Genomic DNA, 115,343 nt, shown 5'->3' on the forward strand with positions numbered 1-115,343 from the left:
AGCCATTGGACCCGTGCAGCAGTGGGCGGCTGCTGTTTGGTGATGTCGATTCTGGCGGCGCGACCTTCGGCATAAAGGGCAGTGGCTTCGTTGTCGAGTTGCTGGCGCAGGCTGCTGGCTGTGGACGTTTTGCCGTCGGTGTGATTGCCGGCGGTCAAGGCCTGATCGATTTTCTCCATGGCCTCGCGCAGGCGCGTGGCATGTATGTAGTAGATTTCCTCGATCTCCGTCGGATTGCGTTGCGCCCGGGCAATGTGCGCCTGAGTGCGTTTTCTGAAGTCTGCCAGACCGTTGAGCAACACCTGTGCAGCCTGCGTGCTTTTCGGCAGGTCGGGGCCCGGGCGTGGTGATACCGAAGGTTTGGCCGGCACCCGTTCCACCCAGTTGCCCGGGGATTTCTCGTGGAAGGTGGCAATCACTTTTCCAGTCAACGGGGCGATCACATCCACCAGGTCACCGTCCTGTCCGCCGGTATTGCGACGGGGTTGCCCGACCAGTGTGCCCTTGTAACGGGTCTTGATGATTTTGCGCGCCGGTGTGACCGGTGACTTGGACGGCCCGGCGACCGGTTCCACCAGGCGCTGCTCGCGCAGCAGGGTCGATAAATGTTGCACCGCGTCCTGATGGAATTCGGCAACGTGGCGCTTCACGCTTTCAAGACGCTCGGCATTCAGGTGCTGCGGATACTCGGCGACGAGGTCGACGAATCGCTGGTCGATGACGTCGAATTGTTCCACCAGATTATTCATCGCCTCGACGCGCTCGCCGAGTTGCTCCAGACTCTGTTCGGCGCTCAGATCCAGAGTGCTCTGAATGTTCAGCGATGCGTCTTCAATCAGGGTTTCCAGCGCGACGCGGGCGCCTTCGCGAAACTCATCCGTTTGTTCATTGAGGCACAGTTCCTGGCCCAGGGTGATTTGCAGCAGCTTCAGGTCCTCCAGCGAGAACGTTGGCAGTCGGGCCTTGTACTGGCGCGTGACCTCGACGGCTTCTTTACCCAGCAGGCTCAGTTCGGCAAAACGGGTGTGGGCGAATTCGACCTTGTCGATGATCCCTCGGGTCAGGTCGGACATTTTCTCGAAGGGTTCCGAACGCGCGGTATCCGTTTCATTGCCCGGCGCATCCAGCAGCACCAGGGTCACTTCCAGGCTTTGGCGAAATGCCGTGTAGGTTTCATCGATCCAGGCCTGCATGAGGAACAGTTGCAGGGAGATCCGGTCGAGCATCGCGGTGCGGTAGTTGGGCACCGCTTCGAGGATGTTCAGGGCCTTCAGGCTATCGATGTGGGCGGTATATTCCTTGACCTGTGAGTCGAGCGTATCGAGAAACTGCTGCCGGGCGCTTGCTGCAGTTTCCGGCGTGGCTTCCAGCATGGCGCGGCGTACCGCGACCAACTGGCTGCGTTTGTCTGCCAACCCGGCGTCGAATGCTGCGATTTCCTGCTTTTTCTGGCGTAACGATTCGGCGTTCTGTTGCTGCAACGCTTTGCGCCGACTTTTCAGCCCTCCACCGCGCAGGCGCAAGCGCAGATCGACAAACCACTGTCCCCGTGCATTGGCGATCAGCAGCGGCCCGCGGCGTGGCGGTTGCTGACGGGTATCGATGATCTGCACGTCGTCATTATCGTTGAGCGCGACTTCGAACCAGCGCGCGCCGACCTCGGCGTACCACTTTCCCCCCGCCGTGCGCAGGTGACGGTACGCGCCGTCGGCAGCGGCCGTACTCAGGCCTTCGGGTTGGCTGATCTTGAGGCTGTCGAGCAACAGGCCCAGGCTGGAAGGAGAGGCGGCCGACAATGCGCCCTGGGTGTGCAGCGCCGGCGTGTGATGGTCCGGCAGTTCATGCCCGACGATATCAGGTAACCGCGCGACGCGAAGGGCGTCTGGCTTGGGCGGCTTGCTGACTTCTCGGGTTGGCTGGGTAATCGTGGAGGCACTGCGTTGCGGTTTTTTGCGCGTGGCCGCGCGGTGGGCGAGCGCCATGCCCAGCGACAGCAGGAGGTCGGTCAGTGCAGTCCAGTCCAGAGCCTGCTGTTGTTCTTGAACGTCGCTGACTTCTTGCAGGTCATCCATGATCTGCCAGATCCACGCTGCAGTGCCGACGCCGCGTCCGAGAAACGGCAGGGCGGCATTGAACAATGCCCAGCCGCCACGTTTGAGCGTGGCCCAACGCGCTTGAGCATTGGACACCGAGCTGCGATCAGCCTGCGCGATCAGCGCGTCGGCATTGGCCTTGTACAGGGTCGCCAGTACGTCCTGCTCGATGACCCGGCTGCCCAGCGTCAGGGTGGCAGTCGGTGCCGACGTCGGGTCGACCAGCAGCTGCGGTATCGTCCATACCGAAGGCAGTGCACCGGGAAATACATATTGCGAGTAATTGAAACGCACGCGGTCCGGCAGCCAGGCGAGGACCGACTGGCGCAGGGTGCGTGAATGGCGGATGGCATACAGCAGGTTCGCGGTTGACGGGAATTGCAGCAGTGGTGCGTCGAGCAGTGGCCGGTAGAGCAGGCAGGGGCCCTTGCTCATGTCGCGCGGGCCGATCACGAACATGTTGAGCACTTCGTCGGTCTGCCCGCCGGTGACGAACCCCAGCGGGCGAATCACGATCTCCTGGCCGTCGACGCGCCTGTCCACCGGCGCGCTGGCCAAGGCTGCCAGGACATACCGATAGCCGAGCTCATCAAGCCCGGCCTGACCGCGGATTTTGTACTGCAACGCCAGCAGCGGCAGCTCGAGGGGCAATTGGCGGCTGTAGAGTTGTCGCATGCGCAAAGACCGGGACGGGTCATCAAGCAGCCTGTTTTTGAGCTCATCCGGATAGGTTTTGCCGATATCGACCGTGGTCACCAGGTTTTCCAGATAGGTCGGGGTCATCCAGGCCGGTACTGCGCTCGCACCCTCGCGGTAGCGCACCGCAATGTTGCCCAGCGGCAGGCCGGCCAGATTCTGCAAGGCCAGTTCGACCAGTGACAGGGTCAGGGTCTGCTCCTGTTCGGGCGGAACGAAGGTACCCCAGACCACCACGCTGGTGACGGTGATTTCCACGTCCTGCAACCTGAAGTTCTGCGCCGGGGTCTGGCGGATGGCGCTGTTCAGTTTGCCCAGAGTGAAAGCCTGGATGCCGGGGAGCTCTTGTTGAAAGGTGCTTCCCTCGTTCTGCTGTTGCATGGCGACCAGGTCCAGCAAGTGACGGCTGTAACGGGTCTGGTCGGCGGGTGCGGCGTTATCGAGCCATGGCGGCAACGAATGCTGGGTAACCGTAAACCGCGCAGGAGCTTGCTGCGCGCCAACGTCTGAATCGTCGGGCGCGCCATGGCGCGGAAGAAACACGGCGTCGGCAGGTCGCCGGAAAAAATCGATATCGCCAATTGCCTGGGCTTCCAGCGCAATCATCGCGCAGGCTTGCTGATCGAAAAAGTTGCCCGGCGGCTCGAACAATCGCCACCTGATGTCGATTCCGTCGACACCTGTCTCGACCGGCCATTGCAGTGATTTTTGCAGTTCCTCGAAGCTGTTGAAACGCTGAAAACCCTGAGTGATCGAGTAGCTGAGGATCAGCGTGCGTTGACCGACGGTGCCGACCAGCACGGCGGTGTCGAGGACGCTCAGGTGGCTGCGCTGGCTGCTCTCATCCAGATCCAGATCAATCAGACAGGCGCGGGTCTGGTAGGTGTCGGCAGGCAAGCGCAGGGTTTTCTCCGGCTGGTTGAACACGGCGCGGGCCATTGCTCGTTGATCCGCATCCCAGCCGTTGTCAGCGCTGACATTCCATACCTGCTGCAAGGTGCGCGACAGCTGGTGCCAGCGGGGTACGGCGGGGCTGACGGTTTCGTTCCAGTAATCGATCTGTTGCTCCTGCAGAGACTTGAACAGCAAGGGGGCGAGTTCGTTGAGCAGCGCACCCACGGTTTCCATTTTCACCGGCAGCTGGATTGCAGTCTCGACGCCGGGTTGTTCGGTGAGGAAGTGTTCGCCATCGATGAGCGTGACCGTCGTGCCGGACAGGGCCAGCCTGACCAGGATATCGGTCAGCGATTCGAACTGGCAGGGGCCGACCTCGATCCGTTGTTTTTTGATCACCCAGGTCGGCGTACCGACCACGACCCGTTCCGGGTCGATCGCTTGCTGCGGGTACAGCCGCGTAAGGGCGGGCTTCAAGGCATTGGAAGCGACTTCGGTGAGGGAGGGGCCACTCACCAGTTGGGTGAGTATGTCGACAGCGCTGGGCGCGGTACTTTCGGGCATGACCATATCCTTGTCTGACGTTGGCGGCCTGCGGGCGCAGGGCCGGATGCAGCCAAGGTAGGACTGGGTTGCTGGCCTCGGGTGGTAGATAGATATCGCAGGCAAAAAAAGACCCGCACGGCGGCGGGTCCTGTCGTCAGCGTCGGCTCAAGTCCCTGACTTGATTTTGGTCCAGGCCCGGGTGCGTGCCCGCTCGGCATCCCGCGGCAGCGGTTGCAGGGTGTAAAGCGTGCCCATTGCCGCATCGGTCGGGTACAGGTTGGGGTTGTTGCGGATCGCCGGATCGACCCGTTGCGTGGCGTCCTTGTTCGGGTTCGGATACCCGACGAAGTCACTGACCGGCGCGATCACTGCCGGTTGCAGCAGGTAGTTGATGAAGGTGTAGGCGTCCTCCGGGTTCTTCGCGCCCTTGGGAATGGCGAGCATGTCGAACCAGATCGGTGCGCCTTCCCTGGGCAGGCGCATGTCGACCACCACACCGTTCTTCGCTTCCTTGGCGCGGTTGGCCGCTTGCGAGAAGCTGCCGGAATAACCGACCGCGACGCAGATGTCACCGTTGGCGATATCGGCCATGTACTTGGAGGAGTGGAAGTAAGTGATGTACGGCCGGATCTTCATCAGCAGCGCTTCGGCTTTGGCATAGTCCGCCGGATTTTTGCTGTTGGGATCCAGACCCAGGTGTTGCAGGGCCAGCGGCAGGATCTCCGACGGTGAGTCGAGGAGGGCGACGCCGCACTGCTTGAGCTTGCTGATGTTCTCCTCCTTGAAGATCAGGTCCCAGCTGTCCACCGGCGCATTCTCGCCCAGCGCGGCCTTGACCTTGGCCGGGTTGAAGCCGATCAGGATGGTGCCGTACATGTACGGCACGGCGAACTTGTTGCCCGGATCGTTGGCCTCGATCAGCTTCATCAGTTTCGGATCGAGGTGGTTCCAGTTCGGCAGCTTGCTGCGATCCAGCGGCTGGAACACCCCGGCCTCGATCTGCTTGGCGAGGAACACGTTGGACGGCACCACCACGTCATAGCCGGAGTTGCCGGTCAGCAGCTTGGCTTCCAGTGCTTCGTTGGTGTCGAAGATGTCGTAGACCAGTCTGGTCTGGGTGTTCTGTGCCTTGAAGTCTTCCAGCGCCTTGGGCGTGATGTAGTCGAACCAGTTGTAGACGCGCAGGGTGCGTTCTTCGGCGTGGGCGCCGACGCTGAGCAACGCCGCGCACAGGGCTGGCGCAATGCAGTGCTTGAGTTGGTTCATTGTTCAAAACCTTCCAGCACGTTTACCGCGTTGATGCCGATTTCCTCCACCGCGTAACCACCCTCCATGACGAACAGCGTCGGTTTGCCGAGGGCGGCGATGCGTTTGCCCATGGCCAGGTAATCCGGGCTGTCGAGCTTGAACTGCGAGATCGGATCGTCCTTGAAGGTGTCGACGCCCAGCGACACGACGATGATGTCGGCGCCGTAACTGTCGATCTCGTTGCAGGCCTGTTCCAGTGCCGCGCTCCACACATCCCAGCCGGAGCCGGCCGCTAGCGGATAGTTGAAGTTGAAGCCTTCACCGGCGCCTTCACCGCGTTCATCTTCGTAGCCGAGGAAGAACGGAAACTCGGCTTCCGGGTGGCCGTGGATCGAGGTGAACAGCACGTCGCTGCGCGCGTAGAAAATCGACTGGGTGCCGTTGCCGTGGTGGTAATCGACGTCGAGGATCGCGACCTTCTTGTGGCCGGCATCGAGGAATGCCTGAGCGGCAATGGCGGCGTTGTTGAGGTAGCAATAACCGCCCATCAAGTCGCTGGCGGCGTGGTGTCCCGGTGGTCGGCACAGGGCGAACGCACTGTGTGCGCCACGCTGGATTTCCGCCTGGGCAGTCAGCGCCACTTGCGCTGCACTGTAGGCTGCTTGCCAGGTGCCGGCGGTGATCGGTGCGCCGCCGTCGAAGCTGTAGTAACCGAGCTGGCCGTGCAGGCTGGTCGGTTTGATCTGCCGCAGCGTGCGGGCGGGCCAGGTGTAGGGCAGCAGGTCGCCGTCGGTGTTGAATTCGGTCCAGCGCGCCCAAGCACCTTTGAAGAAGTCGAGGTAGTCACGGCTGTGGATCCGTGCGATCGGCTCCAGGCCGAAATCCTTCGGTGCTTCTACCGGGCCGAGGTTCTGGTGCTGTACTCGTTGCAGCACATGGTCGGCACGTGACGGCATTTCGAAGCACGGCTTGAGCTGGCCGTCGATGAGTTCGCAGCGGCCGTGGTGCAGGTGGTGATCGTCAGAGTAGATCGTCAGCATTTGTTGTTCTCCGCAGGGGGCTGATTCGGTTGCCCCCAGTGTTGCGGCGCGCGGCGAATCGGAGAACGGCAGGAAAGGCCAAAAGGGGATCGATATGGCCAAAAGCTCTGACCGCAATTCGCCCCTTGTTGGCGCAGGTTTGCACCTGTCATGGGCAGGCAATACATGATCCTTGTAGGAGTGAGCCTGCTCGCGATGGCGGTCTCTCAGCCAACATAAATGTTGAATGCTGGATGGCAATCGCGAGCAGGCTCACTCCTACAGGGGGGTTCTCAGTGCGGTCGAAACTGACTCGGCGCCACGCCGCTCCAGCGCACGAACGCATGGCGGAAACTCGCGGTCTCGCTGAAACCCAGGGTCTCGGCGATGCGGTAGATCGGCAGTTGATCCTCACACAGCATCTGCTTGGCGCGCTCGAAGCGCAGTTCGTCGAGCAGCTCCTGATAACTGCTGCCCATGTCCTTCAGGTGCCGGCGCAAGGTGCGCGGCGAACATTTCATCTGCTGGGCCAGCCCCTCCAGGCCCGGCGCGGCGTTGAGCTGCGCACTGAGCAGCTGACGAATCCGCCCCAGCCATGCCTGCCGCCCGGTGAACTCGATGTTCTGTTTGCGGCAGCGGTCGGCCATGGCCTGATGGGTGATGCTGTCGGCCAATGGCAATGGTTGATCGAGCCAGCGCCGGTCGAAGGCGAAGGCGTTGTCCTTGGCGGCGAAGTGCAGCGGGCTGTCGAAGTGTTCGGCGTAGCTGTCGCGATAATCCGGCGCGGTATGTTCAAAGCGTGTCGCCAGCAACGGCAGCGGATGCCCGAGCAGGTCGTCACAGATGACTTTCAACGACACCAGGCAGAATTCCGCGTTGAACACCGCCATTGACGGACTCTCGCGGTAATCGGCGGCGACGAACCAGACCTGCTCGCCATCGTCTTCCAGGCGCAGTTCGAAAAGTGTTCCCAGCAGCGCCGGATAGCGAATCGCCAAGCGCAAAGCGTCACCTAAGGTGGCACTGGTGAGCAGGGCGTAACCGAGGATGCCGTAGCAGGAAACGTGCATCCGCCGGCCCAGCTCCAGGCCAATGTCATGCTTGAGCGCGACCGCGTTGGCGCAGACCTGCATTTCCTGATTGGTGGTGATGCGCGTATCGGCACGGGCCAGATCCGCGGCACTGATGCCGCTGCCGGCCAGCAGCGCGTCGCTCGACAAGCCTTCGGCCTTGAAGGTGTTGAGCACCAGTGAGACGGCGTTGAGCGTCGTCAGATGGGAGTGGAGCATGGGCGGCATCCGCTGGCTTTTGGCAAAAGTGCCAGCAAGTAGCGTGCCGCGCATGACGTCCCATACGCTGGCGAGACGTCATGCACGGTCATCGTCGGGTGCCTCAGCCTGCGCTGAAAAACAGCTGCCGGGCCTGCTCCACGCCGATCATGCTGCGGTAATAGGCCAGTCGTTGGGCGCGGCTCAGCCCGCGAGTGCTGTCGGCCTCGGATCCCAGCTGCTGCTCTTGCGGGGTTTTCAGCCGGGCAGAAAGAAAGGCTTTGTCCGGCACCCACGAGGTCGAATACAGAAAGTGCGCGTACCACAGCACTTTGCGGGTGGTCTGATCAGTGATGGTGTATTCGTCCAGGTAGAGCGCCTTGCCGCCCCTGAGGCGGCGCCGCCTGACGGTTTGCGCAATACGGATGCTGTCATTGGCCTGAAGCCAGGCGACAGCCGATGGCGTGGGTGATTGTGCCCTGGTCATCAGCGACATCGCGGTTTTGGCTTGCTGATACAGGCTGTCGACGGCATCGCTCAGCGCCTTGTTCAGCACCGCAGCCGAGCGCTGGCTGCTGTCGGTGGCGTTACTGTCGGTCAGGTCCTGTTCAACGGCCGCGCTGACGTGTTCCAGTTGCAGGGCGTGCTGGTGAAACAGGTACTCGATCCCGACCGCTGAGCGCCCGTCCCGGGTCATGAGTTCGTTCATGCGCAGGGTGAACGCCGGCAGGCCGTCGAGCAGGTTCTGCCCCTTGTTCAAACTGATTTCGAGCGCTGGCGTCGGCGTCGGCAAGGCAGCGCTGACACGTTCGACCCACACCCCGGGGGTTTTTTGATGAAAGGTCGAGATGACCTTGTCCGTGAGCGGTGACTTGATATCGACCAGGTCGGTTTCCAGGCCCTGTGCCGTCAGGCGCGGCTCGCCGATCAGCACGCCGTTGTAGCGGGTGCGGATGAACTTCTTTTTCGGCCTTGGCGGTTGCACGGGAGGCGCCGGGCGGCTGCGCAGGGTGTCGCGCTCTTCGAGCAACAGCACCAGGTTATGGCGGGCGCTGCGGTTGAATTGCTCAAGCTGTTGGCGCAGATTTGCCAGCGGCGCCTCTTGCACACTTTCAGCGTACGCGGACTTGAAGTCCGCCAGGCGCTCGTCGAGTACGTTGAATTGTTCGATCAGATCGTTGAGGCAGTCGATGCGTTCATCGAGCCGGGAAACGCTGCGCTCTTCCAGAGTGTCACGCAGTGCCTGAACGGCGATGTCGGCGGTATCGACAATCTGGTCGAGACTGAGCCAGGCATCCGCGGCGGTCGCTACCGAGTGTTCGGGCAGGCAGACATTGCGCGCGAGTGTCACTTGCAGTGCCTTGAGATCGTCGATCGAGTACGCCGGGAGTGCCTTGCGGGTCAGTTGAATCAGGCGCAAGCCGTCTCTCTCGAACTCTTTGAGTTGCTCCAGTTGTGCCTGGATCTGCTCCAGACGCGTGATCATGTCCAGGTTGAGTTCAAGCATCTGCTGCGTCTCGGCAATATGCCGGTTCTGGGGCTGTTCAGCCTGGCCTTCGAGATGATTGAGCACGCTGCGCAATGTCGGCGTGAACAGGGTCAGCGCTTCGCGAATCCCCGCATGGATCAGTTCGAGCTGCGCCTTGAGGTAGCCCAGGGATCTCTGTTGGTAGTCAGCCGTTGGCGAGAATACATGCAACGCCTTGAGATCGCTCAACGCCTGGGCATAAGCGACGCGTTGCCTGTCCAGAGACTGGAGAAAGAGCTGGCGATGGGCCGCAGCGGTCTGAGCGGTGGCGGCGTTCATTGCCTGGCGGACCTGTTCCAGCTCGCCTTGCGCTGCCGCTTTACGGCTTTCAAAGGCGGTCAGGCGGGTGCGCAGGTTTTCCGCTTCGATGCGGCGTTGTGCGTCAGCCAGCTGGGTCAGGCCGGTCGAGCCGCCACCGCGCAGACGCAGGCGGGTATCGACGAACCATTCGCCGCGCAGATTGCCGATCAGGGCTGGGCCGGTATGGGTTGGATCCTGCGGATCGATGATCATGACGGTGCCGTTTTCGTCCACCGCGACCTCGAACCAGTCACGGCCCACCGGGGCGTACCATTTGCTGTTGTAGCTGTAGAGATTGCGATAGGGCCCTGGCGTGGTGTTGGCGCTGGCCAGATGTTGCGGGCGAAGGATTTTGAAGCGCGCCAGCACGGTGCCCAGACTTGCCGGCGTGCGATTCGCCGCGCCGCTGATATTCAGGGTCTGCTGCAGGTCCGCGGTTTCATGGGGAGCGCTTTTTTGCAGTTGCTGCACGGTGATTTCCGTGGTCATGGGTTCAGGGCTTTTCGGTGTTTCGCTTGCCGCTGCCTCATGGGCCAGTCGTGGTCGGGAGCGACCTGCGATGTGCAACGTGATTGCCATCCCCAGATTGAGCAGCACCTCGGTGAACGCTGACCATTGCGCGGAAGAGTCATCCTGCTCGCGGGCTTCCTTCAGGGCTTGCAGTTGCTCCATCACCTGCCAGATCCACGTCGCGACCCCCACCGTGCGTCCGAGGAACGGCAGGACGGCATTGAACAGGGTCCATCCGGCCCGTTTGAAACTGGCCCAGCGACTTTCCGCATTTGACACCGACTGGCGGTCGGCCAGCTCGACCAGCGCCGACGCATTGGCTTTGAACAGCGCGCCTGGCAGGTCGCCCTCCACGGTCTTTCTACCGAGGCTGATCGGCCCGCTCATGACCCTCATTTTTTCCGCATCCACCAGAAATTCGGTGACGGCCCAGGGGGAAGGCAACGTGCCTGGAAACACATAGTTGGCGTAGTCGCTGCGCACGCGGTCCGGGAGCCAGGCGAGCACCGAGTCACGCAGGCTGGCGGATTGCTGGATGGCATACAGCAAGTTGCTGGGGGAAGGGTATTGGGTCAACGGCTGGTCGAGCATCGGTCGATACAGCAGACACGGCCCGGCGCTCGGGTCTTCAGGACCGATCACGAACATGTTGGCGACTTCGTCATGGCTGCCGTCTGTTCTGCGTTGAGGAACGAAAGCCAGAGGCCGCATGACGATGGTCTGGTCCTCAACCATGCGATGGTTGCGGTCGGGGTCCAGCACCGCGACGACATAGCGGTAACCGCGTGCGTCGATACCGGCCTTGCCGCGAATTTTCGATTGCAGAGCCAGCAGCGGCAACTGGATGCGCAAGTGCTGTGTGAACAGTGCCTGTCGCCCGGCGGATGCTGGCGTGGTGTCGACCAACTGGCTCTTGATCAGCGCCGGGTAGGTCGTACCGATATCCGCGCGGGTTACCAGGTCTTCCAGATAGCTTACGGTCAGCCATGTCGGCAATGGCTTGCCACGGGTGGAGTGCAGGGTCTTGTTGCCTATCGGCACTGCAATCAGATTCTGCAAGGCCAGATCGGTGACGCTGAAATTGTAAGTCTCGATTTTTCCCGGAACAGTAAAGGTGCCCCAGATCACCGGACTTTTGACCCGCAACTGGATCGACTCCAGGGCTGTTTCCAGGTCGGCACGCTGCGCATCGGCGTGCTCACGAAGGGTCTCGGCATGCAGGATGTTCATTTCGCTCAGCGCGTATTCGCTGATTGGCAGGATGCCATCCAGATAGGACTTGCCGGTGTTCTGGCTATGCAGCGCAGCCAGATCCTTCAAGTGCCGGGAATAGTTGTTCAGATCCGGCAGTGATGCAGCACTGAGCCAGTCAGGCAGGGCATCCTGGAACCAGCTCAATGGCGGGCCGGGCTTTTTCGCCGTGGCGTCGACTTGCGGGGTGGCCGTGGACAATGGCTTGTCGAGCGGCGCAGGTGTGGCAGGAGAAAAATCCAGCGCGCCGATCACATCGATCTGAATCGAGACCAGTGCACACGCCTGATAATCGAAGATGCTGCCGGAGGGTTCCAGTAATCGCCATTTCAGTTGCTGGTATGGCTGAAGGTTGCTGACATGCTCAGGCAAGGATTTGCCCAGTTCATCAAGAGCGTCGAACTTCTGATAGCCCTTGAGCAGCGAGTGGGCGAGGATCACCGTTTTCCCCTGCTGTGTGCCGATCAGCACCGCCATCGATACTTCGTTCAAATGCTTCACGGTTCCGTCATCGACCAGGTCAATGGCGATCAGGCAGGCGCTGCTCTGGTAGGGATCATCGATTTTCCTGCTGGCCAGATCCGCATTGCGATACAGCGCGCGGGCCATTGCGCAGTCACTCTCGCTCCAGCCTTGCACCTGTTCGACGTTCCAGACCTCGCGCAGGGTGTCCGACAGCGCATGCCAGCGCGGGCCGGTGCTGTCGTCGGCGCTGTTCCAGTACGCCAGTTGTTGCTCCTGAAACGCCGTGAGCATGACCGGTGCCAGCAGGTTGAGCAGGCTGGCGATTTCGTCGATCCGTACCGGCAGGTGGACGGCCGGCTCGCTGATCGGTTGTTGCGTCAGAAAGTGTTCACCTTCGATATACAGCGTCGGTGTGCCCTGCACGACCTGGTTGGCGAGGATTTCGGTCAAGGCCTGGTAGGTCGGATTTCCGGCAACGATCTGTTCGTCGATGATGGACCATTGCGGCTTGCCGATCATGGTAATGCTCGGCTCCAGATCAAGCGTGGGGTACAGCTTGCGCAAATGCTCGCGCAACAGCACGCCGGCCACGTCGCGCAAGTCGGGGCCGACACTCAATTGAGTGATCAGGGCTTCGGTGGGATTGGTGCCGGCGGCCGTCTGCCGGGTGGAGCTTGTGGTTGCTGAACTCATCGTGCGTCCCTGCGTTCTGGTGATGGAGGCGATCCCGAGGTCAAGCTTTCGGGGTCGCTCCATGCTAGGGAGGCACGATGCAGCATGGGTGGTAGATATGTAGGGCGCCGGATTATCGCCGGCGCCGGACACGGCTCAGCGCAACTCACCACACAGGTCGAGTTCGATCAGGCGTCGCACTTCGGTGTTGTCCAGGCCGGCACCGAGTAACCCGTGCAGCTTGCCGAACGCCGCCTCGCGGGTCATGCCGCCACCGGACAGCACACCGACGCCACGCAGACGGCTGCCAGCTTCATACACATCCAGTTCGACCCCGCCTTCATGGCACTGCGTGACCGCGACCACCACCACACCGTTGTCCCGCGCGCGACCGAGGCTGGCGAGGAACTCGGGATTGTCGCTCGGCCCGGTGCCGCTGCCGTAGCACTCCAGCACCAGACCTTTGATACCGCTGGCCAGCAGGCCATCAACCACCTCGGCGCCGATGCCGGGGAACAGTGGCAGCACAGCAACCTTGGCCAGTTGTTTCGGCTGGTTGTAGTTCAGTGCGGCCGGAATCGACGATGCTTTCACTCCGCCGCCCTGACGCTCCAGGCGCTTGAACGGATGCCGACCGAAGCTGCGCACTTTCGCGCAACGGGTCGGCGCCAGCAGCTCGCCATGGAAGTACAGGTGCACGCCCGGCGCCAGACCCTGACCGAGAGCAACCAGCGCGCCAGCGAGGTTTTCCCAGGCATCGCTGTCGGTGACGCCGGCCGGCAGCATCGAGCCGGTGAAACACACACGGGCATGCAGGCCGAGCAACTGGAAGCTCATCGCCGCAGCGCTGTAGGCCAGGGTGTCGGTGCCGTGCAGGATCAGCACGCTGTCGCAGCCTTGCACGTCCACCGCATCGACCACCGCTTCGCGCAGTTGCTGCCAGTAGGTCGGGGTCATGTTGGCGCTGTCGATCAGCGGCGACATTTCCCGAAAACGCCATTGCGGCACGACCAGTTCGGGCTGGCCGTGCAGATAGTCGCGCATGCGGGCTTCGAAACCGGACGCCGGGGCCAGGCCATTGGCGCTGGCCTGCATGCCGATGGTGCCACCGGTGTAGAGCACCATGACGTGTTGGGCGGCGGGGAAGGTCGACGAATTCATGGGGATTCTCCGAAAACGATGAGTTCCTGTGGGAGCGAGCTTGCTCGCGAAAGGGCCGTCAGATGCAACATGAATGTCGACTGATCCACCGCTTTCGCGAGCAAGCTCGCTCCCACAGTTTTACGAACTGTAACCGACGGGCGCAGGGGATGCGCCCGTCATTCACCTGTCAGCGTTGCGCTGCAGGCACGCCTTGCGGCTCGGCTGCGGTCTTGCCCGCGGCTGGCGCGTCGACTGGCCAGGCCTTCAGGTCCAGATCCAGATCGGCAAATTTGCTGGCGTCGAACACTGGCTGCTTGATGCCGGCGCGGCGTTGCTCGTCGTAGTCACGCAGCACACGCATGCCGACCTTGAACAGCATCGCCAGGGCGATCAGGTTGACGAAGGCCAGGCAGGTCATGGTGATGTCGGCGAAGGCGAACACGGTCGACAGGTCCTGCATCGAGCCCCAGACCACCAGCGCCAGGACCAGACCGCGGAAAATCATCAGCACAGCGCGGTTGCGGCTGAGGAACTGCAGGCTGTTCTCGCCCAGGTAGTAGTTGTAGAGGATGCAGGTGAAGACGAACAGCGATAGCGCGACGCTGACGAAGATGCGGCCCCAGTCACCGACTACGGCGGCCAGCGAGTTCTGGGTCAGGACGATGCCGTCACCTTCGAAGCCCGGGGTGTAGAAGCCCGACAACAGGATCAGCAGCGCGGTGCAGGTGCAGATCACGAAGGTGTCGAGGAACACGCTGAAGGCCTGAACCACGCCCTGAGCGCCCGGGTGTTTCACCGAGGCCACGGCGGCGACGTTTGGCGCACTGCCCAGGCCCGCTTCGTTGGCGAACACGCCACGCTTCACGCCCATGACGATGGCGCTGCCGAGCAGGCCGCCGAAGGCCGGGTCGAGACCGAAGGCGCTTTTGAAGATGGTTTCCAGCATGGCGGGTACGTGTTCGATCTGGGTGCCGATCACGTACAGGGTCACGCCGATGTAGGCCAGGGTCTTGACCGGTACCAGCAGGTCGGACACCGCGGCGATGCGCTTGATGCCGCCGATGAAGGTGATGGCCAGCAGCACCGCCAGGACGATCCCGGTGTGGCTTGGGTCGAAGGCGAAGGCGTTTTGCAGCGAGTGGGTCACGGTGTAGGACTGCAGACCGATGAAGGCGAAGCCGTAGGTCACCAGCAGCAGGATCGAGAACACCACCGCCATGCCTTTGAGTTTCAGGCCGTGCTGGATGTAGTAGGCCGGGCCACCACGGTACAGACCGTCACCTTCGGCGCGCTTGTAGACCTGCGCCAGGGTGCATTCGAAGAAGCTGCTGGACATGCCGACCAGTGCGGTCACCCACATCCAGAACACCGCACCCGGCCCGCCGAGGGTCACGGCGATGCCGACACCGGCGATGTTGCCTGCACCGACACGGCCGGCAAGGCTGAGCATCAGGGCCTGGAACGAGCTGAGTTGCCCGCCGCTGCTTTTCAGGCTGTCGCGGAACACCGCGAACATGTGGAAGAAGTGGCGCAATTGAACGAAACGCGAGCGAATCGTGAAGTAGCTACCGAGCCCGACAATGAGCACGATCAGTACTTTCCCTGAGAGGAAGTCGTTGATGACTTCGAGCATGGATTTTTCCTCGCTGTTTTTTGTGTAAGCAAATGCCGGATGTTCAGAAACATCGCGTTACACCGGTTTGCGCGCGGCACAACAGGTGAGGCGAAGGTTTCGTCCCGGTCCATTTCGCGGGTTTGTTATTAGTTCGGGTTTCGCATGGGTTATGGCCTCGTTACCGACGACCGCTCACGCGAAGAGGGGCGGCACTATACCGATCAGTGACGCGCCCGTCTGCACGGTAGTGGTGCAAGCGACGAAACGAAGCTTTGAAACACCCGGCGTTACCGGCGCCGGGCTTGTGCGGGAACTGCGTTTCTGTAGATGCAAACCCTGTGGCGAGGGGATTCATCCCCGATCGGCTGCGAAGCAGTCGCAAATCATTGCACGCGGTGTACTTGTTACATCGCGATTGCAGGTTTTGGGGCCGCTTCGCGACCCATCGGGGATGAATCCCCTCACCACAAGGGCTTATCTCTACATTGTTCAGTCCCCAGACATACGGGTCTCAGGATCAGAAAGTTAAAAAAAAGGGCTTGGGGACTGATCCCCAAGCCCTCAAAAGGTGAGAGGTGTCTAGTCCCTCGACCTGGTGAGCGGTGCTGCAAGTAACGCGTCGGCTCAGGCTTTGAGCGGAACCAGACGCGGAGCGATCATGTTTTCCGGGCGCAGGATGTCGGCGAGCATGGCTTCGTCGAGCAGACCTTCTTCGCGCACCAGTTCCAGCACGCCGCGGCCGCTTTCAAGGGCGATACGGGCAATGCGGGTGGCGTTTTTGTAGCCGATGTACGGGTTCAGCGCGGTGACCAGACCGATCGAGTGCTCGACCAGTTCGCGGCAGCGGGCTTCGTTGGCGGTGATGCCGACGATGCAGTGCTCGCGCAGCATGTCCATGGCGCGTTGCAGCAGGCGGATCGAGTCGAGGATCTTGAACGCGATCAGCGGCTCCATCACGTTCAGCTGCAGTTGGCCGCCTTCGGCTGCCATGGTCAGCGCCAGGTCGTTACCGATGACCTGGAAAGCCACCTGGTTGACGGCTTCCGGGATTACCGGGTTGACCTTGCCGGGCATGATCGAGCTGCCTGGCTGACGCGCCGGCAGGTTGATCTCGTTGATACCGGTGCGTGGGCCGCTGGACAGCAGGCGCAGGTCGTTGCAGATCTTCGACAGCTTGACCGCGGTGCGCTTGAGCATGCCGGAGAACAGCACGAAGGCGCCCATGTCGGAGGTGGCTTCGATCAGGTCGGCGGCGGGTACCAGCGGTTGACCGCTGATCAGCGCCAGACGCTGGACGGCCAGCGCCTGATAGCGCGGGTCGGCGTTGATGCCGGTGCCGATCGCGGTGCCGCCCAGGTTCACTTCGGTCAGCAGTTCCGGGGCCAGCGTCTTCAGACGGGCAAGGTCTTCGCCCATGGTGGTGGCGAATGCACGGAACTCTTGACCCAGGGTCATCGGCACGGCGTCCTGCAGCTGGGTACGACCCATCTTCAGCACGTGGTTGAATTCTTCACCCTTGGCGGCGAATGCCTGAATCAGGCTGTCGAGGCTGGCCAGCAGCGCGTCGTGACCCAGCAGCAGACCCAGACGGATCGCGGTCGGGTAAGCGTCGTTGGTCGACTGCGCCATGTTGACGTCGTCGTTCGGGTGCAGGTACTGGTACTCACCTTTCTGGTGACCCATTGCTTCGAGCGCAATGTTGGCGATCACTTCGTTGGCGTTCATGTTGGTGGAAGTACCGGCGCCACCTTGAATCATGTCGACCACGAACTCTTCGTGGAAATCACCGCGGATCAATCGGGCACAGGCTTCGCTGATGGCAGCGTGCTTGGCTTCGCTCAGATGACCCAACTCACGGTTGGCGTCAGCGGCGGCCTGTTTGACCATCGCCAGACCGACAACCAGTTTCGGGTAATGCGAAATCGGAACGCCGGAGAGACGGAAGTTGTTCACCGCTCGCAGGGTCTGGATGCCGTAATACGCTTGAGCCGGTACTTCGAGGGCGCCAAGCAGGTCGTTTTCTGTGCGGAATGATGCAGCGGAGGACATGATAGAAATCATCTCGATATGGACCCGGTCTGTGCCGGAACGCTGCGAATGCTAGGCTTCTGGGATTTTTTGGGCCAATGCTGTTAAACACTGCCCTATGCACATTCGGCATAATGCCCGTGTGACGCCGCGTGCGCGGCAGACGTGTGACCTGTTTTGGTGCGTGTCCGGGAGGACGTGATGAATCTGGAAAGCAAATGGCTCGAGGACTTCAGTGCCCTGGCCGCCACCCGCAGCTTCTCGCAGGCGGCCGAACGGCGCTTCGTGACCCAGCCGGCGTTCAGTCGGCGGATCCGCAGCCTGGAAGCAGCGCTTGGGCTGACGCTGGTCAACCGCTCGCGCACGCCGATCGAACTGACGGCAGCCGGGCAGCTGTTTCTGGTGACCGCGCGCACCGTGGTCGAACAGCTCGGCGAAGTGCTGCGGCATCTGCATCACCTGGAAGGCGGGCAGGGCGAGGTGATGCAGGTCGCCGCCGCACACTCGCTGGCGCTGGGCTTCTTCCCGCGCTGGATCGCGCAACTGCGCAATGAAGGGCTGAACATCGCCACGCGGCTGGTGGCGACCAACGTCGGCGACGCGGTGCACGCGCTGCGCGAAGGTGGCTGCGACCTGATGCTGGCGTTCTACGACCCGGACGCAGCGATGCAGATGGACCCGGAAATCTTCCCGTCGCTGCACCTGGGCCAGACCGAAATGCTCCCGGTGTGCGCGGCGGATGCCGACGGTAAACCGCTGTTCGATCTGGAAGGCGAGGCCAGCGTGCCGCTGCTGGCGTACAGCGCCGGGGCGTTTCTCGGGCGCTCGGTGAATGGTTTGCTGCGTCAGCGTCAGCTGCGCTTCACCACCATCTATGAAACCGCCATGGCCGACAGCCTCAAGAGCATGGCCCTGGAGGGCCTCGGTATCGCCTGGGTGCCACAGCTGAGCGTGCGCGCCGAACTGGCCCGTGGCGAACTCGTCGTCTGCGGCGGCCCGCAATGGCACGTGCCGCTGGAGATTCGCCTGTACCGCTGCGCACTGGTGCGCAAGGCCAACGTGCGGTTGCTCTGGCGCAAGCTTGAAGGCGGCGCTGCACAGGCTTCCTGAACCCACCCAACAACCCTGTGGGAGCTGGCTCGCCAGCGATAGCGGTGGGTCAGTCACCGCCTGTGGTTACTGATCCGACGCCATCGCTGGCAAGCCAGCTCCCACAGGTATCGAGTGATGCTGGAGCGCTGACCTTCAAGTCAATAAAACCGGGCCTTTCGCTGATTTGACAGATGGTCGTTTCGGGGGCTGTTTATTGCTTTCTTTGCGGTATACTGCGCGGCCTTCGGCCGGTACGTCCGGCCATTTTTCGTACAATCAAGCCACGCAATCCTGCGTGGCTTGTTGTTTTTGACGCGCCTGCGGGCGCCCAGAGAGAAGAGGCGCGACGATGAGTGCACTGGTTGGCGTGATCATGGGCTCCAAGTCCGATTGGTCCACCCTTAGCCACACCGCCGATATGCTGGAAAAGCTCGGCATCCCGTACGAGGTCAAGGTGGTTTCTGCCCACCGCACCCCGGATCTGCTGTTCCAGTACGCCGAAGAGGCTGAGGGCCGCGGCATCGAGGTGATCATCGCCGGTGCCGGTGGCGCCGCTCACCTGCCTGGCATGTGTGCGGCCAAGACCCACCTGCCGGTGCTGGGCGTTCCGGTGCAGTCGTCGATGCTCTCGGGCGTCGATTCGCTGCTGTCGATCGTGCAGATGCCGGCGGGCATCCCGGTTGCCACCCTGGCCATCGGCAAAGCGGGCGCGATCAACGCCGCGCTGCTCTCGGCGAGCATCCTTGGCGCCAAGCATCCACAGTTCCACGCGGTACTGAAAACCTTCCGTGCCGAGCAGACAGACAGCGTCCTGGACAATCCAGACCCACGTATTGCCTGAGGTTGTTGAGATGAAGATCGGTGTAATCGGTGGCGGCCAGTTGGGTCGCATGTTGGCGCTGGCGGGTACTCCGCTGGGCATGAACTTCGCTTTCCTCGACCCTGCGCCGGACGCTTGCGCGGCGGCACTGGGCGAACACCTGCGGGCCGATTACGGCGATCAGGATCACCTGCGCCAACTGGCTGACGAAGTCGACCTGGTGACCTTCGAGTTCGAAAGCGTCCCGGCGGAAACCGTGGCGTTCCTCTCGCAATTCGTCCCGGTCTATCCGAGCGCCGAAGCCCTGCGCATCGCTCGCGACCGCTGGTTCGAGAAGAGCATGTTCAAGGACCTGGGCATCCCGACCCCGGCCTTCGCCGACATTCAATCGCAAGCCGATCTGGACGCCGCCGTGGCTGCCATCGGTCTGCCGGCCGTGCTGAAAACCCGCACCCTGGGTTACGACGGCAAGGGCCAGAAAGTCCTGCGCAAGCCGGAAGACGTGGTCGGTACATTCGCCGAGCTGGGCAGCGTGGCCTGCCTGCTGGAAGGCTTCGTGCCGTTCACCGGCGAAGTTTCGCTGATTGCCGTGCGTGCCCGTGATGGTGAAACCAAGTTCTATCCGTTGGTGCACAACACCCACGACAGCGGCATTCTCAAGTTGTCGGTCGCCAGCACCGATCACCCGCTGCAGGCGTTGGCCGAAGACTATTCCAGCCGCGTGCTCAAGCAGCTCGACTATGTGGGCGTGATGGCGTTCGAGTTCTTTGAAGTCGACGGCGGCCTCAAGGCCAACGAAATCGCTCCGCGTGTGCACAACTCCGGGCACTGGACCACCGAAGGCGCCGAGTGCAGCCAGTTTGAAAACCACTTGCGCGCCGTTGCCGGTCTGCCGTTGGGTTCGACCGCCAAAGTGGGCGAGAGCGCCATGCTCAACTTCATTGGTGTGGTGCCGCCGGTAGAGAAAGTCATCGCCATCGAGGATTGCCATCTGCATCACTACGGCAAAGCCTTCAAGGCCGGGCGCAAGGTCGGTCACGCCAACCTGCGCTGCACCGACATGGCCACGCTGCAGGCACAGATCGTCAAGGTCGAAGCGCTGATCGCCGAGTAAACAGTTTCATGTGGTAGCGGCGGAACCTTCGGGAGCCGCCGTTCTCTCATGGCAGGATGCCAAAGTCTGACTAGGCTTTGGCATATCTATCATTCAGAGTCAGAGGGAAATGCCATGGGAATTATCGGAACCATCTTTATCGGCTTGATCGTCGGCCTGCTGGCACGCTTCCTCAAACCGGGCGATGACAGCATGGGCTGGATCATGACCATCCTGCTCGGTATCGGCGGTTCGCTGGCGGCCACTTACGGCGGCCAGGCCCTGGGTATCTATCAGGCCGGTCAGGGCGCAGGCTTCATCGGTGCGCTGGTCGGCGCGATCGTGCTGCTGGTGATCTACGGCCTGATCAAAAAGAACTGATCCAAGCGACCAAGTCCTCTCTGCCAACGCGGCAGGGAGGGCTAGAATGCTCGGCGATTCAACGTCCTTCCTTTATCCGAGCATCTTTTACCGAGCACCTCCATGCGCCGTCTTCTGTTGACTCTTCTTTTGCTGGGCAGCGGCCTGGCCCACGCCGGCGAACTGCCGGAAACCGACTGGCTGGAACTGATGCCCAAGTCGGACCAGAAAGCCCTCGAGGCCATGCCCGAAATCGACCACAACTCCCCGGAAGCCACCGGCACTTTCACCGAGAAGGGCGGGATGAAACAGGCCAAGGGCCTGCCGGCAGTGATGTATTCGACCAAGACCGTGGCGTCGATGAACGACAAACACATCCGCATCGGTGGCTACCCGGTGCCGCTGGAATCCGACGCCAAAGGGCGCAGCACGCTGTTCTTCCTGGTGCCATACCCGGGCGCGTGCATCCACGTGCCGCCACCACCGCCGAATCAACTGGTGCTGGTGCGTTATCCGAAGGGCTTGAAGCTGGATGACATCTACACGCCGTTGTGGGTGACCGGCACGCTGAAGATCGAGAAGGTCAGCAATGATCTGGCCGACGCAGCGTATGCGCTGGACGCGGACAAGGTGCGGGTGGTGCAGGAGTCCGACCTCTGACATCTGAACAATTGTAGTGAGGGGATTTATCCCCGATGGGTTGCGAAGCGCCCCCCGCTTTTGCATCAAGGGCAGGGGCCTGCTCCGCAGGCCATCGGGGATAAATCCCCTCACCACAAAGGCTTTCACCCACATTGATATTGCGGTGGTGGTTACAGCGGTTTGCTGCCGACGCTGACACCCATCGTATGGCTCGCCCCCGAGGCCAGCGTGACCACATCACCCATCACATTCGCCGTCTCGATGCACAGCATGCGCTGCCAACCGTCATTGTCCATGTCGCTGAACGCGGCGGCGCGGTCGATCCACGGGTTCCAGATCACCGCGGTGCGTGAGCCGCTGGCGCTCAACACGATGCGTCGTTCCCAGGCCGGATCGACGATGCTCAGTTGCGGCGGAGCGTCGAGGTAGATGCGGTCGGTTTCCCCGGCAAAGCGCAGTCCGCCTTGCTGGCGGCGGGTGTTCCAGTTGTCCAGGGTCTCGATGTAATCCAGCCCTTCAACACCTTCGACGTGCACGTTGCGCACATCGCTGACGGCGTAATAGGTATGCAGCGCCTGACTGAGGCTGACGGTTTCGGCACCACGGTTATGGCTGGTCAGGCTGATGTTCAGCTGATCATTCAGGTGCAGGGTCAAGGTCAGGTCGACCTGATGCGGCCAGCCCGGGAATCCGCCTTCGGGATACGGCAGCCTGAATTCCACCTTGACCCCATGGTCTTCGGCTTCGATCCCGCCCAGCTCCCAATCCATCGCCCGGACAAAGCCGTGGGCCTGTGCCGGTTCATCGCTGACGCGCATCGCTTTGACGCTTTGCGGGTTGCGCTCGAAGATGCCAAACCAGGGCCAGCACACCGGCACGCCGGCGCGGATGCTCTTGCCGGTCTTGAACACGGCCTTGTCGTTGAGCCAGATGATCGGCGGCTGGCCGTCGACCTGATAACTGAGGATGTGCGCGCCTTGCTGGGCCACCAGCACTTCGGCCTGACCGTGGCGAATGCGCCAGCAGTTCAGTTCATCCAGTTTCACCGCTTCAACGTTGGGCGTGTTCATGGGGCAACTCTCGATCAGACACTTGGGACGACTATCGACCGCAAAACCGCGGCGATGTTTAACGCGCGCGTGGCGGCACCGAGCGAGTGCGACCGCTGCCGTCGATGGCGACGAAGACGAACACCGCCTCGGTCACTTTACGCCACTCGCTGGACAGCGGATCGTCGCTCCACACTTCGACCATCATCTGGATCGAGCTGCGACCGATTTCCAGGGTCTGGGTATAAAAGGACAATTGCGCGCCGACCGCGACCGGCACCAGAAAGGCCATGCGGTCGATGGCGACCGTGGCTACGCGACCACCGGCCACGCGGCTGGCCATCGCGGTGCCTGCCAGATCCATCTGCGCCACCAGCCAGCCGCCGAAAATATCGCCAAAGCCGTTGGTTTCGCGCGGGAGTGCGGTGATTTGCAAGGCCAGGTCGCCTTGCGGGATCGGATCTTCTTGTTCGAGCTCTATCATGCCGGGGGTGCCTCTGACCCGTGACTCTTCGTTGGTATTGCTGGTGGTAGCCGTCTTCAGGAAAAACGATTCAGCACCGAACATACTGCGTTCGTCACGTTTTCCATAGGCGTCTAAAGGGGAAACTCTGCGAAACCGGCTGACCCGTTCAAAGGCCGGGCCAACGACGTTTTCGCACAGCAACCCCCTACAAACCGGAGCAAGGTTGCGAGTATATCGGTCGGTAGACTCCGCGACGACCATCGGGTTCTGATTTTGACCGGCAAATACGCGCCTCTATGTGCTTTTTCGAACAATTTGCTATGGTGCCGAACCTGCCCAAGCCACAGCCAGCGTTGTTGTGGCGGTAGATCCGCCTATAAGAGAAGCCCTTGCCATGACCACAGCGCCTTCGAGCCTCGCGCAGCCCGAGCAACCTGCACGCCCCCTGACCCGCAATGACTACAAGACTTTGTCGCTATCGGCCCTGGGCGGTGCGCTGGAGTTTTACGACTTCATCATCTTCGTGTTCTTCGCCACCGTGGTCGGCAAGCTGTTCTTCCCGGCCGACATGCCCGAGTGGCTGCGCCTGATGCAGACCTTCGGCATCTTCGCCGCCGGTTACCTCGCGCGGCCGCTGGGCGGCATCGTCATGGCGCACTTCGGCGACCTGCTGGGGCGCAAGAAGATGTTCACCCTGAGCATTTTCATGATGGCCGTGCCGACCCTGATCATGGGCCTGTTGCCGACCTACGCGCAGATTGGCATGTGGGCGCCGATCCTGCTGTTGCTGATGCGGGTGATCCAGGGCGCGGCGATTGGTGGTGAGGTGCCGGGGGCGTGGGTCTTCGTTTCCGAACACGTGCCGCAAAAGCACATCGGCTATGCCTGCGGCACCCTGACCAGCGGCCTGACGGCGGGCATCCTCCTCGGCTCGCTGGTCGCCACCGCGATCAACAGCATTTATACGCCGGTGGAAGTCGCGGATTACGCCTGGCGGATCCCGTTCCTGCTCGGTGGCGTCTTCGGCCTGTTCTCGGTCTATCTGCGCCGCTGGCTGCACGAAACTCCGGTGTTCGCCGAACTGCAACTGCGCAAGGCGCTGGCCGAAGAAGTGCCGCTGCGCGCAGTACTGCGTGACCATCGCGGGGCGATTGCGGTCTCGATGCTGCTGACCTGGCTGCTGTCCGCCGGGATTGTCGTGGTGATCCTGATGACCCCGACCGTGCTGCAGACGGTCTATCACTTCACGCCGACCGAGTCGCTGCAATCGAACAGCCTGGCGATCGTGTTTCTGAGCATCGGCTGCATTATCTCCGGTGCGCTGGCCGATCGCTTGGGCGCGGGCCGGGTGTTTGTCTTCGGTTCGCTGGGCTTGTTGATCAGCTCCTGGACCTTTTATCACAGCCTCGCCGACCACCCGAACTGGCTGTTCCCGCTGTATGCCCTGACCGGTCTGCTGGTCGGCACCATCGGTGCGGTGCCGTACGTGATGGTCAAGGCGTTCCCGCCAGTGGTGCGCTTCAGCGGATTGTCGTTCTCGTACAACGTGGCGTACGCGATCTTCGGTGGCCTGACGCCGATGGTGGTCAGCCTGCTGCTTAAAGAGAGTGCGATGGGCCCGGCCTACTATGTGGCGGTGCTGTGCACGATGGGGATTCTGGTCGGGGCGTGGCTGTGGAAGAAGGGGCGCTAATTCAGGTTCCGCATCCGCTGTTCTGACGCCATCGCGAGCAGGCTCACTCCTACCGTTGGAATGTATTTTCAATTGTAGGAGTGAGCCTGCTCGCGATTGGGGCGACTCGAATCATTCAGTAAAATCTCGATGCTGGCCTTTCATCCAATTGTCATATTTCAGCCATAGAGTGTTCACACGGCCTGCTGATACTTGGCCCCGAATTAACACACCCTATCTGCTAGGAGTAAGGCATGAAACTGAAGCGTTTGATGGCGGCAATGACTTTTGTCGCTGCTGGCGTTGCGACTGCCCACGCGGTAGCCGCTGGCGTTGACCCGGCAATTCCGGCTTACACCAAGGTCACCGGTGTATCGGGCAACTTGTCCAGCGTTGGTTCCGACACTCTGGCCAACCTCATGACCCTGTGGGCTGAGAACTACAAGAAAGAATACCCGAACGTAAACATCCAGATTCAGGCCGCTGGCTCCGCCACCGCGCCACCTGCGCTGACTGAAGGCACCTCCAACCTGGGCCCGATGAGCCGCAAGATGAAGGACACCGAACTGGCGGCCTTCGAACAGAAATACGGCTACAAGCCAACCGCTATCCCGGTGGCCGTGGACGCCCTGGCGGTGTTCGTGCACAAGGACAACCCGATCCAGCACCTGACCATGGAACAGGTTGACGCGATCTTCTCGTCCACTCGTCTGTGCGGCGCCAAAGCCGACGTGAAAACCTGGGGCGACCTGGGTGTGACCGGCGACCTGGGCAACAAGCCAGTGCAACTGTTCGGTCGTAACTCGGTATCCGGCACTTACGGCTACTTCAAGGAAGAAGCCCTGTGCAAAGGCGACTACAAGCCTAATGTCAACGAGCAACCAGGTTCGGCGTCGGTCGTGCAGTCGATCAGCTCCTCGCTGAACGGCATCGGTTACTCGGGCATCGGCTACAAGACTGCCAGCGTGAAGACCGTTGCTCTGTCGAAGAAAGGCAGCACTGACTTCATCGAAGACACCGAAGAAAACGCCCTGAACGGCAAGTACCCGCTGTCGCGCTTCCTCTACGTTTACGTGAACAAGGCCCCGAACAAGCCTCTGGCCCCGCTGGAAGCCGAGTTCGTGAAACTGGTTCTGTCCAAACAGGGTCAGGAAGTGGTGGTGAAAGACGGCTACATCCCACTGCCGGCCAAGGTTGCTGCAAAAGCACTGGCTGACCTGGGTCTGCAGGAAGGCGGCGCTGAAGTCGCAAAAAAGTAACAAACTGAGTCCGGGGTGAACCCCACCGGAGTCAGGTAAAAGGCCGGATCTGCCAGCAGACCGGCCTTTTACACACCTCAAATTTTCAATCCTCTGCCAGTCCCGCTGGCGGTGGATTTGGTGCGTCACTGCATTGTCATCTTTCTGTCATACAGGATCGCTAGGGTGAGCGCATGAATGATCTGGCCAATTCCCCAATGACTACGACTTCCCCTCCCAAGCGCATTGATTTCAATACGCCTGAGCTGCAACGCAAGCGCCGCATTCGCGCGCTCAAGGATCGCTTCACCCGTTGGTACGTCCTCGTTGGCGGGCTGGCGGTGCTGGCAGCCATCACCCTGATCTTCTTCTTTCTCGCCTACGTCGTTGCACCGTTGTTCCACGGTGCCAGCCTGACCGCGAAAGATGCCATTACCCCAGCCTGGATGCAGGACGCCGGCAAGCCGCTGATGATTTCGCTCGAAGAGCAGAATCAGGTGGCGATGCGCGTTTCCGACAAGGGCCAGGCGCTGTTCTTCGATATCGACAGTGGCGCTGAACTGAAGCGCGTCGATCTGCCGGTGCCTGCTGGCGCAACGGTCACTTCCATCGGTGAAGACCAGCCAGGTCATCCGCTGGTCGCCGTGGGTCTGTCCAACGGCCAGGCGCTGGTGTTCCGTCACACCTATAAAGTCAGCTACCCCGATGGCAAGAAAACCATCACCCCGGCCATTGAATACCCGTATGGCGAAGCGCCGATCGCGGTGAACGAGAGCGGTGGGGCACTGGAGCACGTGAGCCTCAACGCTACCGATTCGACGCTGATGCTGGTGGGCTCAACCGGTTCGCAACTCAATGTGCTGGCGCTGACCAGCGAAGAAAACATGATGACCGGCGAAGTCACCAACGAGCAGAAGCGTATCGAGCTGCCGCAGATGACCGAGCCGGTGAAAAACATCTTCGTCGACCCGCGCCAGCAATGGCTGTACGTGGTCAACGGGCGTGCCCAGGCCGACGTGTTCAGCCTGCGCGACAAGAGCCTCAACGGTCGCTACAAACTGCTGGAAAACGCTGACGCCGAAGTCACCGCGAGCACGCAACTGGTGGGCGGCATCTCGCTGATCATCGGTGACTCCAAGGGTGGCCTGGCCCAGTGGTTCATGGCTCGCGATACCGATGGCGAGCTGCGCCTGAAGCAGATCCGTACCTTCCAGATGGGCTCCGCGCCAATCGTTGAAATCACTGCCGAAGAGCGTCGCAAGGGCTTCGTGGCCCTCGATGCCAGCGGCAAGCTCGGCGTGTTCCACAGCACCGCGCACCGCACCCTGCTGGTCGAGCCGGTCGCCGAAGGCCAGGGCCTGTTCGGTCTGTCGCCGCGCGCCAACCGGGTGATCGTCGAGGCCGGCGGCAAGTTGCAACCGCTGCTGCTCGACAACCCGCACCCGGAAGTGTCGTGGAGCGCGTTGTGGAGCAAGGTCTGGTACGAGAACTACGACGAGCCTAAATACGTCTGGCAATCGACCGCTGCCAACACCGATTTCGAACCGAAACTGAGCTTGTCGCCACTGACCTTCGGCACCCTGAAAGCCGCGTTCTACGCCATGCTGCTGGCGGCACCGCTGGCGGTTGCCGCCGCGATCTACACCGCGTACTTCATGGCCCCGGGCATGCGCCGCAAGGTCAAGCCGGTGATCGAACTGATGGAAGCGATGCCGACGGTGATCCTCGGGTTCTTCGCCGGTCTGTTCCTCGCGCCGTATGTAGAAGGGCATCTGCCGGGCATCTTCAGCCTGCTGATGCTGTTGCCGATCGGCATTCTGGTCGCCGGCTTCACCTTCAGTCGTCTGCCTGAGTCGATCCGCCTGAAAGTCCCGGACGGCTGGGAAAGTGCGCTGCTGATTCCGGTGATCCTGTTTGTCGGTTGGCTGTCGCTGTACATGAGTCCGTACATGGAGAACTGGTTCTTCGGCGGTGACATGCGCATGTGGATCTCCCACGACCTGGGCATCACCTACGACCAGCGCAACGCTCTGGTAGTCGGTCTGGCGATGGGTTTTGCGGTGATCCCGAACATCTACTCGATTGCCGAAGATGCCGTGTTCAGTGTGCCGCGTGGCCTGACCCTCGGTTCCCTGGCGCTCGGTGCCACGCCGTGGCAGACCATGACCCGCGTGGTGATCCTCACCGCCAGCCCGGGCATCTTCTCCGCACTGATGATCGGCATGGGCCGTGCGGTCGGCGAAACCATGATCGTGCTGATGGCCACGGGTAACACCCCGGTCATGGAAATGAACCTGTTCGAAGGCCTGCGCACCCTGGCCGCCAACGTCGCGGTGGAAATGCCCGAGTCGGAAGTCGGCGGCAGCCACTACCGCGTGCTGTTCCTCTCGGCGCTGGTGCTGCTGTTGTTCACCTTCGTCATGAACACCCTGGCAGAACTGATTCGTCAGCGTCTGCGCAAGAAATACTCGTCGCTTTAAGAAAGGTAGAAGTCTGTGAAACAGAACTCCCTGAATGGATGGTTCAAGAGCGGCGCCCCGGGCGTCTGGATCAGCGGTGGCGCGGTGTCCATCGCGGTCATCATGACCATTGGCCTGCTGGCGGTGATTGCCGTGCGCGGTCTGGGTCACTTCTGGCCGGCGGACCTGATCCACGCCAGCTACGACGTACCGGGCCAGGCCAATCATCTGGTCATCGGCGAAGTGGTACAGAAAGAAGAGGTGCCGCGTGCACGGCTGAAAAGCGCCGGCCTGCCGGTGCCTGATCAGGGCCCGGAATTCATGACCCGCGAGCTGATCAAGGTCGGCAACCGTGACCTGAACGGCAACGACTTCACCTGGGTGGTCGGCGAGTGGCTGACCAAGCAGACCACGCCGCCGGAACTGATGGCGATCGAGCGTCGCGAGTGGGGCAACTTCTACGGCTACCTGGTCAACGTCAAACAGGACGGCAAGGTGATCGCCGAAGGCGAAGCGGCCTGGCCTGAGCTGCAAGCGCGGATCAACCGTGTGAACGGCCTTGCTGCACAACTCAAGTCGCTGGAAAAGACCGACATCGGTGCGATCAACGCAGGGCTCGAGCGCATCCGTCTGCACGGGCGCAAACTGGAACTCGACGGCAAGCTCGACGCCACCGCGCAAGCGGACATGGACGCCGAGCGTGCCGAGCTGAACGCGCGTTATCAGGACATCGAAGCGCGTCTGAGCGATCTGCATGCGCAGTTCAACCGCGACGCGTTGACTGCTCGCGATGCCAACGGCAAAGAGATCGAAATCAGCCTGGGCAAAGTGGTTCACGCCTATCAGCCGAATGCCATGGGCACGATGACGAAAATCGGTTTCTACTTCAGCAAGGTCTGGGAATTCCTGTCCGACGATCCGCGTGAAGCGAACACCGAAGGCGGGATCTTCCCGGCGATTTTCGGCACGGTGATGATGACTTTGATCATGGCGATGATCGTCACCCCGTTCGGCGTGCTGGCGGCGGTCTACCTGCGTGAATACGCCAAGCAGAACGCCCTGACCCGGATCATCCGCATCGCCGTGAACAACCTCGCCGGCGTGCCGGCGATCGTTTACGGCGTGTTCGGTCTGGGCTTCTTCGTCTACGTGCTGGGTGGTTCGGTCGACCGTCTGTTCTTCCCCGAAGCACTGCCGGCGCCGACCTTCGGTACTCCAGGTCTGCTCTGGGCCTCGTTGACCCTGGCGCTGCTGGCGGTGCCGGTGGTGATCGTGGCGACCGAGGAAGGTCTGGCGCGTATCCCGCGCACCGTCCGTGAAGGTTCGCTGGCACTGGGCGCGACCAAGGCCGAAACGCTGTGGAAGATCGTTCTGCCAATGGCCAGCCCGGCGATGATGACCGGGATGATCCTCGCCGTGGCCCGCGCCGCCGGTGAAGTGGCGCCGCTGATGCTGGTGGGTGTGGTGAAGCTGGCGCCGTCGCTGCCGGTGGACGGCAACTACCCGTACCTGCACCTGGACCAGAAGATCATGCACCTGGGCTTCCACATCTATGACGTCGGCTTCCAGAGCCCGAACGTCGAAGCGGCACGACCGCTGGTGTACGCCACGGCGCTGCTGCTGGTGCTGGTGATCGCCACGTTGAACCTGTCGGCGGTGTGGATTCGTAACCACCTGCGCGAAAAATACAAAGCGCTGGATAGCTAAGGACGACGCGAACCCTGTGGGAGCGAGCTTGCTCGCGAAGCTTTTGGCGGTCTTAAGGACCCCTTCGCGAGCAAGCTCGCTCCCACATTGATCCGCGGCCACCGCAATATTGATGGAAGCTGCAACAAGCAGTGTTCCGAACCGAATTTGTTAGCACAGGGAGCCTCCCATGCAGCACGAAACACATACCCACGGCATCAACATGTCGGCCTTGGGTCGCGACAAGCAGAGCCTGAGCCTCGAGCAGGAAACCGTGGCCATCGAAGTCCCGGGCCTGAGCCTGTTCTACGGCGAGAAGCAGGCGCTGTTCGACGTCAGCATGAACATCCCGAAACAGCGCGTGACCGCGTTCATCGGCCCGTCCGGCTGCGGCAAGTCCACGCTGCTGCGTACCTTCAACCGCATGAACGATCTGGTTGACGGCTGCCGTGTCGAAGGCGCGATCAACCTGTACGGCAACAACATCTATCGCAAGGGCGAAGACGTTGCCGAGCTGCGTCGTCGCGTCGGCATGGTGTTCCAGAAGCCCAACCCGTTCCCCAAGACCATCTACGAAAACGTGGTCTACGGGCTGCGCATTCAGGGTATCAACAAGAAGCGCATTCTCGACGAAGCGGTCGAGTGGGCGTTGAAAGGCGCGGCGCTGTGGGATGAAGTGAAAGATCGCCTGCACGATTCGGCACTCGGCCTGTCCGGTGGTCAGCAGCAGCGTCTGGTGATTGCCCGCACCATCGCGGTTGAGCCGGAAGTGCTGCTGCTCGACGAACCGTGCTCGGCCCTCGACCCGATCTCGACCCTGAAAGTCGAAGAGCTGATCTACGAGCTGAAGTCCAAGTTCACCATCGTCATCGTGACCCACAACATGCAGCAGGCCGCGCGGGTTTCCGACTACACGGCGTTCATGTACATGGGCAAACTGGTGGAATTCGGCGACACCGATACCCTGTTCACCAATCCGGCGAAGAAGCAGACCGAAGACTACATCACCGGTCGTTATGGCTGACAGTTGCGGTTATTCACAGAATTGACGCTGCGGCCCACCGCACCTTACCGGACGCTCCAAGGACGCCAACATGATTAGTAAAGAAGGCCTTACCCACCACATCTCCGCGCAGTTCAACGCCGAGCTTGAGGAAGTGCGCAGCCACCTCCTGGCCATGGGCGGGCTGGTCGAGAAGCAGGTCAACGACGCAGTCACCGCGCTGATCGAGGCCGACTCGGGCCTGGCTCAGCAGGTGCGCGAGATCGACGACCAGATCAATCAGATGGAACGCAACATCGACGAAGAATGCCTGCGCATTCTCGCCCGTCGGCAGCCGGCGGCGTCCGACCTGCGGCTGATCATCAGCATCTCCAAGTCGGTGATCGACCTGGAGCGCATCGGCGATGAGGCGACCAAGATCGCCCGCCGTGCCATTCAGCTGTGCGAAGAAGGCGAAGCGCCGCGCGGTTACGTCGAAGTGCGTCACATCGGCGACCAGGTGCGCAACATGGTCCGTGATGCGCTGGACGCGTTTGCCCGCTTCGATGCCGATCTGGCCCTGTCGGTGGCGCAGTACGACAAGGTCATCGACCGCGAATACAAGACCGCGCTGCGCGAGCTGGCGACCTACATGATGGAAGACCCGCGCTCTATCTCGCGGGTTCTGAGCATTATCTGGGTGCTGCGTTCGCTGGAGCGCATCGGCGACCACGCGCGCAACATCTCGGAGCTGGTGATTTACCTGGTGCGCGGCACCGATGTGCGCCACCTGGGCCTCAAACGCATGAAAGAAGAAGTTCAAGGCACAAGCGGCGAAACCGCTAATGTTCCGGGCGATGCTGACGATAAGTAAGATTGCCTGAGAAAAGCGCCCGGCCCTTTGGCCGGGCGTTTTTGTTTATGGTGCTTGAACAGCGAATCGAATTAAAAAGCAGCACCCGCGAACGAAAAGTCCCGGCGTGACTGAAGATTGTTGGCAATGTGCCATCAGCAAAGCGGTATGCTTGCCGGGATTTTTATAGGGGTGTTGGATGAGCAAGATCAGTGTGTTGGTCGTGGACGATGCTTCGTTCATTCGCGACCTGGTGAAAAAATGCCTGCGTAACTATTTCCCGGGGATCCGCACCGAGGATGCCATCAACGGCAAAAAGGCCCAGGCCATGCTGGCCAAAGAAGCGTTCGACCTGGTCCTGTGCGATTGGGAAATGCCGGAAATGTCCGGTCTTGAGCTGCTGACCTGGTGCCGTCAGCAAGACAATCTCAAGTCGATGCCATTCATCATGGTCACCAGCCGTGGCGATAAAGAGAACGTGGTGCAGGCGATCCAGGCCGGGGTTTCCGGCTACGTCAGCAAGCCGTTCACCAACGAACAACTGCTGACCAAGGTCAAGCAGGCGCTGAACAAGGTTGGCAAGCTCGACGCCCTGATGAACAGCGCGCCAACCAAGATGAACTCGGCGTTCGGCAACGATTCCCTGAGCGCATTGACCGGTGGCAAGGCTGCCGTGGTCGGCGCTGCGCCAGCGGCGGCTGCGGTCAATCCGTTCGCCAAGCCTGCTGCAGCTGCTGCGGCGCCTGCTGCTGCGCCGTCCCGTGGCTTGCTCAACAGTCCGCCGGTGCAGGCACCGGCTGCCTCCAAAGCGCCGGTCGGCGGTCGTGGTCAGGGTCAGTTGCGCCTGCCGAGTGGCACCCAGCAATGCGTGATCAAGGCCCTGAGCATCAAGGAGGCGCTGCTGGTGGTGAAGCGCACAGAAACCCTGCCGCAGATCCTCGACAGCGCCGTGCTCGATCTGGAGCAGGGCGACAACGCGGAAATCGCCCGCCTCAACGGCTACCTGCACGCTATCGTTGCCCACGAACAGAAAGCCGACAGCGACTGGCTGCAACTGACCTTCCGCTTCGTCGATCAGGACGCACAGAAGCTCGACTACATCTCCCGCCTGATCGCCCGTGGCACGGCGCAGAAGCACTTCGTTCCGGGCGCGTAAGCGGCGCATCGAAAAAGATCGCAGCCTTCGGCAGCTCCTACAGGATCGCATTCCAATGTAGGAGCTGCCGCAGGCTGCGATCTTTTGCTTTGTGCGCTGCCCAATTTGAAACATCTGTCGACTAGCCTGGTCTGTCTCAGCTGCTAGGCTCATTTCCAGGCCTTACTTCGACAGACTCTTGCCCATGCTCGCGCGCCTGCTGTTTTTCTGTGGTCTTTTCCTGGCCTCCGCCTCGGCTGTGGCCATGACCATCTACAAATCCACCGATGCCAACGGCGTGGTCTCGTACAGCGACCGGCCGAGCAAAGGCTCGCAGGTGTTCGTGTTTCAGGACCGCATGGTCGAGCACCTGGAGCGCCAGGTGTACCTCGATATCAAGAAGCAGAAGGGCAGCGACGTGGTGTTCGTGCGCAACGATCTGTATGCGCCGGTCGAAATTGCGCTGGCGTTTACCGGCCTGAGCAATGTGCGTGGCGCTCCGGCGCAGACGATTCGCCGGGTGCTGCCGGCGCGCAGCAACACGCGGTTGGCGCTGCTGACGGCGATTACCCGCGGTCAGCCGCTGGTGTATTCACCTCAATTCCAGTATTCGCTGGGTGACCCCACAGGAGCCGCGCAGAGCTATCGCTATCCACTGCCGTGGCGGGGCGGGCCGTTCCGTCTCAGTCAGGGTGCCAATGGCCAATACAGCCACTATGGGCCGAAGAACCGGTATGCGATGGACATCGCCATGCCGGTGGGCACACCGATCATTGCCGCACGGGCCGGGGTGGTGGTGAAAACCGAAAATTCACAGAGCGGACGCGGCAATGATGCGTCCGGCAATTTCGTTCGGGTGCTGCATGATGACGGCACGATGGGCGTGTACCTGCACCTCAAGCAAGGATCGGTGAGCGTGCGCGAAGGGCAGCGGGTGGTGGTCGGCAGCCCGCTGGCGCTGTCGGGCAATACCGGCAACAGCAGCGGCCCGCACCTGCACTTTGTGGTGCAGCGCAATACCGGGCAGGGGCTGGTGTCGATTCCGTATCAGTTCAACCAGCCACTGGGGGCGTTGCCCAACTTTGCGTTGGGCAAACAGTAAAACCGTTAGGGGGCCGCTGTGGAGGGGCTTTTGTGGTGAGGGGATTTATCCCCGATGGACGGCGCAGCCGTCCCAAAATCATTGAAGGCATTGAGTCAGGAGTTACGTGATTGCAGATTACAGGGCCGCTCCGCGACCCATCGGGGATAAATCCCCTCACCACAGAAGCGTCCCCCAAAACACCCATCAATCCAGCATCAACACCTTCGCCAGCACAATCTTCGGCCCTTTCATCTTCTTGATGATGATCCGCAGGCCTTCGACTTCCAGCACTTCTTCCTCTTCCGGTACCCGTTTCAGGGTCTCGTAAACCAGCCCGGCGAGGGTTTCGGCTTCGATGTGATCCAGGTCGATACCGAGCAGGCGTTCAACCTTGAACAGCGGTGTATCGCCGCGTACCAGCAGCTTGCCCGGCTGATACGCGAGGATCCCGCGCTCGGCCTTGCGGTGTTCGTCCTGGATGTCGCCGACCAGCACTTCCAGCACGTCTTCCATGGTCAGGTAGCCGATGATGTTGCCATCGGCCTCTTCAACCACGGCAAAGTGCGAGCCGCCCTTGCGGAACTGCTCCAGCAGTTGCGACAGCGGCATGTGCCGCGATACGCGCTCCAGCGGGCGGGTCAGCTCAGCCAGGTTGAACGACTCCGGAATATGGTCCAGCGCCGCCAGCTCCAGCAGCAGGTCCTTGATGTGCAACAGGCCGACGAACTCCTGACGTTCGCTGTCGTACACCGGATACCGGCTGAACTTGTGGCGGCGGAACATCGCGAGGATTTCTTTCAACGGCGCGTTGAATTCGAGGGTGATCAGGTCTTCGCGGGAGTTGGCCCAGTCGACCACTTCCAGTTCGCCCATCTCCACCGCCGAGGCCAGCACGCGCATGCCCTGGTCGCTCGGGTCCTGACCACGGCTGGAGTGCAGGATCAGTTTCAGTTCTTCGCGGCTGTAATGGTGTTCGTGGTGCGGGCCGGGTTCGCCCTGGCCGGCGATGCGCAGAATCGCGTTGGCGCTGGCGTTGAGCAGGTAGATCGCCGGGTACATCGCCCAGTAGAACAGGTACAGCGGCACCGCCGTCCACAGCGACAGCAGCTCGGGTTTGCGGATCGCCCACGACTTGGGCGCCAGCTCACCGACCACGATGTGCAGGTAGGAAATGATGAAGAACGCGGTAAAGAACGAAATGCCTTTGACCACTTCCGGCGACTGCACGCCGACCGCGCTCAGCAGCGGCTCGAGAAGGTGCGCGAAGGCCGGCTCACCGACCCAGCCCAGACCGAGGGAGGCGAGGGTGATACCGAGCTGGCACGCCGAGAGGTACGCATCGAGCTGACTGTGTACGGTGCGCAGGATGTGCCCGCGCCAGCCGTTCTTGTCGGCGATGGCCTCGACCCGGGTCGAGCGCAGTTTGACCATGGCGAATTCCGCCGCAACGAAGAAGCCGTTGAGCAAAACCAGGATCAGAGCGAAAAGAATCATGCCGAAATCGGCGAATATCGTAGCGAGGGACAAGCCAGGGGAAGGGTCCATGATGGAGTTTTGCAGGTTCCGTGTGATTCGTAAGAGAGAAGAAATCGCGCCTGAAAGGCAGACGCAAGTCAGCCAATGTAGCGGCTGACCTGGCGATTGCCTAGTGCGACATTACTCAGCGGTGCTGATCGCCCGTGCGCTGGCCACTTGCGCCGGAGCGAAATGACAGGTGAATGTGCTGCCGTGGCCGGGCACGCTGCTGATCTCCATCCGCGCGCGGTGGCGCAGCAGCACGTGTTTGACGATCGCCAGGCCCAGCCCGGTGCCGCCGGTGTTGGAGTTGCGGCTGGAGTCGACGCGGTAGAAACGTTCGGTCAGGCGTGGCAGGTGCTTGCTGTCGATGCCGATCCCCGAATCTTGCACGCTCAGGTGCGCGCCTTGGTCGTCGCCCCACCAGCGGATGCGAATATTGCCCTCGGCCGGGGTGTATTTCACCGCGTTGAATACCAGATTGGAGAAGGCGCTGCGCAGTTCCGCCTCGCTGCCCTTGAGCAGGATCTTGCCGTCGGCTTCGAGGGTGATTTTCTGGTTTTTCTGCCCGGACAACTGCTGGGCGTCGCTCTTGATCGATTGCAGCAGGGTATCGATCTGCACCGGCTGGTTGTCCGACGGGTAGTCAGTGGCTTCCAGTTTCGCCAGCAACAGCAGGTCGTTGAGCAGGGTCTGCATGCGCCCGCCCTGTTGCTGCATCTGCTGCAGGGCGCGGCTCCAGCGCGGGTTCACTTCCTCGACATTGTCGAGCAGGGTTTCCAGGTAGCCGCAGATCACCGTCAGCGGCGTGCGCAACTCGTGGGAGACGTTGGCGATGAAGTCTTTGCGCATCTGTTCCAGCTGATGAATGCGCGTGACGTCGCGCACCAGCATCAGATGCTCGTTGTTGCCGTAGCGCGTCAGGTACAGCTGAATGCGCACCCGATCGTTGGTTGGCGAGGGAATTTCCAGCGGTTCGGCATAGCTGTCCTGCTCGAAGTATTCCTTGAAGCGCGGATGGCGTACCAGGTTGGTCACCGGTTGGCCGCTGTCCTGCGGGGTCTTGAGGCCGAGCAGGGTTTCGGCAGCGCGGTTCCACCATTCCAGGTTGCCGTCGCTGTCGAGCATGATCACCGCATCTTTCAGCGCGGCGGTGGACTCCTGCACCCGGTCGATCACCGCTTGCAGGCGCCCGCGTACCCGTTGGTCGCGGCGTTGCAGGTGGTAGATGCTGTCGAACACCTCGCCCCACAGGCCATAGCCGTCGGGCGGTGCTTCATCGGGTTGGTGCAGGCGCAGCCATTCGTGCAAACGCAGCAGTTGCTTGAGCGTCCAGGCAAGGTAAATGCCCAGGCCGGCAGCGAGGCTCCAGCCGTAATAGCCGGTGATCAGGCCGATCACCAGGCAGGCGGTGACCAGCAACAGCATGTGGCGAATCAGGGTGCCATGCCAGTTTTGATTCACGGAAAATACGGTCCTTGTCAGCGAGTCTGGCGGTCGGATCAGGCCTTGGTGGAAAACCGGTAGCCAGTGCCGCGCACGGTTTGTACCAGATTTTCGTAGGCGTCGCCGAGGGCCTTGCGCAAGCGCCGGATGTGCACGTCGACGGTGCGTTCTTCAACATAGACGTTGCCGCCCCAGACCTGATCCAGCAACTGGCCGCGCGTGTAGGCGCGTTCCTGGTGGGTCATGAAAAATTGCAGCAGACGATATTCGGTCGGGCCCATCTCGGCCGGACGGCCATCGATGGTCACGCGGTGGCTGATCGGGTCGAGCAACAGGCCGCCGACTTCGATCGGCGCTTCGCCATCGGTCGGGCCGGCGCGGCGCAGCACGGCCTTGAGGCGGGCGACCAGTTCCCGTGGGGAAAACGGTTTGGTGATGTAGTCGTCGGCGCCGACCTCAAGACCCTGGATCTTGTTGTCCTCTTCGCCCTTGGCGGTGAGCATGATGATCGGGATGTCCCCGGTCAGCTCGTCGCGCTTGAGACGGCGGGCCAGTTCGATGCCGGAGGTGCCGGGCAGCATCCAGTCGAGCAGGATCAGGTCCGGTTTGCGGTCAACGATGATGGCGTGAGCCTGCTGCGAGTTCTCAGCCTCGAGGCAGTCATAGCCGGCCATTTCCAACGCAACGGCGATCATTTCGCGAATGGGCGCTTCGTCGTCGACGATCAGAATGCTCCTGCCAACCATGCCTTAATCCTCTTGTCATTTAACTGTCTTGCGCCGCATTAGATAACGGAATTATTGCAGTCGTGTGACAGTATTTTAGTCGCCCGGCGATTGTCCGGATCCTGGACTAAGCTCTAAGTCCGAATCCTGACAACCACAAAAGAAGGTTTCCATGACTCAAATGACTGCTTCTTTCAAAGCTCTGCTGCTGGCTGCTGCCGTTGCTTTACCGACCATGGCGTTTGCTGCTGAGCCAGCGATGGAGAAGGACGGCATGTTTACCGATCACAAGGGCATGACCCTGTATACCTTCGCCAAAGACTCTGCGGGCAAGTCCATGTGCAACGACAAGTGCGCGGCGAACTGGCCACCGCTGATGGCTACGGCGGCTGACAAGTCCATGGGCGACTGGACGGTGATCAAGCGCGATGACGGCAAGATGCAATGGGCCTACGAAGGCAAACCGCTGTATACGTTCGTGATGGACAAGAAGGCCGGTGATATGACCGGTGAGGGCAAAATGGACGGCGCCTGGCACGTCGCCAAGGCCAAGTAAACGCAAATCCCCTGTGGGAGCGAGCCTGCTCGCGATGACGGTGTATCAGTTAACAGCAATGTGGCTGATACATCGTCATCGCGAGCAGGCTCATTCCTACAGGTTTGTGTTTAGCGCAACGCGTAATCCAGCACGATCCCGACAAAGATCGCCAACCCCGCCCAGTGGTTGTGCAGAAATGCCTTGAAGCAACGCATCCGGTCGCGATCACGGGTGTACCAGAACTCCCACGCGTAACAGCCAGCGGCCACCAGCAAGCCGAGATGGAACCACACGCCCAGCTCGAACTTCGAGCCTGCCAGCAACAGGCAACCGAGCGACAGCGCCTGCAGGGTGAGGATGATTATCCGATCGGCATCACCAAACAGAATCGCCGTGGATTTCACACCGATCTTCAGATCGTCGTCACGGTCAGTCATCGCGTAATAGGTGTCGTAACCCACCGTCCACAGCAGATTGGCGATCCACAGCAGCCACGCCGCTGCCGGCAGCTCACCGGTCTCGGCGGTAAATGCCATCGGCATGCCCCATGAAAACGCTGCGCCGAGCACCACTTGCGGGTAATAGGTGTAGCGCTTCATGAACGGATAAGTGAAGGCCAGTGCCAAGCCGCCGAGCGACAACCAGATGGTCGGCGCATTGGTGCACAGCACCAGCAGGAAACTCACGCCCATCAGCAGCGCGAAGAACACCAGCGCCTCTTTCGAGCTGATCTTGCCGCTGGCCAGCGGTCGTTGCGCGGTGCGTTTGACGTGGCCGTCGACCTTGCGGTCGGCCCAGTCGTTGATCACGCAGCCGCCGGCGCGGGTCAGCACCACGCCGAGGACGAAAATCACGATGTTGGCCAGCGATGGCGAACCCTTGCCGGCAATCCACAGCGCCCACAGCGTCGGCCACAGCAGCAGGTAAATACCGATCGGCTTGTCCATGCGCGTCAGCTGAATGAAATCCCAGGCGCGCGGGTTCAAGCGGTTCAGGGACTTGAGCAGGCTCTGGTACATCAGCAGTTCTCCGGATGGGCGCGGGCGGCGTTCCACAGGGTCGGCAGGAAAATCTCCGCCACCAGCACGCTCAAGGCGCCACGGTCGAAACGCGAGCGGCGACCCCACAGTTGTGGCGCGCGGCATTCTGCCGGCAGCCAGTCCTGCGGGTAGTGACAGACCTCGATGGCGCGGCGCTGGAAGGCGTGGTCGCAAAACAGCAGTTCGCCCAGCGAACGGCTGCCCAGTTCGTCCATGTGCAGGCCGTCGCCTTGCAGGGCGGCCCGCGACGCCACGCTGCGGGCGAACACCCAGGCCTCGCCATGCCCGCGCAGATACACCTCGCGCACCCAGCCTTCGCTGCCTTCGGCCAGCGCAAGCGCCGCGCATTCGTCGCTGCGCAGGGTGTCCCAGCCTTCGAACAGCGGCGTGACGCTGAAGCCGTCATTCGACAGCCGCGTCAGGCGGCGGGTCAGCGAGCCTTCGTCGAACAACCAGTTCAGGGTCAACGAATCGGGAAGGGGCATCAGTCGGCTTTGAGTCAGCCAGAGCGGGGCCGGGCAGGCATTTGAATGTTGCACAATGAGTCATTATTGGCCGCAAATGAGGCGGCGAGCTTAACATGGCGTGCTGCGAATTTGATGGATCCGGGTCGCCGTTGCGCCGAACAGGCTTGCATCTGCCCGGCACCCTCAGTACAAAACGCCCTGAGCCGGATGGCAGCGCAACCACCATCGACCGTCCGCGCCGACAAAAGCCTGAAACCTGAGGAAGTACCTGAATGAAAAAGTGGCAATGCATCGTCTGCGGCCTGATCTACAACGAAGCCGACGGTTGGCCGGATGACGGCATCGCGCCGGGCACCCTGTGGCAGGACGTGCCGGAAGACTGGCTGTGCCCGGACTGCGGCGTCGGCAAGATGGACTTCGAAATGATCGAAATCAACTGAGAAAAACCAAGGAGTAAGGCATGAACGCACCTGTCGTAATCGTCGGCACCGGGCTTGCGGGCTACAACCTGGCCCGCGAGTTTCGCAAACTCGATGGCGAAACCCCGTTGCTGCTGATTACCGCCGATGACGGGCGCTCTTACTCCAAGCCGATGCTCTCCACCGGTTTCGGCAAGAACAAGGACGCCGACGGCCTGAGCATGGCCGAACCAGGCGCGATGGCCGAGCAATTGAAGGCCGAAGTGCGCACCCACACCCGCATCAGCGGCATCGACGCCGGCCACAAGCGCCTGTGGATCGGCGAAGAAGCGGTGTACTACCGCGACCTGATCCTCGCTTGGGGCGCGGAAACCGTGCGCGTGCCGATCGAAGGTGACGGTGCTGATCTGGTGTTCCCGATCAACGATCTCGAAGACTACGCGCGCTTTCGCGCAGCTGCTGCGGGCAAGCGCCGTGTATTGCTGCTCGGTGCCGGCCTGATCGGCTGCGAATTCGCCAATGACCTGATCCTCGGTGGTTACGAGGTGCAACTGGTGGCGCCGTGCGAGCAAGTGATGCCGATGCTGCTGCACCCGGCCGCTGCGGCCGCCGTGCAGGCCGGGCTGGAAAGCCTGGGCGCGCGTTTTCACCTCGGCCCGGTGCTGACCCGCCTGCAAAAAGTCGCAGACGGGCTGGAAGCGCATCTGTCTGACGGTCAGGTGATTGCCTGCGATGTGGTGGTGTCGGCCATCGGCCTGCGTCCGCGTATCGATCTGGCGGCGGCTGCCGGCGTGCAAGTCAACCGTGGCGTGGTCGTCGACCGGCACCTGAAGACTTCCCACGCCAATATCTATGCCCTGGGCGACTGCGCCGAGGTCGATGGGCTGAATCTGTTGTACGTCATGCCCCTCATGAGCTGTGCGCGTGCGCTGGCACAAACTCTGGCGGGCAATCCGACGGCGGTGAGTTACGGCGCGATGCCGATCACAGTGAAAACCCCGGTGTGCCCGTTGGTCGTTTCGCCGCCGCCTCGGGGCAGCGAAGGCGTCTGGACCGTCGAAGGGCAGGGCGCCGACATCAAGGCCCTGTGTCACAGCGCCGATGGTCAGTTGCTTGGTTACGCGCTGACCGGCGCGGCAGTGATGGAAAAACTCGCCCTGAACAAACAGCTTCCGGCCTTGCTGGCGTAAATACCGGTCGTTCTGTCGGAATCACCCCGCTTTTGCCCCTACAAAGGTCGCGGGGAGACTGGCGCCGCCGGTATCGGCGTGCCATTCTCACTCCCGTCTGCCGCAGAGTAGAGCCTGCGGCGCCTTGGGCGCTGTTCCAACGAGAACAGCACGGACATAACAACAAAAAACCGTCAAAGGGGCTTCACTAATGCGTAAACCAGAACTCGCCGCTGCAATCGCTGAAAAAGCGGATCTGACCAAAGAACAGGCCAACCGCGTTCTCAACGCCGTCCTCGAAGAAATCACCGGCGCTCTGCACCGCAAGGACAGCGTCACGCTGGTGGGCTTCGGCACCTTCCTGCAACGCCATCGCGGCGCCCGCACCGGCAAGAACCCGCAAACCGGTGAACCGGTGAAAATCAAGGCCAGCAACACCGTGGCATTCAAGCCAGGCAAGTCGTTGAAAGACAGCGTCAATCCTTAAATTGCGGCGAACTCCCTGAGTAGCGGGGAGAACTGCAATAAAAAATGGGCACACCGATTGCGGTCGGGTGCCCATTTTTTGTGGCTGTAAATCGGCTTACTGACGCCGGAAGCAGGCCTTGCCGTTGCCGAAATCCACGGCCAGGCAGTTCGGTTCGATCGCCAGCTGCAGATCCTGGAACAGGCCGGACAAATCGCTGTTGGACGCGGCTTTGGTTTCGCTCTTCAGCGTCACGGTGTCGTTTTCTACCTGCCAGGTACCCTTGGCAAACCCGTCTGCACTGCCATAAGCCACGCCCGCATCAAACGTGCCGTCCTTGCGCAGCAGCAGTTCGGCGCCCATTTCCATCGCACCGGTCAGATAGTAATGACCATCCAGTGGCGGGGTGTCTGCAGAGGCGTGAGTGACGGGAAGCCACATCAGTGCTGCGAACAACAGGGATTTCAATTCCATGAGGTAAAGCTCCTTACCAGCTCCCGAAGGGGATGCCGAATTTTTCGATGTAGGTTTTGGAGGCATCGGAGAGAGGCCGATGTTTACCGCCGGATTTTCCTTCGTAGGGGCCTTTGGGGTTGATGGTTCCTTGCACGCGGACAATTTCGACTGACTTGAAGCAGGGGCCGCCAAGCCAGACCTTGGCTATGCCGCCGGGTGCCAACCCAATGCCGATGTCATTGCGATAGTCGGTGATCCATTTGCCATCAGCCCTGCAAAAAGCTTTCTCCGGCTTGCGCATGATCTCCCGGGCTGATTCGGGGATGACGATATAGGCTTCATAGGTCTGAGGTTCGGCCAGTGACTGCCAGCGCACGTAGATCAAGCGGGGCAGGTCAGCGCCCGTGACATCACGTCCTGCGCCACTTCCGGGGTTTTTGGGCCAACCTGCCGGTGTGCCTTTGTTATCGGCCGGAACTCTTACCGAAGCAATTCCGGCTCCGGCGCGTCGGAACACTCGCTCCCGGATATCCACCACGTCGGCTGTTTCAATCCAGACCTCCATGTAGTCCGGTGCTCCAAAGCCAAGGAACCAGGGCTGCTTCTCTGCAGCATGGGAGACGTCTTGTACACAGCCGGCCAAAAATATGCCAAGCAGGAAACATATTGTTTTGCCGAGAGGTCGAGTGAAGTCATTCATGGGGGTGTACCACTCGTTGGTTGTTCCTGGCTGGACGGTTGATGAAAACGATGCTCATGTCGCTGCTGTTCAAGCCCTTGGCTGCATTCCAGTGAGCGGAAAGATGGATATAGCGGCTACGTAACAATTCCCTTTCTTTGATGGTCAGGCCTTCGACAGATGATTTTCCAAGCGCATAAGCTTCAAGCTTGGCGTGTATCGGGATCAATTCCGTCGGTAAGGACAGTCTTGGCTCATTCTCGTCAATGACCTCGAATGGGACTCCATGTCTGACCGCCAGCTCACGCATGATGCGCAGATACACCAGAGACAGCTCCCCGTGTACTGGTCGCTCAATGCTGGCCGCCGCGTAAACCCGCTTCTGGAGATCCTGCCTGTATCCGCCTTTTTCCGTTGGTTGAGTCACGGCTCTTTCCCAAAGTGCAACGCGTAATTGATTGCCCGGGGCGTCCTCTTCGATGACGCCTTTTGCAAACCAGGCATAGGCTTCTTTTTCGGCAGCAGCATAGGCCGCACTGCGGGTCGCGTCCTTGTTTCGGCTGATAGTGCTGGTGAGCGGGTTGCTTAGCAGAAGTTTTTCCTTGGCTCTAGGCAAATAGCCGCCGCCCAGATCCGAGTGAGCGCCGGGCAAGACCAGATCGATGTCGCCCAGGCTGTTGAGTGCGAAGTTCTCGCGATATTCGTCGCGGGCAACCAGGTGGACTATTTTGTTGGCGCAACCATCAGGCAGCTTCAACTCGAGGCCGGGGTTTCTACTGTTGGCGCCGGTAAAATCGAGCAGCCATGGGTTGGCGATTGCTGCAACGGTGTCAAATAGCCCAATGAAATTAATGCTGATACTCGATTTTGATTGCCAGTCAAAGTTGCTGGAGAGTGCCGCAGAACCTGCTGGAAACGCATCTGCAAGAATACTGCGCTTGCCCTTGAGAACCTTATTTGCAAAGTGTCGAGCCGCGGCGGCACCTCGACTGAAGCCGAAAATATCGAACTCGATCTTTTCTATAAGTACATTGGGGTTTTTATCGATCAGTGAGCGCACTTGACCAATAATTTTTTCAGGGCTCTGCTCCACACGAGCAGATACACCGGTCTCTCCTAAGCCTGTCGCTTGTGTGTAAAGTGAGTCACCTGCGTCAGTTGTTGTACCAATACCTTCGATGTACACGCGCAAAGAGGCGTTTCTCGTTTTCTCCGGCAGTGTTTCGAAGGAGTGATCCGTATACAGCTCATACAACCTCGCAATATTGCTCTCATCATTCCCATAACTGTTATCCGGCGAGTTTCCATCACCGTCGTAACCGTAGGTGGCGCAGTGCTGCTGGATCTCCGCAGCCGCCTCCGCAAGATTGGCGTCCGGGGCGTAACACGCTGCGACCGTCTCGCTGTTGGCCTTGTTGTTCCCCGTGCCATCGAAAAACACCCCAATACGCAAAGTAATTCCCCCCGGCGGCTCATCCTCTAGGTCGACTTCTTCCTCCTCTTCCTCGAGCTCTGCCTCTGCACGTTCGTGCACCGCTGGCGCAACGGGCAATGCGCCATCCAGTCCATGCAGCAGCAGTTGGGGCGCTTCACTGTCTTGCGGCTTGCGGCCCGTTTCGATTTCAGTGCTGCTGAAAATGCCACCGCTATCGATCACGAGGTGATGACCGCCAGCCTTCAGCGTGATGCTGGCGCCGGCGTCCAGCACCACGCTGGCGCCGGCCTTGAGCAGCACTTGCTGGCCGGCCTCAATGTCGAGAGACCGGCCAGCATGGGTGTAACTGTTGCCATTGATGGTTTCGCGGCGCTCGTTGCCAACTTCCAGTTGAAGGCTGTTACCGATTTTTTGCGCCATGTCGCGCTGTGCGCGCACATAGATGAGCTCTTGCCCGGCACGATCCTCGATCGACAGTTCGTTGTAACCGCCATTGCGCGGCGAGCTTTCGCTGCGCAATACAGTTCGGGTCTTGTGGTCGGGTAACGAGTAGGGCGGCGCGGTAACTCTGTTGGACACACAACCGGTGATCAGTGGTTTGTCCGGGTCGCCCTCCAAAAAGGACACCACGACTTCCATGCCAACCCGCGGAATGGTCACTGCGCCAAAATGATCGCCGGCCCAACTGCTCGCTACGCGTACCCAACAACTGCTGCGCTCACTGTTGAGTTCTTTGCGATCCCAGGGAAATTCGATCTTCACGCGACCGAACTCATCGCAATAAATCTCTTCGCCTTCGGGGCCGGTAACCCGTGCGGTCTGAGTCACCAGCGGACGACGTGGCGTCGGTAGCGGAGGCCGGAAAATCACCTCGGCGGGAATCACGCTGAAGCGATTTCGGTAACCCTGGGTGAAACCATCGGCGGATTTGACATCGCTGGAGGCGGACTCCTCAAGTACTTGTGGCTGTCGGCCTTCATGGGCGACGCTGAGCAGAAGCCACAGGTCGTTGCACTTTTTTCGCGGGTGTCCGGTCAGCTCAAACAAGTGACCGCTACGCAGATTCGTCTGATCGCTCGCTCCGTCGCCCAGTTCATAATCGCTGCGGTGGCGCTCCAATGCCTGCCGGGTAATTTGCTTGCCGCGCCTTTCGTTTTCGATCAGCAGTGGATAACGGTAGTCCTCCAATGTTGGAGTGAATCCGGCGGTGAAGCGGCCTTCAAGCAACAGGCTCGGGCGTTTCAGGTCGTAGTCACGACGAGTGACGGTACTGGTGCGCGTGCTGTTGCGCACACAGAATCGGCTGACCACCTGATGCTCGGCCACCATACCGGATTCTTGCAAATACGGCGTCACAGCTAGCTTTGGGAGAAACACCTGGTCATCGGTAAATACCAGCAAATGGCCGTCCGCCGAATGCTGGTGATGCCAGGCGATCCCGTCCTCGGCGCACAGGCGCTGTATGAATTCAAAGTCGCTTTCCGCGTACTGAGTGCAATAGTCGCGTGGCGGATTCGGGGTGACATGGAAGGTAAACGCATCACCTTGAATGCCATGCCTTTTGAGCACATGCGCGATGATCTGCGGCACCGTACGCTGCTGGAAAACCCGCTGATCATGACTGAACCGCAAATAATGCAACGCAGGCACTAGCGTCAGCTCATAGTGGGTCAGGCGTTTTCCGCTTTCACCCACCCGCACATCTTCAATGCGCCCGTGAATACCTTCGTTGTTGAACCCGAATTGCAGAAATGCCGGCTGACTGAGCAGGCCTTCCAGATCGATATCTGCTCGCTCGCTGACCAGCTCGACCCGTATCGCGTACAGGCAACTGATGGCTTCAGCACCATCAAATGCGAGCACCTTGAAGTCGTGGCGAACGCCGGGAATTCGCAGGGTAAAAGGCGCGCAACTGCCCATACTGAACATACGCTTGTCCTTAAGCAGGTGAGTCGATGCGCGGTGTTCGATCGTCCCTGATCGCCACGCGAAAAGAATTTGCTCAAGCAAGCTAGCAATGCGGGAAATAAATTGATGTAAGAAGTATCCCTGACATTTGTCAGAGTATTCCGGGCGTGAAAGTGTTGTGCGGATTGAAGGAAATGACTGTAGGAAGTCACTTCGATAATTATTGAGTTAGCACTGAAGTGCAGCATTCACGAGCTGAATAAAGTTTCAGAAAAATGAAGTGCCATCAAATTGATGGCACTTTTGTTGTTGAATGTTGTCGCCGGTAAATCGTTTGTAAAATTCAATGGATTTTCGGAAGTGTCCTACTTCTATTTTTTTCGAGAGTTGTCATGCTTGCCGCCGTGAAATGGGACGAAGGTTCGGGTCGGTGCGCTCAGGCGGGATTGGGCCGCTCTGGATCAAGGGTTCTGTGGGGGCAAAGCAAATGCGGGCAATATAAATCGCCATCAGGGATTCCCCTGCCACATATAGGGCGATCTCCTACACGGCCCAATGAACACTTCGTCTTGTTGTTTAAGCAGATGCTTGCTAGTGGCCATCATAGTGATTACGATGCGCCCACTTGAAAGAGCACATCTCAATTGGATGAGTCGCTTCACCGCTCTTCGATACTGTCCCGCGCCGCGGTTACTCCAATAGGCGCATGACTGTAATCCTAAATAAAGGCCATGGATGTCCTACTCAAGCAAACTTTCCGCCCATTACCTCGAACTCGCAAAAGTCTCTGTTTCCAAAGAGAATTTCGCGGGCGAAGACGTTCGTTTTTCGAGCGAATTCGAGGCGCTGGAAAGCGAGCTGGCCAAAGCCTCGTCGATGCACGAAAGCGGGCAGATCGACTGGCTGAAAATCCGTGAAAACAGCGAAAATCTGCTGCGTACCCAATCCAAGGATTTACGTGTTGGCGCCTGGCTGACCTGGTCGTTGTACCAGCGTGAATCCTTCCCCGGGCTGCTGGCCGGCCTCGGTCTGCTGCACCATCTGTCGGAAAACCACTGGGCCGACGTTCACCCGCTCAAACCACGCACCCGTGCCGCCGCCATTGGCTGGCTGGTGCCGCGTCTGGAGCAGGTGCTCACTGAAAACATTGCGATCAAGGAACAGCTGCCGATGTTCCGGCAGTTGTCCGAGCATCTGGCCGGCCTCGATGCCGCGTGTACCGAACATCTGGGCGACGACGCGCCGCTGTTGCTGCCGCTCTCGCGTCGCCTGAAAACCATGATCCAGCGTGCCGCCGACAATCAGCCGGCCCCCGGTGTGGTGGGCGCAGCAGTGGCGCAGGTCAAGCAGGCCGCGAGCCAGTTGCTGACCCCCGGCGCACCGATCGACAACGAAAAAGACGCCTACAAGGCTCTGCGCGCCCAGCAGGAAAGCGCGCGTCCATTGTGTGCCTGGTGGCTCAAGCAGAAGGCCACCGACTTGCGCGCCCTGCGTCTGAACCGCACCTTGCTCTGGCTGCCGATCGACGCGGTGCCCGAGCGCAATGCCGAGCAGATCACCGTGCTGCGTGGTCTGCCGGTGGACAAACTCAAGCAGTATCAGGACCGTTTCGATCAGGGCAAATACGCTGACCTGCTGGTGGAACTGGAGGCGAGCCTGGCGAAGGCGCCGTTCTGGTTCGATGGCCAGAGGATGGTCTGGGAATGTCTCCAGAACCTCAACGCCGAGATGGCAATGCGCGAAGTGGAAATCCACTTCGCGCTTTTGGTTCAGCGCCTGCCCGGCATCATCGAATGTCGTTTCCATGACGGCGCGCCGTTTGCCGATCCGTCCACCCGGGCGTGGATCGCCGGCAATGTCATGCCGCACCTGCAAAGCGCCAGCGCGCCGCGCAAGGTCGAAACCGACGACGTCGAAACCCAGCCCGCCTGGGAAAAGGCCCTGCAGGAAGTGCTGCCGCTGCTGCGCAAGGAAGGCCTCAAGCCTGCCGTGCAGACGCTCAAGCAAGGACTGCAATCGGCCCACGGCGGACGCGAGCGGTTCTTCTGGCAGTTCGCCCTTGCCCGGCTGTGCTTCATGGCCAAGAAGTACGAACTGGCCAAGAACCAGCTCGAAACCCTCGATCAGACATTACAGGACTCAGGCCTGCACGCCTGGGAGCCCGATCTTGCATTGGAAGTGCTGCATTTACTGCATAGCTGCTGCGAGTTGTTGCCGCAGAACCATGCCGTACGTGAACGCAAGGAAGAGATTTATCGCAGGCTGTGCCACCTCGACCTCGAAGTGGTACTCGAATAGGCCCCAGGGCCACAACCGCAAGGAGAAAAGCCATGGCCAAAGAAGGCTCGGTAGCCCCCAAGGAACGCATCAACGTCACCTTCAAACCCGCCACCGGCGGTGCTCAGGAAGAGATTGAACTGCCGCTGAAGCTGCTGGCAATCGGTGACTACACCCACCGCAAGGACGATCGCAAAATCGAAGATCGCAAGCCGATCAGCATCGACAAGATGACCTTCGACGAAGTGTTGGCCAAGCAAGAGCTGGGTCTGACGCTGAGCGTGCCGAACCGTCTGCAGGAAGATGGCGAGGCCGACGAGCTGGCTGTGCAATTGCGCGTCAATTCGATGAAGGACTTCAACCCGGCCAGCCTGGTCGAGCAAGTGCCTGAGCTGAAAAAACTGATGGAACTGCGCGATGCGCTGGTGGCCCTCAAAGGCCCGCTGGGTAACGCACCTGCGTTCCGTAAAGCGATCGAAGGCGTGCTCGCCGACGACGAATCCCGCGGTCGCGTACTCGGTGAGCTGGGCCTGAACGCCGCAGCCCCGGACGCCTGAGACTCCAGCCAAGGAAGCCAACACAATGAGCACTAGCGCAGCACAAGAGAAGAGCGCCGAAAGCGGCGAATACAGCATTCTCGACAGCATCATCGCCGAAACCCGTCTGACTCCGGACGACGAAGCCTACGACATCGCCAAGCGTGGTGTGTCGGCGTTCATCGAAGAACTGCTCAAGCCGCAGAACAACGGTGAGCCGGTCAAGAAAGCCATGGTTGACCGCATGATCGCCGAGATCGATGCCAAGCTCAGCCGTCAGATGGACGAGATCCTGCACCACCCGGACTTCCAGGCACTGGAATCGTCGTGGCGTGGCCTGCAGTTGCTGGTCGACCGCACCAACTTCCGCGAAAACATCAAGATCGAAATCCTCAACGTCTCCAAAGAAGACCTGCTGGACGATTTCGAAGACTCGCCGGAAGTCATGCAGTCGGGCCTGTACAAGCACATCTACACCGCTGAATACGGCCAGTTCGGTGGTCAGCCGGTGGGCGCGATCATCGCCAACTACTTCATGTCCCCAAGCTCGCCGGACGTGAAACTGATGCAGTACGTGGCCAGCGTTTCGTGCATGTCCCACGCGCCGTTCATCGCTGCGGCCGGCCCGAAATTCTTCGGTCTGGAAAGCTTCACCGGCCTGCCGGATCTGAAAGATCTGAAAGACCACTTCGAAGGCCCGCAATTCGCCAAATGGCAGAGCTTCCGTACTTCGGAAGACTCCCGCTACGTTGGTCTGACCGTGCCGCGCTTCCTGCTGCGTAACCCGTACGATCCGGAAGAAAACCCGGTCAAATCGTTCGTGTACAAGGAAACCGTTGCCAACAGCCACGAGCACTACCTGTGGGGCAACACCGCGTTCGCGTTCGGCACCAAGCTGACCGACAGCTTCGCCAAATTCCGCTGGTGCCCGAACATCATCGGCCCACAGAGCGGTGGCGCGGTTGAAGACCTGCCGCTGCACCACTTCGAAAGCATGGGCGAAATCGAAACCAAGATCCCGACCGAGGTTCTGGTCTCCGACCGTCGTGAATACGAACTGGCCGAGGAAGGCTTCATCTCCCTGACCATGCGCAAAGGCTCCGACAACGCGGCGTTCTTCTCCGCCAGCTCGGTGCAGAAGCCGAAGTTCTTCGGCATCAGCGCAGAAGGCAAGGCGGCAGAGCTGAACTACAAGCTCGGCACCCAACTGCCGTACATGATGATCGTCAACCGCCTGGCTCACTACTTGAAAGTGCTGCAGCGCGAGCAACTCGGTTCGTGGAAAGAACGTACCGACCTCGAGCTGGAACTGAACAAGTGGATCCGCCAGTACGTGGCCGACCAGGAAAACCCGAGCGCCGAAGTGCGTGGCCGTCGTCCGCTGCGCGCTGCGCAAGTGATCGTCAGCGACGTTGAAGGCGAGCCGGGCTGGTACCGCGTCAGCTTGAACGTGCGTCCGCACTTCAAGTACATGGGTGCCGATTTCACCCTGTCGCTGGTTGGCAAGCTGGACAAAGAGTAAGAGCGACTCATGGACGGATACGGCAGCCTGTTCGAGCGCCTCAACGGCGACGCGCAACTACGCAAGGGCAACAGCCTCGAGGCTTGTGCCATGGCGTCAGTGGCTGCCCATCTGGCCAAAATGCTCAGCACCCGGGCCGGCAGCGTGCAAACGCTGGCCGACTACGGGTTGCCCGATCTCAATGACATGCGTCTGAGCCTGCACGACTCCCTGAGTCAGGCCCGTCTGGCCATCGAAAACTTCATCGAAGCCTACGAGCCGCGCCTGAGCAACGTGCGTGTCATTTCCCTGCCGCGTGACCACGACCAGCTGCGGCTGGCCTTCAGCATCGAAGGCCTGCTGGAAGTCGAGGGTTTCAAGCGTCAGGTCAGTTTTTCCGCGCGCCTGGATGGCAGCGGTCAAGTGAAGGTCACCTAAGGAGATTCCCGATGTCTGGCAAACCCGCTGCACGCGTATCCGACCCCACCGCTTGCCCACTTCCAGGCCACGGCACCAACCCGATCGCCGCCGGTTCCGGTGACGTGTTCTTCGACGGCCTCGCGGCCGCCCGCCAAGGCGATGCCTCGGCGTGTGGTGGTGCGTTGGTTGGCGATCTGGCGACCACGGTTTTGATCAATGGCAAACCTGCCGCCACCGTAGGTTCAGTCGGGGCCCATGGCAACAAGGTCACTGCCGGCTCCGGGACGGTGATTATCGGTAATTCGCACTCGCCGGCGCCGTTTGTGCCGCCGGAGCCGTTAGTCATTCCTGGAGTCTTCAACCGTGTTTTTTCTTTCCATACAGCGGACGGACAACCAGTAGCAAACCTCAATTACAGAATGGTTTCTGACAGTGGCTTAGAGAAAACAGGATGTTCATCGGCGGCTGGAGGCACAGGGTGTTTCTCCACTGGAAAACAAGCCGAGATGGTTACCATCTACGTGTCGTCGGAGTAATCGCGTGGAAACCTCTATTGTCATCGACGGCGTTGCACACATTTTCGAGACTTCCGATGGAAAAACGGAACTGAAAATCAAAGCCGAAACTACGCCGAGTGAAGATAAAAAACCGAAACAGCTTCCATTGCCTCACGTCTGGTTAATAACCCGAGGAAATGGGGTGCCACTTTTTGCTCTAAAACCGAATGCAACAGATGTTCAGTTCAGGATCATGAAAGCTGAGAAGCTGTATGCGGAAGCAATTCAGTGGTTTGAGCCGTTGGCTGATAATTACCGGAAGAAAATTTGGGTGAATCCCGAGTCTAAAGCTGCCGGTACAGACGCCTACAACGCCTATAAACAGTTTAGTTGGTCGCAAATTATCAAATTTGCAATTATTGACCGGATGTCAATTAGCTTTGCCCCGAAAATGCCCGGTGATTGGAAAAATAGTTCTGAGGGTGGTGCCGGATTTTTAATGGTCATGATTGATGGTGAGCCCTATTGGGCTGACGGGGTTGGGCAAATACCGTTCGCGACCGATACATATCGTTTATATCTGGAAGAAACCAAATCTTTGGAAGCTGCCATTAAGAAAACCGTTGAAACCGGTATGAAGTATGGTGATGGTCTTCCTATATTTCCAAAGGAGGACAAGACCAATGAGTACGATAATTATATGGTGCTGCGTGGGGCTTTATGGGCTTCGGAAAATTTTGAACTACGCACTGAAACGGTAAGAGTATTTGCCGGGCGAATGGGCTATCGCGAGAAAGTGGTGACCAGTACGGTTTATCTCGGCACATCCGATCAGAAGTTAAGAACCTCCATCACGCAAGGCTCTGTAGATAGGTATGGAGAGTGGAAAAGATGATGGTGAGGCTAGCGGCGGGTTTACTGGTACATTTTTTTGCCTGCGTCATTTATGTCGTGGTTAATTACTATGGTGTTTCGCTGTACAAGTTTTTATTTGGTGGGCTGACCTCGCGTGGTGCTTCCATTGGGATTGCCATGTATATGGTGTTTTATCTGTTTGTTTTTGTAAATTTAGTTGTTGCTGTAATTCCAAAGCGAATGGTGAAAGTTAGCATTGTTTTTCTAATGGTTGCATTGATATTGGTTTATCTGTTGCCGCTTTATCCTGTTCGCGCGGCCGCTTATAGCGTTTTAACGGGTGGACTAACTATTTTGGCGATATGGCTGGCTGGCAAGCTTGACAAGATGTTGTTGGCTCGGGTCATGACATGAAGTTTTTTTGCGGGCACGGCTCAATGAAATCAAGGGCGTGGCAATGCCTTGCCACTTTCCTCTGCTCGGTCGGTTTGCTGACGATTCTGGTCGGCTTCGCATTGCTGTTGCGAATGGAAAGCTCGACCGAACCGAAGCTCTTCGCTAATCCCCACGCGTTGTGGATTGGCGCCGAGGATGGCGGGGTTTTTGTCGAGATCACCAAGCACGAAGCGCCCAACTATTACGTGGAAATTCGTCACGAAAATGGTGAGATGTGGACAGAAGGCTGGGTTCGATATGGCACCCGGGATAGCCATCCACTCAGCGCTGCGGCAATTGGTGGCTACGGCGGCAAAGAGCTCTATGTGTATACGGGCGTCGAGATCACTCCGCAAAAACAAGGAGCCGCACAGCGATGAATTTCTACGTGCGCGTCGCGCAGACGATCCCTCATTCTGCCATCAACACCCGGAACCGCATCGCCAGGAGACGCTGTATGTCCGCAACGACAATCGTGCTCCAAAGAATGTTTTTCATGCGATCCACTACCAGGCAGGTAACCCGTGTCCTTTAACCACTACTACCAAAGCGAACTCACCGCACTGCGCCAACTCGGTCGCCGTTTCGCCGAGCGTAGTCCGGCGTTGGCGCCATTCCTGGGCCAGGCCGGGCGGGATCCGGATGTGGAGCGGTTGCTGGAAGGTTTTGCGTTCCTCACCGGGCGTCTGCGGCAGAAGCTCGATGACGAACTGCCGGAGCTCAGCCATTCGCTGATGCAGCTGCTGTGGCCGAACTACATGCGCCCGCTGCCGGCGTTCAGCATTCTGCAGTTCGATCCGCTGAAGCGGTCGGGGCCGGCGCTGGTGGTCGAGCGCGATACGCCGATCGAAAGCAAACCGATCGAAGACGTGCGTTGCCGTTTCCGCACCTGCTACCCGACCGAAGTCTTGCCGCTGGATCTGGCCGCGCTGAATTACTCGGTGAAGGGCGACGGCTCGCTGCTCAGCCTGCGTCTGGAAATGAGCGCTGACGGCCACCTCGGTGAGCTGGAACTGAGCAAACTGCGTCTGCACTTTGCTGGCGAACGCTACATCAGCCAGATGCTCTACCTGAGCCTGCTGCGCAACCTGGAAGGCATCGAGCTGATCCCGCTCGACGGCGCCGGCAAGCCAATCGATGGCGTGGCGGGCAAGCCGATGGCGTTCAAGATTCCCGGTGACCGGGTCAAGCCGGTGGGCTTTGCCGAAGAAGAAGCGTTGATCCCGTATCCGCTGAACACCTTCCGTGGCTATCGCTACCTGCAAGAATACTTCGCCTTCCAGGACAAGTTCCTGTTCGTCGACGTCAACGGTCTGGACATCCTCAAGGCGCTGCCGGAAGACACGCTCAAGCAGATGCGCGGCCTGGAGCTGCGTTTCGATATCCGCAAGAGCGGGATCATGCGCATGCGGCCGACCCTGGATAACGTGAAGCTGTTCTGCACGCCGATTGCCAACCTGTTCGCCCACGATGCGCTGCCGATCCGCCTCGATGGCAAACAGGATGAATACCTGCTGCTGCCGGCGGAATACGATCTGGAAAACTGCGGCGTGTTCTCGGTGGAAACCGTCACCGGCTGGAAGCCCGGCGGCCTCGGTTATCAGGAGTACGTGCCGTTCGAATCGTTCGAGCACGACCCGAGTTTCGACGTGCCCAACAGCCGTCCGCATTACAGCATCCGCCAGCGCTCGTCGCTGCTGCACGACGGCCTCGACACCTACCTGAGCTTCGGCATCCGCCACACCGAAGCCCACGAAACCCTGTCGATCGAGCTGATCTGCACCAACCAGAACCTGCCGCGCAAGCTCAAGCTCGGCGACATCTGCATGGCCTGCGAAGAGACCCCGGAGTTCTTGAGTTTCCGCAACATCACCCCGGCCACTTCGAGCTTCGCGCCGCCGCTGAACCGTGACTTCCTGTGGAAGCTGATCAGCAACATGTCGCTCAACTATCTGTCGCTGGCCGACGTCAACGCGTTGAAGGTGATTCTCGAAACCTACGACCTGCCGCGCTACTACGACCAGCACGCGGAGAAGGTCAGCAAACGCCTGCTCGGCGGCCTCAAGCACATCAAGCACCACCATGTGGATCGGCTGCACCGTGGCTTGCCGGTGCGCGGTCTGCGCACCGAACTGACCATCGACCCGGAAGGGTATATCGGCGAAGGCGACCTGTTCGTTTTCGCCTCGGTTCTCAACGAGTTTTTCGCGCTTTACGCCAGTCTCAATTCGTACCACGAGCTGCGGGTAAAAAGCACACAGGGAGAGGTGTACCAATGGACACCACGTATGGGCCTGCAGCCCCTGCTTTAAGCGGGCTGACCAAGGTAATACGCGAGTACTCGCTGTTTCAGGCCGTGCTGCTGGTGATCGACCGGCTGCGCGAGGCGCACCCGTACCTGAGCGAAGACGATCTGTACGATCAGGTGGAGTTCCAGGCCAACCCGAGCCTGGGCTTTCCGCGCAGCGACGTCGATCGCGTGGAGTTTTTCGAAGAGCACGGGCAGATGCGCGCGCGCATGCGTTTCAACCTGATCGGCCTGGTCGGCTCCGGTTCGCCGCTGCCGGCGTTCTACGGCGAGCAGGCTCTGGGCGACAGCGAGGACGGCAACCCGACGCGCAATTTTCTCGACCTGTTCCACCATCGCCTGCAACGGCTGATGCTGCCGATCTGGCGCAAGTACCGCTATCGCGCCAGCTTCCAGAGCGGAGCGATCGACCCGTTCTCGTCGCAGCTGTTCGCGCTGATCGGTCTGGGCGGCGACGAGATCCGCAAGGCCAAGGAACTGAACTGGAAACGCCTGCTGCCGTACCTGGGTTTGCTCAGCTTGCGCGCGCACTCGGCGGCGCTGATCGAAGCCGTGCTGCGTTATTACTTCAAGCACGAAGACCTGGTCATCGAGCAGTGCATCGAACGCCGCGTGGAGATTCTCGACGAGCAGCGCAACCGCCTCGGTCGCGCCAACAGCCTGCTTGGTGAAGACCTGGTGCTGGGCGAGCAGGTGCGCGACCGCAGCGGTAAGTTCCGCATTCACATCACCGAACTCGACTGGGAGCGATTCCACGAATTCCTGCCGATCGGTTTCGGTTACCAGCCGCTGTGCGCGCTGGTGCGGTTCACCCTGCGTGACCCGCTCGATTACGACATTCGCCTGGTGCTGCGCCCGGAAGAAATCCGCGAACTGCGCATTGGTGAGAAGAACGACTGTCGCCTGGGGTGGACCAGTTGGCTGGGCTGCGAAAAAGCAGACGGCGTGGTCACCCTGGGCAGCAAAATTCATTAAGGACGTGAGCCATGATCAACGTAGACCTGCAACAACTCATCCAGGCGCTGGACGCCGAAACCCGTCGTGATCTGGAGCGTTCGGCCGAACGTTGCGTGGCCCGTGGCGGCAGCAAGATCCTCGTCGAAGACCTGTTGCTGGGGCTGCTGGAGCGTCCGAACGGTTTGCTCTCGCGTGCGTTGCAGGATGCCGACGTCGATGCCGGTGAACTGAGCGCCGCGCTGCAATCTCGCGTTGAACACAGCGCCTCGCGCAACCCGGTGTTCGCCCCGGAACTGGTGCAGTGGCTGCAAGACGCGCTGCTGGTGGCCAACCTCGAACTGGGCCAGACCCAGGTCGAAGACGCCGCGCTGATCCTTGCGCTGCTGCGCAACCCGATGCGCTACGCCGGCAGCCGTTACCAGCCGCTGCTCGCCAAGCTGAACATCGATCGCCTGAAGGAATTTGCCCTGTCGCAACAGGAGCAACCGGCGGCCAACGGCAAGCCTGCCGCTCAAGGCGAATCGCTGCTGCAGCGTTTCACCCACAACCTGACCCAGCAGGCGCGTGACGGCAAACTCGACCCGGTGCTGTGCCGCGATGGTGCGATCCGGCAGATGGTCGACATCCTCGCCCGTCGCCGCAAGAACAACCCGATCGTGGTCGGTGAGGCCGGCGTCGGTAAAACCGCCATCGTCGAAGGCCTGGCCTCGCGCATCGCTGCCGGTGAAGTGCCGCAGGTGCTCAAGGGCGTCGAGCTGATGTCGCTGGACATGGGCCTGCTGCAGGCCGGTGCCAGCGTCAAAGGTGAGTTTGAGCGGCGTCTCAAAGGTGTGATCGACGAGGTCAAAGCCTCGCCGAAACCGATCATCCTGTTCATCGACGAAGCCCACACCCTGATCGGCGCGGGCGGCAATGCCGGCGGTTCCGACGCGGCCAACCTGCTGAAACCGGCGCTGGCTCGCGGTGAACTGCGCACCATCGCCGCGACCACCTGGGCCGAGTACAAGAAATACTTCGAGAAGGACCCGGCGCTGGCCCGGCGTTTCCAACCGGTGCAGTTGCACGAACCGACCGTCAGCGAAGCGGTGACCATCCTGCGTGGTCTGGCGCAGGTCTACGAGAAGAGCCACGGCATCTACCTGCGCGATGACGCGGTGGTCTCGGCGGCGGAATTGTCGGCGCGTTACCTGGCCGGTCGGCAGCTGCCGGACAAAGCCGTCGATGTGCTCGACACCGCGTGTGCCCGCGTGCGCATCAGCCTCGCCGCTGCCCCGGAAAGCCTTGAGCGCCTGCGTGGCGAACTGGCCGAAGGTGGCCGTCAGCGTCAGGCCCTGCGCCGCGATGCCGAGGCCGGTCTGCTGATCGACCACGAAGCGCTGGATGCGCTGGAAGCGCGGCTGGACGAAGCCGAAAGCGAAATGGTCGCCCTGGAAAGCCTGTGGACCGAGCAGAAGCAACTGGCCGAGCGCCTGCTGGAACTGCGTCAGCAACTGGCCAAGGCCCGCGAAGCCGCCGCCGTCGAGCCGACCGTCAGCGTTGAAGAAGACGCCGAAGGCACGGTGATCGAAACCATCGCCGCCGAGGTCGAGGAAGGCCAGAGCGTCGAAGCGCTGGAAGCCGAACTGCACCAGACCCACAGCGCCCTCACCGCTGCTCAAGTCAAAGAACGTCTGGTCAGCTTCGAAGTCTGCCCGCGTCTGGTGGCCGAAGTGATCAGCGCCTGGACCGGCGTGCCGCTGGCGCAACTGGCCCGCGAGCACAACGCCAAGGTCGCGAGTTTCGCCACCGACCTGCGCACGCGCATCCGTGGTCAGGAGCAAGCCGTGCACGCGCTGGATCGCTCGATGCGCGCCACCGCCGCCGGCCTGAACAAACCGGATGCACCGGTTGGCGTGTTCCTGCTGGTCGGCCCGAGCGGCGTCGGCAAGACCGAAACCGCGCTGGCCCTGGCTGACCTGCTGTACGGCGGCGACCGTTTCATCACCACCATCAACATGTCCGAATTCCAGGAGAAGCACACCGTCTCGCGTCTGATCGGTGCGCCACCGGGCTACGTCGGTTACGGCGAGGGCGGCATGCTCACCGAAGCGGTGCGGCAGAAGCCGTACTCGGTGGTGCTGCTCGATGAAGTCGAAAAGGCTGATCCGGACGTGCTCAACCTGTTCTACCAGATCTTCGACAAAGGCGTGGCCAACGACGGCGAAGGTCGCGAGATCGACTTCCGCAACACCTTGATCCTGATGACCTCGAACCTCGGTAGCGACAAGATCAGCGACCTCTGCGAAAACGGCGCTCGCCCGACCGCCGAGCTGCTCGAAGAAACCATTCGCCCGGTGCTGAGCAAACACTTTAAACCTGCACTGCTGGCGCGAATGAAAGTGGTGCCGTATTACCCGGTGGGCGGCCCGGTGCTGCGCGAGCTGATCGAGATCAAACTCGGTCGTCTGGGCGAGCGCCTGAACCGTCGTCAGCTGGATTTCAGCTGGTGCCAGAACCTCGTCGATCACCTGTCCGAGCGTTGCACGCAAAGCGAAAGTGGTGCGCGCCTGATCGATCATCTGCTCGATCAGCACGTGTTGCCGTTGGTAGCCGATCGCTTGCTCGATGCGATGGCCACTGGTGAAAGCCTCAAGCGTGTGCATGCCACGCTCGACGGCAACGCCAGCGTGACGTGCGAGTTCGCCTGAGGTGGGTGTGATGTTCACTCAAGTGCCGCAGCCACTGGTCTATGCCGAAGCGTTGCTGGCGCAGTTCGCCAGCCTGTCGCGCGCGGCGGACGGTGCTGCGCTGCTGAGTGACTTCGTGCGTGGCCTGGCCGAGCTGAGCGGTTGCGAACTGGCGCAGTTGTACCTGCTCGACGCTACCCATACCTGTCTGGGGATGAACGCCGAATGCCTCGACGGCGCGCTGCAACCGCGCGCCGCCACCAGCCTGCCGGCGGACTACAACGGCGAGCAACTGCTGCAGTTTGCCCTGTGTCAGAACCGTGTGGTCTGCCTCGACGATCTGGGCGCCAGCCTGCACGAGACCAGCTTTTTGCCGGCCACCGCTGGTGCCTGGCAATCGCTGCTGTGCGTGCCACTGGTCAATCAGCAGAAGGCGGTTGAAGGCCTGCTGCTGTGCGCCAGTCGCCGTCACGTCGACCTGCAGGGTTTTGCCGACTCACTCGGCCAGCTCGGCTCGTTCGTCCTTGGTCAGTTGCACTTGCTGCAGCGTCTGCGCCAGCCGCCGGCCGAGTCGGCCACGGTGGCGCGCAGTGTGCCGAGCATCAACGGCTATGGCCTGATCGGCAAAAGTGCGGCGATGCGTCAGACCCACTCGTTGATCAGCAAAGTCCTGCACAGCCCTTACACCGTGCTGTTGCGCGGCGAAACCGGGACCGGCAAGGAAGTCGTGGCCCGGGCGATTCACGATTGCGGCCCGCGTCGCTCTCAGGCGTTCATCGTGCAGAACTGCGCGGCCGTTCCGGAGAACCTGCTGGAAAGCGAGCTGTTCGGCTATCGCAAAGGTGCCTTCACCGGTGCCGATCGCGACCGCGCGGGACTGTTCGATGCGGCCAACGGCGGCACGCTGTTGCTCGACGAGATCGGCGACATGCCGCTGTCACTGCAAGCGAAGATATTGCGCGTGTTGCAGGAGGGCGAGATTCGCCCGCTGGGTTCCAACGACACGCACAAAATCGACGTGCGCATCATCGCCGCGACCCATCGCGATCTGTCGACGCTGGTCAGCGAAGGCAAATTCCGCGAGGACTTGTATTACCGCCTCGCGCAGTTCCCGATCGAGCTGCCGGCCCTGCGTCAGCGCGAAGGCGACATTCTCGAACTGGCTCAGCACTTCGCCGAGAAGACCTGCGCGTATTTGCAGCGTGATCCGGTGCGCTGGTCGAGCGCGGCGCTGGAACACCTGTCCGGTTACACCTTCCCCGGCAACGTGCGCGAACTCAAGGCACTGGTCGAACGCGCGGTGCTGTTGTGCGAGGGCGGCGAGTTGCTGGCCGAGCATTTCTCCCTGCGCATGGAGCCGATGCCCGAAGACCACAGCGGCCTGAATCTGCGCGAACGCCTGGAAAAAGTCGAACGCACGTTGTTGCTCGACTGCCTGCGCAAGAACGACGGCAACCAGACCCTCGCCGCCCGCGAACTGGGCCTGCCACGCCGCACCCTGCTGTACCGCCTCGGGCGGTTGAATATCAACCTGGGTGACTTCGATGGTTGATCTGAAATTGATCGCTGCGTCGAGCCGTATTCCTGTGGCCAATGATTTGCTTGGGGCTTGCAGATTACCTGTGGCGAGGGAGCTTGCTCCCGCTCGGCTGCGCAGCAGTCGCAACCCGCAGAGCCCGGTTTCCCTGATGCAGCGCAGCGTCTGGTTTCGGGGCCGCTTCGCAGCCCGGCGGGAGCAAGCTCCCTCGCCACAGAGGATCGGTATACCCCTTGTGATGGCTCAAGGCCCCGATGCAGAGCCTTCGAGACCACCCAAAGAATTAATTTCAGCGCCGCCCGCAAGGGTCGGCGCTTTGTGCTTTGTCTACCCCTGGAGACCCTCTGATGTCTGTTCGTCACTGGCACGCTGTCCTGCTGACCCTCGTCGTTCTATGCGGCCTTGGCGGCTGCAGCGGCAATTACAAATTCAACGACAACGACTATCGCCCGTTGGGTGATCCGCAAGCGGTCAATCGCGGCAAGTGACCGCAAGGAGCATCAAACATGGAATTGGTTTTCGAAATGCTGAACACCAAGCAGTTCGTGCCCACCGAGTTGTGCCAGAAGACCTTCAAACAGGCCGGCGGCGTGATCGGGCGGGGCGAGGACTGCGACTGGATCATTCCTGACCGCAAGCGCCACCTGTCCAATCACCACGCGATTGTCAGTTACCGCGAAGGCACGTTTTTCCTCACCGACACCAGCAGCAACGGCGTCCAGGACGGCGGCAGCGGCGCACGCCTGCACAAGGGCGAGCCGGTGCGCATCGAGCACGGCAGCACCTACGTGCTCGGCGACTTCGAGATTCGTGCGCGGCTGGTGCGCGATCCGGCGACCTTCGACGGCGAAGTTGGCCGTCCGCGTGCCGCCGGCAGCATCATCCCGGACGACGCCTTCCTCGACCTTGATCCGCTGAACGCGATCGAACAGCAAGAGCGCGTCTATTCGGAAATCGACGAACTGTTGGCCCCGACCGCCAAGCCCGAAGACTCCCGTCAGCGCGCCGACTATGCGCGCATCGACATGGAAAGCCTGATGGTGCCCGAACTGGTCGCCCCGGTTGAGCCCGAGCCTGCTCCGGCCCCGAAAGCCGTCGAGCGGCAGAGCGAGGGTTTCTGGGAGCACTTCGGTGCGGCGCTGGGCGTTGACGTCAAAGGCCTCGATCACGACGCCCGCGAAGCTTTGGCACTCAACGCCGCACGTCTGCTGCGCCAAAGCATCGGCGGTTTGCAGCAGAGCCTGCGCACCCGTTCGGAGCTGAAAAACGAACTGCGTCTGGCTCAGACCACCGTGCAAGGCACCAACAAGAACCCGCTGAAATTCGCCGTCGATCCGAGCGAAGCGCTGCAGATTCTGTTGCAGCCGCACAAGCCCGGTCACCTGCCGGCCGAGCAGGCAATCTCCCGAGCGTTCCGCGATCTGCAGGCGCATCAGGTGGCCTTGCTCACCGCCAGCCGCGCCGCCGTGCGCGGCACCCTGGAGCACTTCTCGCCGGAACAACTGACCCTGCGTTTCGAGCGCGACAACAAGCCGTTGATCGCCACCTCGGGCGGACGCTGGAGAGCGTTCGGCCGTTACCACCAGGCCCTGCGTCAGGACGATGACTGGAGCGAGCGTCTGCTGGCCCGCGATTTCGCCCAGGCCTACGAAGAACAGATCCGCCTGATCTCCACCCTACACACCGACCACCAAGGATGATGCGCATGTCTCGCCGCTCGACCGCTTTTTTCAAGACGCTGACTGCGCTCACCGTGCTGGTGCTGCTCGCCGGTTGCTCGTCGCTGTCGCCGTACTCGAAAGTGACCAAGATCAACCTGAAACTGACCGGCAGCGATCAGCTCAACCCCGACCTCAACGGCCGTCCCTCGCCGATCGTCGTGCGCCTGTTCGAACTCAAGCACCCGGTGACCTTCGAGAACGCTGATTTCTTCAGCCTCTACGAGCGCGCCAAGGAATCCCTCAACCCGGATCTGGTGGCCAGCGAAGAACTCGAACTGCGCCCGGGTGAGACCGTGGAAATGAAGTTGAGCGTGGAGGAGGGCAGCCGCTACGTCGGCGTCCTCGCTGCGTACCGCGATCTGCCGGAAACCAAGTGGCGCTACACCGTTCAGGTCACCCCGCTGGAGCTGACCGAGGCCGATCTGACCCTGGATCAGGCCGGTATCCGCAACACCCATGAAGCGCTCGCCAAGGCGGATGACTGAACATGAATACCCATAAAGTCATTTGGCAGGAAGGCATGTTGCTGCGGCCGCAGCACTTCCAGCACAACGATCGCTATTACGATCACCAGATGAAAACCCGCACCCAGTTGTTGGGTGGCTACACCTGGGGTTTCCTCAATCTGGAGATCGACCTGCAGTTCCTCAACATGGGCAAACTGGTGATCAGTGCCGCCTCCGGGATCCTGCCGGACGGCAGCCTGTTCGAACTCGGCGGCAACACCGAGCCGCTGGCGCTGGACGTGCCGCCGAACACCGGCAACACGCCGATTTACCTGGCGCTGCCGCTGGTCACCGGTAACCACATCGAAGCGCGCCGCCCGGAGCAGTCCGACGTGCTCGCGCGTTACACCGCGTACGACGCCGAAGTGGCCGACTCCAACGCCGGCGATGATTCCGCCAGCCAGGTCAGCTGTGGCCGCCCGGACTTCAAACTGTTGCTCGGCGAGCAGCAGAGCGATCAGGCCTACGTGAAGCTGAAGATCTGCGACGTGCTCGACACCACACCCGACGGCGTGATCAGCCTCGATCCGGACTTTGTGCCGACCTACATTCAGGCCCACGCGTCCAGCTATCTGCTGTCATGCCTGAAAGAAGTCATCAGCATGCTCAACCACCGGGGCGACACGATTGCCGAGCGGATTCGCTCCAATGGCAAGGTCGGCGGTGCTGAAGTCGGCGACTTCATGATGCTGCAACTGATCAACCGTACCGAACTGCTGCTGCGCCACTACCTCGGTCTGGAGCAGGTGCACCCGGAAGAGTTGTATCGCACGCTGCTGACCATGCTCGGCGATCTGGCGACCTTCTCCAGCGACAGCAAGCGTCCGCGTCTGGACAGCCGCTATTCCCACGCCGATCAGGGCGCAAGCTTCCGCAAACTGATGGAAGCGATTCGTCAGGTGCTGTCGATGGTGCTCGAACAGCACGCCATCGAGCTGATCCTGCAGGCGCGCCAGTACGGCATCATCGTGTCGCCGCTGCACGACCACAAACTGCTCGGCTCGGCATCGTTCGTGCTGGCGGCGAGTGCCAACTGCGACTCCGAAGAACTGCGCCACCGCTTGCCGGCGCACCTCAAGGTCGGCCCGGTGGAGCGCATCCGCCAACTGGTCAACCTGCACTTGCCGGGGATCAAGGTCAAACCGTTGCCGGTGGCCCCGCGGCAGATCGCGTTCCACTCGAACAAAACCTACTTCATCCTCGAACTCAGTTCCGAAGACCTGGCGCAACTCGAGCGCTCCGGCGGCTTCGCGTTCCACGTGTCCGGCGAATTCGCCGAGCTTGAACTGAAATTCTGGGCCATCAGGAACTGACCGACATGATCAAGGAAACCGATTACAACCAGGACGACAAAACCGTCCTGCTCGATCGTCAGGGCCACGGACCGGCAGCCAGTCCGCTGACCGACTTCGCCGCGCCGCCGCGCTTCGAGCAACTGGAAGAACGGATGATCTACGCCGCGCGCCTGCGCCCGGCGGAGGCGTTCAACATCAGCCTCAACTCGCTGGTGGCGGCGTCGTCCGAACTGCTCTCGGAAGTGGTGCGCCTCAAGCACAGCGAAACCCGCGAAGACCTCTACGCGCTCAACGAGCGCCTGACCGCCGGGCTCAAGCTGTTTGAAGTGCGCGCGTTGCACAACGGTGCCGAAAGCAGCCAGGTGATGGCCGCCCGTTACGTGCTCTGCACCGTGGTCGACGAAGCTGTGGTGACCACGCCGTGGGGCAACGAAAGCGAGTGGTCGCAGATGAGCCTGCTCAGCAGCTTCCACAACGAGACCTTCGGTGGCGAGAAGTTCTTCCAGCTGCTCGATCGCCTGTCGAAGAACCCGGTCAAACACCTGCCGATGCTCGAGCTGATGTACCTGTGCCTGTCCCTTGGTTTCGAGGGCAAGTACCGCGTGCAGGCCCGTGGCATGCTTGAGCTTGAAGGCATCCGCGACGCCCTGTACCGGCAGATCCGTCAGTTGCGTGGCGACGTGCCGCGTGAATTGTCGCCGCACTGGGAAGGTCTCAACGACCAGCGCCGCAACCTGGTGCGCATCGTGCCGGCGTGGATGGTGGTGCTGTTCACGCTGGTCTGCCTGGTGGTGATGTATTCGGGCTTCGCCTGGGTCCTGGGCGAGCAGCGCGACACCGTTCTGCAACCTTATCAGCCGCTTGATCCGGCCGCGGTGCAACCGCAGTCGCAGCCGTAAACAGGGACGTGTGATGAAAAAGTTTTTCAAGAAAGTCGGCGCCTTCCTGCGCCAGACCTGGGTCTGGACTCTGCTGCTGGTGCTGTTCGTGGCGCTGCTGGTGTGGTTCGTCGGCCCGTTGTTGGCGGTGGATGACTACAAGTTCTGGGAGAGCTCGACCTCTCGCTTGCTGACCATCGCCGTGCTGTTCCTGATCTGGGGCCTGACCATGGTCTTCGTCAGCTGGCGCGCGGGCATCCGCAAGAAAGCCGTCGAAGAAACCGAGGACGGCCAGGATCGCATCCGTCGTGATGAACTGATCGAAGAAGAGCAGAAAGAGTTGAAGGCGCGCTTCAAGGACGCGCTGAAAACCCTGAAGACTTCGAGCCTGTATCGCGGCCGCAGCGAACGCTGGCGCAACGATTTGCCGTGGTATCTGCTGATCGGTCCGCAGGCTTCCGGCAAGACCAGTCTGCTGGACTTCTCCGGGCTGGAATTCCCGATCAACAAGATCGACCGCAAGCTGACCCGCGACACCCTCGGCACCCGTCATTGCGACTGGTACTTCGCCGACCACGGTGTGCTGATCGACACCGCCGGGCGCTACACCACGCAGCCGGACGCGGAAGTCGACGGCAGTGCCTGGACCACCTTGCTCGAACTGCTGCGCAAGCGTCGTCGCGGGCGTCCGTTGAACGGGGTGCTGGTGACCATTCCGGTGGAATCCCTGATCGGTGGCAGCGAGCAGGACATTGACACCTTGGCGCGCCAGGTGCGCGGTCGTCTGCAAGACGTCTATCAGAAACTGCACGTCGACGTGCCGGTGTATCTGGTACTGAGCAAGGCGGACAAGCTGCTCGGTTTCGACGAGTTCTTCGATCAACTGACCCGCGAAGAAAGTGATCAGGTGCTGGGTACCAGTTTCCGCAAGGATCAGGTCGGCACCGACGTCGCGGTACTGCGCGGCGAGTTCGAAGAGCTGCTGCGGCGCCTGAACAATCAGGTGATCATGCGCATGCACTCCGAGCGCGATACCCAGCGCCGTGGCCGCATCCTCGACTTCCCGCATCAACTGGGGCAGATCGGTGAGCGCCTGTGCCTGTTCGTCGACATGGCGTTCACCGGCAACCGTTATCAGCGTGCGTCGCTGCTGCGGGGTTTCTACCTGACCAGTGCGCCGCACCTGACGCAGGAAATGGACGCGACCACCGCCGGCATCGGCGCCAGCCTCGGCATGAGTGCCGGCGTGCTGCCGACCCTGCGCAGTGGCCGTTCGCGCTTCATCCATCATCTGTTCAGTCGGGTGATTTTTCCGGAGTCGGATCTGGCTGGTCTGGACAAGCGCGAGCGCAGCCGCATCCATTGGGGCCAGCGTGCGTTGTACGTCGGCGCACTGGCGGCACTGGCGCTGTTCGGCATGCTCTGGGCTGGTGGTTTCTCGGCCAACTATGAGCGTCTGGAAAACCTGCGCACACTGGCGCAGAACTGGACTCAGCAGCGTTCGGCGCTGACCCCGCGTGATGACGCGATGGGCGTGCTGAAAACCCTCGACACCAGCTATGCCGCGACTCAGGTGTTCCCGAAGAAGGGCGACGTTTCGTACCACGAGCGTGGCGGTCTGTATCAGGGCGAAGACGTCAATCCGGTGGTCAAGCAAGCCTACGAACATGAGCTCGAAGCGCAATTGCTGCCACGGGTCGCGACGATGCTCGAAGGGCAGATCCGCGCCAACATGAAGGACCGCGACAAGCTGCTCAACAGCCTGCGTGCGTACCTGATGCTGAACATGAAAGACCGTCGTGACGCCGTGTGGCTCAAGGACTGGGTCGCCACTGACTGGTCGCAGCGCTACACCGGCAACACCGCGGTGCAGAATGGTCTGAACACCCACCTCGAGCGCCTGCTGAAGCAGCCGTTCATCTACCCGCTGAACGATCAACTGGTGACTCAGGCACGTCAGGTGCTGCGCGCCGAATCGCTGGCCACCGTGGTCTACCGCATGCTCCGCGAGCAGGCACGCAACCTGCCGGAGTACCGTTTCAGCCAACACCTCGGGCCGCAGGGCTCGCTGTTCATCGGCACCGAATACGTGATCCCGGGCTTCTACACCCAGCAGGGTTATCAGCAGTACTTCTCGGTGCAGGGTTCGGCGCTGGTCACCGACATCCTGCGTGACAACTGGGTGCTGGGCGAAGGTGCGGGCATCAGCGACATGGACTTGCGTCGCCTGATGGTCGAGCTGGAGCAGCTGTACTTCCGCGACTACGCCAACTACTGGAGCGAGGCCGTTGGCCAGGTGGCCTTGCCGCCGATCAGCGACGCCGGTGAAGGCGCCGAGCAACTGGCGGGCCTGACGTCGGCCAACTCGCCGGTGCTGGCATTGCTCACTGAAGTGCGCGAAAACACACGCTTCCCGGCTGCTGCCGATCCGGTGGATGAAGCCGGTGATGCCGCCGATGCACTGGCCGGGCAGAAGGGCAAACTGGGCAAGGTCGGCAAACTGGCGTCTGCCGTAGCGGACAAGGCGTCGGCGATGGCCGTGGCGAAAAGCCTGCCGGACACCGCGAAGAAGTCGCTGCAGCGTCGCTTCGAGCCGCTGCACCGTTTGCTCGATGACAACAACGGCCCGGCCGCTGACCTGACCCCGGCCATCAGCGCGCTCAACGACCTGCAACTGCAACTGTCCGGTCTGGCCCGTTCCAGCACGCCGGAACAAGCCGCGTTCGAAATGGCGAAAACCCGCATGAGCGGCCAGCGTGATGCGCTGACCAACCTGCGTGCGGCCTCGGGTCGCCTGCCGCGTCCGCTGAGCGTGTGGTTCAACGTGTTGGCTGAAGACTCGTGGCGCCTGGTGCTCAACGATGCCTACCAATACCTGAACGGCCGTTATCAGAACGAGCTGTACAGCGTGTATGGCAAAACCATCAGCAAGCGTTATCCGTTCAGCGCCAGCAGCACCAGCGACGTGGCGATCAGCGATTTCCGCGAGTTCTTCCGCGCTCAAGGCACCGTCGACCGCTTCTTCGACAGCTACATGCGTCCGTTCGTCAGCGGTGATCCGGGCAACTACCGGATGCGCAGCGTCGACGGTCACAGCCTGCCGGTATCGAAGATGTACCTCGACCAGATGGCAGCAGCCCTGACCATTCGCCAGAGCTTCTTCTCGATCAACCCGGCCGAGCCGACCGTGCAGTTCAAACTGGAGCCGTACACCCTCGATCCGGCGGTGAGCCGTTCCGAGTTCAAGTTCGGCGACAAGACGATGGAGTACCGCCACGGTCCGATCCTGCCAATGACGTTCAAGTGGCCGACCGACGCTGAAGACGGTCGCACCAGCCTGGTGATGGACAAGATGGCCGGGCGTCCGATCGGTATCGAGAAGAACTCCGGCCCATGGTCGCTGTTCCGTCTGTTCGACCTGATGCAGACCGAGTACCTGACCGGTCGCGACGTGCTGGTGCTGAAAGCCGACGTGGGTGGCCTGCGTGCCAACTACCTGCTGACCAGCCAGCGCACGCCGAACCCGTTCGACATGGGCGTGCTGCGTACCTTCCGTATGCCGGTGCAGCTCTGATGCTGGTGGCCAGTCCCTGGCGCAGCGCGGCGCGTACCGACCCGGGCAAGGTGCGGGCGCGCAACGAAGATGCCTTCCTCGACAATCCGCAGCAGGGGCTGTGGGTGGTCGCGGACGGCATGGGCGGTCATCAGGGTGGCGACATCGCCAGCCAGTTGATCGTCGCCAGCCTGGCTGAATTGCCGCAACACGAGGACTTCGACGAACGCCTCAAAGCCATCCGCCAGTGCCTGCACTGGCTGAACCGGCGCTTGGGGCAAGAGTTGACGGTCACCGCCGGGCGTCACGACAGCATCATGGGCAGCACCGTCGTGGCGCTGCTGGTGGAAGGCAATCGTGCGGCCTGCATCTGGGCCGGCGACAGCCGTTGCTATATGTGGCGCGGGCAGCGGCTGTATCAGCTGTCCAAGGACCATTCGCTGCAACAGCAACTGATCGACGAGCAACAGATGAGCGTCGAACAGGCGGCGGCGCACCCGGCGGCTCAGGCCTTGACCCGAGCCGTCGGCGCCGCTGAACAGCTGACCCTGGATGTCCTCGAACTCGAGGTCTATCCGGGCGATGCATTTTTGCTGTGCAGCGATGGTTTGTATCAGGGCCTGAGCAGCGATGCCCTCGGCAACGCCCTCAGCCTCAGCGCGCCGCATGTGGCGCTGGAACGTCTGTTCGACGGCGCCCTGCGGGGCGCCGCTCGGGACAACCTGACTGCCGTGGTGATCCGCCAATGACTGAAATCGAATCCTCAGTCGATGACTTGCTGATGAGCGAAGAACAGGCCAACAACCTGACCTACTTCGCCTTCGCCAAGGCAAACAACGCCGAGCCGCTGCTGGCGCCGACCAAGGCCAGCATCGGTGCATTGCCGGACGTACTCGCCGGCCGCTACCACCTCGAGCGTCTGCTCGGGGCGGGCGGCATGGGTGCGGTCTACCGGGCGCGAGATCTGCTGCACGAGCAGTTCGGCGATCCCGACCCTTACCTTGCGCTGAAAATCCTCAGCGAAGAATTTGCCGAATCGCCGGACGCCAGTGCCTTGCTCTACAGCGAGTTCGCCCTGACCCGGCGCCTGCGCCACGACAACGTCGTGCGTGCACACACCTTTGAAGTCGACACCGACTGCCAGCGGGCCTTCATCACCATGGAATACATGCGTGGCCTGACCCTGGACAAATTGCTCTGCGAGCGGCCTCTCGGCCTGCCGTGGAAAGAAACGCGCGACATCGCACTGCCGCTGCTCGATACGCTGGCTTATGCCCACCGTCGCGGCGTGCTGCACGGTGACATGAAGCCGAGCAACGTCATGCTCAGCGAAGACGGCCTGCGCCTGTTCGACTTCGGTCTCGGCCAGGCAGAAGAGGGCGTGTTGCCCGGTCTGCCACATCTGAGCCGCGAGCGTTTCAACGCCTGGACCCCGGGCTACGCCGCCCCCGAACTGCTTGAGGGCCAACCGTTGTCGGCCAGCGCGGACGTGTACGGCGTGGCCTGCGTGATCTATGAACTGGCGAGCGGCAAACACCCGTTCCGCCGCTTGCCCTCGACCCAGGCCCGCGACGAGCACTTGGAGCGCGAGCTGCAAGCCCCGGCGAACTTACCGAAACACGGCTGGCCAGCGCTGCGAACCGCGCTGAGCTTCAATGCGGCAGAACGCACCATCACTGCCGATCAATTGCGTGACGCCTTGGGCGCCACTTCGTCCTGGCTGCAACGGTTGCGACTTCGGGCGTAACGGACGACATTCGAACAGGGAGCGCTTTATGTTCAACCCAGCTAACGAAACCCACTTCAGCCTCAAGGTCGAAGACTACGTGGGCGACCTGCAAGTGCTGTCGTTCACCGGCACCGAAGGCATCAGCCAGCCGTATCGCTTCGACCTCGAACTGGTCAGCGAAAACCCCGACCTGGACCTGGAAAAGCTCCTGCACAAGCAGGCGTTTCTCGCATTCGATCCGCAGGGCTCGGGCATTCACGGGCAGATCTACCGCGTCGCCCAGGGCGATGCCGGCAAGCGCCTGACCCGCTACAAGGTCTCGCTGGTGCCGCAACTGCAATACCTGCATCACCGCACCAACCAGCGCATCTACCAGCAGATGTCGGTGCCGAAAATCATCGCGCTGATCCTCGATGAACACGGGATCAAGGGCAACGCCTACAGCTTCCAACTGAGCCAGCCGTGCCCGGATCGCGACTACTGCGTGCAGTACGACGAAACCGATCTGCACTTTGTTCAGCGCCTGTGCGAAGAGGAGGGTATTCACTACCACTTCCAGCACAGCGAAAAGGCTCACCTGCTGGTGTTCGGCGACGACCAAACGGTGTTCCCCGACCTCGGCCAGCCGACCGCCTACATACAGGGCAGCGGCATGGTCGCCGAAGAGCCGGTGATCAAAGGCTTCAAACTGCGTCTGGAAACCCGCACCAGCCGCACCACGCGCCGCGATTACGACTTCGAAAAACCGCGCCTGCAAATGGAGGCAGCGTACAAACCCGATGGCGAGAGCACTGAACCGGATCTCGAAGACTACGACTACCCGGGCCGCTTCATCGACCGTGCGCGCGGCAAGTTCCTCAGCCAGCGCGCCCTCGAACGCCATCGCGCCGACTACCGCCAGGCCGAAGGTCGTGGCGACCAGACCAAACTGGTCAGCGGCCACTTCATGGCCATGTCCGACCACCCGCGCAGCGAGTGGAACGACCTGTGGCTGCTCACCGAAATCTTCCACGAAGGCAAACAGCCGCAAGTCCTCGAAGAAGGCGTGACCAGCGACACCACCGACAACAAGGACGACTTCCACCAGGGCTACCGCAACACCTTCCTCGCCACCCCGTGGGACGTGTTCTACCGCCCGGCCCTCGAACACCCGAAACCGCGCGTGCTCGGCAGCCAGACCGCCATGGTCACCGGCCCCAAAGGCGAAGAAATCCACTGCGACCAGTACGGCCGCATCAAGGTGCAATTCCACTGGGACCGCGAAGGCCTGGCCGACGATAAAACCAGCTGCTGGCTACGCGTCTCCAGCTCCTGGGCCGGCGACCGCTACGGTGCGATCAGCATTCCGCGCATCGGCATGGAAGTACTCGTCACCTTCCTCGAAGGCGACCCCGACCAACCCCTCGTCACCGGCTGCCTGTACCACAAGGAAAACCCGGTGCCGTACGCCCTGCCGGCAAACAAAACCCGCAGCGTCTTCAAAACCCTCAGCTCCCCGGGCGGCGGCGGTTACAACGAGCTGCGCATCGAAGACAAAAAAGGCGCCGAGCAGATCTACATCCACGCCCAGCGCGACTGGGATGAGAACGTTGAGCATGACCAGAAGATTCGGGTCGGCAATGAACGTCATGACACGGTGGTGAAGAACACTTACACCGAACTCAAGGCTGAAGAACACCGCACGACTATCTCCGACCGCAAGGTTGAAGCGAAGCTGGATGATCACCTGACAGTTGGGCAGAACCAGCATGTGAAGCTGGGCACGGCGCAGCTGACCAGCGTGGGCAAAGAGATTCACCTCAAGGCTGGGGACAAGATTGTTATTGAGGCGGGGACGGAGCTGACCATTCTTGGTGGTGGGAGCTTTATCAAGCTCGATGGCGGTGGTGTGACCGTGGTTGGGCCGGTGGTGAAGATTAATGCCGGTGGGTCGCCGGGGAGTGGGACTGGCATCGGGATTAAACCGCCAGTGCTGCCGGGGGCGGCGGATAAGGATAAGGCGGGGAGTTTAATGGATCAGGCGTTGGGGAATGCGGTGCCTGAGAAGGTTAAGCCGAAGGCTTTTTTTGTGTTTTCTGAGTGATCGACATGAATGGTTTTTTGAAGAAGAGGAATGGTTTCGCCGTAGCGGCTTTCACCGCCTCGCTGCTGAGCCTGTTCAATGGCAGCGCTTATGCGGATGAGTGTCCGTCTGAGGACTTTTCCCAATTCCTGCCGGCGTTCTCTGCGAATGCTGAAACTCAGCAGCGGTTGACCGCGATGACGGTGAAGTCGCTGGTTTTGAAACCTGCTGGGGAGAGTGGAAATTTTGAGCCGCAAACGACGGGAGTCAAAAGCTCGACATTGGCCTTTCCACTGATGGCGCCCGTAGCCACAGGTAAGACAGAAGGTGTCGAAGTCGAAGCGGTTGACGACAATCACTTTAACGTTGTTGATAAGCGTGCAGGTAACAGCAACATCAAGATCTTTAACTTTTCTCACCAGGCGTGTTGGGTTTTGGAGGGTGTTGAGGATTGGTCGATTAGTGAGAAAAATCTCGTAGTGGCGAGTACGCCGACCATGAACACCTCCGAGAATTTTTGTTATCAGCGCGCGCAAGCCTTCGCTGGGTTAGGTGGGTTAGAGCAGTATCGGCTAACCGGTGAACTGTTTGTGGCTGCGCTGGAAAACTATGAGTGCGCTGCTGCTTCTGGAGACCCACAAGCAAGTTTGAGTGCTGCGGGTCTGAGTCTTTCTGGAATGGCACCACAGTTGGAAACGGAAAAAGTCGAGGCGCTTTTCAAGGCTGCCGCGACAACGCTTGCCGACGGTGCAGCCTCTCTTTCGACTTTCTATTGCTACGGGAACAACCCTGTACCCGAAGGGCCTTGCCGACATCCAGAGCAAGCCGAAAAAGAGCTTATTCGCGCTGCATCAATGGGTTCGGTCGACGCGATGAATTACTTGGGTTACTCGTTTGAAGAAGGAAGGCTCGTTACCAAAGACATATCCAGAGCGCTTGCCTGCTATCGCCTCGCCGCTGACAAGGGTAACGACACCGCTGCCGGAAATCTGAAACGTTTAAACGCGCAAGACGCTGCTGCTTCTACCAAGACCAGCTATTGCTATTAATTTGCAGGATGCAGAAATGACCGAACCACTCGATTTAAGAAACCAGTACACCGGCGGTGATTACGTCTACCTGATGGGAGGTAATGGCACTCAAACCAACGCGGCGGGAAAAAAACTGATCGATTGTTCACATATGGTGAACCTTCTGCTCACTGGCGCGGGCTACCAGATTGAGTATGAGGAGACGAGAGCTATGAACGCCTCCTCTCGCTTTTACACCGTAGTGCCGCCGACAGAGGTCAAGAAAGGGGACATTGCTCTTTGGATTGACATACTTCCTCTAACGGGAGGTAGTCGTCGTCTGTTTCATACTGGCATTGTCATGGAGTACAACGCGGCGACGCGTCAAGGAAAAATTTTTGGTGCTCAGACCACTAACGGACCTTCAGAAGCATTCTTTGGAACTAACCCGCCTGCTTACTACTGGCCTGTTCCAACAAAATTTCTGAGGGCTAAGGAGGAATATCGGACAGGTGCCACGCCAGCTCCCGCGCCGTCGGCAGCACCTGCACCGGCAGGCCCCGCCCCTCTGATGAACTTTCAATATCCGTTCAGAAAAGCTGACGGTAAACAGTTCGCTGATGCTGAGGAGGTTTACAAAGCCCTCGAGGCTGAAACTGCTGGCCACTACTTGCTAGGCAGCAACAAGTTCTGGCATGGCGGCATTCACATCAGCAATGCCAGCGCTCCTCAGTGCATCTTGAACGAACCAATTCGGTGTATGGCCGACGGTGAAGTCGTGGCCTACCGACTTAACGAAGATTATTTGGAGTCTACGTTCGGTGAAAATGAGAAAAAACTGAAGTATTCCAACTCGTTTTGTTTGGTGCGACATGAGTACAAATCTGCGCCGAACCCAGAAGACGGACCGAATAAAGGCAAGCAAAACAAGCTGAATTTCTACAGCTTGTACATGCACCTTCTGCCCTTCAAGCGTTATCCGCTGACTGAGGAAGAAACTCCTAAGCCTCAAGTGACCATGAAGGTAAGTGACTTCAACGCTTACGACGATTTCCCTGAATCCAGTAGCGTTCAGAACGTTGGCAAGCTCGTTGCGGGGACCAAACTTGAAATACTGGATCAAAAGGCCCTAGGCAGCGTTACCTATGCGAAAGGGAAAATTCTTTCAGGTAGCGTTAAAAAGAACGGTCACAAAGTTCGCGAGGCTGGAAAGGAGGTCTGGTTCGCATACTTGAAAGACGGAGTACCCTACAAAAACTCCAAACCCGCACGTATATGGCTGGCAGACCCGATCCCGGAGCGTTTAAAGCCAAAATATTGGCAAGGTAAGGTGAAAGGAACCGCGTTGACAAGATTGGATCTTTATCAGGGTCCTATCTCTGCCCAAAATGGGCAGAATGCCGGTGATAAGATTGGCTCGCTGCAACTTAACCCTCAAAGTTCGGTGGAATTTGAAAGCAAAGAGGTACTGAGCCTCAATGTTGCAGGGACAATTCGTAGAATGGCGAAATGTACCAGCAGCGGTAGCTTGGCTGGGACGGGAAACCTTCCTCCCAGCTTCTGGGTGATTGTGGAAAACGAATATGTTGCCTGGGATGTAATCCCGAGTAGCTTCAATTCTGTAGAGCCTGCAAGTACCGGTATCAAGGCAGGTGATCCGATCGGATACTTAGGGCTGACAGAAAATCTCACAGGCGAAGATGGCGGCGTAACCAATAAGTATCAGGTTCATGTCGAGATATTCACTGCTGATGTCGACGTAAAAAATTTTCTTCAAAACGCTGCTGATTTGAAGATAGGTAAACAATATCTGCATCTTTTGGCAGGAGCTGAGCTCAAGAAAAAGGCGCCTGCTACCGGTAGTATTCCGGTCAAAAAGGAGCATGTTGTTGATTTAAGCAAGGCTCCCGTGATCAAGGAAGGCGATGAAAGCTGGTATGACGTCAGTGTGGTGGAAGACGATCAACCGTTAAAGGGACTTGTTAAAAAATCTGGCGCAACGCTCATCACTCAGCACGACTGGGAGAAATTGGGTTTTCAGATCGTGGAAGAAACAAACACCGTTGCCGATGGATTCCTCGACCCTCAAGACATGCCTCAGTTCTTCAAAGATCTTTTCGTCAAAATTGATAAAAACCACGACGGGGATGTTGATCGCAATGAACTCTCTGAGGCATTGAAAAATGTTGATATGAGAGATCACTGGGCGAAGCTCATTGCTCACCATCCAACTGAGTGGAAGGACAAGGCGGAGTCGGTTAAGTGGAGTAAGTTGGATAAATTACTAGAAGCATCTCCAAAAACGTTGAAGCACGAAAAAGAACGGATAAGCAAATATGTTTTTTGGAGTGAGCTGTCTGGTAAGGCCGCTGTTAATTTAGATATAGTTTGGCATTTTCATCCGGTTGAATTCATAAAAAATATGACCGCTAAAAAAATCTGCGAGTGCAATGCTATTGTTAAAGTGACTCGTTGGAATTCTAGCACTATGACCCATTATGGCCCACTACATACCGGTGATAAAGAGTTAGGCAGTGCTCCTCAATGGGATGAGCTAGTATCTGCGGGGAGGATTACAGCGGATGAAAAGAAAATCATTGTTGTCATGTCGGGGAATGAAGCAAAAATCAATGGGGTACAGTGTTATGACAGTGAAGTGATCACTGCGGGAGCGATGCAGAAAACAATGAAAGTCACCGGTGGCGGTGAGCTGCCAGATCAAATTAAAAAATTCAAGGATCAATATCCAGATGCATATGTAGAATTTTTTGAATCTAAAGGTTGGAAGTTAGATGGATCTGGTGTATCTCCGCAATTATATTATCAGGGGGAGGCTCGAGCTAACGGCGCTAAATTGGAAAAACAGGCGCTAAAAGAAAACCTGCAACTTGGATGTAATGAAGCGACCTTTGGCAAGGTAATTGATTGCCAACCAGTTTCTGCGATGGCGTGTGCAATTGCAAGCCCGCTATACGTGGAAATACAAATAATGGATTTTATTGATAGGCTGCATGCTGCATTGAGTAAAGTGCCCTCGGGGTACAACTTTAGTGCCGAAAAGTTATTTAAGTCTCCTTTAGGAAAGGCTGTAGTACTTGATCATGATATAAATAGGCCCGCCTTTGTCAAGGATGATTTAGGTGCCGCGCTCGACACGTTTTTCTCCCAGAATCCGGCGGTAAGTAGGAATATTGATACCTGGGGGGCGGCGCACGGCGCGAATGAGCGGAAGGTTCTCGATTTGTATGGTAATAACAGAAGAATGACGAATCCATCTCTCCGTTATAATCACTTAAAGGCAGGGCTTTGAAAATGTTAAAGGCAAAATTTTTTATAGGTACATGTCTAATTTTTTCAATTGGATCTTTTTGTGATGCCGCAGATTCGAGTTTGGCGAGTGCCGATGGTGCGATGCTCAAGTTTTCTTCTTGGGATCAAGGTACCGCTGTATGGAAGCGCGCTACCTTCTCCAAGATGAACGACAGCTATGATTTATACGATAATGGGGACAAAACTTCAGTTGGCGTAGGTATTAACTCTGATTCTCTTTCACCCAGCAAAAAATATGCGTTGGTTCAGCGAACTGTATTTGGAGAGTTGAGCAATGGGCAAGAGGTGGTTGCCACCGAGAATAATTATTGCGATATGGTTTCAATGGATACTGGTTGCGTACTTTTGTCACGCTCCGCTGAAGCGTGCTCTGGAAGTTGGAAAGGGGGAAATTGGTTGACTGATGGGGGAGAGGTGATTGTGCCGAACTTGGAGACGATTTCTCCTAACAACCTAATAAAGTCAGTGGAATCGATTAATAATGCGTCTGCGAAAGGACTTGCTGTAAAAGACCAACTATTCATGGGGGTCGAATCTTATATGAGTTGCTACCCGGCCAGTAAGAACGTCCAAGCCTTGAATAATGTCGGTTTCTATCTAGCACAAGCAGGTGATGATTCGTCCGCACTGAGGATTTATCGGGAAATCGAAGTAGTTGGTAAGCGGACTGTGCTGATGCTCAATATCGCGGACTCTTTGTGGAATTTGAAAGAAACTTCCGAGGCTGCGAAATATTACAAAAAATACTCTGACGCGATGATCGCGGAAGGTAAAGCCGGAAAAGTGCCTGCACGCGTTGCTGAACGGGCGAAATAGCGACGTGAGGGAGGTTTCGATCCTGGGCGGCATGCGCACCACCGAGGAGTATGTGCGGTGATCGCGTGGATGGGCGCGTGCTTAATCCATGACTCGACATTTTTGCGGGAATTGCGTAAGCCTTCGGCAGTGATGCCGTAAGTTGACCCGCAGTGTAATGGGGACAGGCCAAGTTTTAGTAATTGCTCGAAAACCGTGGTCTGTCCCCATTTTTCTACGGCGCAAAATGTTTGGGTCTACAACGACCTCGGTTTTTATCTGGCCGAGGGCGGCAGAGATGAGTTGGCGCTGAAGTTTTATCGAGGCGTTGAGGCCGTTGGTAAACGCACGGTACTGATGTTGAACATCGCCGACTCCCTCTGGCGCCTTGATCGCAGAGATGAAGCGCAACGCTATTACAGCCAGTACCGCGACGCGATGAGCGCCGACGGCAAGGCGCAGAAAATACCTCGACGCGTAGTTGAGCGATCCGCAATTCAGGGAATGAAAAATTGAACATGTTTGTGCGTTTTATCGCGTTGTCCTTTGGATGCCTGTTTGCCTCTTTTGCGATGGCCGAGGACGACTGCAAAGAAATCACCGTCAGCGCCCAGGTCGATCGGTGTGTGGAGGCAGCCCGCAAGGAAGCCGACACGCAACTCAATGCCAGCTACAAGAAACTGCTGAGACGGTTTGAGGCTCAACAACGGCTTGACCCTGAGCAGGGCAAGGCGCTGGTCGCCATGGCCAGAGAATCCCAGCGCGCCTGGATCAAGCTACGCGACACCACATGCCCGCTTGAAGCCACGGAAATCGAGCCAGGGGTGGCAGCGCATGTCACGACGATCAACAACTGCATGGCCAGACTGAGTCTGGAGCGTGCGGCTTACCTGGACACAATCGTCGCTGATGAGCCGGGTAATGTGCTCGATCTCAACAAGGTGTACCTGTCCGGCTCCCAGCGCTTCGGCAATGTCGTGGCACGTTATGTCAGCACCTTTGGCAGCCCATGCCTGACGGTCCAGATTCTGGCGCCCAACGGCGGTTGGAGAGTTCTGTCCTCCAAGCGGTTTTGCAGTTTTGACGGCAAATCGTTTTGGAATGGTTATGCCAATGCATTGTTTGAGGATCATGCATTTGCTGCTGATGGTTTACACCTGACGCTCAGCTTGTTCGAGCTTCGTGGGGAAGGAGAGAAGCGGCTCGCTTGTGTGATACCGATCCAGAATGAGCGAATTGAAGAACTAAAGTGCGGCGCGCCTGAACCCGGTGCCTAATCGGACAAGCTCTATTGGGGTGTATTTGGACATCATTTGATTGAATCAAGGATTGAAGAAAGTGAAACGCGTATTGCAGAGCGTTCTCTGCGCTCTAACTTGTTGTGTCGCTGTACCGGGTTCTCCCGCGCTTGCTGCGCCCCAAGTCCTCAAGGAAATTCCGGCTAGCTTGCTGGGTGATGCATCACGGCAAAACGTATTTGTTCTGGCAGGAGATGCGGACGAGGCCTCCAACCGATTGTTGATTGCGCCGGTACAGACACGTGATGAGGACATCTTGCTCGATACGTCGAAGGCGCTGCCTCTGATCAAAAGTCAGTACTCGTCTGCGCTTCAGGGTGAATTCAGCGTCCATTTACTCAAAGGTCGCCCTGGCGTAATGACCGTCATTGATCCACAGGCTGAGGAAGCTGTGGTCAAGCAACCGTTTGTTGAGGCTGGGGATTACATCGCGCTAGTAACCAGCGAAGAAGATAACGCGGTTTATAACTTCAACCTGTTGTTCGCCTTCAACAGAGGTTCAAAGCAGTTTGAGCTGAAAGCGCTCCTGGAAGTGGCGAACAACGACTCCTGTGACCGGTCGCTTGTCAGCGTAGTGGAGTTGCCGGTGCAGACATTGGGCCCCATCACTCTCGCTTCTTTCGATGGGCGTGAAGCGCTGCAGAAGCTGCAGGTTGCTCGTACTGGCAGTATTAAGGGCGTGAGAAAGAAATTGATGACCGTCGATTCGGCTGATTTGCTGGATATGGCGCTGGCAGCCTACCGAAAGGGTGATGACTCTTCCTTTAAGGATACGATGAGCTACGCGTTGATGGGCGGCGGCTCGCATGACACTTGTCCCCCGGATAGCTATATCGTCGCACAGTACTACTACCCGCAGCGTCCCGGCTGGTCCAACGACCTTGGGTTTTTACTGGGCGAGGCGGGTTACTACGCTGAGTCGATTGAGTTGCTCAATGCAGTGATTGCCAACCACCCAAACAGGACGGTTGTTTACCTGAATCTCGCTGACAGTTATTGGGCCGTGAACGATAAAGAGCGGGCGGTGGCGGCATACAAGCAATACTCATCGCGAATGTCTGAAGCGGGGAAGGCTTCGAAGATCCCGTCGAGGGTGGGTGAGCGCAGTGCTATGGCGCCCGAGGCGTGACCAGCGTTCGTTGAGTTGCTGAAAGCATGTTTTTTATTACCCATGAACCGCTAAAGGAATGTTCGGTTTGAAATTTTCGTCTGCATTGTTTTCCGCGTTGCTCATTTTTGTTCCTCTGGCGGCTCATAGCGAGGTCACGACCGAGGTTTTTTGCTTCCGCTCCTACGAAGGCAAACCCATAAATTTTGAATTCAGAACCTATTACGATTCTGTCGCCAAGTGGAGCGGTGCTGGCGTCAAGTACAGCAAGTCGAAAAAGGCTATTGGGCTGGTTCATCGCAGTACTGAACAAGAAGAACTTGTGTATGGCCGGCCCTACCAGTACACGACAACTTGGGTTGAAGTAGTTGATGGCGTACTGACAGGTGAGTATCAGATGGTCACTCAGGGTGGCCGGGTTGATGCGATGACCTATACGAATTACAAGTCCGCAAAGAAGTATTCGTTTGAAAACGATTACAACGTGGATTCGAAACCTGAAACAGGTTGCCAATGGTGAGGCAGAGAATATTCGGGAAGGGGGAACTTAACGTCCCTTTTTTCATATTCAATTAGGCCCGTAAATCATATGCAGGGAGGCAAGTTGAAAAAAATAGTCTTGATCGCGTTATTGCTGTGTACTTTCTCTGTGGGTGCGGCGCCAGTGTTTCCGTCCCTCAAGTCCTGCATGGAGGCCGACAGCGGTTGCGCGCTGGCGCTGAAGGACAACTTTCTGATGGACTCACACTCCGGGCAGCGTCTCTCCGAGATGGAGGAACCGGCAGGGGCGATGAGTGGCTTTTGGCTGTACCGAGATGGCGAGCGCTACATCCTTCAGGAAGAAAATTACTCCCAGTCGAAGACGCGCCGCTGGCTGGTTTTCACCTACGACAGCGGCAAAGTTGTGCTCGAAGGCGCCTATGTTTTCTCGATCGACATTGATATGAACACCGGGCCCTACTGGCATGGCTACGACTGCCGAGGCGATGCCAAGCCGTTCGCCGTGCCAACGAAAGACTCGTTCAGTGAAGTCGCTTTGGAGGCGTTATGCGGGGAGGCCGAAGGCTGGGTCGTCTCGGGCGGGGATACCAAGGTGCCGGTGTCAGCCAAAGGGCTGGCTGTCAGTGTTCCCGTTTATCACGCCCGCAACCGCGATGGTTCAGCGACTTACCTGTTCGCTGAAAGCGATGTTCCGGATCTTTCGAAACTGGTTTGCCTGTCCAACTGTGTCGATGCCGCGAAAACACCAGAGCGCGTTTCGCAGGGGACGGCGCCATTGAGGTGGGGGGAAGAAGTGACGTTGTGTTCGGATGACGAAGATATTTACTTCAGTTGCCCATTAGACGGCGGCAAGACGGTTTCTGTTTGTGCGCGGGGGAACAGCAAACCCACGGTTGGTTCTGTTCAGTATCGATATGGTGTGCCGGGGAACATCGAGATGGTTTACCCGAAGAATGCTGTGCCGCCTAGGGGCAAGTTTTTCGTTGTAAATGCGACGGAAGGAAGCGCGAGCCTGAACATCATCAAGTTCAAGCTCGGTACGTATACCTACCTCGTTAACCAGGCATTCGTGAGTTATCTGACGGTGCTCAAAGAGGAAAAAGTTGTATTCAGGCAGCGATGCGGCGCAGGAAGTTATTCCTTCATAAACCGAGCGGCGCTCCAAGGGTTGGAGTCACGACCAAAAAGCGCAGAAGACTTTCGCTAGTTGCTAATGCCGAAGCTTATGAAAGGGGACTTAACGTCCCCTTTCTTCATCCGCAAATCCCGCTACGACTTGGCTGCCAGGTTCCGCACTTCAATATGGTCGAGCGTCCCTTCCACCATCAATCGCACCCCATCCGCCATTCTGCTCAGGGCAAGTGCTACCGAGCGGCGGGAGCCGTGGAGGTCGTCGGCGAGGTCGCAGGCGATGGCGCTGATGGACAGGAGGTCTTCGGAGGCGTTGGCCATTAGGGCTTCGGCATCGGCGCCGGGGGAGAGGCTAAAAAGGCCGGTTTCGCGTTTGGGTTGGGATTCGGTGCGCGGTTTGAAGTGGTGGTCGAGGGCGCGTTCGGCGGCTTCGTGGAATTTCTTGGATTCCAGCGATTCGTAGGGCGATATGTCTGGGGTTTCGGGGGGATTGGGTGTTGGTTTGATCATTCGGTCTTACTCCAGTTTCAGGAGCCGACACCGTTTCGCTCGCACTTCGAAAGTGGTGGCAGCTGTGCATAGGTGTGCAAGACCGGTGGAGTCACCCGGCAGACCCGAAGGCCTCCCATACACAGCAGCCATAACGATCCGCGAGCATAGGAAAACGCTCGGCGAATTGCCATAACCAATGTGGACTCCCGCCGGACTTGCACGTCCGTATCACCGATTCGTGGTGACCTATTGAGGCTATCGATGAACCATCATCCTGCCTAGTTCACGCACATCACCACGCTCTGCAGGAAATTTCCCATAGGTTTGCAGGCTGGAAGATCAAAAGATCGCAGCCTTCGGCAGCTCCTACAGGGATGTGTTTCAACAGGTGTAGGACGGTGGGTGCAGAAGTGTGACTTGGTGGTCATCGTGCCGGGAAATGGGTTGCATCATCTTCCAATGGCGGTCGATAGTGGCGTTATCGTCTGAATCCCTTACACTGCCCCGGCCGTTCATTTTCCTTTTGAGGCTGTGCGCATGAAATTTCGTTTTCTTCTGTGGATGATGGGTTTGTTGATGGGTAAGGCCAGCCGGACAAATCCTGCGTTCCAGCAGCAGTTGGGTGACAAGGATCTGGTGTTTCAGCTGCAGACGCTGGACGGGAAAGTGGCACGGCATTTCGTGGTGAAGAATCAGCGCGTTACCAGCAAGTCTGGGGTGGTGGCGGAGCCCGCGTTTGCGATTGCGTTCAAGGATGCGGGTTATGCCTTTGCCACGATGCAGGCGAAGAACAAGCAGTTGGCGTTTATGCAGGGGATTCAGGACAAGTCGATCCAGCTCAAAGGCAATCCGGCGCTGGTGATGTGGTTTCAGGGGTTGATGAAGTATTTGAAGCCGAGGAAGGCCAAGCCTAAGGCTTGAGTAGAAGGGCTTGAGTGGATGGGCTGTTGTGGTGAGGGGATTTATCCCCGATGGGCTGCGCAGCGGCCCCAAAACCTGAGGCCTCGATATAACTGACGCACCCTGTTGGCTGGGTTTGCGACTGCTGCGCAGCCGGTCGGGGATAAATCCCCTCACCACAGGTTTTGTGTCAGGCAGGTAGATTGGGGTGGATTCTTCGCGAGCAAGCTCGCTCCCACAGGAGGTCACCGAAACCTTGTGGGAGCGAGCTTGCTCGCGAAGTTTTCAGGCCTGGCTGAACTGCGAAGCCAGTTCGCGCAGCAGGACTTCGGCTTCGAGGACTTTGCTGACCACGTCGTTGGCTTTGTCGCGAGTCAGGCCAACGCGCTCGAGCAGGGCGTCGGGGATGTCTTCGTCGGGGCCGGAGCCGATGCCGCGGCTGCGCAGCAGGCGCACGGCCAGGCAGACGAGGTTCGGGTATTCGGCGTAGGCGCCGTCGTAGCTTGGGTCGTGCTGGAAGCGCAGGGCGGTGGCCAGTTCATCGGGCATGTCCCAGTAGCGCATCAGCCACGAGCCGATCTGTTCGCGGCTGATGCCCAGCAGGTGTTGCTCGATGTAGCTGTGGCACAGGTGCGGGTTGACCTCCAGGTGACGGCAGATCAGCGAGAAGTGCGGCGGGAACACGTGGGCCAGCAGCAGGTAGCCGAAGTTGTGCAGCAGACCGGCCAGATAGGTCAGGCCGGCTTCCGGGCGCTGGGCTCGCGGCATGGCGCGGGTCAGGCCTTCGATGACGGCGGCGGTGTAGATCGATTGCTGCCAGTACGGCGTGGTGTGTTGCGGGTGGTCTTTCGGCAGGCTCAGGGTCTTGCCGAGGGCCAGGCCCAGCGCGAGGTTGATCACCAGATCGAAACCGAGCACGCGAACGATCGCGTCTTCCACCGAACGGATCTTGCCCGGCGAAGCGTAGTACGGTGACGCCGCCCAGCTCACAACCTGTGCAGCCAGCGCCGGGTCGGTTTCGACCACGCCGGTGATGTCGTCGATGGTGGCGTTGGGGTCGACGCGCAGCTTGATGATTTTTTGCGCGGTCTCGGCCAGCGGTGGAATCTCGATGGTCGCTTCCAGACGCTGCTGAATCCGGCGTGCGGTGAATGCTTGCACGGCCTGGGTGATTTCCTCGCGGTCATCGTCCGGGCGGTCGAGGTTCGGACGGATGCTGCTCAGGGCTTCGCCGAAATTGGCGGCGCTGGCCTTGGTCAGCATGGTCTTGAAGGCTTCGCTGGTGATTTCCAGCAGCACGCCCGGCTCGCCGGAGTTGATCAGCAGCTTCGGCTCGCGCAGCAGGCTTTCTTCGTAGAGGCACGGCGAGCTGGTCAGTGCCGGCAGGCCCGGCAGCAGGCTCAGGCTGTGTTTGCCGAGCATCTTTTCCAGGCGCTCGGTCGAGACGGCGGTCAGACGCCGGCCCGTCAGTTCGGCGAGACGGTTGAGGTCGAGCAACTGGCTCTGCGGAAACAGCACCATCAGCGCGCCCACGGCGTCGTCCAGCAACACGGCTTGTACCTTGCGCGAAGCATTGAGGCCGTGGTGATCGAGCACTTCTTCGTAGGCGATACCCAGCTTGCCGAGCAGCAGCCGAATTACAGACGGCGCGTGCGGGAGTTCGGGGGCGAGAGCTGCGTCAGTCATGGTCTGTATCCGTTTTTGAAACAATGGCAGGAGTATAACCAGCTCTGTCGGAACGATCCTGCACAAACTGCGACGGTGCTCACACTTGGCCGTATTGCTGCCCATGGCGCAGCCAGCGGTCGAGCAACGGGCTGACGTGAGTCGGCCAGCGCTCCAGCAGCGCTTGCGCGGCATCGCGTACGGCGGGCAGCAGGTCGGCGTCGCGCATCAGGTCGGCGACCTTGAACTGCAGCAGGCCGGTCTGGCGCGTGCCGAGCATTTCGCCAGGGCCGCGCAGTTCGAGGTCTTTTTCGGCGATGACGAAACCGTCGTTGGTCTCGCGCATGATGCCCAGACGCTGACGGCCGATCTGCGACAGCGGCGGATGGTAGAGCAGCACGCAATGGCTGACCGCGCTGCCCCGGCCAACGCGGCCGCGCAACTGGTGCAATTGTGCAAGGCCGAGGCGCTCGGGGTTTTCAATGATCATCAGGCTGGCGTTGGGCACGTCGACGCCGACTTCGATCACCGTGGTGGCGACCAGCAGTTGCAGGTTGCCGGCCTTGAACTCGGCCATCACCGCGGCTTTTTCGGCGGGCTTCATGCGCCCGTGAATCAGCCCGACTTTCAACTCGCCGAGGGCGGCGGTGAGGTCTTCGAACGTAGTTTCGGCAGCCTGACAGGTCAGCTCTTCCGACTCTTCGATCAGCGTGCACACCCAATAGGCCTGACGCCCTTCGGCGCAGGCGCTGCGCACCCGTTCGATGACTTCGACGCGGCGGGTGTCGGTGACCAGCACGGTGTTGACCGGGGTGCGTCCGGGCGGCAGTTCGTCGAGGATCGAGGTGTCGAGGTCGGCGTAGGCGCTCATCGCCAGCGTGCGCGGGATCGGCGTGGCGGTCATGATCAGTTGATGCGGGCACATGCGCCCACCGACGCCTTTCTGCCGCAGCGCCAAGCGTTGTTGCACACCGAAGCGGTGTTGTTCGTCGATGATCACCAGTGCCAGATTCTTGAACTGCACTTCGTCCTGGAACAGCGCGTGGGTGCCGACCACCATCGGCGTGCCGCTGGCGATCTGTTCCAGTGCGGCCACGCGGTTTTTGCCTTTAAGCTTGCCGGCCAGCCACGCGACGTCGATGCCCAGCGGTTCGAGCCAGCGCTTGAAGGTGATGAAGTGTTGCTCGGCGAGGATCTCGGTCGGCGCCATCAATGCGACCTGATAACCCGCCTCCAGCGCTTGCAGTGCCGCGAGGGCGGCGACCACGGTTTTGCCCGCGCCAACATCGCCCTGAATCAGGCGAAGCATCGGTTCGTGCTGGCTGAGGTCGTAGGCGATTTCGTTGCCGACCCGCTGTTGCGCGCCGGTCGGATTGAAGCCGAGGTTGGCCAGATACTTCGCCGGCAGCTTCGTCGCTTTCGGCATCGCTGGTGCGCGCAACGAACGCAGGCTTTCGCGCAGACGTTGTTGCGACAGTTGATGGGTCAGCAGTTCTTCGAAGGCCAGCCGATGCTGCGCCCAGTGATGACCGAGGGCCAACTCATCGACGTCGGCGTCGGCGGGCGGGTTGTGCAGGTAGCGGATCGCGTCGGCCAGCGGTGCCAGTTGGTAGTCGCGGGCCAGTTCGGTCGGCAGCCAGTCGGGCAGGGTGTTCGGCTTGAGCAGGGTCAGGGTCTGCATGCACAGCTGGCGCAGGCGCTGTTGGGTCAGGCCTTCGGTGAGCGGATAGACCGGGGTCAGGGTTTCATCCACTGGCGGCGGTTCGTCACCGGTGATGGCGCGGTATTCCGGGTGATAGATTTCCAGTCCCGAAGCGCCGGGCCGGACTTCGCCGTAGCAGCGAATCTGTGTGCCGCGCTTGAGGCCTTCTTTCTGCGCGTTGCTGAAATGGTAGAAGCGCAGGCTCAGCCCGCCAGTGCCGTCCTGCATGCGCACGACGAGGCTGCGCCGCCGGCCCATGACCACGTCGGCACCGCTGACGGTGCCTTCGACCACCGCATCCTGGCCCGGGCGCAAGTGGCCGATCGGCACTACGCGAGTGCGATCCTGATAACGCAGCGGCAGGTGAAACAGCACGTCCTGGAGGTTTTCCAGGCCGACCTTGGCCAGTTTCTCGGCCATGGCTTCGCCGACACCCTTGAGTGCCGTCACCGACACTTGCGACAGCTCGGTCATGACCCTGGCTTAACCGGCCGTGACCGGCGCGGCGGGCTTGGCCACCGAGCACAGGCGAACGGAGTCGGCGAGGATCTCGATGGCTTTCGGCCGCGGGAAGCTGGCGCGCCAGGCAATCGCCACGGTGCGGAACGGGACCGGCGCCGACAGTGGGCGCACTTCGATCACACCCGGGGCGTAGTGATGGCTGTCCACCGCCGACAGCGGCAGGATCGAAATACCCAGACCGGACGCGACCATGTGGCGGATGGTTTCCAGCGAGCTGGATTCCACGGTGGTGTGCTTGGCGCCGTCGTTGCCCTTGGTCAGGGTCGGGCAGGCCTCAAGCACCTGGTCGCGGAAGCAGTGGCCTTCGCCGAGCAGCAGCAGGCTCTTGTCGTTGAGCAGGCCCGGGTCGATGGATTCTTTTTGCGTCCACGGGTGCTGGGCCGGCATCAGGACGTAGAACGGCTCGTCGTAGAGCGGCAGGGTCAGCACGTCGGCTTCGTTGAACGGCAGGGCGATGATGATCGCGTCGAGCTCGCCGTTGCGCAGTTTGTCGCGCAGCACGTGGGTGAAGTTTTCTTCGATGTACAACGGCATCTGCGGGGCGACCCTGTGCAGTTGTGGAATCAGGTGCGGGAACAGGTACGGCCCGACGGTATAGATCGCGCCGACTTTCAGCGGCGCGGTCAGCTGATTCTTGCCGGCCTGGGCCAGTTCGCGGATGCCTTGGGCCTGCTCCAGGACTTTCTGCGCCTGGGCGACAATGCCTTCGCCGACCGGGGTCAGGCGCACGGCGCTTTTGCTGCGCTCGAAAATCAGCACACCGAGTTCGTCTTCAAGTTTTTTCACGCCCACCGACAGGGTCGGCTGGCTGACGTGGCAACGCTCGGCGGCGTGGCCGAAGTGCTGCTCTTGGGCGAGGGTAACGATGTAGCGTAATTCTGTGAGGGTCATAGCAAGCGTCCATGAAGTTGCGGGCCAAGCATAACGGCTGCAATCGATAGACGCACGTTATCAGACTGAGAGAGGAATGCGACACCGGGCAATGTGGGATTGCCGTTGCCAGATATGCAAAAGACACCTTTCGGTGCCTTTTTGGCGGGATTCTTCTGGCTGACGAAGAACCCTTGTAGGAGTGAGCCTGCTCGCGATAGCGGTGTGTCAGGCGATAAATGATTGACTGACACGGCCCCATCGCGAGCAGGCTCACTCCTACAGGTATTGCGGTGCTGTTTAGCGACGACGTTCGAGGGAGTACACAAACGGCGCAACAATTTCGATCGAACCGTTGTTCAGCATGTCGGCCGGTGGCTTGGGCAGCGGTTGCGCGCGGCGGATCATTTCCAGGGTGGCCCGGTCCAGATCGGCGTTGCCGGAGCGGCCCACCAGTTCGAACGACAGTACATTGCCTTCGGCATCAACCACGAAGCGCAGACGGTTCAAGCCTTCCTTGCCTCGTGCCTGAGCGCTGGCCGGGTACTTCTTGTACTTGGCCAGGTGCGCGAGCAGGGTACCTTGCCAACTGGCCTTGGCGGCCAATTGCGCTGGCGACGGGCCTGGTGCCGGCTGGGCGGATTTCTCCGTCGGTGCCTGGGTCGGTTGCGTGTCGGCCGGTTTCTCCTCGGAAGGTTTTTCCTTCGGCGGTTCTGGCTTCTCTACCGGTTTAGGCGGCTGCGGTTTCGGCTTCGGCTTGGGTTTGGGCTTCGGTACGGCGATCTCGGCCTTGGGTGCTTCAGCCAGTTTCGGAATCAGCAGCTCTTCAACCGGAGCCGGTGGCTGCGGCGGTGTGACGACTTTCGGCGGAGCAGGCGGTGGCGGGGCCGGAACCGGTGCCAGCTCGACCATCATTGCCTGCGGCGGCAGTTCGATGGGCGGGCGGGCGGTCCAGTTCAGCGCCAGCGCGATGGCCAGCGCGTGAACGCCCAGCACCACGGCCAGGCTACCGCTGTAACGCGTCAGCTTATGGCGCGTCGTGATCATTTCTTGGCTGCGCTCTCAAGGCCTACCAGACCGACCTTCAGGTAACCGGCCGAACGCAATTTATCCATCACGCTCATCAGGTCGCCGTAGTCCACACCCTTGTCGGCCTGGAAGAAGATGGTGGTGTCTTTCTTGCCCTGGGTCTTGGCGTCGAGCACTGCGCCAAGGGTATCGGCGTTGACTTCGTCGTCGCCGATGTACAGGCGCTGATCGGCTTTTACGCTGAGGAACACCGGTTTCTCCGGACGCGGCGCCGGTTTGGCGGTCGAGGCCGGCAGGTCGACTTTGATGTCCACGGTCGCCAGCGGCGCAGCCACCATGAAGATGATCAGCAGTACCAGCATCACGTCGATGAACGGCGTGACGTTGATTTCGTGGTTCTCGGCCAGATCGTCGTCTGCGCCTTCTTTCAAATGCAGGCCCATGGCCGATTACCCCACTTTGACCATGTGCGGCTGCGAGCTGCGCTCAGGCTGGTGGTCGAGGTCGCGGCTGACCAGCAACAGGACTTCTGCCGAAGCGTCGGACACCTGCGCCTTGTAGCCGGCGATGGAGCGGGCGAACACGTTGTAGATCACCACTGCAGGAATCGCGGCAACCAGACCCAGGGCGGTGGCCAGCAGCGCTTCGGCGATGCCCGGCGCCACGACGGCGAGGTTGGTGGTCTGCGTCTTGGCGATGCCGATGAAGCTGTTCATGATGCCCCACACGGTACCGAACAGGCCGACGAACGGCGCGGTGGAGCCGATAGTGGCGAGGACGCCGGTGCCGCTGCTCATGTTGCGGCCACAGGCAGCGACCAGACGCTCAAGACGGAAGCTGACGCGCTCCTTGATGCCTTCTTTCTCGCGGCTGTTGACCGACAGGCGCATTTCTTCAAGTGCATCGTGGACCAGCAGGTTGGCGAGGGTGCCTTCCTTCGCCGCAGTGGCGCTGGCTTCCTTGAGCGTTGCGGCTTTTTTCAGGGCGGCGATTTCACCACGCAGACGACGCTTGGCGCCCATCAGCTCAAAGCCTTTGGCGATCCAGATGGTCCAGGTGATGATGGAAGCGATGGCCAGACCGATCATCACGATTTTCACGATGATGTCGGCGTTTTGATACATGCCCCATGGCGACAGGTCGTGGGCCATGCCCAGGGTGTTGTCGGGTTCGAGCACTTCAGGGGCGTCGGCCGGGCTGGCGTCTACAGCCTGCACCGGGTCGGTGGTGGCTGGCGCGGCGGCGGCAGGGGCGTGCTGTTCGGTGGCAGCCGGGGACGCTGGCGCTTGTGCGTCGGCGAAAGCGGCGGTTGGAGCCAGCATCAGGCTGAGCAGCAGGGCCGCCACCGCGCTGAAGGCGCGAGGTCGTTTGGTTGGCGAAGCGGGGATTTGATTACGTGTCATGCTGGCCGGACCTGAAGTAGAAAACGGTTGATGCTCTTCCAGGCCTCGTGAGGCCGAGAACAAAAGTGGGGTGCATTATTGCAAGTAATTCTTGTTAACAGAAGTAATAGAGTATCTTTTTTTCCTCGATTGCTAGCCGTTCGTCCTTTGTGAGGGCTAGTCTGTTCCTTTCGTTTGGGAGTTTTTTGATGTCCGCACCTTCTGTTTTGATTGCCGGTTGTGGTGATGTCGGCAGTCGTCTGGCTAAGCAATTGCTGGCTGCCGGCTGGGAGGTGCATGGTCTGCGCCGTGATGTTTCGCGTTTGCCGGACGGCGTCATCGGCGTGGCCGGTGACCTGTTCAAGGAAGATTGCCCGGAGACCTGGCCGGTCGGGGCGGTGGATTACCTGGTGTATTGCGCGGCGGCAACCGATCACGATGAAGCCGGTTATCGTGCGGCTTACGTGCAGGGTTTGCAGAATGTACTGAGCTGGCTGGACGACTACGGGCAGACGCCTGATCGGCTACTGTTCGTTTCCAGCAGCAGTGTGTACGGCCAGCAGGAAGGGGAGTGGGTCGACGAGCATTCAGCGACCGTAGCCAGCGGCTATTCCGGGCGAGTGATGCTTGAGGCTGAGCAAGTGGCGCTGAAAAGCGGTATCCCGGCGAGCATCGTGCGCCTGACTGGTATTTACGGCCCGGGTCGTGAATGGCTGTTGACCCAAGTACGTCGCGGTTATCGGGTGGCGGTCGAGCCGCCGCTATACGGCAATCGCATCCATGCTGATGACGCGGCGGGGCTGATGGCGTTTCTGCTGAACGCGGCTCATCAGGGCAAGCCGTTGCAGGATGTTTATATCGGGGTGGACGATGCGCCGGTACCGCTGGCCGAAGTGGTCGCCTGGCTGCGCGAGTATCTGGGTGTCACCGATTGGGCGGAAGACGCCAGCGTACGCCGCGCCGGCAGCAAGCGCTGCAGCAATGCCCGGGCGAAGGCGTTGGGGTGGACGCCGACGTATCCGAGTTACCGCGAAGGTTATGCGGCGATTCTTGAAGGCAAGTGCTGACTTCCTGAAGCCACAAACCACTGTGGGAGCGGGCTTGCTCGCGAAGAGGGTGTGTCAGGCAACATTCATGTCGACTGACACATCCCCTTCGCGAGCAAGCCCGCTCCTACAGGGTTATGTGTTGCTCTCAGGTGCGGTTACTGCTTCTCAAGCAACCACTTGCGCTCACCCGGGGTGAACTGCGGCATTTCATCCGCCAGTGCGCTGTTCACTGCCTGGAAAATCTCCAGCGCCTTGCCTTTGCGGGCAAAGATCCAGTTGTTGCCCTGGCCGTTAAGCTGCAGCCACATGCTGTCGTGGTCGCTGTTCATCGAGGCGCAGTCGCCTGCCAGGCACAGGGCATAGCGGTCGGCGCCGGGCAGACCGGAGACCTGGCCGTCGGCCTGGAATTGCACGGTGTTGCCTTCGCCGTCGCCGCTGGCAATCTTCCAGCTGCCGCCCAAGTAAGCCGAATACAGTGCGCGTTCGAAGCTGGCGCCGATGGGTGCGCCTTCCGGCACGGGGATTTGCGCACGATCGAACAATTGGTCGGGTTCGTTCTCGGTGGCGGCTTGCTTCATCCGGCCGCCGTCGCGTTTCAGCTCACTGCCGGAGCTGCCATAGAAGTCGACTTTCCAGGCGCCGGACTGTTCGCCCTGCAGCCGTCCTTCGACGTTCTCGAAACCGTTGGTGTAGCGGGCCTGACCGGCCTTGGTGTTGACGTCCCACTCCAGGTTCGGGCCATAGGCCTGAAGCGCTTCGCGCAGGGGGCCGCCCTTGGCAGCAGCGTCGATCGCCACCTGGTTGATCCAGGTGCCGCTGATGTCACGGTCGGCGGGGTCGCTGGCACAGCCGCCGAGAAAAATGGCGAGCAGCGAGAGAGCAAGCGCTTTGCGCATGGTGGAATCCTTTCAAAACCTTTTCTTTACCGCAGAGCAGTCGGCGCAGCGTTTGAAGGCTGCGCCGTGTGCATTACTCGATGACCAGGATGGCATCCATTTCGACTTGCGAACCCTTCGGCAGGGCAGCAACGCCGATGGCGGCGCGCGCTGGGTACGGCTGATCGAAGTACTTGCCCATGATCTCGTTGACCTTGGCGAAGTGGCTCAGGTCGGTGAGGAAGATGTTCAGCTTGACGATGTCCTTGAACGAACCGCCGGCAGCTTCGGCTACGGCTTTGAGGTTCTCGAACACCTGGACGGTCTGGGCTTCGAAGCCTTCAACCAGTTCCATGGTCTTTGGGTCCAGAGGGATCTGACCCGACATGTAGACAGTGTTGCCGGCCTTGATCGCCTGGGAGTAGGTACCGATGGCGGCTGGGGCCTTGTCGCTGGTGATAACGGTCTTGGTCATGTATGACTCCTTGTTAGGTGTGAATTAGGCACGCATGCGGGTGATGCGGATGACCCCGGTCAGGGCGCGCAGTTTCTTGATCACGCGGGCCAGGTGCACACGGTCGTGGACGCTGACCACCAGTTGGACGACGCTGATGCGGCCATCGCGTTCGTCCATGCTGATTTTCTCGATATTGCCGTCGGCCGCGTTGACGCTGCTGGCCAGCAGGGCGATCAGGCCGCGCTGGTGCTCCAGCTCGACGCGCAGTTCGACGTTGAATTCGCCGGTGACATCCTTGGCCCACGAGAGCTGGATGCATTTTTCCGGGTTGTGGCGGATTTCGCTGATGTTGCGGCAGTTGTCCAGGTGCACGACCATACCTTTGCCCGCCGAGAGGTGGCCGACAATCGGGTCGCCGGGGATCGGTGTGCAGCACTTGGCATAGCTCAGGACCAGACCTTCGGTGCCGCGAATCGCCAGTGGCCCTTCCGGGCTCGGCAGCTGTTCGCCTTCGCCGAGCAGACGGCGCGCCACGACATAGGCCATGCGGTTGCCCAGGCCAATGTCTTCGAGCAAATCTTCAATCAATTCCAGCCGGTATTCGCTGAGCATCGCCTTGACGCGCTCGGCCGGGATCTTCTCCAGGGCGCTGTCGAAACCGTTGAGCACTTTATTCAGCAGGCGTTCGCCAAGGCTGATGGACTCGGAGCGGCGCTGCAGTTTCAGCGCATGACGGATGTGCGTACGGGCCTTGCCGGTGACCACGAAGTTGAGCCAGGCCGGGTTCGGCCGCGCGCCGGGTGCACTGACGATCTCGACCGTGGAGCCGCTTTGCAGCGGTTCGGACAGCGGTGCGAGACGGCGGTTGATCCGGCAGGCGATGCAGCTGTTGCCGACGTCGGTGTGCACCGCGTAGGCGAAGTCGACCGCCGTGGAGCCTTTGGGCAGCTCCATGATCCGGCCTTTGGGCGTGAACACGTAGACCTCGTCCGGGAACAGGTCGATCTTCACGCTCTCGATGAATTCCAGCGAGTTGCCGGCACGTTGCTGCATTTCCAGCACGCCTTTGACCCACTGGCGGGCGCGGGCGTGAGTGCCTTTGGGCTGCTCGTCCCCGCTGGATTTGTACAGCCAATGGGCGGCAATGCCGTTATTGGCCATCTCTTCCATTTCGCGGGTGCGGATCTGGATCTCGATCGGCACGCCATGCATGCCGAACAGCGTGGTGTGCAGCGACTGATAGCCGTTGGCCTTGGGGATCGCGATGTAATCCTTGAAGCGCCCCGGCAACGGTTTGTACAAATTATGTACAGCACCCAGCACGCGGTAGCAGGTATCGACCTTGTCGACGATGATCCGGAACGCGTAGACGTCCATGATCTCGTTGAAGGCCCGACGCTTGCCGCGCATTTTCTTGTAGATGCCGTAGAGGTGTTTCTGGCGACCGCTGACTTCGCCCTGGATGCCGTCGATCGCGAGGCAGTGGCCGAGGGACTCTTCGATCTTGTTGACGATTTCCTTGCGGTTGCCCCGGGCGCGCTTGACCGCCTGGTAGATCCGCGCCGAACGCATCGGGTGCATCGCCTTGAAGCCGAGGTCTTCGAATTCGATACGAATGGCGTGCATGCCCAGCCGGTTGGCGATGGGCGCATAGATTTCGAGGGTTTCCTTGGCGATCCGGCGGCGTTTTTCCCCGGACAGCACTTCCAGCGTGCGCATGTTGTGCAGGCGGTCGGCAAGTTTGACCAGGATCACGCGAATGTCGCGCGCCATGGCCATGGCCATTTTCTGGAAATTCTCGGCCTGGGCCTCGGCCTTGGTCTCGAAGTTCATCTGGGTCAGTTTGCTGACCCCGTCGACCAGTTCGGCCACGGTTTCACCGAACTGCGCTTGCAGCGCTTCTTTGGCGATACCGGTGTCTTCGATCACGTCATGCAGCATCGCAGCCATCAGGCTCTGATGGTCCATGTGCATGTCGGCAAGAATATTCGCCACTGCAAGAGGATGCGTGACGTACGCCTCGCCGCTGCGACGGCGCTGACCGTCATGGGCTTGTTCGGCGTAGAAATACGCTCGGCGGACCAGGTTGACCTGGTCGTTGCCGAGGTAGGTCGATAAGCGATCGGCGAGGGCGTCTATGCTCGGCATGATGACTCCTGCCGTAGGCTGTGTTCCCGCGCCGTGCTACGTCGACCAGGCATAGGCTTAGACGGCCTCGTTGGACTCGTCCTCGAACGCAGCGAAGACCGGGTCTTCGTGGACGATTTCCTGCTCGGCGATGAACTCGTAGCTCATCAGGCCTTCTGCGATTTCACGCAGGGCGACAACGGTCGGCTTGTCGTTTTCCCACTGGACCAGTGGCTCTTTGCCGCCGGTGGCCAGTTGACGGGCACGCTTGGTAGAGAGCATGACCAGCTCAAAGCGGTTTTCCACGTGTTCTAGGCAGTCTTCAACGGTTACGCGGGCCATGGTATTCCTCGGAGCGAATGCAATATGCGCGCTGCCCGGTTGGGCGAGCGGACTGAGCAGTTTAAAAAATCACCAGCGATTAGGGAAGCGCTGATTTTTTGACCAGACCCTTCAACGCGCTGCAAGCACCAATGTAAAGCGCTTGCAGCGGTTTTGGGAAGAGTTGATTAACCGAGCAGTTCGGCCAGTAATTTGCCGAAACGTACCTGCTGACGCTTCTGTTGCAGCTGATTGGCGCGGAAAATCGCCTTCAGATCGTCCAGTGCATGGGCGAAATCGTCGTTGATGATCAGGTAGTCGTACTCGACATAGTGGCTCATCTCGCTGACGGCTTCGCGCATCCGGCCATCAATGATCTCGTCACTGTCTTGGCCGCGGTTGGTCAGACGCTGGTGCAATGCCTGCAGCGACGGTGGCAGGATGAAAATCGAGCGTGCCTGCGGCATCAGCTTGCGCACTTGCTCGGCGCCTTGCCAGTCGATTTCCAGAATCAGGTCATGACCTTCGTCCAGCGTCTGCTGCAGGCGGCTTTGCGAGGTGCCGTAGAAGTTGCCGAAGACTTCGGCGCGTTCGAGGAAGTCGCCGTGCTCGCCCATCTTCACGAACTCTTCGCGGGTCACGAAGTGATAGTTCACGCCGTCCACTTCACCCGGACGCATGGCGCGGGTGGTGTGGGAGATCGAGACGCGGATCTCCGGATTGGCATCGGTCAAAGCCTTGACCAGGCTGCTCTTGCCTGCGCCCGATGGCGCGGAAATGATGTACAGGGTGCCGGTGCTGTGGGTCATGTCTGTTGCCTTACTCAATATTCTGCACTTGTTCGCGCATCTGCTCGATCAACACCTTGAGGTTGACGGCGGCCTGGGTGCTGCGCGGGTCGAAGGCCTTGGAGCCCAGTGTGTTGGCTTCGCGGTTGAGTTCCTGCATCAGGAAATCCAGGCGCCGGCCGGCGGCACCGCCGGACTTGAGCACCCGGCGCACTTCGATGATGTGGGTGCTCAGGCGATCCAGTTCTTCGGCCACATCGCTCTTTTGCGCGAGCATGACCATTTCCTGTTCCAGGCGCTGCGGATCCAGTTCGGCCTTCATGTCGGCGAAGCGATCGAGGACTTTCTGACGCTGGGTCGCGAGCATCTGCGGCACCAGTTCACGCAAGGTCACGACGTCCTCTTCAATGGAGGTCAGGCGCTCATTGATCAGGCGTGCCAGCTCCGCGCCTTCGCGCTCGCGGCCGGCCTTGAGTTCCTTGAGACCTTGATTGAACAGCGCCAGCGCCTCGGCGTTCAGCGCCTGTGGATCAGTCGCGTCGGCCACCAGCACGCCGGGCCAGGCCAGCACTTCCAGCGGATTGAGTGCTGCCGGGTTGTTGATCAGGCCGGCAATGGTTTCGGCGGCGGCGACCAGTTGCGCGGCGCGCTCGCGATCGACCTGCAACGGCTTGCCGGTGCTTTCTTCAGTGAAACGCAGGGTGCATTCCAGTTTGCCCCGTGAAAGGCCTTGGCGCAGGGCCTCACGCACGGCGCCTTCGAGGTCGCGGAACGACTCCGGCAGGCGCAGGTGCGGTTCCAGATAGCGGCTGTTGACCGAGCGCAGCTCCCAGCTCAGGGTGCCCTGGACGCCGGCTTTTTCGACGCGGGCGAAGGCGGTCATGCTGTGCACCATGGCGGTGACCTCGCAATGCAGATCGGCGCAGAAGGGATGTTCCGCAGGCTCGATATCAATGAATTTAAGCCGACTGGCAGCAAAGGCGCAGGATTGTAGCGCAGTGCGGCGGATGCGCCCAAACACACGGTGTGACAAAGGGCTGCAGGCCGTCGGTTATGCGTGTTTCAGGGCCCTGGGTCGACGGTTGGAATTTTTAACCCGTGCCCAGGCGCGGTGCAGCGCTCTATAATGCTCGGCAGTTTTCCGTCCCCAGTACAGGTATTCCCTATGAAACGTCCAAGTGGTCGCGCTGCCGATCAGCTCCGCTCGATCCGCATTACCCGCAACTACACCAAACACGCCGAGGGATCCGTACTGGTCGAATTCGGTGATACCAAAGTCATCTGCACCGTCAGCGTCGAAAACGGCGTGCCGCGCTTCCTGAAAGGGCAAGGTCAGGGTTGGTTGACCGCCGAGTACGGCATGCTGCCGCGCGCTACCGGCGAGCGTAACCAGCGTGAAGCGAGCCGTGGCAAGCAGGGCGGTCGCACCCTGGAAATCCAGCGCCTGATCGGCCGTTCGCTGCGCGCTGCGCTGGACATGTCCAAGCTGGGCGACGTCACCCTGTACGTCGACTGCGACGTGATCCAGGCTGACGGCGGCACCCGCACCGCCTCCATCACCGGCGCGATGGTTGCCCTGGTCGATGCACTGAAAGTGATCAAGAAGCGCGGCGGCCTGAAAAGCGGCGACCCGCTCAAGCAAATGATCGGCGCGGTGTCGGTCGGCATGTATCAGGGTGAGCCGGTGCTGGATCTGGACTATCTTGAAGATTCCGCCGCCGAGACTGACCTCAACGTGGTGATGACCAGCACCGGTGGCTTCATCGAAGTCCAGGGCACCGCCGAAGGCGCGCCGTTCCAGCCTGAAGATCTGAACGCCATGCTGGAACTGGCGAAGAAAGGCATGAACGAAATCTTCGAACTGCAAAAGGCTGCACTGGCCGACTGAGCAGGTTCGTAACCCGCAAGGAGGACGCGATGAGTGATGAGCAAGAGTTGCTGCCCAAGCCGAGCCAGGAGGTTCGTCAATGGGCGATGTTTTGTCACTTGTCCGCCTTGCTGGGGATCTGGATTCCGTTCGGTAATTTGATCGGGCCGCTGATCCTGTGGCAGATGAAGCGCGAGACCGATCCATTCATCGACGCTCAGGGTAAAGAAGCGCTGAATTTTCAGATCACCGTGGCGATTGCTGCCGCGATCTGTCTGCTGCTGATGGTGTTGATCATCGGCTTCTTCTTGCTGGGCCTGCTGGCCATCGGTGCATTGGTGCTGACGATCATCGCCGGGGTGAAGGCGAACGAAGGCTTTCCCTACCGTTATCCATTCACTTGGCGACTGATCAAATAACGATCAATGCTAGACCCTGGTGACTCGCAAAGTTTTAATACAAATGCCCTGACTTGTCAGGGCATTTGTGTTTCTGCAACTCGAATAATTACTCTTTCGTGTAGGAACAGTTCTATCTGCGACAAGCGGTAGTGGATATTTTTTATATATTTAACGCCTACACTTTTAGTCACAACTGCAATGCTTTAACGCGATCTCAGTCCTTGGCAATAGGACTTGGCGATTGTTAAGGTTACTCCGCATAACGTTACTTCAGAAATATCTCGATATATTCAAGCCATCGAAGGCTATTGAATTCCAAATCAATCAGTGTTGAGACAATCAGCCGATTCAATGGGCGTGCGCGGGTAAAAAGTGCGCCTGATGAATATATAGCCAAGAATAACCCCAATGATCCAGCTCGATTTTTATGGAACGCTCGTGGCCGCCTCTCTGGTGCTTTTACTGGGGCGCGGGCTTATTGCACGAGTCGGTTTTCTGCGTAATTACAATATCCCTGAACCCGTCGCCGGTGGACTGGTGGTTGCGCTGGGTTTATTGATGTTGCGAACTTTTGATATGGAAATCAGATTTGATACTTCACTGCAGACGCCGTTGATGTTGGCGTTCTTTGCCACAATCGGTTTGAGCGCAGACTTTGCCAGCCTGAAGAAGGGTGGTCGCGTAGTCGGCATATTTCTACTGGCGGTTACCGGGCTTTTGCTGGTTCAGAACGCGTTGGGCATTGGTCTTGCCACAACGTTGGGTCTTGATCCGTTGATGGGGCTCCTGACGGGGTCAATCACGCTTGCGGGCGGTCACGGTACGGGGGCGGCATGGGGCACGGTATTCAGTGAAAAGTACGGCCTTGCTTCGGCCTCCGAGCTTGCAATCGCCTCGGCAACCTTCGGCCTGGTCCTGGGCGGTTTGATTGGTGGGCCGGTGGCTCGCCTGCTCATCAAGCGCGTTGCGGTGCCCGGTTGCCAGCCTCAACAAGCGCCACGGATGCCAAAGGGTTTCGAGCAGCCGAACAAGGAGCGTTCGATCACGCCCTTTTCGTTTATCGAGACTCTGGCTCTGATTGCGGTGAGTTTATTGGCTGGCAATCTGCTGAATGGCTTTCTGCACGGAACCGCATTCGAGTTGCCGACGTTTGTCTGCGTTTTGTTCGTGGGAGTGGTGCTGCGTAATGGGCTGTCGGCGCTGGGCCTGTATCAGGTATTCGAGCGTGAAGTGTCGGTGCTGGGTAATGTCAGCCTGTCGCTGTTTCTGGCAATTGCCTTGATGTCTCTCAAACTCTGGGATCTGGCAGCGTTGGCACTGCCGATATTCATCATCCTGGCTGCGCAAACGTTGGTCATGGCGCTGTTTGCGATTTTTGTGACATTCAGAGTGATGGGCAGTAACTACGACGCGGCGGTCCTGGCGGCAGGACATTGCGGTTTTGGCCTGGGGGCAACGCCAACGGCCATTGCCAACATGCAGGCGGTGACGCAGCGTTTCGGGCCTTCGCAGCTTGCGTTTCTGGTGGTGCCGATGGTCGGTGCATTCTTCATCGACATCATCAACGTGATCGTCATCAAGCTCTACCTGGCCTTACCGTTTTTTGTCGCCGTCTGAGGTCTGGGCTACTTCAGGCGCGGCATAAAAAAACTGCCGTACTCTCGCGAGTACGGCATTTTTTAACGACGGATCGACGCTTAGATGGTCAGCGTCCAGTCGTAGTCGACGATCAGCGGCGCGTGCTGCGAGAAGCGTGGCTGCCGCGGCAGGCGTGCGCTGCGTACGAAACGGCGCAGGCCCGGGGTCAGCAACTGGTAGTCGAAGCGCCAGCCCAGATTGAGCATCTCGGCCTGTTCATTGTCCGGCCACCAGCTGTACTGGTCGCCTTCGCGGCTGACTTCGCGCAGGGCATCGACATAGCCCATGTTGCCGACAATCTCGTCCATCCAGGCGCGTTCTGGCGCCAGGAAGCCCGGGGATTGCTGGCTGTCGCGCCAGTTCTTGATGTCGAGCTTCTGCTGCGCCACGTACAGCGAGCCACAATAAATGTACTCGCGACGTTTGCGCCGCTGCTTGTCCAGGTACTTGCCGAAGTCATCCATGAGCTTGAACTTCTGGTTCAAGTCCTCATCGCCGTTCATCCCCGAAGGGAGCAGCAAGGTGGCAATACTGACTTTGTCGAAATCTGCTTGCAGGTAGCGCCCGTAGCGGTCGGCCGTCTCGAAACCGAGACCGCTGATGACAGCCTTCGGTTGCAACCGCGAATACAAAGCCACGCCGCCTTGGGCAGGGACTTCAGCATCGCAGGCATAAAGGAAGTAGCCATCCAGTTGGAAGGCTGGGTCATCCAGTTCAAAGGCGGAGGCACGGGTGTCCTGCAGGCAGATGACGTCGGCATTCTGTGCTTGCAGCCAACTGAGCAAACCACGCTCGACTGCAGCCTGAATACCATTGACGTTCACACTGATGATCCGCATAAATGGCCCCAAAAATCGCGTGCGTGTATGATACACGGCGTCAAGCTAATTAGCTAAATCCGTGGTATTTGGGGTTTTTTTCATGCAAGCGTATCAGCGCGATTTCATTCGTTTTGCCATCGATCGCGGCGTTTTGCGCTTCGGTGAGTTCACCCTGAAGTCCGGGCGCACCAGTCCTTACTTCTTCAATGCCGGCCTGTTCAACTCGGGTTCGGCCCTGGCGCAGCTGGGGCGTTTCTACGCGGCAGCCATTGCCGAAAGCGGCATTCCGTTCGACGTGCTGTTTGGCCCGGCCTACAAAGGCATCCCGCTGGCAGCCACCACCGCTGTCGCGCTGGCCGAACACCACAACCGTGACCTGCCGTGGTGCTTCAACCGCAAGGAAGCCAAGGCTCACGGCGAAGGCGGCAGCCTGGTCGGCGCTCCACTGACCGGCGAAGTGCTGATCATCGACGACGTGATCACCGCCGGCACCGCGATCCGCGAAGTGATGCAGATCATCGCCTCGCAGGATGGCGCCAAGGCCGCCGGCGTGCTGATCGCCCTGAACCGTCAGGAGCGTGGCAACGGCGAGTTGTCGGCGATCCAGGAAGTCGAGCGTGATTTCGGTATCCCGGTGATCAGCATCGTTTCGCTGAACCAGGTGCTGGAATTCCTCGCCGACGACCCGCAGCTCAAGCAGCATCTGCCCGCCGTGGAAGCGTATCGCGCCCAGTTCGGCGTCTGATGTCATAGGCGCTTTTGTGGCGAGGGAGCGTGCTCCCGCTTGAGTGCGCAGCGCTCACAATATTTTGGGGCCGCTTCGCAGCCCAGCGGGAGCAAACTCCCTCGCCACAAGTGATTCACAGTGAAAGACCCCGTTCAGTCAGGCTGAACGGGGTCTTTTGTTTGAGGTTTAACGCAGCTTTCGCCATTTTTTCAGCAGTTTAAGGGTTAACTCTACGTTGATCAGCGCAAACGCCAGCAACGCCAGCACCACCATCACATACAACGTGCGATCAACATCAAAATCCCATAGATCCAGCGTGCTGCTGCGAATTATCCGCACCGCAGCCGGCAAGTTGACGTAAAACAGCACCGTAAACGCGCACGTCAGCGGCAGCGCTCGCGAATAAAACACCTTCCATACTTTCTCTCGACTGCGCCTGCGGTTCTGTGGGCCGGATTGATATTCATCCAGTGCCAACGCTTCACTGAGCTTCGGCCAAGCCAGGTTGAACAGAAAAGTGGTCAGGGTCAGCAGCAAGCCGCTGACCGCGACGATGTCACTGAACGGCATTGAGCCCCAGCGTTGCGCACAACAAATCGTGAGAGTCCTCGCTGATCTCAAACTGTCCGGCGCTGCCTTTGCGCTTGATGATAGGTTTGAACGTTGGTTCGTTTTGCGTGATCAGCATGTTCAGCTCATCGCGAATCACGTCCGAACTGATGACCACCAGATAGACATCTTTCGCGTGCTCCGCAGAGGCGACGACCGCGCGCATGCTGTGCTGCAGGATGTCGTCGAGCTGATTGCGAAAGCGCGACACGGTGTTTTTCAGCAGGGTCTTGCTTTGACTTTGAGTCAGCTGAAAGATCGTCGAGATTTGCGATTCCGTCGGTAGAGTCTGTCCGAAGTAGCTTTGAATCAGGTACAGCAGGCGATCCTGCTTGGCCTCATCGGCCCGGCTGGGCATTCCACCCTCGACCAGCATTTTCAGGTATTCGGTCAGGCTGGCCTTGGCGATGCGCTGAAGGGCGTTGGCAATTTCCGCGTCGCCAATACGCAAGGTCTTCTTGACCGGCTCCTTTTGTTCCTGCTCGAAAGCGTCCGCGTCGATATTGAAAGATATCTGCATGGCTCGTCTCCCTTGTTTATTTGGAAGACTGGCCCGGATACGGATCGGCAGCAGCGTCGCCCTGGCCCGTCAGGATGTTCCAGCCATTGAGCACGTGGGTGCTGGGTTGGTAGTCAGGGCAGGGCGGCAGTGAAGTTTTCGACTGGTTGGAATACTCGCGTCCGCAGTCTGCACATTCATAGGTGCCTGCGGAAACATCGCTGCCGTACGGTACGCGGTCTTTTTGCATGGGGAAGATCTCCTGTGGGTTCAGGGAAGATCCTAGGGCGATTTGTTCTGAGGAGATGTCGGACGTTTCGCTGAGTGGAGTCAGACGTTTCTTGCGCGCATAAAAAAGATCGCAGCCTGCGGCAGCTCCTACAAAAGCAAATTTCGTGTGCGTGAAATTTCCGTAGGGAGCTGCTGCAGGCTGCGATCTTTTGCGTTTCAGCGATCAGTGACGCTTGCGATTGCTGATCAGCGTGCCCACACCGGTGTCGGTGAAGATTTCCAGCAGGATTGCGTTCGGTACGCGACCGTCGATGATCAGCGAGCTGCCAACGCCGCCCTGAACCGCTTCCAGTGCGCAGCGGATCTTCGGCAGCATGCCGCCGTAGATGGTGCCGTCGGCGATCAAGTCGTCGACCTGCTGGGTGCTCAGGCCGGTCAACACGGTGCCCGACTTGTCCATCAGGCCGGCGATGTTGGTCAGCAGCATCAGCTTCTCGGCTTTCAGCGCCTCGGCGACTTTACCGGCCACGAGGTCGGCGTTGATGTTGTACGACTCGCCGTTCTCACCCACGCCGATCGGTGCGATCACCGGGATGAAGTTGCCTTTGACCAGCAGGTTCAGCAGTTCGGTGTTGATCCCGACCACTTCGCCGACTTGACCGATGTCGATGATTTCCGGCTGGGTCATCTCCGGGGTCTGGCGGGTGACGGTCAGTTTCTTCGCGCGAATCAGCCCGGCGTCTTTACCGGTCAGTCCGATGGCGCTGCCGCCGTGACGGTTGATCAGGTTGACGATGCTTTTGTTGACCTGACCACCGAGGACCATTTCCACCACGTCCATGGTCGCGGCGTCGGTGACGCGCATGCCATCGACGAAGTGGCTTTCGATCGACAGGCGCTTGAGCAGATCACCGATCTGCGGGCCACCGCCGTGAACCACCACCGGGTTGATGCCCACGGCCTTCATCAAGACGATGTCGCGGGCGAAGCCGGTTTTCAGCTCCTCGCTTTCCATCGCGTTGCCGCCGTATTTGATCACCAGGGTCTTGCCGACATAACGTCGGATGTAAGGCAACGCTTCGGACAGGACCTGGGCGGTGTGGGCGGCGGCTTCGCGTTCGAGGGTCATTCAGGGCTCCGGGTGAATCAGAACGGTAGTTGGAGATCAGGTGCGACGCGTTTCAGCTGGGCGTGGAACACAGCCTTGATACGCGCAAGTTCTGCCTCGTCATCGGCCTCGAAGCGCAGCACCAGCACCGGTGTGGTGTTGGATGCGCGCACCAGGCCCCAGCCTTTGGCGTAATCGACCCGCACGCCGTCGATGGTGGTCAGGTCGGCGCCTGGGCCCCACTGTGCGTCGTGCAGTGCATCAATGATGCTGAATTTGCTCTCTTCGGTCACATGGATATTGATTTCCGGCGTAGAAATATCGTTCGGGAAGGTCGCAAACAGCTCTTCGGCGGTGGATTTTTCCTGGCTGAGGATCTCCAGCAGCCGTGCGGCGCTATAGATGCCGTCGTCGAAACCGAACCAGCGCTCCTTGAAGAAGATGTGCCCGCTCATCTCACCGGCCAATAGAGCACCGGATTGTTTCATTTTCTTTTTGATCAACGAATGGCCAGTCTTCCACATTAGCGGGCGACCACCGTATTCCTTGATCAGTGGCACCAGACGACGGGTGCATTTGACGTCGAAGATGATTTCCGCGTCCGGGTTGCGCGCCACCACGTCGCGGGCAAACAGCATCAGCAGACGGTCGGGGTAGACGATGCTCCCCGTGTTGGTCACCACGCCGACACGATCGCCATCACCGTCGAAGGCCAGGCCGATGTCGGCGTTGGTTTCCTTGACCTTGGCGATCAGGTCGACGAGGTTCTCGGGTTTGCCCGGATCCGGGTGATGGTTGGGGAAGTTGCCGTCGACTTCGCAGAACAGCGGAATGACTTCGCAGTTCAGCGCTTCGATCAGTTGCGGGGCGATCACGCCGGCCGCGCCGTTGCCGCAGTCGACCACGACTTTCAGGCGTCGGGCCAGTTTGACGTCCCGGACGATTTCGGTGGTGTAGCGGTCGAGGATTTCGACCTGGGTTACGCTGCCCTGACCGCTGGTCAGGTCGTTGGTCTTGATGCGCTCGTGCAGCACCTGAATCTGCTCGTTGGCGAGGGTGTCGCCGGCAATGACGATCTTGAAGCCGTTGTAGTTCGACGGGTTGTGGCTGCCGGTGAGCATCACGCCGGATTTACCGGCCAGCACGTTGGCCGCGTAATACAGCGCAGGCGTCGGGACCAGGCCGACGTCACTGACGTGGCAGCCGCTCTCGGCAATACCGCGGATCAGTTCTGCTACCAGCTCCGGGCCGGACAGGCGACCGTCACGACCGACGGAGACGTTTGGTTCACCCTGGGCCAGGCTCTGAGAACCAATGGCGCGGCCGATCCAGTAGGCGGTTTCGGCATTGAGGAATTCCGGCACGGTGCCGCGAATGTCATAGGCGCGGAAGATGCTGTCGGGAAGCTTCGGGGCGATCTTGGCGGGGGTGCTCATCTGCACAAATGCTCCATCTCGAAAGTGGCGGGACACACCGACGATTCACTCGACGGCAGGCTCAAACTGAAGGGTATGACGGCGTTTTCCACAGAGAGTTCGTGGTGTGAAAGGGCCATGACGCCTCGGCTGGCGTGGCTTGTGGCCGGCAAAACCTTGATTTACGGTGTTAAAGCCTGCTGCCGATGTAGCGCATTTTTTGTGGCGAGGGAGCTTGCTCCCGCTTGGGTGCGCAGCGCCCACAAGATTTTGGGTCTGCTGCGCAGCCCAGCGGGAGCAAGCTCCCTCGCCACAATGATGTATATCCGGTTATTTGGTGCCGGTATGGCCAAAGCCGCCCGCGCCGCGCTCGGTTTCGACGAACTCTTCCACCATTTCGAAGTGCGCCTGCACCACCGGCACCAGCACCAACTGCGCCAGACGCTCGCCGACGGTCATGGTGAAGTCGCTCTGGCCACGGTTCCAGCAGGACACCATCAGCGGGCCCTGATAATCCGAGTCGATCAGGCCGACGAGGTTGCCCAGCACGATGCCGTGCTTATGGCCCATGCCCGAGCGCGGCAGGATCAGTGCGGCGAGGTTCGGGTCGCCGATGTAGACCGACAGACCGGTAGGGATCAGTACGGTTTCACCCGGCTTGATCACGATGTCCTGTTCCAGCATGGCGCGCAGGTCTAGGCCGGCGGAGCCCGGGGTGGCGTATTGCGGCAGCGGGAATTCAGTACCGATGCGTGGGTCGAGGATCTTGGCTTGCAAAGCGTGCATGTAAATTAAACCTGGTTCAGACGTTCGGCGATAAAAGTGACCAGTTGGCGAGCGATCTTGCTCTTGCTGGTCTGGGCGAAAACAGTGGCGTGAAGCTCACGGTCGATCACGCTGCAGGCGTTTTCTTCGCTGTTGAAACCGATGCTCGGGTTGGCGACGTCGTTGGCGACGATCAGGTCGAGATTCTTGTCTTTCAACTTGCGTGCAGCGTAGTCGAGCAAATGTTCGGTCTCGGCGGCAAAGCCGACACTGAACGGACGGTCGGGACGGGTCGCGATGGTGGCCAGGATGTCCGGGTTGCGCACCATTTGCAGGACGAAGCCGTCGCCGCTTGTAGGGTCTTTCTTGAGTTTTTGCGGGGCAACCACTTCCGGGCGGTAGTCCGCCACCGCTGCCGAGGCGATGAACACATCACACGGGATGGCCGATTCGCAGGCCGCGAGCATGTCGCGGGCACTGACCACGTCGATGCGCGTGACGCGATCCGGGGTCGGCAGGTGCACCGGGCCGCTGATCAGCGTGACGCGGGCGCCGGCTTCCACCGCGGCTTCGGCCAGAGCGAAGCCCATTTTCCCGGAGCTGTGGTTGGTGATGTAGCGCACCGGGTCGATGTTTTCCTGAGTCGGGCCGGCGGTGATCATCACGTGCTTGCCGGTCAGTGCCTGACGCTGGAAGCAATCCGCCGCGCACTGCGCCAGATCGGTGGCTTCCATCATCCGGCCCATGCCGACGTCGCCGCAGGCCTGACTGCCGGAGGCCGGGCCGAAGGTCTTCAGCCCACGGCTTTCCAAGAGTTGCAGGTTGGCCTGGGTCGCCGGATCGCGCCACATCGCTTGATTCATTGCCGGCGCGACAGCCACCACGGCGTCGGTGGCCAGCACCAGGGTGGTCAGCAAATCGTTGGCAATGCCTTGGGCCAGACGGGCGATCAGGTCGGCGGTGGCGGGGGCGATCAAAACCAGATCGGCCCACTTGGCCAGCTCGATGTGGCCCATGGCCGCTTCGGCGGCCGGGTCGAGCAGATCCAGGTGAACCGGGTGCCCGGACAGCGCTTGCATGGTCAGCGGGGTGATGAACTCGGCGCCGCCATGGGTCATGACCACGCGCACTTCGGCGCCCTGGTCGATCAGGCGACGAACCAGATCGGCGCTCTTGTAGGCCGCAATGCCGCCGCCGACGCCCAGAACGATGCGTTTCCGATACAGCCGCTGCATAGGTCTGCCTTTACATTTCGTGGGTGACATACGTGGCGAAACCCCCTCCCCAGGGTGAATCCGCCCGCAAAAAAGATGGGCTACGATATCACAGCGACCGCTACGGAACAGCGGCGCCCACAGACAAGGAAGGTGTATGAGTATTCGCGATTGGCCTGCGGCGGAACGGCCGCGGGAACGGTTATTGGAACAAGGTTCGGCGAGTCTTTCGGACGCCGAGTTGCTGGCAATATTTTTGCGCACTGGAGTGGCGGGAAAAAGCGCAGTAGATCTGGCGCGACATCTGTTGAATCAGTTTGGCAGTCTGCGTTTGCTGCTTGAGGCCGATCTGGAAGCATTCAGCAGAGAGTTGGGCCTGGGGCCTGCAAAATTTGCCCAGTTGCAGGCCGCTCAGGAAATGAACAGGCGGCACCTGGCCGAGCGTTCACGCGAAAAAACGGCGCTGGAAAACCCGAAAGCCGTTCGCGATTACCTGAAATCCATGCTGCGCCACGAGCCACATGAGGTGTTTGGCTGCCTGTTTCTCGACTCCAAGCATCAGGTGCTGACATTCGAGGCGCTGTTTCGCGGCTCGATCGACAACACCAGCGTGCATCCCCGGGAAGTGGTGAAGCGCTCATTGGCCAACAACGCGGCGGCGGTGATTCTCTGTCACAACCACCCGTCGGGGAACAGCGATCCGAGCCAGGCGGATCGACAACTGACCAAGCGCTTGCAGAAAGCGCTGGACCTGATTGATGTGCGGGTGCTGGATCACTTCATCATCGGCGACGGTGAGCCGTTGTCGATGGCGGAGTGTGGCTGGATGTAAAACGCAGAAGTGCACTCTTGTGGCGAGGGAGTTTGCTCCCGCCGGGCTGCGCAGCGGCCCTGAAAAGCTTGTGAGCGCTGCGCACTCAAGCGGGAGCAAGCTCCCTCGCCACAGAGGTTTTTCCCACAGTAACGTGGGTTATTTCAGGTTGACCTTGGAGTAGTCCTGGCGGCCAAACGGGCTGACGGAATAACCCTGCACATCCTTGCGCGTCAGCGCATAGGCGGTCGGGTGTGCCAGCGGCAACCACAGCGCCTGCTGCTGAATCTGCGCCTGCGCCTGTTCGTACAGCTTGGTGCGCACGCCTTGCTCGCTGGTGGTCTTGCCGGCGCTGATCAACTTGTCCAGGTCGGCATTGCAGTAGCGGGCGAAGTTGGTGCCGGACTTGACCGCCGCGCAGGAAAACTGCGGCGTGAGGAAGTTGTCCGGGTCGCCGTTGTCGCCGGCCCAGCCCATGAACAGCAGGTCATGCTCGCCAGCCTTGGCGCGGCGAATCAGTTCGCCCCACTCGATCACGCGGATTTCCGCCTGAATGCCGATTTCCGCCAGGTCCGACTGCAGCAACTGCGCGCCCAGACTCGGGTTCGGGTTGAGCAGGCTGCCGGACGGACGCGTCCAGATGGTGGTCTGGAAGCCGTCCTTGAATCCGGCCTTGGCCAGCAGCGCCTTGGCTTTGGCCACGTCGTGTGGATAGCCCGGCAGGTTCTTCGCGTAGCTCCAGGTGTTTGGCGGGTAAGGGCCGTTGGCCGGTTCCGCGGTGTCTTCGAACACGGCTTTGACGTAGTTGGCCTTGTCGAAAGCGAGGTTGATCGCCTGGCGGACTTCCGGCTTGTCCAACGGTGGGTGCTGGCTGTTGATGCCGACGAAAGCGGTCATGAACGCGTCAGTCTTTTCCACTTTCAGTGTCGGCTCTTCCTGCGCAGCTTTCACATCCAGCGGTTTTGGCGACAGAGCGATCTGGCACTCGTTGCGCCGCAGCTTTTGCAGGCGCACGTTGGCATCCGGGGTGATGGCGAAGATCAGCGGATCGACCGCCGGCTTGCCGCCAAAGTAGTCCGGGTTGGCCCGGTAGCGCACCGAGGCGTCTTTCTGGAAGCGCGTGAACACAAACGGACCGGTGCCGATCGGCTGGCTGTTGAGCTTGTCGGTCGCATCGGCCTTGAGCAGCTTGTCGGCATATTCGGCGGAATAGATGGAGGCGAAACCCATGCTCAGGGTCGCGAGGAACGTCGAGTCCGGGTGGTCGAGGGTAAAGCGCACGGTCAGCGGGTCGAGCGCGTCGATCTTCTTGATCAGCGCCGGCAACTGCATGGATTGAGCGTGCGGGAAGCCGCTTTGCGCGACTTTGTGCCATGGGTTGGCCGGATCGAGCATGCGGTCGAAGCTGAATTTGACGTCTTCAGCGGTCAGCGTACGGCTCGGTTTGAAATAGTCAGTGCTGTGAAACTTCACCTGCGGGTGCAGTTTGAACACGTAACTCAGGCCGTCGGGGCTGACTTCCCAGCTGTCGGCCAGGCTCGGTACGACTTTGCCGCTGGCGGTGTCGAAGTCGACCAGGCGGTTCATCAGCACGTCGGCCGAAGCGTTGGTGGTGGTCAGCGAGTTGTATTGCACCACGTCGAACCCTTCGGGGCTGGCCTCGGTGCAGACGCTCAGGGCGGCGGCCTGGGCCAGGGGGCTCAGCAGAAGCGGGGCGAGCAACAGGGGTAGGGCAGCGAGGCGCATGGTCGGCTTCCTTTACAGATCGAAGGCCATCTGCAGGTGCAGTCTGGAAAAGGGTTACCCTAGAGGGCTGGATTGCAAATGACTATCCCCTTTTTGTATTTTTGGGGCAGGTCAGTGGCGTTTTTCTGACCGCGACGCGCTGCGAAAAGTCAGAAACGTCGGTAAGGGCGGTTTTCTGCGACGAGTGGTCAAAACTCGCCTCAGCCTTTATCCAAAGCGTCCGCAGCTGGAAAATGCGCCTTTTTGCCGGTTGATTGCACATCCATTGTTGTTGCACCCCGGTCTTTCTGGTATAAAGCAGCGCTCTTTTCTAGGGGCCCGGTTCCTTCACTGTAGGTGTAGCCGGTAAGACCTCTAAAGAAACGCGGCGCCTGGCGCCAAATGACTGAGAGATTAAGCGGCCAACCCATGCCGGGTTGGGCATGTGGTTTTAGAGGGCTGAGGCATGTCGAGAGTATGTCAAGTTACCGGTAAGGGTCCGGTAACCGGGAATAACATTTCCCACGCAAACAACAAAACCCGTCGTCGTTTCCTGCCGAACCTGCAGCATCACCGCTTCTGGGTTGAAGAAGAGAAACGTTTTGTGCGTCTGCGCGTATCTGCCAAAGGCATGCGCATCATCGACAAGCGTGGCATCAGTGTCGTGCTCGCCGAACTTCGCCGCGATGGCAAGATTTAAGGGAGCTAATCATGCGTGAATTGATTCGTTTGATCTCGAGCGCCGGTACTGGTCACTTCTACACTACCGACAAGAACAAGCGTACTACTCCGGACAAAATCGAGATCAAGAAATATGATCCGGTTGTTCGCAAGCACGTGATCTACAAGGAAGGCAAAATCAAGTAATTGATTTTTCCCGACTTACGAAAAAGGCCCGTATCTCACGATACGGGCCTTTTTTGTTGCCTCGGATTTCTGCGGTGTCTCGTCGGGCCTCATCGCGAGCAGGCTCACTCCTACATTGGAATGCGGTTCCCTGTAGGAGTGAGCCTGCTCGCGATAGGGCCGGATCAGCCAGCGAAAATCCTCAGGCCTTCTGTTCAAAAATCACATAGATCTTGCGGCAAGCCTCCAGCACTTCCCAAGTGCCACGGAAACCGGCCGGAATCACGAAGCGGTCGCCAACACGCAAGGTCTTGGCATTACCATCGCCGTCGCGCAGCACCGAAACCCCCTGCAGGATTTCGCAATATTCATGTTCGGTGTAGTTCACCGTCCACTGCCCGACCGCGCCTTCCCACACGCCAACACCCATTTGCCCACAAGGGCTGTCGTACTGGTTGAACACCGCTTGCTCTGGGTCGCCCTTGAGCACTTTGGCCGGGTCGGGGCGATAGCGTTCGGCTTCGCTGCTGGTCAGGCTGATGTCGACGACGTTCTGGATGTTCATTGTTGTTTTCTCCCGTGATGACGGCGCGGTGGCTTGAAAGGGTCAAAGTCTATGTTTATTAAAATGAACACCGCAAGGGCGTATGGCGCGCTTATGTCAAATATATTGAAACAACCCCGGCGGCTGGTTTAGGGTGGCGGGTGCCTTGGGCCGAAAAGCAGGCTGGCCGGGCAGCATTCCTGAAGACGTCCGCGAAGAACGCGGCGCTCTATTCAACAAGAGGAGGACACTCGAATGACCACCCTGACTCGTGCCGATTGGGAACAACGTGCTCGCGACCTGAAGATCGAAGGCCGTGCCTACCTCAACGGCGAATACACCGACGCCGTCTCCGGCGAGACTTTCGAGTGCATCAGTCCGGTCGATGGCCGTCTGCTGGGCAAGATCGCCAGCTGTGATGCCGCCGACGCCCAGCGCGCCGTGGAAAACGCCCGCGCCACCTTCAATTCCGGCGTGTGGTCGCGCCTGGCGCCGACCAAACGCAAAGCCACCATGATTCGTTTCGCCAGCCTGCTCAAGCAGCACGCTGAAGAGCTGGCGCTGCTCGAAACCCTCGACATGGGCAAGCCGATCAGCGATTCGCTGTACATCGACGTCCCGGGCGCGGCGCAGGCCCTGAGCTGGAGCGGTGAGGCGATCGACAAGATTTACGACGAAGTCGCCGCCACTCCGCATGATCAATTGGGTCTGGTGACCCGTGAGCCGGTCGGCGTGGTCGGTGCCATCGTGCCGTGGAACTTCCCGCTGATGATGGCCTGCTGGAAACTCGGCCCGGCGCTGTCGACCGGTAACTCGGTGATCCTCAAACCGTCGGAAAAGTCCCCGCTGACCGCCATCCGCATCGCTGCGCTGGCAGTGGAAGCAGGCATTCCAAAAGGTGTGCTCAACGTGCTGCCGGGCTACGGCCACACCGTTGGCAAGGCGCTGGCCCTGCACAATGACGTCGACACGCTGGTGTTTACCGGTTCGACCAAGATCGCCAAGCAGCTGATGATCTACTCCGGCGAATCGAACATGAAGCGCGTGTGGCTGGAAGCCGGCGGCAAGAGCCCGAACATCGTCTTCGCCGATGCGCCGGACCTGCAAGCCGCTGCCGAATCCGCCGCCAGTGCCATTGCCTTCAACCAGGGCGAAGTCTGCACCGCCGGTTCGCGTCTGCTGGTCGAGCGTTCGATCAAGGACAAATTCCTGCCGATGGTGATCGAGGCGCTGAAAACCTGGAAGCCGGGCAATCCGCTGGACCCGGCGACCAACGTCGGTGCGCTGGTCGATACCCAGCAGATGAACACCGTGCTGTCGTACATCGAATCCGGTCACAGCGACGGCGCCAAACTGGTGGCGGGCGGCAAGCGCATCCTTCAGGAAACCGGTGGCACTTACGTCGAGCCGACGATTTTCGACGGCGTGAGCAACGCGATGAAGATCGCTCAGGAAGAGATCTTCGGCCCGGTGCTGTCGGTCATTGCCTTTGACACCGCCGAAGAAGCGATCCAGATCGCCAACGACACGCCGTACGGCCTGGCAGCTGCCGTCTGGACTCAGGACATTTCCAAAGCGCACCTGACTGCCAAAGCACTGCGCGCCGGCAGCGTGTGGGTCAACCAGTACGACGGCGGCGACATGACTGCACCGTTCGGCGGCTTCAAGCAGTCGGGCAACGGTCGCGACAAGTCGCTGCACGCGTTCGACAAGTACACCGAGCTGAAGGCGACGTGGATCAAGCTGTAAATCGCTGATGGGAGCCTGAGTGAATCAGGCTCCCGAATCGAACAGAGATCCCTGTGGGAGCAAGTCTCTGTGGTGAGGGGATTTATCCCCGATCGGCTGCGAAGCAGTCGCAAAACCAGTGCATTTGATGGTGCAGGTTTTGAGGTCGCTGCGCGACCTGTCGGGGATGAATCCCCTCACTACAGGGTTTGCTCCCACATTTGGTTTTGTGGCGCACATAAAAATATCCACAGGAGCGTGGACCATGCGTTGGGCGACGTATTTCGCCGTGTTGGCGTCTGTCTTGAGTGTCGGTCTGGCCCTGGGGGTCAGCATGCCGCTGGTGTCGTTGCGCCTGGAGGGCTGGGGTTACGGTTCTTTTGCCATCGGTGTGATGGCGGCGATGCCGGCGATTGGCGTGTTGCTGGGGGCGAAGATTTCCAGTCATCTGGCGGCACGTTTCGGCACCGCCAACCTCATGCGCCTGTGCCTGTGGGCCGGGGCGTTGTCGATCGGCTTGCTGGCGCTGTTGCCGAGTTATCCGGTATGGCTGGTGCTGCGCCTGATGATCGGGGTGATCCTGACCATCGTATTCATCCTTGGCGAGAGCTGGATCAATCAACTGGTCGTCGAACACTGGCGCGGTCGTCTCGTCGCTCTGTATGGCAGCAGCTACGCGCTGAGCCAACTGTCTGGTCCGCTGCTGCTGGGCGCGCTGGGCACTGAACATGATTACGGGTTCTGGGTCGGGGTCGGGCTGCTGACGGTTTCGCCATTGCTGTTGATGGGCCGCAGCGGTGCGCCGAGCAGTGAGTCCAGCAGCGTGACGTTCAGCGATCTGTGGGGTTTTGCCCGCGAGCTGCCAGCGATTGCCTGGGCGGTGTCACTGTTCGCCGCGTTCGAGGCGATGATCCTCACGTTGTTGCCGGTGTATTGCCTGCAGCAGGGCTTCACCGCCGAGATCGCACTGGCGATGGTCAGCACCGTGGTGGTCGGCGACGCGCTGCTGCAGCTGCCGATTGGCGCGTTGGCGGATTATCTGTCGCGACGCACGTTGTTCACCGGTTGCGCAGTGATCCTGATGCTGTCGAGCCTGGCGATTCCAATGCTGATCGATACGCTGCTGATCTGGCCGTTGTGGGTGTTGTTCGGCGCCAGCGCGGGTGGCTTGTTCACTCTGTCGCTTATCCTGATAGGCGAGCGTTATCGCGACGATGCGCTGGTGCGGGCCAACGCGCACATTGCGCAGCTGTGGGGTGTCGGCTGTCTGATCGGGCCGTTGCTGGCGGGGGCGGGCAGCCAGTGGATCAGCGGGCATGCGTTGCCGCTGTTGATGGCGGTCGGGGCGTTCGGGCTGGTGATTCTGCTGATGCGTCAGGGGGCATTCGGCACAGTGGCCGAGCCTGCTTAAGTCAGCTCTTAAAGCGAAAGAATTCTTGTGGTGAGGGAGCTTGCTCCCGCTGGGCTGCGCAGCGGCCCCAAAGACTTCGTGAGCGCTGCGCACTCAGGCGGGAGCAAGCTCCCTCGCCACAAATGAGTTTTCAATTCGACTACAGCATCCGCTCCAGACCGACAGTGGTGCTGAACCACGCATTGAACCGCCGCCACCAGCTCCCCGGTTCCTTGGTCAGCGTGTGCATCTGGCCGTTGTCCTCGGTCACCCAGACAATCTTGCCATCCTGCAGTTTCGCCTGATAACTCAGGGCCGGCGCCATGCCTTGCAGTGCCAGTTCGCGCACATGTTCGGCCAGTTCCGGGCTGTCCACCAGAACCCCGACTTCGGTGTTCCACAATACCGAGCGCGGGTCGAAATTGAACGAGCCGATGAATGCTTTTTGCCGGTCGAAAATCATTGCCTTGCTGTGCAGACTGGAATCCGAACCACGAAACGACTTGCTGTAGAACAGATGCGGGCCGCTGCCATAGTTATCCCCGGGCTGACGGCGCAGCTCATACAGTTTCACGCCGTGCTCCAGCAGCGCCTTGCGATACGGCGCATAACCGCCGTGTACCGCCGGCACGTCGGTGGCTTCCAGTGAGTTGGTCAGCAGGTTCACCGAGACCCCGGCGTCGGCACGCCCGGTCAGGTACACCAGCCCTGGCTGGCCGGGCACGAAGTACGCCGAGATCATGATCAGCTCTTTGCTGACGCCGCGTAGCTCCGGCGCCAGTTGCGTGGTCAGCAGCAGTTGCGGGTCCGGTTCGTCCTTGGCCAGCACCTTGCTCGGCGCGTCCCACAACGCCTGGTTCCAGGCCCAGATCAGCTCTTTGCGCCAGATATCCATGCGTGGCGCGGTCTTGAACGTCATCAACTGCTGATACAGCGCATGGTTCTGTTTGCGAGTTTCCTCCAGCGACTCTTCCAGGCGCGTGCGGGTGTTCTGCAGGTCCTTGGCGCTCGGCTGGCTGGAGAGGAATTCGTCGATCGGCTTGCTCAGCGCGCTGTTCCAGTACTGGTCGAAACTGTGCCCGAGTTGCTCGGCCACAGGTCCCACGCTGAGCATGTCGATGTCGGTGAAATTCAGGTTCGGCTCGGCATCGAAATATTCGTCGCCCAGATTGCGCCCGCCGACGATCGCCACGCTGTTGTCCGCCAGCCACAACTTGTTGTGCATGCGCCGGTGTTGCAGCGACAGATTGAACAGGCGTCCGGCGGCGCGGGTCACGCCAGTGCTGCGGCCCAGGTGCAGTGGATTGAACAGGCGAATCTGGATCTGTGGGTGCGCCGCCAGCGTGGCGATGATCGTGTCCAGACCATCGCTGGTGGTGTCGTCGAGCAGGATGCGCACGCGCACGCCGCGGTCGGCGGCCTTGAGCAGTTCTTCCACCAGCATCCGCGTGCTGACGCCGTCGTGGACGATGTAGTACTGCAAGTCGAGGCTGGTTTGCGCATTGCGAATCAGCTCGGCGCGGGCGGTGAACGCTTCTGTGCTGTTGGACAGCAAGCGGAAGCCGGAACGGCCCTGATAGGGCGCGGCCTGGGCCTGGATCGAGCGGCCGAAGCTGGACTTCGCCGCCGGCAAGGCCTGGCTCGGCTCACGGGGTACATCAAGGCTGGCGCAGCCGCTCAGGAGCGAGGCGAACATCAGCAAAGCGAGTAGGGGCTGTCTGAAGCTCACGTAGGAACGTTCCGGTCGGC

At 60.0% G+C, this 115,343-nt stretch carries 98 protein-coding genes and 1 pseudogene (1 of these 99 only partly in view); 57 read left to right on the plus strand and 42 right to left on the minus strand.

What is annotated here, in order from left to right:
* From PMI25_RS22695 to aspA, 8 genes are all read right to left on the minus strand, one after another.
* Positions 1-4,247, minus strand: partial view of a dermonecrotic toxin domain-containing protein gene (locus PMI25_RS22695; protein ID WP_007962266.1) — the 5' portion only. The gene continues 313 nt to the left of window position 1, outside the view; only the first 4,247 of its 4,560 coding nucleotides appear in the window; it begins with the start codon at positions 4,245-4,247; its stop codon lies beyond the left edge, outside the window.
* A 147-nt stretch (positions 4,248-4,394) separates the two neighbouring features.
* Positions 4,395-5,495 carry a polyamine ABC transporter substrate-binding protein gene (locus PMI25_RS22700; protein WP_007962267.1) on the minus strand — a complete coding sequence of 367 codons (1,101 nt, stop codon included), beginning with the start codon at positions 5,493-5,495 and terminating at the stop codon, positions 4,395-4,397.
* Positions 5,492-6,517: a histone deacetylase family protein gene (locus tag PMI25_RS22705; protein ID WP_007962268.1), complete on the minus strand. Its 1,026-nt coding sequence runs from the start codon at positions 6,515-6,517 to the stop codon at positions 5,492-5,494. Before PMI25_RS22705 ends, PMI25_RS22700 begins: the two co-directional genes overlap by 4 nt.
* Positions 6,518-6,789: 272 nt before the next feature.
* The gene (locus PMI25_RS22710; protein WP_007962269.1) at positions 6,790-7,785 is read right to left on the minus strand and encodes an AraC family transcriptional regulator; all 996 of its coding nucleotides are present in this window, start codon (positions 7,783-7,785) and stop codon (positions 6,790-6,792) included.
* 103 nt (positions 7,786-7,888) lie between these two features.
* Positions 7,889-12,511, minus strand: a complete 4,623-nt coding sequence (locus PMI25_RS22715; RefSeq protein WP_007962270.1) for a hypothetical protein — start codon at positions 12,509-12,511, stop codon at positions 7,889-7,891.
* A 135-nt stretch (positions 12,512-12,646) separates the two neighbouring features.
* Positions 12,647-13,651, minus strand: a complete 1,005-nt coding sequence (locus tag PMI25_RS22720; RefSeq protein WP_007962271.1) for an asparaginase — start codon at positions 13,649-13,651, stop codon at positions 12,647-12,649.
* A 169-nt stretch (positions 13,652-13,820) separates the two neighbouring features.
* Positions 13,821-15,266, minus strand: coding sequence for an alanine/glycine:cation symporter family protein (locus tag PMI25_RS22725; protein WP_007962272.1), 1,446 nt, complete (start codon positions 15,264-15,266; stop codon positions 13,821-13,823).
* A gap of 606 nt (positions 15,267-15,872) precedes the next feature.
* The gene (gene aspA, locus PMI25_RS22730) at positions 15,873-17,297 is read right to left on the minus strand and encodes an aspartate ammonia-lyase (protein ID WP_003229645.1); all 1,425 of its coding nucleotides are present in this window, start codon (positions 17,295-17,297) and stop codon (positions 15,873-15,875) included.
* Between the two features lie 180 nt (positions 17,298-17,477).
* On the opposite strand from aspA, the gene PMI25_RS22735 reads away from it, so the two are divergent.
* The 5 genes from PMI25_RS22735 (at position 17,478) to PMI25_RS22755 (ending at position 21,301) form a co-directional block, all read left to right on the plus strand.
* A complete protein-coding gene (locus PMI25_RS22735; RefSeq protein ID WP_007962273.1) occupies positions 17,478-18,386 on the plus strand; it encodes a LysR substrate-binding domain-containing protein in 909 nt (302 codons plus the stop codon).
* Between the two features lie 331 nt (positions 18,387-18,717).
* Positions 18,718-19,209: a 5-(carboxyamino)imidazole ribonucleotide mutase gene (purE, locus tag PMI25_RS22740; RefSeq protein ID WP_003229641.1), complete on the plus strand. Its 492-nt coding sequence runs from the start codon at positions 18,718-18,720 to the stop codon at positions 19,207-19,209.
* Between the two features lie 10 nt (positions 19,210-19,219).
* Entirely contained in the window at positions 19,220-20,302 is a 1,083-nt protein-coding gene (locus tag PMI25_RS22745) for a 5-(carboxyamino)imidazole ribonucleotide synthase (RefSeq protein ID WP_007962276.1), read from the plus strand.
* A gap of 114 nt (positions 20,303-20,416) precedes the next feature.
* The gene (locus PMI25_RS22750) at positions 20,417-20,662 is read left to right on the plus strand and encodes a GlsB/YeaQ/YmgE family stress response membrane protein (protein ID WP_003229635.1); all 246 of its coding nucleotides are present in this window, start codon (positions 20,417-20,419) and stop codon (positions 20,660-20,662) included.
* Between the two features lie 102 nt (positions 20,663-20,764).
* Positions 20,765-21,301: a DUF3299 domain-containing protein gene (locus PMI25_RS22755; RefSeq protein ID WP_007962278.1), complete on the plus strand. Its 537-nt coding sequence runs from the start codon at positions 20,765-20,767 to the stop codon at positions 21,299-21,301.
* A 152-nt stretch (positions 21,302-21,453) separates the two neighbouring features.
* Here PMI25_RS22755 and PMI25_RS22760 read toward each other — a convergent pair whose 3' ends face one another.
* Both PMI25_RS22760 and PMI25_RS22765 read right to left on the minus strand, forming a co-directional pair.
* Positions 21,454-22,353 (minus strand): D-hexose-6-phosphate mutarotase, encoded by a 900-nt coding sequence (locus PMI25_RS22760; RefSeq protein ID WP_007962280.1) that lies wholly within the window; start codon positions 22,351-22,353, stop codon positions 21,454-21,456.
* 58 nt (positions 22,354-22,411) lie between these two features.
* A complete protein-coding gene (locus PMI25_RS22765) occupies positions 22,412-22,816 on the minus strand; it encodes an acyl-CoA thioesterase (protein WP_003229628.1) in 405 nt (134 codons plus the stop codon).
* Between the two features lie 376 nt (positions 22,817-23,192).
* Here PMI25_RS22765 and PMI25_RS22770 point away from each other — a divergent pair, with 376 nt between their 5' ends.
* The 8 genes from PMI25_RS22770 (at position 23,193) to PMI25_RS22805 (ending at position 33,925) form a co-directional block, all read left to right on the plus strand.
* Positions 23,193-24,491, plus strand: a complete 1,299-nt coding sequence (locus PMI25_RS22770) for an MFS transporter (RefSeq protein WP_007962285.1) — start codon at positions 23,193-23,195, stop codon at positions 24,489-24,491.
* A 233-nt stretch (positions 24,492-24,724) separates the two neighbouring features.
* Positions 24,725-25,729, plus strand: coding sequence for a phosphate ABC transporter substrate-binding protein PstS (locus PMI25_RS22775; protein WP_007962286.1), 1,005 nt, complete (start codon positions 24,725-24,727; stop codon positions 25,727-25,729).
* Between the two features lie 425 nt (positions 25,730-26,154).
* Positions 26,155-28,188, plus strand: coding sequence for an ABC transporter permease subunit (locus tag PMI25_RS22780; protein WP_177325739.1), 2,034 nt, complete (start codon positions 26,155-26,157; stop codon positions 28,186-28,188).
* A gap of 15 nt (positions 28,189-28,203) precedes the next feature.
* A complete protein-coding gene (gene pstA / locus PMI25_RS22785) occupies positions 28,204-29,874 on the plus strand; it encodes a phosphate ABC transporter permease PstA (protein WP_007962288.1) in 1,671 nt (556 codons plus the stop codon).
* Between the two features lie 169 nt (positions 29,875-30,043).
* The gene (gene pstB / locus PMI25_RS22790) at positions 30,044-30,877 is read left to right on the plus strand and encodes a phosphate ABC transporter ATP-binding protein PstB (protein WP_007962289.1); all 834 of its coding nucleotides are present in this window, start codon (positions 30,044-30,046) and stop codon (positions 30,875-30,877) included.
* A gap of 70 nt (positions 30,878-30,947) precedes the next feature.
* Entirely contained in the window at positions 30,948-31,709 is a 762-nt protein-coding gene (phoU, locus tag PMI25_RS22795) for a phosphate signaling complex protein PhoU (RefSeq protein WP_007962290.1), read from the plus strand.
* Between the two features lie 178 nt (positions 31,710-31,887).
* On the plus strand, positions 31,888-32,844 hold the full coding sequence (locus tag PMI25_RS22800; RefSeq protein WP_007962291.1) for a response regulator: 957 nt from the start codon (positions 31,888-31,890) through the stop codon (positions 32,842-32,844).
* A gap of 184 nt (positions 32,845-33,028) precedes the next feature.
* Positions 33,029-33,925: a peptidoglycan DD-metalloendopeptidase family protein gene (locus tag PMI25_RS22805; RefSeq protein WP_007962296.1), complete on the plus strand. Its 897-nt coding sequence runs from the start codon at positions 33,029-33,031 to the stop codon at positions 33,923-33,925.
* 186 nt (positions 33,926-34,111) lie between these two features.
* Here the strand turns inward: PMI25_RS22805 and PMI25_RS22810 are convergent, their stop codons facing one another.
* The 3 genes from PMI25_RS22810 to phoB form a co-directional block, all read right to left on the minus strand.
* On the minus strand, positions 34,112-35,452 hold the full coding sequence (locus PMI25_RS22810; protein ID WP_007962298.1) for a hemolysin family protein: 1,341 nt from the start codon (positions 35,450-35,452) through the stop codon (positions 34,112-34,114).
* Between the two features lie 111 nt (positions 35,453-35,563).
* Positions 35,564-36,850 carry a phosphate regulon sensor histidine kinase PhoR gene (phoR, locus tag PMI25_RS22815; RefSeq protein ID WP_238547098.1) on the minus strand — a complete coding sequence of 429 codons (1,287 nt, stop codon included), beginning with the start codon at positions 36,848-36,850 and terminating at the stop codon, positions 35,564-35,566.
* Between the two features lie 74 nt (positions 36,851-36,924).
* Positions 36,925-37,614, minus strand: a complete 690-nt coding sequence (gene phoB / locus PMI25_RS22820; RefSeq protein WP_003229608.1) for a phosphate regulon transcriptional regulator PhoB — start codon at positions 37,612-37,614, stop codon at positions 36,925-36,927.
* A 151-nt stretch (positions 37,615-37,765) separates the two neighbouring features.
* Between phoB and PMI25_RS22825 the strand changes: the two genes are divergently transcribed.
* Positions 37,766-38,149, plus strand: a complete 384-nt coding sequence (locus tag PMI25_RS22825; protein ID WP_007962301.1) for a COG4315 family predicted lipoprotein — start codon at positions 37,766-37,768, stop codon at positions 38,147-38,149.
* Between the two features lie 110 nt (positions 38,150-38,259).
* On the opposite strand, the gene ubiA is transcribed toward PMI25_RS22825, so the two are convergent.
* Both ubiA and PMI25_RS22835 read right to left on the minus strand, forming a co-directional pair.
* Positions 38,260-39,150 carry a 4-hydroxybenzoate octaprenyltransferase gene (gene ubiA, locus PMI25_RS22830; protein ID WP_007962302.1) on the minus strand — a complete coding sequence of 297 codons (891 nt, stop codon included), beginning with the start codon at positions 39,148-39,150 and terminating at the stop codon, positions 38,260-38,262.
* Positions 39,150-39,710 carry a chorismate--pyruvate lyase family protein gene (locus PMI25_RS22835; protein WP_045122169.1) on the minus strand — a complete coding sequence of 187 codons (561 nt, stop codon included), beginning with the start codon at positions 39,708-39,710 and terminating at the stop codon, positions 39,150-39,152. Before PMI25_RS22835 ends, ubiA begins: the two co-directional genes overlap by 1 nt.
* Positions 39,711-39,910: 200 nt before the next feature.
* On the opposite strand from PMI25_RS22835, the gene PMI25_RS22840 reads away from it, so the two are divergent.
* The 3 genes from PMI25_RS22840 to PMI25_RS22850 all read left to right on the plus strand — a co-directional run bounded on the left by PMI25_RS22840 (position 39,911) and on the right by PMI25_RS22850 (position 41,713).
* Positions 39,911-40,078 carry a rubredoxin gene (locus tag PMI25_RS22840; RefSeq protein WP_003437744.1) on the plus strand — a complete coding sequence of 56 codons (168 nt, stop codon included), beginning with the start codon at positions 39,911-39,913 and terminating at the stop codon, positions 40,076-40,078.
* Between the two features lie 20 nt (positions 40,079-40,098).
* Entirely contained in the window at positions 40,099-41,247 is a 1,149-nt protein-coding gene (locus PMI25_RS22845) for an NAD(P)/FAD-dependent oxidoreductase (RefSeq protein ID WP_007962310.1), read from the plus strand.
* A 190-nt stretch (positions 41,248-41,437) separates the two neighbouring features.
* Positions 41,438-41,713: an HU family DNA-binding protein gene (locus PMI25_RS22850; RefSeq protein ID WP_003213368.1), complete on the plus strand. Its 276-nt coding sequence runs from the start codon at positions 41,438-41,440 to the stop codon at positions 41,711-41,713.
* 96 nt (positions 41,714-41,809) lie between these two features.
* On the opposite strand, the gene PMI25_RS22855 is transcribed toward PMI25_RS22850, so the two are convergent.
* The 3 genes from PMI25_RS22855 to tssI are packed head-to-tail and all read right to left on the minus strand — an operon-like array spanning position 41,810 to position 46,191.
* Positions 41,810-42,166 carry a hypothetical protein gene (locus PMI25_RS22855; RefSeq protein WP_007962311.1) on the minus strand — a complete coding sequence of 119 codons (357 nt, stop codon included), beginning with the start codon at positions 42,164-42,166 and terminating at the stop codon, positions 41,810-41,812.
* Positions 42,167-42,179: 13 nt separating this feature from the next.
* Complete coding sequence (locus PMI25_RS22860; RefSeq protein ID WP_007962312.1) at positions 42,180-42,848, minus strand: DUF2931 family protein; 669 nt, start codon at positions 42,846-42,848, stop codon at positions 42,180-42,182.
* Entirely contained in the window at positions 42,841-46,191 is a 3,351-nt protein-coding gene (tssI, locus tag PMI25_RS22865) for a type VI secretion system tip protein TssI/VgrG (RefSeq protein ID WP_007962313.1), read from the minus strand. The genes PMI25_RS22860 and tssI overlap by 8 nt, the downstream gene beginning before the upstream one ends.
* Before the next feature lie 714 nt (positions 46,192-46,905).
* On the opposite strand from tssI, the gene tssA reads away from it, so the two are divergent.
* From tssA to PMI25_RS23010, 29 genes are all read left to right on the plus strand, one after another.
* Positions 46,906-48,468: a type VI secretion system protein TssA gene (tssA, locus tag PMI25_RS22870; protein WP_007962314.1), complete on the plus strand. Its 1,563-nt coding sequence runs from the start codon at positions 46,906-46,908 to the stop codon at positions 48,466-48,468.
* Positions 48,469-48,500: 32 nt separating this feature from the next.
* The gene (gene tssB / locus PMI25_RS22875) at positions 48,501-49,004 is read left to right on the plus strand and encodes a type VI secretion system contractile sheath small subunit (RefSeq protein WP_003229587.1); all 504 of its coding nucleotides are present in this window, start codon (positions 48,501-48,503) and stop codon (positions 49,002-49,004) included.
* 25 nt (positions 49,005-49,029) lie between these two features.
* Positions 49,030-50,505 carry a type VI secretion system contractile sheath large subunit gene (tssC, locus tag PMI25_RS22880; protein ID WP_003229584.1) on the plus strand — a complete coding sequence of 492 codons (1,476 nt, stop codon included), beginning with the start codon at positions 49,030-49,032 and terminating at the stop codon, positions 50,503-50,505.
* A gap of 9 nt (positions 50,506-50,514) precedes the next feature.
* Complete coding sequence (tssE, locus tag PMI25_RS22885; RefSeq protein WP_007920274.1) at positions 50,515-50,922, plus strand: type VI secretion system baseplate subunit TssE; 408 nt, start codon at positions 50,515-50,517, stop codon at positions 50,920-50,922.
* Positions 50,923-50,933: 11 nt separating this feature from the next.
* On the plus strand, positions 50,934-51,440 hold the full coding sequence (locus PMI25_RS22890) for a PAAR domain-containing protein (protein ID WP_007962315.1): 507 nt from the start codon (positions 50,934-50,936) through the stop codon (positions 51,438-51,440).
* Between the two features lie 4 nt (positions 51,441-51,444).
* Positions 51,445-52,296, plus strand: coding sequence for a hypothetical protein (locus PMI25_RS22895; RefSeq protein ID WP_007962316.1), 852 nt, complete (start codon positions 51,445-51,447; stop codon positions 52,294-52,296).
* Positions 52,293-52,670 (plus strand): hypothetical protein, encoded by a 378-nt coding sequence (locus PMI25_RS22900; RefSeq protein WP_007962317.1) that lies wholly within the window; start codon positions 52,293-52,295, stop codon positions 52,668-52,670. The genes PMI25_RS22895 and PMI25_RS22900 overlap by 4 nt, the downstream gene beginning before the upstream one ends.
* The gene (locus PMI25_RS22905; protein ID WP_007962318.1) at positions 52,667-53,071 is read left to right on the plus strand and encodes a hypothetical protein; all 405 of its coding nucleotides are present in this window, start codon (positions 52,667-52,669) and stop codon (positions 53,069-53,071) included. The genes PMI25_RS22900 and PMI25_RS22905 overlap by 4 nt, the downstream gene beginning before the upstream one ends.
* Before the next feature lie 144 nt (positions 53,072-53,215).
* Entirely contained in the window at positions 53,216-55,003 is a 1,788-nt protein-coding gene (gene tssF / locus PMI25_RS22910) for a type VI secretion system baseplate subunit TssF (protein ID WP_007962320.1), read from the plus strand.
* Positions 54,967-55,974, plus strand: a complete 1,008-nt coding sequence (tssG, locus tag PMI25_RS22915) for a type VI secretion system baseplate subunit TssG (protein ID WP_003229570.1) — start codon at positions 54,967-54,969, stop codon at positions 55,972-55,974. Before tssF ends, tssG begins: the two co-directional genes overlap by 37 nt.
* Before the next feature lie 11 nt (positions 55,975-55,985).
* Positions 55,986-58,643 (plus strand): type VI secretion system ATPase TssH, encoded by a 2,658-nt coding sequence (gene tssH, locus PMI25_RS22920; RefSeq protein WP_007962321.1) that lies wholly within the window; start codon positions 55,986-55,988, stop codon positions 58,641-58,643.
* Between the two features lie 10 nt (positions 58,644-58,653).
* Entirely contained in the window at positions 58,654-60,174 is a 1,521-nt protein-coding gene (locus PMI25_RS22925; RefSeq protein ID WP_007962322.1) for a sigma-54 interaction domain-containing protein, read from the plus strand.
* Positions 60,175-60,506: 332 nt separating this feature from the next.
* Positions 60,507-60,647, plus strand: a complete 141-nt coding sequence (locus PMI25_RS22930) for a hypothetical protein (RefSeq protein ID WP_003229566.1) — start codon at positions 60,507-60,509, stop codon at positions 60,645-60,647.
* A gap of 18 nt (positions 60,648-60,665) precedes the next feature.
* A complete protein-coding gene (gene tagH, locus PMI25_RS22935; protein ID WP_007962323.1) occupies positions 60,666-61,859 on the plus strand; it encodes a type VI secretion system-associated FHA domain protein TagH in 1,194 nt (397 codons plus the stop codon).
* Positions 61,860-61,864: 5 nt separating this feature from the next.
* Entirely contained in the window at positions 61,865-62,365 is a 501-nt protein-coding gene (tssJ, locus tag PMI25_RS22940) for a type VI secretion system lipoprotein TssJ (protein WP_007962325.1), read from the plus strand.
* A gap of 2 nt (positions 62,366-62,367) precedes the next feature.
* Positions 62,368-63,699: a type VI secretion system baseplate subunit TssK gene (gene tssK, locus PMI25_RS22945; RefSeq protein ID WP_007962327.1), complete on the plus strand. Its 1,332-nt coding sequence runs from the start codon at positions 62,368-62,370 to the stop codon at positions 63,697-63,699.
* A 5-nt stretch (positions 63,700-63,704) separates the two neighbouring features.
* Positions 63,705-64,580, plus strand: a complete 876-nt coding sequence (gene icmH, locus PMI25_RS22950) for a type IVB secretion system protein IcmH/DotU (protein WP_003229559.1) — start codon at positions 63,705-63,707, stop codon at positions 64,578-64,580.
* 13 nt (positions 64,581-64,593) lie between these two features.
* Positions 64,594-68,133, plus strand: a complete 3,540-nt coding sequence (gene tssM, locus PMI25_RS22955; RefSeq protein ID WP_007962328.1) for a type VI secretion system membrane subunit TssM — start codon at positions 64,594-64,596, stop codon at positions 68,131-68,133.
* Positions 68,133-68,861, plus strand: a complete 729-nt coding sequence (locus tag PMI25_RS22960; RefSeq protein ID WP_003229555.1) for a PP2C family protein-serine/threonine phosphatase — start codon at positions 68,133-68,135, stop codon at positions 68,859-68,861. The genes tssM and PMI25_RS22960 overlap by 1 nt, the downstream gene beginning before the upstream one ends.
* Positions 68,858-69,859, plus strand: coding sequence for a serine/threonine-protein kinase (locus PMI25_RS22965; RefSeq protein ID WP_007962329.1), 1,002 nt, complete (start codon positions 68,858-68,860; stop codon positions 69,857-69,859). The genes PMI25_RS22960 and PMI25_RS22965 overlap by 4 nt, the downstream gene beginning before the upstream one ends.
* Positions 69,860-69,887: 28 nt before the next feature.
* Positions 69,888-71,924: a type VI secretion system Vgr family protein gene (locus PMI25_RS22970; RefSeq protein WP_007962330.1), complete on the plus strand. Its 2,037-nt coding sequence runs from the start codon at positions 69,888-69,890 to the stop codon at positions 71,922-71,924.
* A gap of 5 nt (positions 71,925-71,929) precedes the next feature.
* The gene (locus PMI25_RS22975; protein ID WP_007962335.1) at positions 71,930-72,952 is read left to right on the plus strand and encodes a tetratricopeptide repeat protein; all 1,023 of its coding nucleotides are present in this window, start codon (positions 71,930-71,932) and stop codon (positions 72,950-72,952) included.
* A gap of 16 nt (positions 72,953-72,968) precedes the next feature.
* A complete protein-coding gene (locus PMI25_RS22980; RefSeq protein WP_007962336.1) occupies positions 72,969-76,223 on the plus strand; it encodes an EF-hand domain-containing protein in 3,255 nt (1,084 codons plus the stop codon).
* A 2-nt stretch (positions 76,224-76,225) separates the two neighbouring features.
* Positions 76,226-77,059: a tetratricopeptide repeat protein gene (locus PMI25_RS22985; RefSeq protein WP_007962337.1), complete on the plus strand. Its 834-nt coding sequence runs from the start codon at positions 76,226-76,228 to the stop codon at positions 77,057-77,059.
* A gap of 195 nt (positions 77,060-77,254) precedes the next feature.
* Positions 77,255-77,554 (plus strand): tetratricopeptide repeat protein, encoded by a 300-nt coding sequence (locus PMI25_RS22990; protein WP_045122170.1) that lies wholly within the window; start codon positions 77,255-77,257, stop codon positions 77,552-77,554.
* A gap of 2 nt (positions 77,555-77,556) precedes the next feature.
* Entirely contained in the window at positions 77,557-78,315 is a 759-nt protein-coding gene (locus PMI25_RS22995; protein ID WP_007962338.1) for a lysozyme inhibitor LprI family protein, read from the plus strand.
* 61 nt (positions 78,316-78,376) lie between these two features.
* A complete protein-coding gene (locus tag PMI25_RS23000; protein ID WP_007962340.1) occupies positions 78,377-79,465 on the plus strand; it encodes a tetratricopeptide repeat protein in 1,089 nt (362 codons plus the stop codon).
* Positions 79,466-79,523: 58 nt separating this feature from the next.
* A complete protein-coding gene (locus PMI25_RS23005; protein WP_045122171.1) occupies positions 79,524-79,964 on the plus strand; it encodes a hypothetical protein in 441 nt (146 codons plus the stop codon).
* An 84-nt stretch (positions 79,965-80,048) separates the two neighbouring features.
* Complete coding sequence (locus PMI25_RS23010) at positions 80,049-81,152, plus strand: hypothetical protein (RefSeq protein WP_238547097.1); 1,104 nt, start codon at positions 80,049-80,051, stop codon at positions 81,150-81,152.
* A gap of 62 nt (positions 81,153-81,214) precedes the next feature.
* Here PMI25_RS23010 and PMI25_RS23015 read toward each other — a convergent pair whose 3' ends face one another.
* Entirely contained in the window at positions 81,215-81,586 is a 372-nt protein-coding gene (locus PMI25_RS23015; RefSeq protein WP_007962346.1) for a DUF6124 family protein, read from the minus strand.
* Between the two features lie 519 nt (positions 81,587-82,105).
* Between PMI25_RS23015 and PMI25_RS23020 the strand changes: the two genes are divergently transcribed.
* Positions 82,106-82,489 (plus strand): helicase, encoded by a 384-nt coding sequence (locus PMI25_RS23020; RefSeq protein WP_003229522.1) that lies wholly within the window; start codon positions 82,106-82,108, stop codon positions 82,487-82,489.
* Between the two features lie 264 nt (positions 82,490-82,753).
* On the opposite strand, the gene PMI25_RS23025 is transcribed toward PMI25_RS23020, so the two are convergent.
* From PMI25_RS23025 to exbB, 6 genes are all read right to left on the minus strand, one after another.
* Complete coding sequence (locus PMI25_RS23025; protein ID WP_007962347.1) at positions 82,754-84,154, minus strand: aminoacyl-tRNA deacylase and HDOD domain-containing protein; 1,401 nt, start codon at positions 84,152-84,154, stop codon at positions 82,754-82,756.
* Positions 84,155-84,233: 79 nt separating this feature from the next.
* Positions 84,234-86,309, minus strand: a complete 2,076-nt coding sequence (gene recG, locus PMI25_RS23030) for an ATP-dependent DNA helicase RecG (protein ID WP_007962348.1) — start codon at positions 86,307-86,309, stop codon at positions 84,234-84,236.
* A 9-nt stretch (positions 86,310-86,318) separates the two neighbouring features.
* The gene (locus tag PMI25_RS23035; RefSeq protein ID WP_007962352.1) at positions 86,319-87,248 is read right to left on the minus strand and encodes a hydrogen peroxide-inducible genes activator; all 930 of its coding nucleotides are present in this window, start codon (positions 87,246-87,248) and stop codon (positions 86,319-86,321) included.
* Positions 87,249-87,527: 279 nt separating this feature from the next.
* Entirely contained in the window at positions 87,528-88,274 is a 747-nt protein-coding gene (locus PMI25_RS23040) for an energy transducer TonB family protein (protein ID WP_007962354.1), read from the minus strand.
* Positions 88,271-88,699 carry a TonB system transport protein ExbD gene (gene exbD, locus PMI25_RS23045; RefSeq protein ID WP_007962355.1) on the minus strand — a complete coding sequence of 143 codons (429 nt, stop codon included), beginning with the start codon at positions 88,697-88,699 and terminating at the stop codon, positions 88,271-88,273. The genes PMI25_RS23040 and exbD overlap by 4 nt, the downstream gene beginning before the upstream one ends.
* A gap of 6 nt (positions 88,700-88,705) precedes the next feature.
* Positions 88,706-89,659 (minus strand): tonB-system energizer ExbB, encoded by a 954-nt coding sequence (gene exbB, locus PMI25_RS23050; RefSeq protein ID WP_007962356.1) that lies wholly within the window; start codon positions 89,657-89,659, stop codon positions 88,706-88,708.
* 188 nt (positions 89,660-89,847) lie between these two features.
* On the opposite strand from exbB, the gene PMI25_RS23055 reads away from it, so the two are divergent.
* A complete protein-coding gene (locus PMI25_RS23055) occupies positions 89,848-90,705 on the plus strand; it encodes an SDR family oxidoreductase (protein ID WP_007962357.1) in 858 nt (285 codons plus the stop codon).
* Between the two features lie 137 nt (positions 90,706-90,842).
* Here PMI25_RS23055 and PMI25_RS23060 read toward each other — a convergent pair whose 3' ends face one another.
* The 6 genes from PMI25_RS23060 to PMI25_RS23085 form a co-directional block, all read right to left on the minus strand.
* On the minus strand, positions 90,843-91,583 hold the full coding sequence (locus PMI25_RS23060) for a hypothetical protein (RefSeq protein ID WP_007962358.1): 741 nt from the start codon (positions 91,581-91,583) through the stop codon (positions 90,843-90,845).
* A gap of 73 nt (positions 91,584-91,656) precedes the next feature.
* A complete protein-coding gene (locus tag PMI25_RS23065; RefSeq protein WP_003229509.1) occupies positions 91,657-92,037 on the minus strand; it encodes a RidA family protein in 381 nt (126 codons plus the stop codon).
* Between the two features lie 24 nt (positions 92,038-92,061).
* Entirely contained in the window at positions 92,062-94,167 is a 2,106-nt protein-coding gene (gene spoT / locus PMI25_RS23070) for a bifunctional GTP diphosphokinase/guanosine-3',5'-bis pyrophosphate 3'-pyrophosphohydrolase (RefSeq protein ID WP_007962359.1), read from the minus strand.
* A gap of 57 nt (positions 94,168-94,224) precedes the next feature.
* On the minus strand, positions 94,225-94,488 hold the full coding sequence (gene rpoZ / locus PMI25_RS23075) for a DNA-directed RNA polymerase subunit omega (RefSeq protein WP_003229503.1): 264 nt from the start codon (positions 94,486-94,488) through the stop codon (positions 94,225-94,227).
* Positions 94,489-94,655: 167 nt separating this feature from the next.
* On the minus strand, positions 94,656-95,276 hold the full coding sequence (gene gmk / locus PMI25_RS23080) for a guanylate kinase (RefSeq protein ID WP_003229498.1): 621 nt from the start codon (positions 95,274-95,276) through the stop codon (positions 94,656-94,658).
* Between the two features lie 10 nt (positions 95,277-95,286).
* Positions 95,287-96,150: a YicC/YloC family endoribonuclease gene (locus PMI25_RS23085; protein WP_007962360.1), complete on the minus strand. Its 864-nt coding sequence runs from the start codon at positions 96,148-96,150 to the stop codon at positions 95,287-95,289.
* A 270-nt stretch (positions 96,151-96,420) separates the two neighbouring features.
* Between PMI25_RS23085 and rph the strand changes: the two genes are divergently transcribed.
* The 3 genes from rph (at position 96,421) to gltS (ending at position 99,140) form a co-directional block, all read left to right on the plus strand.
* Positions 96,421-97,143 (plus strand): ribonuclease PH, encoded by a 723-nt coding sequence (gene rph / locus PMI25_RS23090; RefSeq protein ID WP_007962361.1) that lies wholly within the window; start codon positions 96,421-96,423, stop codon positions 97,141-97,143.
* A gap of 29 nt (positions 97,144-97,172) precedes the next feature.
* On the plus strand, positions 97,173-97,541 hold the full coding sequence (locus PMI25_RS23095; RefSeq protein ID WP_003229492.1) for a DUF4870 domain-containing protein: 369 nt from the start codon (positions 97,173-97,175) through the stop codon (positions 97,539-97,541).
* Positions 97,542-97,931: 390 nt separating this feature from the next.
* Entirely contained in the window at positions 97,932-99,140 is a 1,209-nt protein-coding gene (gltS, locus tag PMI25_RS23100) for a sodium/glutamate symporter (protein ID WP_007962362.1), read from the plus strand.
* A gap of 80 nt (positions 99,141-99,220) precedes the next feature.
* Here gltS and PMI25_RS23105 read toward each other — a convergent pair whose 3' ends face one another.
* Entirely contained in the window at positions 99,221-100,000 is a 780-nt protein-coding gene (locus PMI25_RS23105; protein ID WP_003229491.1) for an exodeoxyribonuclease III, read from the minus strand.
* A gap of 82 nt (positions 100,001-100,082) precedes the next feature.
* On the opposite strand from PMI25_RS23105, the gene pyrE reads away from it, so the two are divergent.
* Positions 100,083-100,727, plus strand: coding sequence for an orotate phosphoribosyltransferase (gene pyrE / locus PMI25_RS23110; RefSeq protein WP_007954442.1), 645 nt, complete (start codon positions 100,083-100,085; stop codon positions 100,725-100,727).
* Between the two features lie 168 nt (positions 100,728-100,895).
* Here pyrE and PMI25_RS23115 read toward each other — a convergent pair whose 3' ends face one another.
* The 7 genes and pseudogenes from PMI25_RS23115 to coaBC form a co-directional block, all read right to left on the minus strand.
* Positions 100,896-101,279 carry a hypothetical protein gene (locus tag PMI25_RS23115; protein ID WP_007962363.1) on the minus strand — a complete coding sequence of 128 codons (384 nt, stop codon included), beginning with the start codon at positions 101,277-101,279 and terminating at the stop codon, positions 100,896-100,898.
* Positions 101,266-101,838, minus strand: a complete 573-nt coding sequence (locus PMI25_RS23120; protein WP_007962364.1) for a hypothetical protein — start codon at positions 101,836-101,838, stop codon at positions 101,266-101,268. The genes PMI25_RS23115 and PMI25_RS23120 overlap by 14 nt, the downstream gene beginning before the upstream one ends.
* Positions 101,839-101,854: 16 nt before the next feature.
* On the minus strand, positions 101,855-102,067 hold the full coding sequence (locus PMI25_RS23125; protein WP_007962365.1) for a hypothetical protein: 213 nt from the start codon (positions 102,065-102,067) through the stop codon (positions 101,855-101,857).
* A gap of 204 nt (positions 102,068-102,271) precedes the next feature.
* Positions 102,272-103,177 carry an acetylglutamate kinase gene (gene argB, locus PMI25_RS23130; protein WP_007962366.1) on the minus strand — a complete coding sequence of 302 codons (906 nt, stop codon included), beginning with the start codon at positions 103,175-103,177 and terminating at the stop codon, positions 102,272-102,274.
* Between the two features lie 17 nt (positions 103,178-103,194).
* Positions 103,195-104,571, minus strand: a pseudogene (locus tag PMI25_RS23135) (phosphomannomutase/phosphoglucomutase); the annotation flags it as partial.
* A gap of 330 nt (positions 104,572-104,901) precedes the next feature.
* A complete protein-coding gene (gene dut, locus PMI25_RS23140; protein ID WP_003229483.1) occupies positions 104,902-105,357 on the minus strand; it encodes a dUTP diphosphatase in 456 nt (151 codons plus the stop codon).
* Between the two features lie 5 nt (positions 105,358-105,362).
* Entirely contained in the window at positions 105,363-106,571 is a 1,209-nt protein-coding gene (gene coaBC / locus PMI25_RS23145; RefSeq protein ID WP_007962368.1) for a bifunctional phosphopantothenoylcysteine decarboxylase/phosphopantothenate--cysteine ligase CoaBC, read from the minus strand.
* Positions 106,572-106,707: 136 nt separating this feature from the next.
* Here coaBC and radC point away from each other — a divergent pair, with 136 nt between their 5' ends.
* Entirely contained in the window at positions 106,708-107,382 is a 675-nt protein-coding gene (gene radC, locus PMI25_RS23150; RefSeq protein ID WP_007962369.1) for a RadC family protein, read from the plus strand.
* Positions 107,383-107,520: 138 nt separating this feature from the next.
* On the opposite strand, the gene PMI25_RS23155 is transcribed toward radC, so the two are convergent.
* Positions 107,521-109,107 carry an ABC transporter substrate-binding protein gene (locus PMI25_RS23155; RefSeq protein WP_007962370.1) on the minus strand — a complete coding sequence of 529 codons (1,587 nt, stop codon included), beginning with the start codon at positions 109,105-109,107 and terminating at the stop codon, positions 107,521-107,523.
* Positions 109,108-109,552: 445 nt separating this feature from the next.
* On the opposite strand from PMI25_RS23155, the gene rpmB reads away from it, so the two are divergent.
* Together rpmB and rpmG are read left to right on the plus strand one after the other, a co-directional pair.
* On the plus strand, positions 109,553-109,786 hold the full coding sequence (rpmB, locus tag PMI25_RS23160; RefSeq protein WP_003229474.1) for a 50S ribosomal protein L28: 234 nt from the start codon (positions 109,553-109,555) through the stop codon (positions 109,784-109,786).
* Between the two features lie 11 nt (positions 109,787-109,797).
* Complete coding sequence (gene rpmG / locus PMI25_RS23165; RefSeq protein ID WP_003177274.1) at positions 109,798-109,953, plus strand: 50S ribosomal protein L33; 156 nt, start codon at positions 109,798-109,800, stop codon at positions 109,951-109,953.
* A 181-nt stretch (positions 109,954-110,134) separates the two neighbouring features.
* Here rpmG and PMI25_RS23170 read toward each other — a convergent pair whose 3' ends face one another.
* A complete protein-coding gene (locus PMI25_RS23170; RefSeq protein WP_007962371.1) occupies positions 110,135-110,497 on the minus strand; it encodes a cupin domain-containing protein in 363 nt (120 codons plus the stop codon).
* A gap of 234 nt (positions 110,498-110,731) precedes the next feature.
* On the opposite strand from PMI25_RS23170, the gene PMI25_RS23175 reads away from it, so the two are divergent.
* Together PMI25_RS23175 and PMI25_RS23180 are read left to right on the plus strand one after the other, a co-directional pair.
* Positions 110,732-112,225 (plus strand): aldehyde dehydrogenase, encoded by a 1,494-nt coding sequence (locus PMI25_RS23175; protein WP_007962373.1) that lies wholly within the window; start codon positions 110,732-110,734, stop codon positions 112,223-112,225.
* 244 nt (positions 112,226-112,469) lie between these two features.
* A complete protein-coding gene (locus PMI25_RS23180) occupies positions 112,470-113,615 on the plus strand; it encodes an MFS transporter (protein ID WP_007962375.1) in 1,146 nt (381 codons plus the stop codon).
* 139 nt (positions 113,616-113,754) lie between these two features.
* Here PMI25_RS23180 and PMI25_RS23185 read toward each other — a convergent pair whose 3' ends face one another.
* A complete protein-coding gene (locus tag PMI25_RS23185) occupies positions 113,755-115,323 on the minus strand; it encodes a phospholipase D family protein (protein ID WP_007962377.1) in 1,569 nt (522 codons plus the stop codon).
* Positions 115,324-115,343 lie beyond the last annotated feature (20 nt).

The organism is Pseudomonas sp. GM30, from assembly GCF_000282275.2.
In the GTDB taxonomy this organism is placed as follows: domain Bacteria; phylum Pseudomonadota; class Gammaproteobacteria; order Pseudomonadales; family Pseudomonadaceae; genus Aquipseudomonas.

Bases quoted from the DNA above. Each gene is read 5' to 3' on its own strand.
- PMI25_RS22700 (WP_007962267.1), bottom strand. From the start codon at position 5,495: ATGAACCAACTCAAGCACTGCATTGCGCCAGCCCTGTGCGCGGCGTTG.
- PMI25_RS22705 (WP_007962268.1), bottom strand. From the start codon at position 6,517: ATGCTGACGATCTACTCTGACGATCACCACCTGCACCACGGCCGCTGC.
- PMI25_RS22710 (WP_007962269.1), bottom strand. From the start codon at position 7,785: ATGCTCCACTCCCATCTGACGACGCTCAACGCCGTCTCACTGGTGCTC.
- PMI25_RS22715 (WP_007962270.1), bottom strand. From the start codon at position 12,511: ATGAGTTCAGCAACCACAAGCTCCACCCGGCAGACGGCCGCCGGCACC.
- PMI25_RS22720 (WP_007962271.1), bottom strand. From the start codon at position 13,651: ATGAATTCGTCGACCTTCCCCGCCGCCCAACACGTCATGGTGCTCTAC.
- PMI25_RS22725 (WP_007962272.1), bottom strand. From the start codon at position 15,266: ATGCTCGAAGTCATCAACGACTTCCTCTCAGGGAAAGTACTGATCGTG.
- aspA (WP_003229645.1), bottom strand. From the start codon at position 17,297: ATGTCCTCCGCTGCATCATTCCGCACAGAAAACGACCTGCTTGGCGCC.
- PMI25_RS22735 (WP_007962273.1), top strand. From the start codon at position 17,478: ATGAATCTGGAAAGCAAATGGCTCGAGGACTTCAGTGCCCTGGCCGCC.
- purE (WP_003229641.1), top strand. From the start codon at position 18,718: ATGAGTGCACTGGTTGGCGTGATCATGGGCTCCAAGTCCGATTGGTCC.
- PMI25_RS22745 (WP_007962276.1), top strand. From the start codon at position 19,220: ATGAAGATCGGTGTAATCGGTGGCGGCCAGTTGGGTCGCATGTTGGCG.
- PMI25_RS22750 (WP_003229635.1), top strand. From the start codon at position 20,417: ATGGGAATTATCGGAACCATCTTTATCGGCTTGATCGTCGGCCTGCTG.
- PMI25_RS22755 (WP_007962278.1), top strand. From the start codon at position 20,765: ATGCGCCGTCTTCTGTTGACTCTTCTTTTGCTGGGCAGCGGCCTGGCC.
- PMI25_RS22760 (WP_007962280.1), bottom strand. From the start codon at position 22,353: ATGAACACGCCCAACGTTGAAGCGGTGAAACTGGATGAACTGAACTGC.
- PMI25_RS22765 (WP_003229628.1), bottom strand. From the start codon at position 22,816: ATGATAGAGCTCGAACAAGAAGATCCGATCCCGCAAGGCGACCTGGCC.
- PMI25_RS22770 (WP_007962285.1), top strand. From the start codon at position 23,193: ATGACCACAGCGCCTTCGAGCCTCGCGCAGCCCGAGCAACCTGCACGC.
- PMI25_RS22775 (WP_007962286.1), top strand. From the start codon at position 24,725: ATGAAACTGAAGCGTTTGATGGCGGCAATGACTTTTGTCGCTGCTGGC.
- PMI25_RS22780 (WP_177325739.1), top strand. From the start codon at position 26,155: ATGCAGGACGCCGGCAAGCCGCTGATGATTTCGCTCGAAGAGCAGAAT.
- pstB (WP_007962289.1), top strand. From the start codon at position 30,044: ATGCAGCACGAAACACATACCCACGGCATCAACATGTCGGCCTTGGGT.
- phoU (WP_007962290.1), top strand. From the start codon at position 30,948: ATGATTAGTAAAGAAGGCCTTACCCACCACATCTCCGCGCAGTTCAAC.
- PMI25_RS22800 (WP_007962291.1), top strand. From the start codon at position 31,888: ATGAGCAAGATCAGTGTGTTGGTCGTGGACGATGCTTCGTTCATTCGC.
- PMI25_RS22805 (WP_007962296.1), top strand. From the start codon at position 33,029: ATGCTCGCGCGCCTGCTGTTTTTCTGTGGTCTTTTCCTGGCCTCCGCC.
- PMI25_RS22810 (WP_007962298.1), bottom strand. From the start codon at position 35,452: ATGGACCCTTCCCCTGGCTTGTCCCTCGCTACGATATTCGCCGATTTC.
- phoR (WP_238547098.1), bottom strand. From the start codon at position 36,850: ATGCTGTTGCTGGTCACCGCCTGCCTGGTGATCGGCCTGATCACCGGC.
- phoB (WP_003229608.1), bottom strand. From the start codon at position 37,614: ATGGTTGGCAGGAGCATTCTGATCGTCGACGACGAAGCGCCCATTCGC.
- PMI25_RS22825 (WP_007962301.1), top strand. From the start codon at position 37,766: ATGACTCAAATGACTGCTTCTTTCAAAGCTCTGCTGCTGGCTGCTGCC.
- ubiA (WP_007962302.1), bottom strand. From the start codon at position 39,150: ATGTACCAGAGCCTGCTCAAGTCCCTGAACCGCTTGAACCCGCGCGCC.
- PMI25_RS22840 (WP_003437744.1), top strand. From the start codon at position 39,911: ATGAAAAAGTGGCAATGCATCGTCTGCGGCCTGATCTACAACGAAGCC.
- PMI25_RS22845 (WP_007962310.1), top strand. From the start codon at position 40,099: ATGAACGCACCTGTCGTAATCGTCGGCACCGGGCTTGCGGGCTACAAC.
- PMI25_RS22850 (WP_003213368.1), top strand. From the start codon at position 41,438: ATGCGTAAACCAGAACTCGCCGCTGCAATCGCTGAAAAAGCGGATCTG.
- PMI25_RS22855 (WP_007962311.1), bottom strand. From the start codon at position 42,166: ATGGAATTGAAATCCCTGTTGTTCGCAGCACTGATGTGGCTTCCCGTC.
- PMI25_RS22860 (WP_007962312.1), bottom strand. From the start codon at position 42,848: ATGAATGACTTCACTCGACCTCTCGGCAAAACAATATGTTTCCTGCTT.
- tssI (WP_007962313.1), bottom strand. From the start codon at position 46,191: ATGTTCAGTATGGGCAGTTGCGCGCCTTTTACCCTGCGAATTCCCGGC.
- tssA (WP_007962314.1), top strand. From the start codon at position 46,906: ATGTCCTACTCAAGCAAACTTTCCGCCCATTACCTCGAACTCGCAAAA.
- tssB (WP_003229587.1), top strand. From the start codon at position 48,501: ATGGCCAAAGAAGGCTCGGTAGCCCCCAAGGAACGCATCAACGTCACC.
- tssC (WP_003229584.1), top strand. From the start codon at position 49,030: ATGAGCACTAGCGCAGCACAAGAGAAGAGCGCCGAAAGCGGCGAATAC.
- tssE (WP_007920274.1), top strand. From the start codon at position 50,515: ATGGACGGATACGGCAGCCTGTTCGAGCGCCTCAACGGCGACGCGCAA.
- PMI25_RS22890 (WP_007962315.1), top strand. From the start codon at position 50,934: ATGTCTGGCAAACCCGCTGCACGCGTATCCGACCCCACCGCTTGCCCA.
- PMI25_RS22900 (WP_007962317.1), top strand. From the start codon at position 52,293: ATGATGGTGAGGCTAGCGGCGGGTTTACTGGTACATTTTTTTGCCTGC.
- PMI25_RS22905 (WP_007962318.1), top strand. From the start codon at position 52,667: ATGAAGTTTTTTTGCGGGCACGGCTCAATGAAATCAAGGGCGTGGCAA.
- tssG (WP_003229570.1), top strand. From the start codon at position 54,967: ATGGACACCACGTATGGGCCTGCAGCCCCTGCTTTAAGCGGGCTGACC.
- tssH (WP_007962321.1), top strand. From the start codon at position 55,986: ATGATCAACGTAGACCTGCAACAACTCATCCAGGCGCTGGACGCCGAA.
- PMI25_RS22925 (WP_007962322.1), top strand. From the start codon at position 58,654: ATGTTCACTCAAGTGCCGCAGCCACTGGTCTATGCCGAAGCGTTGCTG.
- PMI25_RS22930 (WP_003229566.1), top strand. From the start codon at position 60,507: ATGTCTGTTCGTCACTGGCACGCTGTCCTGCTGACCCTCGTCGTTCTA.
- tagH (WP_007962323.1), top strand. From the start codon at position 60,666: ATGGAATTGGTTTTCGAAATGCTGAACACCAAGCAGTTCGTGCCCACC.
- tssJ (WP_007962325.1), top strand. From the start codon at position 61,865: ATGTCTCGCCGCTCGACCGCTTTTTTCAAGACGCTGACTGCGCTCACC.
- tssK (WP_007962327.1), top strand. From the start codon at position 62,368: ATGAATACCCATAAAGTCATTTGGCAGGAAGGCATGTTGCTGCGGCCG.
- icmH (WP_003229559.1), top strand. From the start codon at position 63,705: ATGATCAAGGAAACCGATTACAACCAGGACGACAAAACCGTCCTGCTC.
- tssM (WP_007962328.1), top strand. From the start codon at position 64,594: ATGAAAAAGTTTTTCAAGAAAGTCGGCGCCTTCCTGCGCCAGACCTGG.
- PMI25_RS22960 (WP_003229555.1), top strand. From the start codon at position 68,133: ATGCTGGTGGCCAGTCCCTGGCGCAGCGCGGCGCGTACCGACCCGGGC.
- PMI25_RS22965 (WP_007962329.1), top strand. From the start codon at position 68,858: ATGACTGAAATCGAATCCTCAGTCGATGACTTGCTGATGAGCGAAGAA.
- PMI25_RS22970 (WP_007962330.1), top strand. From the start codon at position 69,888: ATGTTCAACCCAGCTAACGAAACCCACTTCAGCCTCAAGGTCGAAGAC.
- PMI25_RS22975 (WP_007962335.1), top strand. From the start codon at position 71,930: ATGAATGGTTTTTTGAAGAAGAGGAATGGTTTCGCCGTAGCGGCTTTC.
- PMI25_RS22980 (WP_007962336.1), top strand. From the start codon at position 72,969: ATGACCGAACCACTCGATTTAAGAAACCAGTACACCGGCGGTGATTAC.
- PMI25_RS22985 (WP_007962337.1), top strand. From the start codon at position 76,226: ATGTTAAAGGCAAAATTTTTTATAGGTACATGTCTAATTTTTTCAATT.
- PMI25_RS22995 (WP_007962338.1), top strand. From the start codon at position 77,557: ATGTTTGTGCGTTTTATCGCGTTGTCCTTTGGATGCCTGTTTGCCTCT.
- PMI25_RS23005 (WP_045122171.1), top strand. From the start codon at position 79,524: ATGTTCGGTTTGAAATTTTCGTCTGCATTGTTTTCCGCGTTGCTCATT.
- PMI25_RS23015 (WP_007962346.1), bottom strand. From the start codon at position 81,586: ATGATCAAACCAACACCCAATCCCCCCGAAACCCCAGACATATCGCCC.
- PMI25_RS23020 (WP_003229522.1), top strand. From the start codon at position 82,106: ATGAAATTTCGTTTTCTTCTGTGGATGATGGGTTTGTTGATGGGTAAG.
- PMI25_RS23025 (WP_007962347.1), bottom strand. From the start codon at position 84,154: ATGACTGACGCAGCTCTCGCCCCCGAACTCCCGCACGCGCCGTCTGTA.
- recG (WP_007962348.1), bottom strand. From the start codon at position 86,309: ATGACCGAGCTGTCGCAAGTGTCGGTGACGGCACTCAAGGGTGTCGGC.
- PMI25_RS23035 (WP_007962352.1), bottom strand. From the start codon at position 87,248: ATGACCCTCACAGAATTACGCTACATCGTTACCCTCGCCCAAGAGCAG.
- PMI25_RS23040 (WP_007962354.1), bottom strand. From the start codon at position 88,274: ATGATCACGACGCGCCATAAGCTGACGCGTTACAGCGGTAGCCTGGCC.
- exbD (WP_007962355.1), bottom strand. From the start codon at position 88,699: ATGGGCCTGCATTTGAAAGAAGGCGCAGACGACGATCTGGCCGAGAAC.
- exbB (WP_007962356.1), bottom strand. From the start codon at position 89,659: ATGACACGTAATCAAATCCCCGCTTCGCCAACCAAACGACCTCGCGCC.
- PMI25_RS23055 (WP_007962357.1), top strand. From the start codon at position 89,848: ATGTCCGCACCTTCTGTTTTGATTGCCGGTTGTGGTGATGTCGGCAGT.
- PMI25_RS23060 (WP_007962358.1), bottom strand. From the start codon at position 91,583: ATGCGCAAAGCGCTTGCTCTCTCGCTGCTCGCCATTTTTCTCGGCGGC.
- PMI25_RS23065 (WP_003229509.1), bottom strand. From the start codon at position 92,037: ATGACCAAGACCGTTATCACCAGCGACAAGGCCCCAGCCGCCATCGGT.
- spoT (WP_007962359.1), bottom strand. From the start codon at position 94,167: ATGCCGAGCATAGACGCCCTCGCCGATCGCTTATCGACCTACCTCGGC.
- rpoZ (WP_003229503.1), bottom strand. From the start codon at position 94,488: ATGGCCCGCGTAACCGTTGAAGACTGCCTAGAACACGTGGAAAACCGC.
- gmk (WP_003229498.1), bottom strand. From the start codon at position 95,276: ATGACCCACAGCACCGGCACCCTGTACATCATTTCCGCGCCATCGGGC.
- PMI25_RS23085 (WP_007962360.1), bottom strand. From the start codon at position 96,150: ATGGTGCACAGCATGACCGCCTTCGCCCGCGTCGAAAAAGCCGGCGTC.
- rph (WP_007962361.1), top strand. From the start codon at position 96,421: ATGAAACGTCCAAGTGGTCGCGCTGCCGATCAGCTCCGCTCGATCCGC.
- PMI25_RS23095 (WP_003229492.1), top strand. From the start codon at position 97,173: ATGAGTGATGAGCAAGAGTTGCTGCCCAAGCCGAGCCAGGAGGTTCGT.
- gltS (WP_007962362.1), top strand. From the start codon at position 97,932: ATGATCCAGCTCGATTTTTATGGAACGCTCGTGGCCGCCTCTCTGGTG.
- PMI25_RS23105 (WP_003229491.1), bottom strand. From the start codon at position 100,000: ATGCGGATCATCAGTGTGAACGTCAATGGTATTCAGGCTGCAGTCGAG.
- pyrE (WP_007954442.1), top strand. From the start codon at position 100,083: ATGCAAGCGTATCAGCGCGATTTCATTCGTTTTGCCATCGATCGCGGC.
- PMI25_RS23115 (WP_007962363.1), bottom strand. From the start codon at position 101,279: ATGCCGTTCAGTGACATCGTCGCGGTCAGCGGCTTGCTGCTGACCCTG.
- PMI25_RS23120 (WP_007962364.1), bottom strand. From the start codon at position 101,838: ATGCAGATATCTTTCAATATCGACGCGGACGCTTTCGAGCAGGAACAA.
- PMI25_RS23125 (WP_007962365.1), bottom strand. From the start codon at position 102,067: ATGCAAAAAGACCGCGTACCGTACGGCAGCGATGTTTCCGCAGGCACC.
- argB (WP_007962366.1), bottom strand. From the start codon at position 103,177: ATGACCCTCGAACGCGAAGCCGCCGCCCACACCGCCCAGGTCCTGTCC.
- dut (WP_003229483.1), bottom strand. From the start codon at position 105,357: ATGCACGCTTTGCAAGCCAAGATCCTCGACCCACGCATCGGTACTGAA.
- coaBC (WP_007962368.1), bottom strand. From the start codon at position 106,571: ATGCAGCGGCTGTATCGGAAACGCATCGTTCTGGGCGTCGGCGGCGGC.
- radC (WP_007962369.1), top strand. From the start codon at position 106,708: ATGAGTATTCGCGATTGGCCTGCGGCGGAACGGCCGCGGGAACGGTTA.
- PMI25_RS23155 (WP_007962370.1), bottom strand. From the start codon at position 109,107: ATGCGCCTCGCTGCCCTACCCCTGTTGCTCGCCCCGCTTCTGCTGAGC.
- rpmB (WP_003229474.1), top strand. From the start codon at position 109,553: ATGTCGAGAGTATGTCAAGTTACCGGTAAGGGTCCGGTAACCGGGAAT.
- rpmG (WP_003177274.1), top strand. From the start codon at position 109,798: ATGCGTGAATTGATTCGTTTGATCTCGAGCGCCGGTACTGGTCACTTC.
- PMI25_RS23170 (WP_007962371.1), bottom strand. From the start codon at position 110,497: ATGAACATCCAGAACGTCGTCGACATCAGCCTGACCAGCAGCGAAGCC.
- PMI25_RS23175 (WP_007962373.1), top strand. From the start codon at position 110,732: ATGACCACCCTGACTCGTGCCGATTGGGAACAACGTGCTCGCGACCTG.
- PMI25_RS23180 (WP_007962375.1), top strand. From the start codon at position 112,470: ATGCGTTGGGCGACGTATTTCGCCGTGTTGGCGTCTGTCTTGAGTGTC.